The sequence below is a fragment of the Mycoavidus cysteinexigens genome, from assembly GCF_003966915.1.
GTDB lineage: Bacteria > Pseudomonadota > Gammaproteobacteria > Burkholderiales > Burkholderiaceae > Mycoavidus > Mycoavidus cysteinexigens.
This window is the reverse complement of sequence record NZ_AP018150.1, coordinates 2,593,263-2,708,605: the sequence shown is the minus strand read 5'-3', so window position 1 is coordinate 2,708,605 and position 115,343 is coordinate 2,593,263. Positions and strand designations below refer to the sequence as shown.

Below are 115,343 nucleotides of genomic sequence, written 5' to 3'. Positions count from 1 at the left end.
TTACCCTGAGGGGGAAGAGAGGCTTCTTACTTGGCTGGCGCAGTATCCGAATCAGGACAGGCAAATGTGAAAGGAGCGCATTTTGGACTTCAAAAAGATTAATCCGCTTTGGAATTTGGCAGACATACTCACTGTGTCTGATGCCGCAGCGTTGATTGCTGGAGTCGAACCGAATTCAGTAGACTCCAGCGGTCAGTATTTCAGAGACAGGGAAAGCGGGTTGACCGATAGTGGGGGTATTGGGCCTGTGAATATAGTGCTTTCGGCTCTGGCTAATTCAATCAATGCAGGAAGGCTAAAAGCAATCATTCGGCGTAATGCCCGTATGCAAGCTTGGGACGAGTTTCCTAACGTGGGTGAATCCATCCGAGAACTATATCCAATGGAATCGGGGGAAATTCGCCAAGGATTTGAGCCAAATGTAATTTACTGTGAAGCGCCTGACTGGGGGAAAACGACCATTGATAGGCAAGATCTGGTTAATTGGCTGCGAGAGCGAGGGTTTACGACGGGTTTCTTTTTCCCTAATGTGACAAGTGATACGCCTAATTACCTTGACCCCGAAAATCTCCGCTATGCTCCCAAGCTGGCAGCGGCAGTGAGGGCATGGCAGGCAGTGACCGAGCCTAACGGCAAGCATCCGAAACAGGCATTGCAAAAGTGGCTTCGGGAAAACGCTGCCACCTTTAGGCTGACCAAAGATGACGGCAATCCTAACGAAACCGGCATCGAGGAAGTGGCGAAAGTCGCAAACTGGGAGCCGGGAGGTGGTGCGCCCAAGACGCCCAGCGCGTAACCTACCCACCCATTAAAACCTTATAAATACTGAGTTTTTGGACGTATTTCACCCTAAGCTGTCCCACCCCTTACCGGTCGAACCTACCCACCCTTGAGGGCGCTTTGGGGGCGAGTTTTCGCAATCCGTCTATCTATTTTTCCAAGAGGATAGCCTTAATCATTGCTGCATGTTCAACAACGCACAAAGAGGTGCAAACATGCAGCAAACCATCTTACGATTACCTACCGTTAAAAGCGAAACGGGTTACTCACGCTCCACGATTCATTTGCGAATCTCGGAAGGGCTTTTTACAAAACCCGTGAGCCTTGGGGCGCGTGCAGTGGGCTGGCCGTCTATCGAAATAGCTACCTTGAACGCTGCCCGCATTGCTGGCAAATCGAACGTTGAAATCCGCGCACTGGTGGAAAAGCTGCACGCCGCCCGCAAAAATGCTGCTTGATGGTGCAGTAATGGATAACCCTATTCAACAATTTCGCGATGCCTTAGCTAGACGCGGCATTATGCCACCGGCTGACGTAATAACTGATGGCATGATTCACCGATGTGACTCCGAGGGCAAAGGGGGCAAGGGCGATGCGTCTTACCTGTTGCACTTGGACGGTATTCCTGCCGGCGGATTCGAGAACCATCGGGACGGATTGGGCTGGGAAAACTGGCGATTAGACACGGCGCGCACTTTAACCCAAGCTGAAAAAACTGCTCACCAAGCAAGAATTAATGCTGCAAGATATAAGCGCGAAACGGAGGATGCTAAGCGTAAACAAGAAGCGCGAGAGAAAGCGCACCTGCTTTGGACTGAGGCTTACACCTGCCCCAGCCATGGGTACCTAATCCGCAAGGGCATAGCTCCCTATGGCGTTAAAACTATTGCGGCAGACAAAGCACGTCAGATAGTTTCCAACCTCTCGGCGGAATTGACTGGAGAGCTTTTAGTTATTCCGATGCGTGATTCCGCAGGGATATTGCATTCTCTACAATTCATAACTAGTGGCGGTATCAAGCGACCAGTGACTGGTGGGCGCAAACGTGGCTGTTATTTCGGTGTTGGTAAGCCGGAGGAGGTGCTTTGCATTACCGAAGGTTTTGCAACCGGCATGAGTATCCGAGAGGCAAGCGGCCATGCAATAGCAGTGGCATTTGATGCTGGAAACCTGATGTCTGTGGCAAAAGCCTTGCGGGAGAAGTTTCCTACCTTACTGCTAGTGCTATGTGCCGATGACGACTACGCTACTCTTGGCAATCCTGGCCTGAATAAAGCCCAGGAAGCTGCACAAGTTGTTGGTGGGTGTGTTGCCGTGCCAGACTTCGGAGCTGACCGACCTGAAGGCGCAACCGACTTCAACGACCTGCACCAGGCGCAAGGGCCAGATGCCGTTATCTGCTGCATTGAGACGGCAATCAAACTCCATGCGACGGCAACAAAGGAGGTCCCTCAGTTGAGCGAGGCCGTGCAGTGTTTACCAATTTCTGTAGAAAAGTCTGAAAATCATCCTTTGAGTAAGAGTTCGCTGTCCTGCGAGTACGGCGACGGACGTTTTGAAGTGTCGGCCCGTGGCCTAATCTTTATTGGTACCGATAAAGATGGACGCGAGAAAGCGCCACTATGGTTGTGCTCTCTTTTGTATGTGGTCGCAAAAACGCGTGATGCCAAGAGTGGTGAATGGGGCAGACTACTAAAGTGGCAAGATGATGATGGTGTGCAACACCAATGGGCGATGCCTATTGAGTTACTGGAAGGAGATGGCCTAGATGTGCGTCGTGAATTAGCACGCCGAGGATTGCAAGTATCTCCGAACAAAGCCGCACGCGACTTGATCGCAGCTTATCTCAAAGTATGGTCAGTAGAAACGCGAGCACGTTGCGTTGACCGTCTCGGTTGGCATGAGAATGTTTACCTAACCCCCTCTTATACGATTGGAGAGACCGAAGAGCATGTGGTCTTTCAGAATACGCACGCGATCGAGCCAGCACTTGCAGTTTCAGGCACAGCCGAGGAATGGCGGGAGGGAATAGCATCTTTGGCCCGAGGAAATACTAGATTAGTATTTGCCTTATCCATCGCTTTTGCGGGTACCTTAGCGCATCTCGTCGATGAAGACTCTGGCGGCTTTCATTTGCGCGGCCTTTCTTCTTCAGGAAAATCAACCGCTTTAAAAATGGCGGCTTCTGTGTGGGGCAAACCATCGACGTATGTAAGGCTATGGCGAGCCACCGCCAACGGTTTAGAAGGTCTCGCCGCCTTGCATAACGATAATCTGCTGATTCTCGATGAGCTTAGCCAAATTGACCCTAAAGAAGCTGGACAAGCCGCTTATTTACTCGCCAATGGGCAAGGCAAAGCGCGCGCGGCGCGCAATGGCACAGCACGAGCGGCGCAGCGTTGGCGTTTAATGTTTTTAAGTGCTGGAGAAGAGTCTCTCAGTGCCTTAATGGCCCGCGCCGGAAAGAAAACCAATGCTGGACAAGAAATTCGCCTAGCCGATCTAGAAATTGATGCAGGTGCAGGGATGGGAGCATTCGAGCAACTTCATCATTACGATACGCCAGGCGCGTTGGCTTTGGCAATCAAGGAAGCGACTACGAAACTGTATGGTGAGGTAGGATTGGCATGGCTTAAACGAATCGTGAGTGATCAACTTTCGCTCACCCGTTTTATCCGCGATGGGATCCAGCAATTTATGGCAGAAGTTTTGCCCGCCCAGGCAGTCGGACAAATAGAGCGCGTGGCTCGGCGCTTTGCTTTAGTGGCGATAGCGGGTGAGCTAGCAAGCCACTATGGCCTAACCGGCTGGCCTGAGCATGAGGCAGAGCGCGCAGCCAAGACTTGCTTTATGACTTGGTTTGCAGCCTTTGGCGCGATAGGCAACCGAGAAGAGAGTACCTTGTTAGCGCAAATCCGCGCTTTCTTTGAAACGCATGGCAGCAGTCGTTTTGAAGATGTAAATGCGCTTAGCGAACAACGTATTTTCCAACGCGCTGGATTTTGCCGCGCTCGTGCGGAAGGAGGACGGGAGTTTTTAGTCTTGCCTGAAGTGTTTAAGCGTGAGTTATGTGCTGGGTACGACCTTAAGATAGCTGAACGCATCCTGCTTGCCCGAGGTTGGCTGGCTCCAGGCGGAGATCGAACCACACAAAAGATTAGATTGCCTGGCATCGAAACCCCAACCCGAGTGTATGTCTTCACCTCCAATATGTGGGAGGCGGAAGAATGAAGCTGAATTTTACTTGGCTCTCGCAACCCATCGAAATTAGCCGGGGACAACTGGGGACACCGGGGACAGCGAGTATTCCTCAGGGTTTAGGCTGTCCCCAGTTATCCCAAAACAGTGGGGACAGTTGGGGACAAACCCAATCGACTGAGAACAATGTATTACAACGCTCCCCGATTTTGTCCCCATTGTCCCCAAAACTAGAAACCGGCTGGGGACAAGATAAAGCCAGTGTGGATAAGGCTTTCCCCATTGTCCCCGATGTCCCCACGCAAAAACGCATGATTGACTGTGAGGCATTCGAGGAGAGGGCGGCGATCATGGAATTTGATGGTGAGTTATCTCGCGTCGAAGCTGAACGGCTGGCGATTAAATCATTGGAGGAGGTATGACAAAAAAAGTAAGCGTGAAAGATAAAAAGAAACCAAGATCAGTGGCGAAGTCTACAAAATCAAAAATTGATGCATCTGCTCTGGCAGAATTCGTATTAAAACCCAGTGCCAATGCAGCCGCTATCGTTAGCGAATACGCCACGCCCCTTGGTGAGCAGAACTTTGGCGAGCTGACCCAAGCACTGGCAAACTCGATTACCGAGGTTCGAGGCGGCGACATGGGGCGGTGTGAAGGCATGTTGATGGCTCAAGCTCAAGCCCTGCAATCTATTTTTATGAATTTTTCCCGGCGGGCACTCTGTCAGGAATCTCAGAAAAATCTTGAATCCTTCTTTCGCATGGCGATGAAAGCGCAAAATCAATGTCGGATGACACTTGAAACGCTAGCAACCATCAAAAACCCGCCAGTCGTGTTTGCCAAGCAAGCCAACATCGCCCACGGGTATCAACAGGTGAACAATAGCATAGCGCCCCTCGCGCACGCGGAAAAATTAACAATTCAGTCAAACGAACTATTGGAGCAACAACATGAGCAGCGGCTGGACACCAGAGCGACGGGCACGGCAACGGGCTTTGATTCAGCAATGGCGACCCTGGGAAAAGTCGACAGGACCGCTCACGGATGAAGGTAAAGCTAAGGCATCCGCTAATTCGTTAAAGCACGGCGGACGATCTAAGGCTTGGCGCGAACAGCTAAAAAGGATTCATGCTTTGCTACATCAACAACGGAAAATCTTAGAAGAGGTGTAGTGACCTGCTGCTTTGCGTCATTAATAAATTTGATGCTGCCCGTAGTTGAATTTGCACATTAAGATTGATTTCCTTATACTTTAGGTGTCACTAAAACAATAGTGGCCTGGGTTTGACATCCCGGCAACACAAGAAAGAAGGCTTGCGCTTATGGCGGGGCCGTGTGGGGGTACCTTCGGGTACGCCGATTCTTGTGTTTCGGTATGTCAACCCTGCTCGGTTCCGCCACCTCTTTTGACATAGGGGTGCGTCGGAGTTTAAAGCCAAACACAAGGAGCAATGCGATGTATTGTCTAGAGTCTTACCCTTCTCCGCCCAAGTATTCCCCTTCATCTCCTCAAACTGTATCCCCTAAACAGCGCCCTCAAAGATGCTCCGTTGATTTACGGCATTTACAACGCTCTTCGTTCTCTCTTAAAAAACTCGCTCCTTCCCTCTGCGCATTTTATTTTCACTTCACCGATCTCGCCCAGATTCACTCCTCAATTGAGGCAACAATTAAACCCAAAGCGCCTCACCTTCCTCTAATACGGCCAACCCCTCTTTTTGCTCCTTTTTCGACTCCTTACCGGCAAAAATTTCTTGATTTTGAAGAGTGCGGTAAAGCCGCACTCGCTTTTAAGCAAAATTTGACCAACTAAACTCAAGGAGTCGGGAATGAGAGAAATTAACCAACGTCGGCTGAGGTACTTCCATGCAGTCTACACCCACGGGAAAATTCGTACAGCAGCAGATTATTTGAATACTGACGGCTCTGTCATTACGCGGCAGATTGGTCTGCTAGAACAAGAGATCGGATTTAAATTATTCGAGCGACGTCCCCGCGGTGTTGCGCCAACCGAGGTGGCTAAATCATTGCTTGAATATTATCGCAAGAACCGCGAGGCTCGAGCAGAGTTTGAAGCTGACGTACAAGCGCTGAATGAAATGCGACGAGGCAGTATCCATATCGCTACAGCCAGTACATTTGTTGCTCCACTCATGGATGTATTCAATCAGTTTCATCGTCAATGCCCTAATGTCAGTCTGAATATAGAAGAAATTTTCGAGCCGAGTAAGATTATTCGTCAAATTCTCGACGACATTTTGCATATAGGCATCATTCATCTTTGCCCTGAAAGACCAGATCTTCAACTGTATGCAAGCGTGCCGTTACCTTTAAACATGTTAGTGAGTAAAGAACACCCTCTTGCTCAAAAACAGAAGGTCACACTTAAAGAAGCGATGAGTTCTTCGCTCTCACTGCCGGCTTCGGGGGTGTCACGAGAACTGGTCGAGGCCGCCTGCCAAACGGAGAAAATCGCCCTTCCCCCTTGCATATTTGAAAGTGATTCAACGATAGCGCGTAAAAAGTTTGCTTGTGACAGCTTAGGCGCAGTATTTATGTCGATTTTTTCAGCCCGCGAAGAAATTAAAAAGGGGGAGCTGATTGCGCTCGAAATTGATCATCCCATTTTTCAGTCAGCCAAACTGGCTTTAGTGGTTAGGCGGGGTAAGCCCTTGCTGCCCGCTATTCATCAATTGCTTAAATCGCTCCATAGAGGTCTCTCTATTTTTACGCATCAGGCAGAGGTGAGCGATCATTTACTCATCAGATCGGGGGAGGAAAACTAAATGAAAGAGCACAATCAAATTTTCGAAAGGCGCCGTAATATGATTAAGACCGTGATAGCCGGTTTGGGCGTAGCCTCCGTGGTGAGCGTACCCCTCATCAAACCTTCTCTTAAACTCATCAAAAATCCAAAACAAAAAATTATTATCCGTACCTCAGGCGGAAGAGATCATATTGCGTATACCAAAATACTCTTCGAACCTTCACAAAAGAAACAGGGATTGAGATAGAGGCCGTTATATCCAATGTGGAGCCTATCGCCGAAATTAGAACGATGGTCAATACGGGGACGTATCATTGGAATATGGCGTGCCTAAGCAATCGGGCTGTTCCGATCTTGAGCAAGGAAGGTTATTTGGAAAAGCACCAGCTTGAGCATGATCCCGTAGTCTCAACCATCATGCCGCGCTTTTTGTCGGAGTATAGCGTTGGCATGAACGTCTACTCTACGGTGCTCGCATATCGGGAGGAGGCTTTTAAAGGACGTCAAGCGCCGAGAACGTGGAAGGATCTTTGGGATGTGAAAAATTTCCCCGGCCGCCGCGCTCTACGCAAAATTCCCTTTGATACGATAGAAGAAGCATTACTGGCCGATGGCGTGCCTCCAGAAGAAGTTTATTCTTGCAATGATCTAGACCGCGCCTTTCACAGCCTGGATAAAATCAAGCCGCATATTTCCGTCTGGTGGCAAAATGCGCCCCAAGCTGAACACCTCTTGAAAACAGGCGAAGTCGATTTACTCCCTGCCTTTTCACTTGGTGCCCTGGCGGCTATTGAAGTGGGTGCGCCCGTTGCATTTTCCTGGGATCAACATATCTACGGCTACGATAACTGGACAATTTTAAAAGGTACGCCGAATGCGGAGGCTTGCCGTCAACTTATCCAGTTTGCCACCGACCCTGAGCGGCAGGCACGCCTTATCCCTTATGGGGTAGCGCCGACTCAACCTAGCGCTTTAACCCAGGAAGTTCTGCAAAGAAACCAGATTGATCCCAAATATGTCAAGCTGCTTGCCACTTATCCGGCTAACTTAGAAAAAGGGATACCAAGTGATGGTTTGTACTGGGCAGATAAACATAGCTCAACCATTGAACGTTTTAATCAGTGGTTGCTGAATTGACCACTCACTTTAGCTGTTCCCCCTGACCAATAGAGGCGCGTCAGGGGTACTGAAAATCATGTTTCGATCAGAATAAATAATTCGCTGCGGAAGGCACTTAAATAATAAACATCTGAATAAATATATAGATTTTCAATGCCAACAATCGTGTTATCTGTATCAATTTTTCTGTTGCAAGGGAGAGTTTAAAGCAGCCTCGCTTGCTCGCATAATTGTTTGACGAGTCGTCTTGAATTCGTGTGCGATTGCAGCAATGCTGACACCAGCATCGAGCCGCTCTAAAACGATAGCACCCTGTGCAGCATTGAATATCGGCGATCTGCAAACTGTTTACCAGTGAGCAAAAAGGCGTGGCATGGCTCTAAATTAGTCCGAAAATTGGGTACGAATTATCGCTCACATCCGAAATGCATTTAGCTGATTTTCGTACATCCATGAATAGGCATGCCCGAAATAGTTCATTTTCAGATATCTTGGCGATCTGTGTTCTTTATAAAAATTTTTTGTAATTGCAGCTTCTCTTCCATCCGGCTAATTACCTTTACCAAAATCAATCGATTCTTTAAAAACCCCGGTTTTTACGAAGCAAATGCAAGTCTGATAATACCAATTATCAGACTTGACCCGCGGAAAAAGAGAAATTTTTGACAGGGGGACGGCGCGGAAATCAGGGGCAAAAAAAGTGAATGGATACGTCCCACCCGCTCGATCGTCCACCCCTACACCCTGATTGTTTGCAAAAATCATTGGCCCATCGTTACAATTCGGAAAAATTGTGGATGAAGACGATGCGGTCTTTGAGCGTAGCGCACAAAATAGGCGCGTACTCTCTTATTTGTAGACTCCACTATTGTTAAAAATCTTAAAAAATTCGGCTTTTCTAGACCGTTCGTTCATTGAACTCAGCGGGAGTGAGAAAATACCGGTACAAGGAACGTAATGCTTACACCGATCAATGGCATGTCGTCGAGATCCCATCCTGTTGCTCAGGGACAGTCCCCTTTGCAAACTCCGCAGCAGATGCTTGAGCAAGCCAAACAATATATAGCTGTGGCGGATGGGTATACAAAAATCGGTCAGGTTGCCGAAGCAGAAAAACTCTATCAGGTAGCTCAAAAGCTTTTTGAAGAAGAAGCAGAAAAATTGTCTCTTGACCCTCAGTCGGGAAAAATAATTGAGTCTATTTATTTAAGTTACGGCTTATTGTTAAATGAACAAGGGCGCAGGACCGAAGCAGAGACGCTAGAACAAAAGAGACAGCAAATTTTTGAGCGATATAGACTCAATAACGCGGGCTTTTCTAAAAAGCGAACGGTTGAGAGGGGGTCAAGTAGTTTGCATTTAAATAAGAAAAACCATCCCGTTGCCATTGAACGACTTGCCGGGGTGGGTGCTTCTTTATTCAGCTATCCAAATGCAAAGCTCGAAGCCCTCCCGGAGAGTTCCGCCGAAGCCCAAACCTTCTCCTTTACACCGATATTAACTGATTCAGCCGGTACCGATTATGTTGGGGTGGAAACGCTAGTACAAAGCTGCCATGGCACGATTAATGCACCAGTCCATGGCAAGAATAATACGGTCAACGTGCATTACTACTCACCGAATAAAGAACTTCTGCCTCAAATCCAAGAAATCCATACGTCCGTTGGAGAATTAAAAACAGCCTATCTAGATCGGTTTAAAGAGCAGCAAGCCCTAGAGCTACGCTCGAAGAAAGAACCCTTAGCTATCCTAGGCCAGAATATCGAGGCAGAATATTTCACTGCGTGGGAAGAACCTGGAGAAATTCAAGATGGGCTGGCGATGTATGTCGCCCCACAGGCGACGACTGCTGCGGATAGAAAGACACTTTTTGATTTAGACGAAGCGGTAACCGCCTTTTTAACGCAAGCCAATGCTTCTGGCCAGAAAACTCAGGTGCTGTTGTTGCGAGGTGAAGCGGGTTCGGGGAAATCGACCTTTAACCGCCATTTAGCGCGCCGCTTATGGCGAGACTATGGTACTGCTTCAGGCGAGCGGCCGATCCCGCTGTATATCTCTTTACCGACGATAGACAGGCCCAACAAAAATCTCATAGGCCAGTATTTATCGGATAAATGTGGCTTTTCGCCCGAGCAGATCGACGCGTTGCGGGCAAACCAGCACTTTATTTTAATCTTAGATGGCTATGATGAAATTCCTGCGGAACAGAGGAATTTATATACGGATGAAAAACTGGATCAATGGCAAGCAAAAATCGTACTGAGTTGTCGGCCCGAGTATTTATCAGAGGGCTATAAAAACCATCTGCAACCGCGAGGCCGTTCACGCATCTTGCTGGAGTATCAGCTCGCACCGTTTTCAGAACAGTCGATCGAAACCTATATTCATCAATATGTTAAGCATACGAAAGCTCAGTGGAGCGCTCAAGCTTATCAAGACAGATTAGCGCAGATTCCCAATGTGAAAGAACTCTTGGGTACGCCTTTTTTACTGAAAATGGCCTTAAGTGTATTACCGACGTTAGACGAAACTCGGCCGGGTCAAGTGGCTTTAACCCGAATCAAACTCTATGAGCAGTTCGTGCAAACGTGGTTTGAGCGTTCGTTAGCGCGTTTAGATGCGATTCAGTCTAAATTGACGGAGGCAGAGCAGAAAGCTTTCCTCAGTTTAAAAGACGAATTTATCGGGCATAGCCAGACATTTAATACCGACTTTGCGTTAGCCCTGTCAGAGGGTAAAACCACCGTAGCGGAATATTCAGCGGTTGCCCGCAGAGGAATGCCGCAGGATAAGCGATATGAGACCTTTTTGAGTAACAAAGATGAGGAAAAGAATCTACTGCGTTTTAGCGCGTTGTTGACTCGCCAGCAGCAGCAATATCGCTTTATTCATAAATCGATCCAGGATTATTTAGTGGCGCGCGCGGTATGGGAAGAGCTGGAAAACTTCACAGAATTGGCGTCATCGGATCGTTCTACGCAGTTAAACTGGGTAGGAAAGGTGCAAGTGTTATGGGAAGCGCTCAGCCCTTCTGTTGAGGTGGATACTGCGGCCTTATTGAATACCTTGAATGTTGTGGAGGATTTAGCGATCCAGCGCTTTTTGGTCGAGCGAGTTCAACAAAATGGAGAGCTGCTAAAACCGCTGTTGGCGTGGATCAAAGCGACAACGAGCAAGCATAGCGTGAGCAGGGCTGCGGCGAATGCAATCACGATCCTGATTAAAGCTGGGGTGCAGTTCCATGAACTGGATTTAAAGGGAATCCAGATACCCGGGGCCGATCTGAGCTTTGGGGTATTCGATTCAGCGCAGTTGCAAGGGGCGGATTTAAGCGAGGTCAATTTACGGAATAGTTGGCTTCGCCATGCGGATTTAAGCGCAGCCAAGATGGCTGGGGTGCGGTTTGGCGAATGGGCTTATCTTCAAGAGAAAAGCAGTGTGTATTCCTGCGCGTATTCCCCGGATGGGAAAAACTGTGCGGTAGGGCTTGAGAACGGCACGATCAGCGTCTACTCAACCTCGAATTGGGAAAAAACCTACACCTTAGAAGGACATACCGGCACTGTTATTAGCGTAGTGTATTCGCCGAGCGGATCGCAGATCGCCTCGGGGAGTTATGACGAGACGGTGCGTCTGTGGGACGCGCACAGCGGCGCGGCTGTGCACACCTTAGAAGGACATACCTGGTATGTTACTAGCGTGGTGTATTCGCCGAGCGGTACGCAGATCGCCTCGGGGAGTTGGGACACTACGGTGCGTCTGTGGGACGCGGAAAGCGGAGCGTCTGTGCACACCTTAGAAGGCCATACCTCCACTGTTAATAGCGTGGTGTATTCGCCGAACGGATCGCAGATCGCCTCGTGGAGTTTTGACAAGACGGTGCGTCTGTGGGACGCGCACAGCGGCGCGGCTGTGCACACCTTAAAAGGACATACCTCCTATGTTTATAGCGTGGTGTATTCGCCGAGCGGGTCGCAGATCGCCTCGGGGAGTTCTGACCGTACGGTGCGTCTGTGGGACGCTCAAAGCGGAGCGGCTGGGTACAAATTAGAAGGACATACCGCCTCTGTTTTGAGCGTGGTGTATTCGCCGAGCGGGTCGCAGATCGCCTCGGGGAGTTCTGACCGTACGGTGCGTCTGTGGGACGCGCATAGCGGAGCGGCTGGACACACCTTAGAAGGACATACCTCCGATGTTAATAGCGTGGTGTATTCGCCGAGCGGAGCGCAGATCGCCTCGGGGAGTTGTGACATTACGGTTCGTCTGTGGGACGCGGAAAGCGGAGCGGCTGTGGGTACCTTAGAAGGACATACCGAAGCTGTTAGTAGCGTAGTGTATTCGCCGAGCGGATCGCAGATCGCCTCGGGGAGTTTAGACAAGACGGTGCATCTGTGGGACGCGCACAGCGGAGCGGCTGGACACACCTTAGAAGGACATACCTCCTCTGTTAGGAGCGTGGTGTATTCGCCGAGCGGGTCGCAGATCGCCTCGGGGAGTTTTGACAAGACGGTGCGTCTGTGGGACGCGCACAGCGGCGCGGCTGGGCACACCTTAAAAGGACATACCTCCTATGTTTATAGCGTGGTGTATTCGCCGAGCGGGTCGCAGATCGCCTCGGGGAGTGATGACACTACGGTGCGTCTGTGGGACGCTCAAAGCGGAGCGGCTGGGTACACATTAGAAGGACATACCGCCTCTGTTTTGAGCGTGGTGTATTCGCCGAGCGGGTCGCAGATCGCCTCGGGGAGTTTTGACCGTACGGTGCGTCTGTGGGATGCTCAAAGCGGAGCGGCTGGGTACACATTAGAAGGACATACCAGAACTGTTTTGAGCGTGGCGTATTCGCCGAGCGGATCGCAGATCGCCTCGGGGAGTCATGACCAGACGGTGCGTCTGTGGGACGCGCACAGCGGAGCGGCTGAGTACACCTTACGCGGACATACCGCCTCTGTTAGGAGCGTGGTGTATTCGCCGAGCGGAACGCAGATTGCCTCGGGCAGTAATGACAATACGGTGCGTCTGTGGGATGCGCACAGCGGAGCGGCTGTGTACAAATTAGAAGGACATACCAGAACTGTTTTGAGCGTGGTGTATTCGCCGAGCGGGTCGCAGGTCGCCTCGGGGAGTTATGATAATACAGTGCGTCTGTGGGAGGTCGCTTCGGGTGAGTGTCTAAGAGTGATTCAAGATTTCACTAGGGGAGTCTATAGCGTAGCCTGGAAAGCGACGCCAGAGGGTTCCTATCTGTTGACTGGCGATGGCGGTAAGTTTGTTCGGCAGTGGGAGCTGATAGGAGAGGGAGTTCATGCGCACCTGCGTTGGATGTTACCACCGGATAATAAGCTGATGGTGAAGAATACGTTATTGGAAGGGGTGGTTGGGTTAAGCGATATTAATCGGACACTGTTGCAGCAGCGGGGCGCCAATGATGGGGCTTTATTATTCGATTCGGAAGAGTCTGATGAAGAAGACTTTTCCGATTCAGAAGAATCGACTGGAATAATTGATTATTCCGAAGGATGGGCTGAATTGTATTAGTTCCGACTTGATCGTACAGTAAGGCCTTGCCAGAAGGTGGGGTTATCCGGTTTGATAGAGGTGCAAATCTTAATTAAACCCGCGCGTAAGCGCATAGGAATAACCCCATGTATAGTGTTCATCAAAATATCATCAAACACAAGGTCGGTCTGCTCAATTTGGCAACAGAACTTGGCAACGTGTCTCGCGCCTGTAAGGTGATGGGATTTTCGCGTGATACATTTTATCGTTATCAAACGGCGGTAGAAACGTAAGCGGTCAGCCGGACCACTGTTGACAGGTTATAAAGGAGGCGGTAAAGGGAGCAATTCGTCGATTCGCCGATGAGGCCAAGCAGGTAATTTTTCCAAAGTGTCTTTGAGCCATGCAGCGGGATCAAGCCCATTGAGCTTGGCTGTGGCAAACAGACTTTGAATCGCAGCGGCGCGCCGACCCGCACGTTCAGAGCCTATAAAGAGCCAATTCTTGCGGCCCACGGCAATGGGACGGATGATATTCTCTATGGCGTTATTGTCTATGGGCAAGTTGGCCGAATGGGCAAAGCGGGATAGCGCCTGCCAGCGTCTTAAACTGTAGTCGATCGCCCGCGCCAGCGCGCTGTTATGGGGTCCGTTTGATTTCAGTGCAATAAACGACGGTAGCGGTCTCTAGTATTCATAAGGGTTTTCACGAGCTCGCCATAGAAATATGCTTATAAATCAATGACTTGCTGATTACCATTTTTGACACGTTATGATTGCATAGTTTTCTTTTCCTGAACAGAAAAGCGATGGATCATTGGCGAGTCCCTTACCTTGGTTTGCGACAGATCCCGGCCGAACTCAACGAGTTTGAGCTGAATATTTTTTTCACATTCTCAACCAGGGAACGTACACTAATCGATGCGCGCCGCAAAGGTCTCTACCGCTTGGCGCTGGCCCTGCATATTGGTTACCTACGCATGGCTGGCCGTACATTGGATGCTTACAAGTACGTTCCCAAAGAGCTATGGGCCCACCTAGGCAAACAGTTGAATATCCATGCACCGGACATTGGCACATTGCGCGCCCTGTACCAGACACGGCCGCGCACGCTAGTTGATCATCAACAACTTGCTCATAAAACACTCGGTTTTGCCATCATGACAGAACACCAGCGACGCTACCTCGTTCGTTGGCTCAAAGAAATTTTATCTGGATGTCCGGATAGCTCTACGCTGCTTGCCCAAATTAAAGTTTGGCTCTACGATCATCGCATCCTGATCTCGCATGATCGCATATTAAAGCACTTAATTGCAGAAGCGATCCGTAACCACGAGTCTTACCTAGAAGAAACACTCTCTAAGCGCATCGGCACCCCTGTTATTGAGCAATGGTGCCGCCAACTCCTGGCTCCGGAAAGCAAATACGGTGGTAACCTGCAGCAATGGCTTTGGAAGGTGCCTCTGCGACATTCCACGGCCCAGATGGGCGAGCTGTTCGACAAGATTGAATGTCTATATGCGTTAGAAGGAGTCGTAAACTGGCCTATAGAATTGAACGAAGCACTGGTGCGCCACTACGCGCGCCGTTGCGCCAAGCGTCCTCCCTCGATTAGCAAACGCATCCAATTTCCGGCGCGCCAGCTTGAAGCGGCCTGCTTTATCCGTTACGCATTGTGCGCTGCAACAGATCAACTGCTGTGGATGTTCCGGCGCTGGGTCATGAATGTTACCCATGAAGCTGGCAAACAAGTTGATGTAAATCGCTCCAACGAAACAAAAGCAACAATAGAGCTCGCCGAGGCGATTAAAGCATTGGCCCAAGACAAAAGCCTGCAACTGGTATCGTTGCGTACCAAAATTTGCGAACTGGCTGACCAAGTATTGCAGTACCACGCACCGAGTCGGCTTAGCCTCATCCGTCTGCAATTAATGACCAAAAACCAACAAGTTAGGGCTATGTTCACTAAACTGGTGAAATTGCCGTTTAAGTCGGAAACACAACATCCAGTGATCGATGCAATCACTGTTTTGCGTAGTCTGTATAGCAAGAATGGCGGCATTGAACTGCCGAATTCGGTGAACATCAAGCTCGGGCGTGCATGGCGTAATGCAATTAACGGCTATGATCGTGTTAATGCACTTCATGCCTTTGAGTGGGCGACGCTATTCGCACTGCGTCTGGCGTTACGCAACGGGTCAGGGTATGTCGACCATAGCTTTTCTTTCCGTAGCGCCACGGCCTTGCTTATCCCAGAAGGAGAGTGGAAGGTCAAACGTAATTACTACTACGGGCACCTTAATTTGCCACAGGATCCGAGAGTATTTCTGGATCAGATTGTCGAGCATCTCGACCAAGGTCTGGAACGGCTGCATAATGCTGTCATACACGGTGAAGTCCGGATTGATGTTGATGGTGTCCACGTCGAGTCGTTTGCGGCGCAATGTGAGGATGCTCATCTTGACGCATTGCGCCGTGCAATTTTCAAGGATCGACCACTGGGCCAGCTTCCAGAAATCATTCTTGAAATTGATAGCCAGGTACGCTTTTCCTGGATCTTGCTAGGGCGTGAACCACGTTCACGCAGCGAATTATTGCTCGTCTATGCAGCCGTACTTGCACACGGCACGTCCCTATCCGCTGCCGATATCGCACGCATGATTCCAGAGCTATCGTCCAAGGCAATCCGCCAGATGATGAGAATGACTGCCGACGAGCGTAAGTTACGTGAAGCATCCAATATGATCCTGGAATTCATGCATCGACATCCAATTGCAGCCCACTGGGGGCGCGATGATTTGGCTTCGTCCGACATGATGAGCCTGGAAACAACACGCACAGTTTGGCAGGCGCGTGTTGATCCGCGCCGGCGCACGGCATCGATTGGCATCTACACTCATGTCCGGGATCGGTGGGGGATTTTCTACAACCAACCGATCCTGCTCAAGGAGCGGCAGGCCGGCGCTGCGATTGAGGGAGTGGTGCGACAAAGCAAGGCTGACGACGTGACCCAACTCGCGGTTGACACGCATGGATACACTGATTTTGGGATTGCCATCGGCAAGGGGTTGAGATTTGATATATGCCCTCGTCTGCAGCATATGCGTGATCGGCGGCTCCACGTGCCGATTGATCACCGCGCCCCTGCGGAATTACTGCCAGTCATAAGAGGTGATGTGAACCTGGAGTCCATCGTGGCAATCTACGATGAATTTGTACGCGTGGTTGCGTCGATTCATAGCGGGCACTGCACGGCCGTGCAGGCGCTTCAACGTTTCGGCTCGGCCGCCCGCGGTCAGGATGTTTATGATGGCGGAGTCCAGCTTGGTCAGTTGCTACGAACGATTTTCTTAATCGACTATTTTACAAATCCCGAGTTTCGACGCGAGTTGCAACATGCATTAAACCGTGGAGAAGCTGTCCATACGATCCAACGCGCTGTCCACATCGGAAAAATTCCGACGGAATTGGCCAAACGATGGGAAACACTGGCAGCAGTGTCGTCCAGCCTCTCTTTGCTGACAAACGCTTTGTTGGCTTGGAACACGCAGCACATGCAGCGTGCCGTTGAGCGAATCGAAGCGATTAGTAGTGAGAAACTTCAGCCAGAAGACTTGCGTCGCATTGCACCGACGAATCTGGAAGGAATTAACCTGCGGGGAACGTTTGATTTTCCACTGGCAAACTATGCAAGTCGGATTTTGCCCAGTTCTGTACGCAAAGTGATGCCAAGTACCAAAGGGGTTGCAGGATAGGGAGCAAAAATGGTGCATTTAATAAATGGCAATCAGCAAGCTATTGCTTTCGGAGCCGCCCCAAAATGCCTCCCCTTGTCTGATAACGCCTATATCCATGCTTATCGTTCTCAAAGAATGTTTATTTGTTGCATAAATGTGATACATATGCTATATTTGTCTCACGTTAAACTTGAGTTAGGGTACGATTATGATTACTGTTAACATCCGCAAACAAGGTGGCGCAGCAGTGATGACTATCCCTGCTAGTGTGTTAAAAATGCTTAACGTTGAAGCTGGCGCTCAGCTAGAAATTGATGTCGTTCAAGGTGCATTTACCGCCAAACCCGTCACAAAACATTTGCGTAAGCGTTATTCCTTGCACGAATTGCTACGAGGGGTCACCCCAGAGCAAATGGTTATACTGAACGAACAAATCGAATGGGCTCGTGAGGGCGAACCCATGGGTCGGGAATGTTTATGAACCGACGCAAAGTGGCTCAGCCTGGCGATGTGTACTGGATCGATCCAAATCCAGTGGCCGGACGAGAAATGAAAGACAGGCACCGTTTCGTTGTGATCACTCCGCCAGAAATTAATGCGTTGGGCGTATCCATGACAGTACCTATTACCAGTGGTGGACAATTTGCCCGAGATAATGGATTAACAGTTGTCATTTCAGGACATGATACAAATGGCGTGGCTGTATGCAATCATGTTAGGTCATTTGATCTCAATGCTCGTGAAAAAGTCGGTACCGCTCGCTATATTGAGACTTTGGATCAAGTCACGACCAATGAAATTATCTCGCATGTTTTGAGTATTATTGATCCTGAGATAGGCTGACATTGGCCAAATAATTTTCCTCTGCAAATTATCTTCATGGCTGTGGCATAGTAATTTACAATAATAAATGAGACAAATATCGCTTTTAAAAGCTAATCTGTCTCGAGTGAAGCCTTATGTTAAATCCAGCGATTCTTCCGTAGCAAAAACCCTCCCAAGCAGGCTTTTGCTACGCTTTGTCAATATCCTGCTTTCAACGCATTTTCCTCACGCTAAATCCGACAAGGCAACCCCATCATTGGCACCCCTCTGCTTCAACAGCGCTCGATTCATCTCGCTTAACCCAACCACCCCTTCCAATAACGTATCCTTCACCATCAGCTTATTATCCGGTGGCGACATCCAACGCAGGTGCGCATGAACTCCATCCTCCTCTCCTATCAGCTCCCACTGACGAACAAACTTATCGCCACTGCCAGTCAACAAATAGGAACCCTCCGGCGTCGCTTTCCAGGCGATGCTATAGACTCCACCGGTAAAATCTTGAATCTCTCTTAGACACTCACCCGAAGCGACCTTCCACAGACGCACCGTCTTGTCATCACTCCCCGAGGCGAGCTGCGAACCGCTCGGCGAATACACCACGCTATAAACAAAGGAGGTATGTCCTTTTAAGGTGTGCACAGCCGCTCCGCTGTGCGCGTCCCACAGCCGCACCGTATTATCCCAACTCCCCGAGGCGAGCTGCGAACCGCTCGGCGAATACACCACGCTCCTAACAGAGGCGGCATGTCCTTCTAAGGTGTGCACAGCCACTCCGCTTTCCACGTCCCACAGACGCACCCTCTTGTCAGAACTCCCCGAGGCGAGCTGCGAACCGCTCGGAGAATACACCACGCTCCTAACAGAGGCGGCATGTCCTTTTAAGGTGTGCACAGCCACTCCGCTTTCCACGTCCCACAGACGCACCGTCTTGTCATCACTCCCCGAGGCGAGCTGCGAACCGCTCGGCGAATACACCACGCTATTAACAGTGGAGGCATGTCCTTCTAAGGTGGGCCCAGCCGCTCCGCTGTGCGCGTCCCACAGATGCACCGTATTGTCAGAACTCCCCGAGGCGATCTGCGTTCCGCTCGGCGAATACACCACGCTATTAACCCAGTCGGTATGTCCGCGTAAGGTGTGCGCAGCCGCTCCGCTGTGCGCGTCCCACAGACGCACTGTCTTGTCATAACTCCCCGAGGCGATCTGCTTTCCGCTCAGCGAATACACCACGCTCAAAACAGAGGCGGTATGTCCTTCTAAGGTAGGCCCAGTCGCTCCGCTTTCCACGTCCCACAGACGCACCGTCTTGTCCAAACTCCCCGAGGCGATCTGCGAACCGCTCGGCGAATACACCACGCTCACGACAGAGCCGGTATGTCCTTCTAAAGTGTGCGCAGCCGCTCCGCTGTGCGCGTCCCACAGACGCACCGTCTTGTCCCCACTCCCCGAGGCGATCTGCAATCCGCTCGGCGAATACACCACGCTCAAAACACCGCCGGTATGGCCTTCTAAGGTGGGCCCAGCCGCTCCGCTGTGCGCGTCCCACAGACGCACCATATGGTCAGAACTCCCCGAGGCGATCTGCTTTCCGCTCGGCGAATACACCACGCTCAAAACACCGCCGGTATGGCCTTCTAAGGTGGGCCCAGCCGCTCCGCTGTGCGCGTCCCACAGACGCACCGTATTATCCCAACTCCCCGAGGCGATCTGCTTTCCGCTCGGCGAATACACCACGCTATTAACAGTGGAGGTATGTCCTTTTAAGGTGTGACCAGCCGCTCCGCTGTGCGCGTCCCACAGACGCACCGTCTTGTCCAAACTCCCCGAGGCGATCTGCTTTCCGCTCGGCGAATACACCACGCTATTAACAGTGGAGGTATGTCCTTCTAAGGTGTGACCAGCCGCTTCGCTTTCCGCGTCCCACAGACGTACCGTCTTGTCCCACCCACCCGCGGCGATCTGCTTTTTGCTCGGCGAATACACCACGCTATTAACAGGCCTGGTATGTCCTTCTAAGGTGTAGATTTTTTCCCAACTCGAGGTCGAATAGATGCTGATCGTACCGTTCCCAAGCCCTACCGCACAGTTTTTCCCATCCGGGGAATACGCGCAGGAATACACCATGTCTTCCTCTTGGAGATAAGCCCATTCGCCAAACCGCACACCAGCCATCTTGGCTGCGCTTAAATCCGCATGGCGAAGCCAACTATTACGAAAATTGACCTGGCTTAAATCCGCCCCTTGCAACTGCGCTGAATCGAATACCCCAAAGCTCAGATCGGCCCCGGGTATCTGGATTCCCTTTAAATCCAGTTCATTGAACTGCACCCCCGCTTTAATCAGGATCGTGATCGCGTTCGCCGCAGCCTTATGCACGCTCTTCTGGCTCGTTGATGCTTTGATCCACGCCAGCAGCGGTTTCAGCAGTGCTCCATTGTGTTGAACTCGCTCGACCAAAAACCGCTGAATCGCTACATCCTCCACAACATTGAAGGTATTCAATAAGGCCGCAGCATCCACTTGAACAGAAGGGCTGAGCCCTTCCCATAACACCCGCAATGTTTCTGCCCAGTTTAACGGCGTAGAACGATTCGATGACGCCAATTCCGTGAAGTTTTCCAGCTCTTCCCATACTGCACGCGCCACTAAATAGTCCTGTATCGATTTATGAATAAATCGATATTGTTGCTGCTGGCGAGTCAGCAATGCGCTAAAACGCAGTAGCTTTTTTCCTTCGTCCTGGTTGCTTAGAAAGGCTTCATACCGCTTATCCTGCGGTATTCCGCGGCGAGCGATCGGGGAATATTCCGCTACCGGGGTTTGAGCCTCTGACATGGCTAACGCAAAGTTGGTATTAAATGTTTGGCTATGCTCAATAAAGCCTTCGTCTTTTAAACTGCGGAAAGCCTTCTGCTCCGCCTCCGTCAATTTAGACTGAATCGCATCTAGACGCGCTAAAGAACGCCCAAACCACGTCTGTACAAACTGCTCATAGAGTTTGAGTCGGGTTAAAGCCATTTGACCGGGCCGAGTTTCGTCTAATGTCGGCAACACCCTTAAGGCCATTTTGAGCAAAAAGGGCGTGCCCAACAGCTCTTTGACATTGGGAATCTGCGCTAATCTGTCTTGATAGTCTTGAGCGCTCCACTGAGCCTGTGTATATTGAACATACTGATGAATATAGGTCTTGATTGATTGCTCTGAAAACGGCGCGAGCTGATACTCCAGCAGCACACGTGAACGCCCTCGCGGTTGCAGATGGTTTTTATAACCTTCCGTTAAATACTCGGGCCGGCAACTCAGTAAGATTTTCGCTTGCCATTGGTCAAGTTTTTCATCCGCATAGAGATTTCGTTGTTCCGCAGGAATTTCGTCATAGCCATCTAAGATGAAAATAAAGCGTTGGCTTGCCCGCAACGCGTCGACCTGCTCTGGTGAGAAACCACATTTATCCGATAAATACTGGCCAATGAGATTCTTGTTGGGCCTGTCTATCGTCGGCAAGGAGATATACAGCGGGATCGGTCGTTCTCCCGAAGCAGCACTATAGTCTCGCCATAAGCGACGCGCTAAGTGCCGATTAAAAGTCGATTTACCTAAACCCGCTTCGCCCCGTAGTAGGAGTACCTGGGTTTTCTGGCTAGAATCCTGGGCTTGAGTCAAAAAGGCGGTTACCGCTTCGTCTAAATCAAAAAGAGTCTTTTTGTCTGTGACAGTTGTAGCCTGCGGGGCCACATACATCGCTAGGCCATCCTGAATCTCCCCCGGCTCTTCCCACGCGGTGAAATATTCTGCCTCGATATTGCGGCCTAGGATGGCCAGCGGTTCTTTCTTCGAGCGTAGTTCTAGCGCTTGCTGTTCTTTAAACCGATCTAGATAGGCGGTTTTTAATTCTCCAACAGCAGTATGCATTTCTTGGATTTGAGGAAGAAGTTCTCTATTCGGTGAGTAGTAATGCACGTTGACCGTGTTATTTTTGCCATGGACTGGCGCATTAATCGTGCCATGACAGCTTTGCACTAGCGTCTCCACCCCAATATAATCGGTACCGGCTGAATCGGTTAATATCGGTTTAAAAGAGAAGGTTTGGGCTTCAGCCGAACTCTCCTGGAGGGCTTCGAGCTTTGTATTGGGATAGCTTAATAAAAAAGCATCCACCCCGGCAAGTCGTTCAACGGCAACGGGATGGTTTTTTTTATTTGAATGCAGACTACTTGACCCACCCTCAACCGGTCGCTTTTTAGAAAAACCAGCGTTATTGAGTCTATATCGCTCAAAGAGTTGCTGTCTCTTTTGTTCTAGCGTCTCTGCTTCGGTCCTGCGCCCCTGTTCATTTAACAATAAGCCATAACTCAAATAAATAGACTCAATTATTTTTCCCGACTGAGAGTCAAGAGACAATTTTTCTGCTTCTTCTTCAAAAAGCTTTTGCACCGCCTGATAAAGCTTTTCTGCTTCGTCAACCTGACCGCTTTTTGTATATTCATCCGCCACAGCTATATATTGTTCGGCTTGCTCAAGCATCTGCTGCGGAGTTTGCACAGGAAGCTGTCCCTGGGCAACAGGATGGGGTCTCGACAACATGCTATTGACAGGTGTAAACATTGTATCCCTTGTACCGGTATTTCTCACTCCCTTTAAGTTTAGTGGACAAATAGTGTAGAGAATTCCAATTTCTTAAGATTTTTAACAATAGGTCAAGTCTGAAAACGGGAATGCGGGCATATTTTGTACACTACGCTCAAAGACCGCATCGTCTTCATCCACAATTTTTCCGAATTGTAACGATGGGCAAATGATTTTTGCAAAAAATCAGGGCGTAGGGATGGACGACCTAGTGTGTGGGACGCATACATTCACTTTTTTTGTGCTTGATTTCCGCGCCTGTCCCCAGTCAAACTCCCCTTTTTTTCCGCGGGTCAAGTCTGATAATTGCTTGTTATCAGACTTGCGCTTACTTTCCAAAATGTGATTTTTCAACGTGGAGGGACGATTTTTGAGCGCCCCTAAGCGAAATTTCTCTTTTGAAGCACGGCACAGAGGCGTTCAATAGCGATTCATGCACGCGCGTGCGCCGATAAGCCGCCCGCCTGAGTCGGCTCCTGACAAGAGCGAAAAAAGTGCTTTTTTTGGGGTTTTTCTGGAAAACGCACTCATAATAACTGCTATTCTCATGAATGCACTTTCGCTTGCTAACAAGGTTAATACTCCGGATTTCATCGTTGCTCCGATTCAGTGGCGGGCTGTTAAACAGCCTGCACGCCACGCGCGATCATCAATGATATAGACAAGTCTTTCCCCGATCTCTACGAAATCAGCACTAGTAAGATAATTGCGGCGTAGTGAGCGCTCCTCCTAGACGAGTCGCTAAAGTAAGGACAACCACATATTAGCTGCGATCTAGCCCTCGCGCCGATTAAGACAAGCCAGCGTAGATCTCTGATAAGAGCGAAACCGAACTTTTACTTTTTATGTTGGAACAAGGCAGAACAATACCTTCTCAAGAAAATACAATCGAGGCTTCAGCCACATAGCTTTTTCTTATAACTGTGAAGAAATAAGTGACTGTAGGATGAGAGTTGCCAAATTACAGGTCATTTTGATTTTAACTTCTCATTCACTTTAAAAAGTTTGTGTAGTTTCTGTGTAATCGTGCCTAGAAAATTACACAAAAATTAAGAATTACATAGAATACCAAGTAATGCATTACTCAGCGAAATCCCTTATAAACAGACCTTTTTAGAAGAGTTAGGCATTTTCCAGAATAGATTATCCGATTACTTTTAATCCGTAGGTCGAGCGTTCGAGTTCTGCGACGATGTCAAAACAGGAGTGACATGCCCCTGATATGTCCAAGTTTATGTCCAAATGGAAAAATAAAAACATGAATCCCTAGAATTCATATGGTTTTTCGCCACTTCTCTAGCTTTTGTATTGTAGTTTTTTGACTTCCAGAGAAATCTAAAGAATGCCCGGAAACTATATTGAACATAGGATTTTTCGCTTTTCTAATGTCTAACTAGATACACAGACAGCCTATGTTCTCTATGTCCAAGTATATTCGTCGACTTGGCATCGCAATACCTAAAGAGCGCATCACGATACTGGGTCGTTCAAATTACCTTCGCTTCCCTGCAGCCTTATCAAATCGCTGATCATTTCTAGCTTTCCGATTTCAAAAATTTTACCTGAAATCGGTCACGATAATTTTGAAATCACCGGTCACGATGGGTTGAAATACGCACTGTTGATATTACTAGTTATCATGAGTGACGTTTAGATTTAATCCTCTAAATTGGGCTATGACGGGACGAAAAATCGGATTGGGCACGGAAGAAAAGCGTGTGTGGATACAAAGGGATCTACAGGGTGTTGTCCGTTTTTTTATGGGCTTGGGTCGAGCAAATGCAAGTTGGATAGTACGAATTAACAAACAAGGCCAAGGGCTGATTTTTGCCTCTCGAAATTCAGCGGATGACGTCCCAAGAGGCCTGAAAAAAACTGGATGACGGGCGCCTTGACCGACGCTTTGGATTTTTGTCTGTGATAAACCTGATGCAGGGTACGCATAGTAGCGCGCAGGAAAAAAGCTCGGTCGATAACTTAAAGCATTGGATTTTAAGGATATTGGATACGCGTTCATCCCATATTTCGCTCATTGTTTTTTACTTTTTTACAAAAATTAGAAAAAATTTCTTGTAAATGTAGAATTATTCCTCTACATTTAATCAGCTTGATTCGATGGTTTTGGGCGGGCGAGAAAGCGTTTTGATCGTAGCAGCCCGAACGGAACTGAGTCATGAAAAATCATAATAAGTATTGGTGAGCAGGAGCAGTTAAGGCTACGATCACATTTTGCGTTGCAGCAATTCGTACATCAAGAAGCAACGCTGGCAGTAGGTGGGATTTGTAGAGGGTTTTTGAAGAGCGTTGAAAATAGAAGTAAAAGCGGCGAAGCAGCTGGAAACGCATCAGGTGGGGAGGGTTCCTTAGCTATATCAAGGCTGTCATGAGTCAATAGGCGGATAGTTTGTGCCGGGTGAAAGCTCGTCTGGCGCATGGGCGTTGATCGCCGCTATCGCACGTGATGATGACGCCCACCGGATGGGAAGACAGAGGTGTTCGCCGGGTCCAAGGTCATCATACGCATTGGAGATGGGCATATGAAAATAAAGCGAAGGTAAAAAAACAAGTTGGCTCATACCTAACTTATATGACGGATGCGAGCCATAGAAAATTACATTCGAAGTCAGTCTTGAAGCTGACAAAACCCAATAAGACCGCGCATGTGACGAGGCTATGACATAAAAGCACGCAAAAGACTCAGAAGTAGCTTTATTGCATCAAAGTTTGCGCAGACTCATCATGTGGATGGATCGATAGCAAGGCCTGCGCCGTAGTGTTAAGCGGGAGTATTTACTCACTTTTGTCTGAAACGGGAAATATATGATGGAAAACAAAAAAAGTAGTCCTTTGCTAGCCAAGTTAGCTGCCCAGTCCGCCGACTCCACATCTGCTGTGGCTGATGCGCGATCCGATTTTGCGGCCATTATGGCCGAGCAGGACTATCACTCAGTCTTTGACATTATTCGTCAACCCAAATCGCTGTTCGTTGCCAAACTGCGCGAAGCCTGGGAGGGCGATGCGGAACTCGCCTACGACAACGCGATGTGCTATGCCATACAAATTGCGCGCCTTTTCCGTGAGCAGCAATTGTCTTCTGATCATATGCCAGCACTTGGACAACGTAGCGGAGTGAGGGGGTTAGTTGAGGTCGGCCCGACCTATGCGAACTTATTTAAAGAAAACTGGGATACTTTTTGCAAAGTAGGCGCGCTAGAGGCGATTGACTCGCCGGTATTCTATTTAACCGATATTTACCGATGGGCGAAGAAGCGGGAAGATGAAGCCGTTGGCGACAACCGTATTCGGCTGGATGTGCGCCGGCCTGATCTGCCCGGCTTATTGATCGACCATCAAAGCACCCATCAGCCTATTCCGGCACTACAACTGGCCAATAAAGTCGTAGCGGACGGGATCAAAGCCTACCTAGATACGACTGAAGATAAAGATAAGTCGATTTATGCTATGCTTGCTGCCAAGCGCTTTCCGTTTCTGTTTCCTTATAATTATCCACATCATCAAGTGACCTTGGGATTGGAGAATAAGAAGATCCAGCTGGGCGCACTGAACTACCGGGCTCGATTCGATTTGCCTCTGGTTCCGAGCATGACATACCCCAACATCAGCACTCTCCACGCTCAGATAATGCTCAGCGAATTAGGGCCCGAGCAGCAAAAGCTATTCATACAACCGAGTCTATTTACAACGTATTATCTTACTTGGTCCGATATTCACGATAAGGTTTGGGGGGATCATGATACGGCATCACTGATGCCTTGGAATAACGCTGAAAGCTTAGCCTATATTGTTCCTCCACAGGCTGGAGCGACTGGGCCCGATACAACGACTTCCAGCGATTCAATTTCCGGAGCAGAGATAACATTAGAGGACCTCTCAGGGTTGAATGCAGAGACATCGTATCGCCTGTTAGGATATCACTCTGATAAAACTAAAAGTCGAGCCATGAATAGCACGGCGCTTACTGAAAGCGGGCCTCACCTAAGGATCCCTCAGTTCAAGGGCCATTCTGAAGATACACTTGAAAATATTACATCTTCGTTTATTGGAAAATTCTGGATTAGAGGGCACGTTGCGAACGCTGCTGAGTCAAGTTACACCTTAGTGCTCAATCCAGGCGATCCATATAGTTTCTATCTCACAGAAGAAGGAAGTAACTTCTTCAAAGACCACTATGACACCGAGCCCACGAATTACGAAGTAACCAATTTAGCATCTTTACCCTTATTTCTGGAAAAAACTGGCCTCACTATGGATGAGGTCGATCAACTCATGGCGTTTGGCCAAAATGCACCGACGGTGTCGCCGAATTGTCCCCCAGTGAATGGTCTTTATGCGAAGGAACGAGCGCCTTTTCCTGCGTCCTATCATTATGGGGCAGTATATGTCAATGCCGGCCTATCTCCGGCTTTAGGACTGGTAAATCTCCGCACAGCAAAGGTACCTTTATGGTCTCTGACCAATACGTCGCTCGATCGCTTCGACAGATTGCAGCGTATGATCCGGCTACAAAAATGGTTACAGCTTCCCTTCGAGCAAATAGACTGTTTGATTATCGCCGCCTGCAGAGCGGAAGGGCAGCGAAACCTAGCCTTCAAGCCCAACGCCAATACGCTACGCGCCCTTGGCGTTTTCCGCTATTTGAACCAGCACTATAAAGTGGCTCCCGATATATTTGCCGCTTTTTTGCATCATATCTCACCCTACTCTGCCGGCGAGAACAAGCCGTTATTCGATCGTGTGTTCAATAGCCCGGTTCTCTTCGAAACCCCTTTAATTCTGGATCAAGGTTCTTTTGAGCCAGATCCCAATCATGAGACATCGCAACCCACCATCCAAAAAATTTGCGCAGCATTGGGTCTGCAAGCTACGCAAGAATCTTATGGTCGTCTCGCGCAGCAGACTTGCACGGAGTATAGCGGACTTAAACGCGATCTAGATACCCTTTCATCCCTTTATCGCCAAACGGCCATACCTAAGCTGTTTGGACTATCCGCCGAGGAGGGAAGTGCTTTATTGGATCTGCTTGGAGGACCGAACTATATTAAGATGGTTGCCAAGGTGGAGCTAAATAATCTTAATGCGGAGCAGCAAAAAGAGCCCTGGCACAAAGACATTCTCGATATCTTGATGGAACTCGATTGGGCCGTGCGCTGGCTTAAAGAAGCTAAACTCACCGTACCGTCCGTGCGCAAACTGCTCGGTTATGACGTGCCATCAATGACAGCAACGCCAAATCTTATTGGCTTGATCCAAGAGTTACACATGGGCATATCTCAGGTCCGTGTTACTCAACACTTGTTTACTCGCCCCGATTTGCCCGCACTGGATTGGCTGGTAGTACTCGAAACCGTGATAGATGGCGAGGGCTTAGTAATGCCGCTCCCGCTTGAATTGGATGCTTCATCGCAAAGTGCGCTGAGTCAGTGTATCAAAAATGCACTCACGGCACACAAACAAACTCCGGAGGTAATAGAGGCTATTGTGCCTATTTTTGTACAGCTGATTGGAGAAGCACAAGCCTCTCAAGAAAACCTAGTCGCCGCTGTACTTAATAAGTCTCTAGGATTAGCTTACGACCGAACTGCGCTGGTCTTGCGATGGGCCGGCAGCAGCGTTCATGATTTGCTCACGAAGACCTTGGCTGAGGTGGGTGAGAACTCAGCCGCGCTGGCGCCGGAAGACATCTCTGAAGCCTATATAGCGCAGCTATATTGCATTGCGCGGCATGCTGAAGCCACCACACAACAGAAGTTGAGCGCTGCCCTATTAAGAATGCTGCTGGTCAAACCCAAATGGCTGGGGATACCGGAAAAAACGCTAACGCTTTCGTTTGCCTGCCTATACCTCCTTAACCGGTATCAATCATGGTGGGAACGCACAGGCGCAGCAGAGGATGAGGTGCTCAGTTATTTTCAAACAGCCAACCTCGCTGTCAAAGCAAACAAAAAAACTGCCCAGCAAGCCGCCGCCAGCGCTGCCACGCTAGCGCGTTTGCTCGTGTGGACAACAGACGAGGTGACGTTGGCAACTAAAGATCTACCAGATGGTATCGCCCGTACCCTGCAGCAGGTTGACTGGGTACGACGGCTTCATGATTTATCGCAACAAACCGGACTGTCGGTACGCGCCTTACAACAAGCCGCTGCATTGACGGCAAATAGCAGCGAACTTGAGTGGAAACAGGCAGGAGAAGCAATGATGGCCGCGGTACGTGCTAGTCAATCGGCTCAAACTTAGTCGGACTGCCAAATTAGCGTGAATGACATCGGAGCGCTCACTGCCTCCATTGCTTAAAATTAAGGATAAGCTCATGACTCAATCGATAGAAGGCCGTTTGAACGAATCGCTGCGCGATGCGCTAGTCGCGTACTATTTGAATGACGTTGTCAAGAATCACCAGCCCCTTGCGGATCTCGATCTGCAAGGGCGACTTAAAACCGCCAACGATTTATATGAATTTTTGCTGATCGATACACAAGTGACGCAGGCCGTGCAAACCAGCCCGGTCGCTTCCGCCATTAGCAGCGTCCAGCAATATATCAATGGTATTTTGATGGGAATGGAGCCTGGTTACGAGACCAAAGGCCCTGAAGCGCATGAGGTGGCGCAGTGGCGGGACCAGAAAAGCCAATATCCGATATGGGCAGCTAGCCAACAATTGGCTTATTACCCGGAAGTTTATATTAATCCTAACCTCCGGCTCAAGAAATCTTCCTATTTTGCCAAGCTAGAGCAAGCGCTTAACCAAAACAAAATTCACGTTGATACCGTGCAAAATGCTGTGCTGGCCTATCTCGCGCAATTTGAAGAGGTGGCTAACCTCTCGGTCATCAATGGCTATATCACCACTGATGATTTTAAAAGCGGCACATATTATTTCGTTGGCAAATCTCGTGCGGAAAATACCTATTACTGGCGTACCGTCAATATGGCGGATCGCCCTTATCAGGAGGGGACAGGCGGCCCTCAAAAAGACATGATCAACCCAGGTGCATGGTCGGACTGGAAGAAAATTGATATCCCGGTTTCTGAAAGCACAGTCGAAAGAACCATCCGGCCCGTCTATTTTAATAACCGCCTTTATGTTATTTGGGCGGACTGGATTCCGCTTGGAGAAGACAAACCCTATCGGGACGCAGATGGAAAATTCACAAAATGGCCAAAATCGCAATTTCGACTGAATTTGATCTATAAAAAGTATGATGATAGCTGGAGTGTTCCAGAGACTTATATTGATGCATCGGCGGCAGCACTATCTGCAGCTGCTGGCGCCTCACTTGAACTGGATAGCTTTGCCTTTTATGATTCATCCACTCAACCGAATAAATTGTTTCTGGGGATATATGGGGGGTATCAGGCGGGCATGGCGTCGGATGGATCAAAGGACATATATTCTTTACTCCATAATATTCGCCTGGATCCTAACTTTAATATAGAGCCGGTATTTCCAAAGCGCGGACAAGTTATAGGAGAACTACCGACGACACCAGAGTCAACCGAAGCCTATGTGCGAAAAATATGCCGGTTGTTTGCACACGATAATAAAGGGCGGTTCCAATATCGCGTGACACGTTACGTTGGGGTAAAAAGTATTACGACCATTTCACCGTATCCTGGCAGTTCTGATTGGAATTTCGAATCCAATCAAAAGAATATCGTGGATATGGTGAAAAATACTCATGTTCAGTTTGATAATAATGCATCAAAATTAACAGTTAAAACAGTTAACCTTGATATTGCACCTGGACCTAACCAGTCGTTAAAAAAAATTGTGCTTAAGGGTACCGAAATAGAGCTTGATTTGATATTTGAGTCAATCCCCGTCGGCGCTGGGGCAGATCACTACCGTCTTACCTCTGGGTCAAAGCTATTGCCAAGTACAGATGACTTTGCATCAGGCGGGGGGGCCTACGAGGTCTTTTTGGACCTATCCGTACTTCTATACTTCATTCGTGACGATATAAATAGTAATACTAATAAAAAGCTTTCGGTACCTTCCACGGAGTCTGGAGGAACGTGTTCACTTGAAGGGAAGTACATTAACAAATTTGAGGCGGATCTGTTGTTCCATGGAATTCCGGCTAGGCACCTCCTCCTTTCATTTTTGTCTAGTCCTTCCTCTTGCTCTTTTTGGATCAACTCAATAACATCGTCAGCATCATTAAAAGAAAAAAGATTTTATGCATTTTTTGACCGCCCGAAAAACTATAGCACGCCATCCGACGGCCAAGTCACCCGATTGGAAGCGAGCAGCTATCAGTCATCTTTACCAGCGAATTTCGGTTTCGATCATACTTTGCCAATTAATGTCGAAACCCTTTTGCCAGGATCTCAAACAGGGGTTCAGAAAGATTTTTACCTCATCCATGGTGTAGCTGCGGAGATAGAAACAATCAATGGCGGATGGACTAGTTACGGGCAAGCCAAGAAACTGGCCAAAATTGAGTTGGAATATATAACGTCGCTCAGCGGTTCAGTTGTCTCCCCCAAAATCAGTACCAACGAACACCCAACCTATGGTATCGCCGAATATATCGATTTTGCCGGCTCAGGCGCGGAAGACAGCGAGGTCATAGGCAAGCGCTCACCGATTCGCATGAACACCCTATTCGTCAAAGAGTTGATCGACAAAGCCAATCGCGCATTAGAAAACCTCCTATCATGGGAATGTCAGCAGATTGCCGAACCGCCAATGGGCGAAGAAACTTTGCCAGGGAAAATGGACTTTCATGGTGCCAATGGTCTGTACTTTTGGGAATTATTCCTCCACTTGCCCTTTCTGGTTTCTCACCGCCTTAACTTCGAGCAGCAATTCGACGATGCGGACCACTGGCTCAATTTTATCTTCGACCCTGCCCGTAAAGCAGATAAGACTGGGCGGCCAGACTATTGGCAGGTACGCCCATTAAATCCGGACGAAACAAGGAGGATGAGCTATGCGCTACTGGCTCCCGTCGATCCAGATGGCATCGCTAGCAGCGAGCCCATCCATTATCGAAAAGCGATATTTTTCCACTATATTCGTAATTTGATCGATCGAGGCGATCAAGCGTACCGCGAATTAACCCCAGATAGCCTGGGCGAGGCTAAGTTATGGTATGTAAGAGCGCTGGATCTACTTGGACCCCGTCCAGATGTCAAGCTGGTGAACAACTGGGCACCGCATACCCTAAATACCCTCGCGGGATCATCCAACATCGCACTGCGCGACTTTGAGATCAGCATTGCCCAACGTGATCAGGTTCGCGTTGAACGAGAACTGTTGAAGGGTACTAACAATGTGCCTGTCATTCATTATGAAACAGAGCCTCTTGCGCTTTCGAAATTCTCGCCGGATCCCACACTCTCCACTTTAGATTCTGCGTATTTTCGTTTACCAATGAATGCAAAATTAGTAGAACTATGGGATCGGCTGGAATCACGGCTATTTAATCTGCGAAGTAATAGAACCATCGATGGCAAGGCATTATCTCTTCCGCTATTTGCCGCGCCGCTCGACCCTTCTGAGCTGCTGGCCCGATTCGCGCAAGGCGCAGGCGCAGGTGGGAATTTCCGCCTGGCGGCTGCCGTTACGCCACACTACCGGTTTAACGTCATGCTGGCGATGGCTAGCAAAGCAGTCGATACGTTGATGCAATTTGGCACTACTCTGTTATCGTTTATTGAAAGAAAAGAGCAAAGTGAATTCGCCGAATCCCAACAGAAGGATGTGTGTAACGATCTGGTCCAATTCGTCAAGTATCTGAATGAGCAAGCGATCGCGGTGGATATGGCCAGTAAAACGGCCCTGCTCAAAAGTCAAGAAGTCGCCAATGAGCGGATGAAATTCTACGACAAGCTCATACAGGAAAACGTCACAAGCGCTGAGAGAAGCGTATTGCAATTGCGTACTCAAGCCCGAGTGATAGATGCCGCCTCGTCAGCCTCACTGACTGCGGCAGAAATATTAAAGGTTCCGCCTAACACGTTTGGGCTGGCAAACGGCGGCTATCGGCTGGAAGGCGCCCCGCAAGCGATTGCCATGGGATTAATGTTTACATCAACCATCATGCAAAGTACAGCCGATTCTACCGAGCTGTCTGAGCAATGGCGCCGCCGCAGACAAGAATGGGAACTTGCACGGGACCAAGCGCAGCTAGAAGCGGAACAAATTGAAAAGCAAATTGCTGTGCATGACGCACAAGCAAAATTGACCCAAAAACAGCAAGAACAGTCCGCCTATGCGATGGAATGCGCGCAAAAGACGTATGAGTTTCTGGCTGTTAAGCGGTTCACTAAGTCTTCTCTTTATGAATGGCTGATTGGCGAAACATGCGCGGTCTACCGCCAAGCCTACGATGCGGTTTTGTCTTTATGCCTGGCAGCCGAGGCCAGCTGGCAATATGAACAGGCGGATTTTGTCATGCGTTTCGTTCAGCCGGGCGGCTGGCGAGATACCTATCATGGGCTAATGGTGGGCGAAAGGCTCAAGTTAAACCTTTTGAAGATGGAAGCGGCTTATCTGAATCGTAATGAGAGGCTACTAGAAATTACTAAAACCGTCTCTCTTAAAGCGCTTAAAGGTGAAGAAGAATGGGCTGCAATACTGGACAACCTACTCATCGACTCTGACGGGAAAAAGAGAGAGGGCAGCGACGGCAAAGTGACCTTCGAGCTGGACGAGTCTTTATTCGAGGAAGACTATCCAGGACATTACCTGCGCCGCATTATGTGGGTCAGCGTCTCGTTACCAGCCATAGTCGGGCCCTACCAGAACGTCCGCGCTGTATTAACTCAATCCTCAAATTGCTTGGTGATTGCGCCAGACATAAGCGCGGTGAGGCAATTGAAGGGCCTTAATGGTGGCAGTGTTCTTAATGTCAAGGAGAATTTGCGCGCTAGCCAGCAAATTGCTTTGTCAAGCGGGCTGGACGACAATGGCTTGTTTTCTCTGAACTTTGGGGACGAGCGATACTTGCCTTTCGAAGGGACCGGTGCGATTTCGAAGTGGGAGCTCTCTTTCCCTAATTTCGACTCAAAAGAACAACAGGCGATGCTGGCAACGCTCACCGACATTATCGTACATATACACTATACCGCCAAAGAGGGTGGCTCAGCTTTTGCCCAAGCGGTTGCGGCGCTGAAAAAGGAAAAGCTACATTGACCTTCTCCTCATCCTTCCTGCCCTTTAGAGCGGAAGGACGGGGTATTGCTATAGCGAGCCAGACACTGTTATTAACACGGGCATATCGCACGCTTTTGATGGATGGGGGGTCCGCTTGACGCACCGCCTCATTGCACCCTGAGCGATGCGTAACCTTGCTCTGACTTGAATATCCATAGGTCATTTGGGCCTGTGTATGGAGTTTTTATGCAAAATGCACAGACGCTGTCTGTCACAACACTGTCGTTACCCAAGGGGGGTGGAGCCCTCAATGGCATGGGGGAGAGTCTCAATACGGCGGGCCCAGATGGACTGGCCTCGTTATCCCTGCCTTTGCCGGTTTCTGCTGGACGTGGGGTGGCGCCGAGCCTGTCACTGACTTATAGTAGCGGCGCGGGCAATGGCCCTTTTGGCATGGGGTGGCAGTGTGGCGTGATGAGTATTGGCCGGCGTACCCAACATGGTGTGCCGCGCTACACTGAGCAAGATATGTTTCTGTCTCCCTCTGGTGAAGTGATGGTGGTGGCTGACGAAGATGGGCAACCCGACAGTCGCCAGAGCGATACTCTGCAGGGTATCCGCTTATCGTCGATGTATACCGTCACTCGCTATCATCCCCGGCAGATACAGGATTTCAGCAAATTGGAGTTCTGGCAACCGACGGGGAACGCTGAGGGGGCGCCGTTCTGGCTAATGAGTACCCCCGATGGCCAGGTGCATATTTTTGGTAAAACCGCACAGGCCCGCATCAGCCATCTCCCGAAGGGTGCTAAAACGGCGCAGATTGCTCAGTGGTTACTGGAGGAGAGCGTCACTCCTACCGGAGAGCACATTTACTACCAGTACAAAGCGGAAGATGACGCACGCTGCGAAGAGGATGAAAAAGAGCATCACCCCAATGTAGGGGCGCAACGATACCTGTATCAGGTCCATTACGGCAATATTATTCCGCAGGACAGTTTGTTCGTTCTGGAAGAGGAGATACCCTCCGCAGACAGCTGGGTATTCCACCTGGTCTTTGACTATGGAGAGCGTAGCGACAGCCTAGATGATATTCCGCCGTTTACGGCAGTCGATGCTTGGCCGTGCCGGCCGGATAGTTTTTCTCGCTATGGGTATGGATTTGAGCTTCGTACTCGGCGTCTGTGCCGGCAGGTGCTGATGTATCACCGTCTGCAAGCCCTGGCCGGTGAAGAACTCAAGACGGAGAAGCCCGCTTTGGTGTCTCGTATGATACTGGACTATGACCCGCTGGGTTGCGCGACAACGCTGGTTGCGGTGAGGCAAGTTGGACATGAACCAGATGGCATGCCGATTGCAACGCCTCCGCTGGAATTCGATTACGCGCGGTTTGAACCGGACTCCCTCCCGGACTGGCAAGTCTTTGCGTCTTTGGACAATTTCACCGCACAACACCCTTATCAACTCGTTGACCTCATGGGGGAAGGCTTGCCTGGGGTATTGTATCAGGACAAGGGCGCCTGGTGGTATAAGGCGCCCCAACGCAAAGAGGGCGGTGGGCCAAATGATGTCACTTATGGTCAGATGATGTCGCTGCCAGCCATGCCTTCGTTGCAAGGCAATGTGGCATTGATGGATATCAATGGTGATGGTCAGATGGATTGGGTGGTTACTCAGCCCGGGGTGCAAGGATATTACAGTCGGCAGCCCGGTGGACAATGGACACCTTTTACCCCGCTGGCGGCCTTGCCGGTCGAATATTTCCATCCCCGAGCCCAATTGGCGGATTTGATGGGTGCCGGTTTGTCTGACCTGGTAATGATTGGCCCGAAGAGCGTGCGTCTATATGCCAACCGCCGTAACGGATTTGCCCGAGGACAGGATGTCCCGCAGCCTGACGGGGTGATCCTGCCGATGCCGAATGCGCATACGCTGGTGGCGTTCAGCGATATGTTGGGCTCCGGGCAGCAGCATTTGGTCGCTGTAAGCACACAAGGAGTCACGTGTTGGCCTAACCTGGGACATGGCCGTTTTGGCCAGCCTCTGGCGATACCCGGGTTTGGCCCACCTACGGAGCTATTCAATCCTGACTCTGTTTTTCTCGCGGACATTGACGGTTCTGGAACGACAGATTTGATTTATGCGTTGTCAGACCGGCTCGAAATTTATCTCAACGAGAGCGGTAACCGGTTTAGCAAGCCGCTTATCGTGTTCTTACCTGACGGGGTGCGTTTTGACAATACCTGTCTGCTGCAGATCGCTGATATCCAAGGGCTGGGTGTAGCCAGTCTGGTATTGACGGTGCCCCATATGGCTCCCAGTCACTGGCGTTGTGATTTGATGAAGGACAAGCCCTGGTTGTTAAATACCATCAACAACAATATGGGAACGCACCATGTGCTGCGCTATCGCAGCTCGGCGCAGTTCTGGCTGGATGAGAAGTCGACATTGGCCGAAGGAAAAACTGCTGCCTGTTACCTGCCATTCCCGATCCATTGCCTATGGCAAACCGACACACTGGACGAAATCACCGGCAACCGATTAGTCGCCACGCTGAGTTATGCCCATGGTGCCTGGGATGGCCGCGAACGTGAGTTTCGGGGGTTCGGCTATATTGAACAACGCGACACGGATGAACTGGCGACCGGCAGCGCGTCAGAACGCACTCCGCCTACTTTGACCAAAAGCTGGTTTGCTACTGGTCTGTTGGCCGTGGATGAGGCGTTGGTAGAAGAATACTGGCGTGGCGATATAGACGCGTTTACCGGGTTCACTCCACGCTTCACCCGCTGGTCAAATGGCGAAGACGACCCTTTTGAGCCGAAAGATGAACAACAAACCTATTGGCTGCAGCGGGGGCTGAAAGGACAGTTATTACGCAGTGAACTGTATGGATTGGATGACGCAGACAATGCGCAGATTCCCTATACGGTCAGTGAGTCACGGTATCAAGTCCGATGTTTGCCCACTGGCGGCGACATTCCGGTGGTGCTGGTCTCCGGAATTGAAAGCCGCATTTATGCGTATGAGCGTATCGCCAGCGACCCGCAATGTACACACAGCATCCAGCTGGAGTCGGACGCCTTTGGTTTTCCGATGCGCAGCGTAGAGATCGCCTATCCTCGGCGGCCGAAGCCGGCTTCCAGCCCTTATCCGTCCTCTTTGCCTGCATCTTTGTTTGACGACAGTTATGATGACCAACAACGCCGGTTGTGCTTAACGCTGCAACGCAACAGCTGGCATCACCTGACAGAGAAGGAGGACTGGGTGTTAGGCATTGCCAATGGGCAACGCAACGATGCTTATGACTATGCAGAGAGTGCAGTTCCCTCGGGTGGGTTGACACTGGAGCTCTTACAGAAAGAAGACAGCCTAGTAGCAGACGGAAAACCACGGACGTATCTGGGCCAGCAACGTGTGTTTTACACAGACGGGAAGCCTGATATCGTGCTTGATAAACCCACGGTACCGGTAATGGTTGCCTTCACAGAGTCAGCTGTCTTGGATAAGATGTCCTTGGTGGCGTTTGACGGCGTGCTGACAGAGGCGGATCTGCGTCAAGCTTTAGAGCAGGGCGGATATGTACACTCCCCCCGTCTGTTTGATGACGAGGGCTCGGCAGAGCAGGTCTGGTGTGCTCGACAGGGATATACGGATTATGGCTCGGCTGCCCAGTTCTGGCGCCCGATGGCCCAACGCAACACTCTGCTAACCGGCAAAACGGTACTGGACTGGGACACCCATTATTGTGCCGTGGTTGCGGTCACGGATGCTGCCGGGTTAACCTCGCAGGCCGAGTATGATTATCGTTTTCTGACTCCAATTACGCTCACGGATGCCAATGATAACCGGCAGGCGGTGACGCTGGATGCATTAGGGCGGGTCACCAGCCAGCGTTTCTGGGGTACGGAGGCTGGACAAGTCAGTGGGTATTCCACACCGCAAGTGCGGCCCTTTACCCCACCAACGACCGTTGAAGCCGCTTTGGCATTGACACCGGGCATTCCGGTTGCGCAAAGCTTCACCGTTGTAGCGGATAGCTGGATGCCTCAGTTTTCTGAGGCGCAAATAACGTCTCTCCAGAAAAACGCTGAAGAATCCTGGCGTTCCTTAATACATCATAAGGTGATGACGGATCGCGGGCAACTATGCCAGTTGGCTTACCAGCGTTGGGTGAAGCGCCAACCTGTTTCCAAAAGAACGCTGATCTCGCTGACGGCGCTGTTCCGTCAACCACCCCATATCTGTCTGGTGACGACGGACCGTTATGACTCTGACGATGCGCAACAGTTACGTCAGCAGGTGACGTTTAGCGACGGGTTCGGACGCCCCTTGCAAACTGCAATACGCCACGCGCCTGGCTTGGCTTATCAGCGGGCAGAAGACGGCCATCTGGTTGCCGACCCCGTGGGCGCTGCTTGTGTCGAGGAAACCAACACTCGCTGGGCGGTGACTGGCCGAGTGGAACACAATAATAAGGGCCAACCTGTGCGAGTGTATCAACCCTATTACCTAAATGACTGGAAGTACGTTAGCAATGATAGTGCGCGTACCGAACTATTTGCCGATACGCACTTTTATGACCCACTAGGGCGGGAATATAAAGTGCTCACGGCCAAGGGGGATCTGCGTCGATATCAGGCATTCCCCTGGTTTACGGTCAGTGAGGATGAGAATGATACAGCGGCGGATGTTAAACGATAAATCATGCCCCAGCGCGTTGACTGGGCTGGATATTGAGGCTTCTATAATTCAGGGAACCAGACATGGCATCCACCTTTTTGCCGGAGCTCCATGCCGGCACCCCCACTGTCAGTATCTGCGACAACCGCGGCCTGGCCGTACGCGAACTCGCTTGGCACCGCACGGCAGTGAGCGGCTCCACTGATACCCGTATCACTCGCCATCAATATAATATTCACGGGCAGTTGGTGCAAAGCACCGACCCACGCTTATATGCTGCTAAACAGCTCGATGATCGAGGCAAGCCCAATTTTACTTGGCGCTATGACTTGGCTGGCAGCCCTTTGCGTACGGAGGGTGGGGATGTAGGGCGGACGATATCCTTGAGCGACGTTGAGGGTCGTCCCCTGTTGGCCGTAACGGCCATGGACGTCATCCAGCGCTGGCACTATGAGGATGACACTCTACCCGGACGTCCGCTGGCGGCCAGCGAGTTAAAGCCTGGGCAGGAAACGCTCTCTATCACCGAGCGGTTCATTTGGGCCGGGAACACGCAGACCGAGAAGGACCATAATCTGGCTGGTCAGTGCGCGTGTCATTATGATACGGCTGGTTTGAACCGGCTTGAGAGTTTGTCGCTGACGGGAGCAACCTTGTCTCAATCCCGGCAGTTGCTGGCCGATGACCAGGAAGCTCATTGGGAAGGTAGCAGTGAAGACACCTGGCAAGCTATGCTGGCCGAAAAGGTTTACCTTACACAGAGCACAACTGACGCAACCGGCGCCCCGCTGACCCAGACCGATGCGATAGGGAACCAACAGCGGCTGGCCTACGATGTAGCCGGGCACTTGATGGGCAGTTGGTTGACCTTGGCGGGCGAGGATGAGGATGAACAGGTGATTGTCAAATCCCTGATGTACTCAGCAGCGGGGCAAAAGGTGCGGGAGGAGCACGGCAACGGGGTCGTGACCGAATACACCTATGAGCTGGAGACCCAGCACCTGACAGGTATCACCACCCGTCGTCCGGCAGGTCATTCTTCTGGCGCAAAGTTATTGCAGGATCTGCGCTATGAGTATGACCCGGTGGGTAATGTCATTGGCCTCCGTAATGAGGCGGAAGCAACCCAATTCTGGCGCAACCAGAAAGTGGCGCCGGAGAATACGTATACCTACGACACCCTATACCAACTTACCCGTGCTACCGGCCGGGAAATGGTTAACATCGGCCATCAGGGGAGCCACCTTCCTACCCTGATGGCTCCCTTTCCTGTTGATAGCAGCGTCTACACCAACTACACGCGCACCTACACGTACGACCCAGGTGGCAACCTAAGCCAAATCCAGCACAGCGCGCCGGCCACCAACAATAACTACACTACAGATATCACGGTATCAGACCGGAGCAACCGGGCAGTGCTGAGCCAGCCTGGGCTGACGCCGGGGGGAGTGGATGCGTTGTTTGATGCAGGGGGGAATCAGAAGTCGCTGTTGCCTGGCCAGCCCTTGGTTTGGAATTCGCGCGGAGAGTTGCAGCAAGTCACCCCAGTCAATCGAGAGGAAGATGCCAGCGACCAGGAGCGGTACCGGTACGGTGGTGACGGGATGCGAGTACTGAAGATCCGTGAGCGGAAAACAAGGAGTGTCATGCAAATACAGCGGGTTACTTACTTGCCAGGGCTGGAACTGCGTACGACACACAACGGAACGACCACAACCGAAGACTTACATGTTCTCACTGTCGGTGAGGCCGGCCGTGCGCAGGTGCGTGTGCTGCACTGGGAAAGCGTGCCGCCCTCCGGCGTGAGCAATAATCAGATACGTTACAGCTACGATAATCTGACTGGCAGCAGTGGGCTAGAGTCGGATGGCCGAGGGGAGACCATCAGCCAGGAAGAATATTACCCGTATGGAGGGACAGCGGTATGGATGGCGAGGAGCAGGATCGAAGCCGACTACAAGACGGTGCGCTACTCGGGTAAAGAGCGGGATGAGACAGGTCTGTACTATTATGGGTATCGGTACTATCAGCCGTGGGTGGGGCGGTGGTTGAATCCTGATCCAGCGGGAACGATTGATGGACTCAATCTATACAAAATGGTCAGAAACAACCCAGTGAGGTTTTATGATAAAGATGGATTAGTACCATCTGAGCCAGATAAGCGAAAAATCACAAATATCATGGATGTAACGAGTGAATTCAAAAGGGATGACGCCTCACTTTTAAAAAATAATGTTTTATCCGGATTTAAGCTTAAACCTCCACTTCTTGAAAATAAATACCTTGCTGATTTGAAGGCGGGGGTAGGTCAGGTATTTCTATTTTCTTTATCTAAGTACACCGTTGAATCAGGTCATTCTGTCGTTAGCCTGGATATGGGAAATTTGGTAGCTGAATCCATGGAAATGGCCAGTGGAGGAGACGGTAGGGAATTCATTAACGCGTTTTGGGCTCCTCAAGGAGGCTACGTTGATGTGCCCATTCACCCTAGTAAGGAAGAAGCTAAAATCGTTTTTACACCTGATTTTAGCGGATGTTCATTGATGGTCAATCAAATTCAAAAGGAAGGCCGCGAGTTTTATCGATTTAGGCATGTTGAAGGAAGCAAAGAAAGGCAGCAATTTTTTGAGCTTAACAGTAAAGAGGAGTGGGGGCTTGGATTAGCTGCTAATATGAACTATGAGGATTACGGAATAAGTCAAAATCAAGAGAATACGAGAGGTTTTGCATATGCTATATATAGTGAAATTACGGGGAATTGGGTTATAAATTGGCAGGGCCAGTCTAATGTGTCATCTTCACTAACGTTAGACAAAAAAGCGATTATTTTTATGCCTGTTCCAGGTCAGAGCGCTATAGAGCCTGTTGTTCTCGCTACAGGGAGTAAAAAAGTGGATATTTTAAATAGAAGGAGAACTGAATCTTTTTCTGGTGTGCCCCACGAGGCTGCTGAGCAGTTGAGCAGGCGAGGTTCTTTCATGGGGCGTTTGGGAAGTTTTCGAGCTGATCATCACAGCAATTTCTGACGCTTACTTTTGTGTGCGATTTACATACGTCGCTTCGACTTAGGAGACAAGGCGTGGCATCTAACTTCTTGCCCGAGCTTCATACTGGCACCCCTAACATCAGTATCCAAGACAATCGTGGTCTGGCCGTACGTGAACTCGCCTGGCATCGCACGGCAGTGGGCGGCACGACCGATATCCGTATCACCCGTCATCAATACAATATTCACGGTCAGTTGGTACAAAGCATCGACCCACGCTTATATGCTGCTAAACAACTCGATGATCGGGTCAAGCCCAATTTCAATTGGCACTATGACCTAGCCAGCAGCCCTTTGCGTACGGAGAGTGTGGATGCAGGGCGGACGATATCCTTGAGCGACGTTGAGGGTCGTCCCCTGTTGGCCGTAACGGCCATGGATGTCATCCAGCGCTGGCAATATGAGGATGACATGCTACCTGGACGTCCGCTGGCGGCCAGCGAGTTAAAGCCTGGACAGGTAATGCCTTCTATCACCGAGCGGTTTCTTTGGGCCGGGAACACGCAGACCGAGAAGGACCATAACTTGGTTGGCCAGTGCGTGCGGCATTATGATACGGCTGGCTTGAACAGGCTCGACAGTCTGTCGCTGACGGGATCGCCCTTATCTCAATCCCGGCAGTTGCTGGTCGATAACCAGGAGGCTCATTGGGAGGGTAGCAGTGAAGACACCTGGCAGGCTATGCTGGCCGAAAAGGTTTATCTTACACAAAGCACAACTGACGCAACCGGCGCCCCACTTATCCAGACGGATGCGATGGGGAACCGACAACGCTTGGCCTACGATGTGGCCGGGCAATTGGTGGGCAGTTGGCTGACCTTGGCAGATGAGGGTGAGCAGGTGATTGTCAAATCCCTGATGTACTCAGCAGCGGGGCAGAAATTGCGTGAGGAGCACGGCAACGGGGTCGTGACTGAATACATCTATGAGCCAGAGACTCATCGCCTGACAGATATCACCACCCGTCGTCCGTCAGACCATCCGTCTGGTGCGAAAGTATTGCAGGATCTGCACTATGAATATGATCCGGTGGGCAACGTGATCAGCCTCCGTAATAATGCAGAAGCAACTCGGTTCTGGCGTAACCAGAAAGTGGTGCCGGAGAATACGTATACCTATGACACCCTATACCAGCTTACCCGTGCTACCGGTCGGGAGATGGCCAACATCGGCCGACAGGGCAGCCAGCCTCCAACTCTGATGGCTCCCTTTCCTACGGATAACAGCGTCTATACTAACTACACCCGCACCTATACTTACGACCTGGGTGGAAACTTGAGCCAGATCCAGCATAGCGCACCGGCCACCGGTAATAACTACACGACTGAGATCACGGTATCGGACCGGAGCAACCGAGCGGTGCTCAGCCAGCCTGGTCTGACGCCGGGGGAGGTGGATGTGTTGTTTGATGCTGGGGGGCATCAGAAGTCGCTACAGCCCGGCCAGCCTCTGGTCTGGAATTCACGCGGAGAGTTGCAACAAGTCGCCCCGGTGAGCCGCGAGGAAGGGGCCAGCGATCGGGAGCGATACCGGTACGGTGGCGATGGGATGCGGGTGCTGAAGATAAGCGAGCAGCAAATGAGGAGCACGATGCGAATCCAGCGGGTCACTTACTTGCCAGGGCTGGAGCTGCGCACGACACACAACGGAACAACAACCCCAACCGAAGACTTACATGTGCTCACCGTCGGTGAGGCTGGCCGTGCGCAGGTGCGTGTGCTGCACTGGGACAGCACGCCGCCCTCAGGGATCAGCAACAATCAGGTGCGTTATAGCTACGATAACCTAATTGGCAGCAGTGGGCTAGAGTTGGACGGCCGAGGGGAGATCCTTAGCCATGAGGAGTATTACCCGTATGGGGGGACGGCGGTGTGGGCGGCAAGGAGCCAGATCGAAGCCAGCTACAAAGCAGTGCGCTACTCGGGCAAGGAGCGGGATGCGACAGGGCTGTACTACTATGGGTATCGATACTATCAGCCATGGGTAGGGCGGTGGCTGAGTACCGACCCAATGGGGACGGTGGATGGACTAAACCTGTATCGAATGGTGTTGAATAACCCGGCTTCTCAATTCGACTATGGTGGGATGTTTTCAGTGGCAGGGATTGTTGATTTTGCGGTCAATGGCTGGGATTTTTCCTTACCAACGCCAGCTGGTATAGCTTCCTCAATATCCTCTTTCGTGGTGGGTAAAGTTTATCAAAAAGGCATTCGAAAACTGACGCGAAAGCTGTTTAAAAAGGATACCTCACAGAAAGGAATGCGGCAGTATAGTCGATTGTTAAAAACGATTGCGCTTGGCACTGCTGGTGCAATGTTGCTTGGAGGAATTGCGGCAACAGCTGGAGCTGCGATCCCGGTGGTTACGGGTATTGCATTAGCGGGGCTTGCGATGGGGGGAGGCGTTGGCTTTTTTAGTAATAAAATATCTAATTCATTTGCTAGCTTAATGTCTAAACTCCCAGGCAAAACAGCTCATAAATCTGTTGCAACTGGGGTGGCAGCAAACTATGTGCATGGTGGAAATTCACAATCAGCAGGAATAACCGCGGCAGTTACTTTAACCGGAGATAAGGTTTCTAAAGTAGTGGGCAGCACCGATGCCGCGAGAATAGCGCGAGCGAATGCAGCTGGCACAGCTGCGGGTACGGATGTTGTGTTGAATGGAGGCAAATCTGGACCGGCGACAAAGTACACGGCCCCGGTTAGTGGCTATATTGCGGCGATAGGTCTTGAGGACCATATTGAATATAGCGCTGAAACAGGGGAGATTGCAGCAATAGCAGCCAATGAAGGCGCTATAGTAGGGAGAAAGATCGATAAAATGATGGACGGAAACTTGATTACAGCAGCGAAATGGGCAGGGATAGACATTCCTAAGCCTGTGGAAGCAATCAATAATATGGCAATGAGAGGTCTAGGACTACAGCAAAAAGCTGGACGTGCTGAGTTTATGGTATCTACAGCCTATGGTGCGGGCCAGGGATTCCTTCATGCAAGAACGAAGGTGACGAATAATTTCGAATCATTCAGGAATTTGACTATTGATTAATCGTTGGATTCTACCTTTTAGGCCCATGTCGGGTAGCTTTGCTCCCACTGGGCCATCTTGGCTTAGGTATTGAGATTTTTATAATTGAAGGAACCAGAGATGGCATCCACCTTTTTGCCGGAGCTTCATGCGGGCACCCCCACGGTGAGTATTCAGGGCAACCGCGGTCTGGCTGTGCGTGAAATCGCCTGGCATCGCACGGCAGTGGGCGGCATGACGGATACCCGTATCACCCGCCATCAATACAATATTCACGGGCAGTTGGCGCAAAGCATCGACCCGCGCTTATACGCTGCTATGCAGCGCGATAATGCGGCTAGACCCAATTTCACCTGGCACTATGATTTGGCCGGCAGCCCGTTGCGTACCGAAAGTGTAGATGGGGGGCGGACGATATCCCTTAACGACGTCGAGGGGCGTCCCCTGTTGGCCGTGACGGCTATGGGTGCCATTCAGCGCTGGCACTATGAGGATGACACTCTACCCGGACGTCCACTGGCGGTTAGCGAGCAAACGCTTGAGCAGCCAACACCCTGTACTACCGAACGCTTCATCTGGGCCGGGAACATGCAGGTCGAGAAGGATCATAACCTGGCCGGCCAGTGCGTGCGCCATTATGATACGGCTGGCCTGAACCGGCTCGATAGCCTATCGCTGACGAGGGCGACCCTGTCTCAATCCCGGCAGTTGCTGGCCGATGACCAGGAAGCGCATTGGGAAGGTGGCAGTGAAGACATCTGGCAGGCGATGCTGGCCGAAAAGGTCTACCTTACACAGAGCACAACTGACGCAACCGGCGCCCCGCTGACCCAGACCGATGCGATAGGGAACCAACAGCGGCTGGCCTACGATGTAGCCGGGCAATTGATGGGTAGTTGGCTGACTTTGGCAGATGACGACGAGGGCGAACAGGTGATCGTCAAATCCCTGACGTACTCGGCAGCGGGCCAGAAGTTACGTGAAGAACACGGCAACGGGGTAGTGACTGAATACACCTATGAGCCGCAGACTCAGCGCTTAACAGGCATCACCACCCGTCGCCCGTCAGGCCATCCTTCGGGTGCGAAAATATTGCAAGATCTGTGCTATGCGTATGACCCAGTGGGGAACATAATCAGTCTTCGTAATGAGGCGGAAGCAACCCAGTTCTGGCGCAACCAGAAAGTAGCGCCGGCGAGCACGTATGCCTACGACACCCTGTACCAACTTACCCGCGCTAATGGCCGGGAGATGGTTAACACCGGCCGTCAGGGGAGCCACATTCCTACCCTGATGGCTCCCCTTCCTGTTGATAACAGCGTCTACACCAACTACACTCGCACCTACACTTACGACCCAGGTGGCAACCTGAGCCAAATCCAGCACAGCGCGCCGGCCACTAACAATAACTACACTACAGATATCACGGTATCGAACCGGAGCAATCGAGCAGTGCTCAGTCAGCCTGGGCTGATGCCGGACGGAGTGGATGCGTTGTTTGATGCTGGAGGGCATCAGAAGTCGCTGTTGCCTGGCCAGCCCTTGGTTTGGAATTCGCGTGGAGAGTTGCAGCAAATCATCCCAGTAAATCGAGAGGAGGGTGCCAGCGACCAGGAGCGGTACCGGTACGGTGGTCACGGGATGCGGGTACTGAAGATCCGTGAGCGGCAAACAAGGAACGCCATACAAATACAGAGGGTTACTTACCTGCCAGGGCTGGAACTGCGTACGACACACAACGGAACGACCACAACCGAAGACTTACATGTTCTCACAGTCGGTGAAGCTGGCCGTGCGCAGGTGCGGGTGCTGCATTGGGAAGGTACGCCACCCTCCGGGATTAGCAACAATCAGGCGCGTTACAGCTACGATAACTTGCTTGGCAGCAGCGGGCTAGAGCTGGATGGACGAGGAGAGATCATCAGCCAAGAAGAGTATTATCCCTACGGGGGAACAGCGGTGTGGACAGCGAGAAGCCAAATCGAGGCCGACTACAAGACGGTGCGCTATTCGGGCAAGGGACGGGATGAGACTGGGCTATATTACTATGGCTTTCGGTATTATCAGCCGTGGGTAGGGCGGTGGCTAAGCGCTGACCCGGCAGGGACGGTGGATGGGCTTAATCTGTACCAAATGGTCGGAAATAATCCAATTGCACGGTCCGACCTAATGGGACTGTGCGGAACTGTTGACTGGCTTGATTTGCCCGATGCACCTGATCCAGATCGCGTGCGGAATGCAATTTTAGCTCGCCCAGGTGTTTCAGCAGCTTACGTACTCTTCTCGGAAGAAACGGAAGCCTATTTGGCGAAAGCCCAGGAAAACACTAAGAAGTTTAACAAATTAAAGCCAGCGCAAAGGAACAAAGCAGTTAATAACCATGATCTATTGCCTCGCAATTCCAATCTAAAATTATTCAACGCATTGGCGGCCGTATACCATATCGGCACAGACCGATATCAGGGTGGATTTGTCAATTTGCCCGGAAGCCTTGCCCAAGCAAACCCCTTTAGTGGCGCAGAAGAGATAAAAGATGGTGCCTATTCAATTCCTGACCGTAAAGTATTTGTGGGTGCTATTGAAAAAACATATGAGGAAGGCGGGCAAGAGGATTTGCATAAAGGCATTAGCACTTTGACCCATTTGCATATCGCGCATACAGAGAGAAGCAACCAGGGCAGGTTCTCAACCTTCCATGGTATTCCAGCATTACATGCAGAGGTGGAAGCACTCAGTTATTCTCTGAGCACAGATACAAGTCTGGCGGACACGGTGATTTTCACGAAAAGATTGGTGACAAATAGTCTCGGTAATGCTGGAGATGACTTCCCCGCCTGTTTTAACTGCGATGCACTATTAAGCCTTGTCCATGTGGTAACCGGGAGAGCAACGTCTGACAAAGCTCACGCTACTATTCAGAAAGCCAAGAACGCTCTGATACGCACTCAGCGACTGGAAAAGCAAGTGAGCAGCTTGGCTACGATTCCTGATAAGATTTTGGCTGCGCGGCCTCGAGCCAATTGGCTTATGTTACGTGGCGCTGTTCAAAATCAAAAAAGGTGGGCGGCTAAAGCTGCATGAGTGCGATGTGAAAATCACATGAGTGATAGCTTCATTCAGGGAGGAGCAACGAAGCGAACGGACTGGATGATGGTGAAATGTTTACGCTGAAGCACATGTGCACAACTATTCCACCCCGTCGCAAGAAGTGTTGTTTAGTAGCTAATGATCGGAGAAGGATATGACAACACGGACGAGGGCACCATTTGCCGCTTCACTCATGCTATCGGCGCTGCAATCGGGTGGTGGTGCGATCCGGGGCGTGGGCAAGTTGTTCTGGCCTAACCCATCTGACTCTGCCGCTGCCTATCACAGCCGGTTGGGGTTATGAGCCAACTAGGGAGATATTGCTTGACTGGAAAGACGATATTTTTGCTCATTGCCGGTTTTCTAGCGTACGATTTTTCCGCTTCGTGGGCTGCCCCCTATAATTAAGGAGAACAAACATGGCGTCCACCTTTTTGGGGTCTACTCACAAAAAGGAGAAAATCGTACGTTAGTGAGGTAACCCCTTGAACAAAGGTGAAGCCAAGAATGCCCTGGCCCGCACCGTGTTCCTAAACCGGCTGGGAGAAATCCGCGACCGTAGTTTCGAGAACCAACGTTATCGTGCAAGTGGCCTCAATCTAGTTGTGTCTGCTATCGTACTTTGGAATACAGTCTATCTAGAACGAGCAGTGTACGCTTTGCGCAATTCGGGAAAGAACGTAGACAACCAGTTACTGCAACATCTGTCACCAGCTAGGCTGGGAGCACATCAATCTCACCGGTGACTACATTTGGCCACAACGCCAATAGCTAGAACAGGGCAAATTCCGGCCACTACGAACACTCAATTAGCCTTATCGTACGATTTTCTCATTTTCGTGAGCAGACCCCAATGTGGGCAAACCTTCGGGGGCAATTTCAGTTGCCATCCGTTTGCGCCCCGCAAGGCCAACCCTGACGATACTTCATCTGCCTGTACTTTGACAGGCACCCAGCTTAACCCTTGCTTTGGCTCAGCTGACAAACCCCCACTCTTGCGTACCTTTGTCGCCCAATCTTTGAATGTATTGAGCTTTAATCCCTGGGTCGCGCAATAGGCAGCCTGGCTTTGACCACTGCTTTCCCATTCCCTAACATGCCTTGCCCAATGCTCTCGCCTTTGCAAACCTCTCTCTTCTGCCATTCTGGCTCCCCTTAAATTTAGGGAGATTGCACCAGGCTAATGCTCCGTTCAAGGTGAGGTGGCTGAACGCTTACCTATAAGGTGAAACTGTGCTGGAGTTCAGGGCATGATGTTCTGACCGTGAAGGGGGCCTTATTGGAAGGCGTACAAGGCTTAAGCGAGGCGAATCGAGCGCTGTTGAAGCAGAGGGGCGCCCAGGATGAGGCGGTGTGCTCTGAGTGAGCATGAGTCGACCGTCGGGATTCGGCCGGTTGAATTCAACATAATGTCCGATTCAGGCCCATTTTTTGTAAGGGGTCGGATAAGGAAGGGCTATTACTAACCCTCCCTCTCCTAAGAACCGTGCAGGCGAGTCACCTCGCACACGGCTCAAGCCAAGAGTCCAGCGCTGGCTAAGGCACCGGGCAGTCTAACAAACTGGCTGCCTGAGCAATATACGCCTGGAGCCATTTCGCCCTTCTGGTAAAATCGAACCAGTTGACCTGGTTTCTTAATTCACCTGGGCGCGCAAGCGCACAACAAACCTAAACGGTCTGCCTCATCTGCTTTCCCGCGTATAACGGTTTGCCAAGATTTCTTGCCCACTCTGACCAAGAGCAAGTCTGCTCGCTTTCGCGCAAGAGAATGTTTCACTCTTTATCCCCCTCATTACAAGGCGGCCTTCGCTTTTTGCTCCTTCCTGTACCCGCAGCGCCAACAGCATTCCTCGCGGTTTGCCTACCATTTCTGGCAGCGTTACGGGCTTATCCTGTTCCGCTTGAATTTCAGTGCGAGTCGGATCCCTCTTCTTTGCCGGCGGTTGTTTGTCCATGTTGGCCGAACTTTGAGCGACCAAACCTAACCGCGTACCATTTTGGTTCAGGCCCAGCACCTTTGGCCTGTTCATTTTAACGACAATTACAGAGATTCACGTGTGTTGATCGTATTCGCACATCCCTAGCCCCTCTCCGCTTTAGTGCTAGCAGATTCGGCCTTGCCTCGCGGCTCGGCTTACCGATTACTCGGCGGTTACATTGTCATCGGAGCTTCACACCGGACCGTTGCCAGCCCCGCATGTCCGACTAGGGAACGATTGATGGAGCAATCGGTCTTATCTGGTTATATTTCTCCTGTAAGACAGAAATTCAAACGACTTTTCAGGTCGCACCAAAGTTGAGATGTCGCATGGCATGCTCGCGTTCCTTAATATGGGAGCGTGGTATGGCAGCACCAGATACGATTACAATGACAATGCGAGAATTAGATAGATTAAAAGTGATTCAAGCCGTTGTAGACGGCGGATTGATGGTGCGGAAAGCCGCAGAACGGCTTGAGTTGAGTCGACGACAGTTAGAACGCATGGTTGCGCGATATCGAATCGAAGGTGCCTCAGGCCTGATATCGAAACGAAACGGACGTCGGAGCAACAACCAATTACCGGAGGGCGTTGCGAGCCACGCGCTGGGTTTGATACGAGACCGTTACGCTGACTTCGGCCCAACGCTGGCTTGCGAGAAGCTTCGAGAATGCCACGGCGTTATGGTCTCTAAAGAAACCCTCCGACGCCTGATGACAGAAGCGGGTTTGTGGGTGCCGCGTAGACAGAGGTTGGCCAAGGTATATCAGCCGCGCGCCCGGCGTGCGTGCCTAGGTGAGCTGATCCAGATTGACGGCAGTGATCATAGATGGTTCGAGGAGCGTAACCCTAGCTGCACACTGCTCGTGTATATAGACGATGCCACGAGTCGCATCATGCACTTGCATTTCACGGCGACGGAATCGACCTTCAGCTACTTCGAAGCGACGCGCAGCTATCTGGAACAATACGGGAAACCCGTTGCGTTTTACAGTGACAAGGCCACCATTTTTCGTAGTGCGCAATATGCGACAACTGGCGGCAAAGGTGTGACCCACTTTGGTCGCGCTATGTATGAACTGAACATCGAAAGTATTTGTGCAAACTCGAGCCAGGCCAAGGGACGTGTTGAGCGGGCTAATCTGACATTGCAAGATCGGCTGGTCAAAGAACTTCGATTGCGTGGCATAAACACCATGGAAGCAGCCAATGCTTTTGTACCGCATTTTATTGCCGACTTTAATGCGCGCTTCGCTAAGCCGCCTAAAAGTGATTTCAATGCTCATCGGCCACTGCGCAAAGATGAAGATCTCGATAAGATTTTGACATGGCGTCAGTCGCGTTGTGTGACGCACTCGCTAACAGTGCAATATGATCGGGTGATTTACATACTTGAAGACACGGATGAGGCTCGCAAGCTCATCAATCGATATATTGAAGTGTACGAGTATCCTGATGGCCGTATTGAATTGCGGGCTAACGGCATTGCTTTTGCTTATCGACGCTATGACAAACTGTCTGAAATTAATCAAGGAACGATTGTTGAACATAAGCGTTTAGACCATGTTTTACATGTGGCTAAATTGATGCAGGCTCAACGCGATGACCGAAGGCCTTCATATGCCCCTTCTAGGACTAACCGGGGTGCTGAGCCTCGTCAAACAAAGAGTAAGAAGGGAACGAAGCGGCCGCTCCAATTTACGGCTGATGATTTAAACGCAGCAATTATGCATAAAACTGTTTAATGCGATAGTCAAAAGTCGCTACATTCAACTTAATCTGCTCTAAACCCGTCCATTTTATACCCGTGTGCAGTGTAAATTGCGACATCTGAACTTTGCTGGCGATGCGACGTTTGAACTTTGGTGCGACCTGAAAAGTCGTTTGAATTTCTGTCTTACAGGAGAAATATAACCAGATAAGACCGATTGCTCCATCAATCGTTCCCTAGTCGGACATGCGGGGCTGGCAACGGTCCGGTGTGAAGCTCCGATGACAATGTAACCGCCGAGTAATCGGTAAGCCGAGCCGCGAGGCAAGGCCGAATCTGCTAGCACTAAAGCGGAGAGGGGCTAGGGATGTGCGAATACGATCAACACACGTGAATCTCTGTAATTGTCGTTAAAATGAACAGGCCAAAGGTGCTGGGCCTGAACCAAAATGGTACGCGGTTAGGTTTGGTCGCTCAAAGTTCGGCCAACATGGACAAACAACCGCCGGCAAAGAAGAGGGATCCGACTCGCACTGAAATTCAAGCGGAACAGGATAAGCCCGTAACGCTGCCAGAAATGGTAGGCAAACCGCGAGGAATGCTGTTGGCGCTGCGGGTACAGGAAGGAGCAAAAAGCGAAGGCCGCCTTGTAATGAGGGGGATAAAGAGTGAAACATTCTCTTGCGCGAAAGCGAGCAGACTTGCTCTTGGTCAGAGTGGGCAAGAAATCTTGGCAAACCGTTATACGCGGGAAAGCAGATGAGGCAGACCGTTTAGGTTTGTTGTGCGCTTGCGCGCCCAGGTGAATTAAGAAACCAGGTCAACTGGTTCGATTTTACCAGAAGGGCGAAATGGCTCCAGGCGTATATTGCTCAGGCAGCCAGTTTGTTAGACTGCCCGGTGCCTTAGCCAGCGCTGGACTCTTGGCTTGAGCCGTGTGCGAGGTGACTCGCCTGCACGGTTCTTAGGAGAGGGAGGGTTAGTAATAGCCCTTCCTTATCCGACCCTTGACATTTTTGTGCCAGAGCTATTTTAAAATGTCCGATTTTAGCCAAATGGTGTTCGCAAATAACGTATAACTATCAAGATGAACCAACTAAAAAATTTGTGTAATTTCTGTGTAATCGTGTGTAGAGGGTGTCGCGAAAGCTTCTCGAGCGTTAGAATTTAATTTTCTAAGTTAATCCAATAAAGATGAGCACATCGCGCAAAATACCTTTTGCTGATAATAAGCAGTTTGATTTATTTGAAGGGGTACCTGCTGCATCAAAAGGAGTGAAGTTACAAACGTCGGTGAAGACGGGCCGCCGGTTTGTAGCATGCGGTGCGCGAGAGATTTACCTTGGTAGTATGCGACTAGAAGATTATTTAAAGCACGCCAATCAGCGCATACCCCTGATCGTATCGCAGTTACTGGATGCCCAGGACTGGGAGCCTTTTGAACAGAGATATGCTGCGACGGGGCGTGCTCCGTATAGTCCACGTTATATGATGGGTTTGATTCTGTATGGGGTGATGCAAGGAGTGAGCTCATTGCGAGATTTAGAGAAGCTCGCGCGACTCGATTTGGGATGTATGTGGGTTGCGGGTGGAATTACGCCAGATCACGCCAATATCGGGCGTTTCATCGTGATGCATGAAGAGTCACTCACACAGGGTTTTTTTGAGTCCTTGACAGGATCGATCTTGAAAGCGAGCCACTCAAATGGAAAGCGTTTAGCGGGTGATGGAACGATCATTGAAGCAGCGTGTTCACACTATAAATTATTGAAAGAAGAAGCGGTGCGTGAACGTGTAATCAAGGCACACCAGGCACTTGAGAAGGCGCCAGATAGTAAAGTTGGACAAAAGGAGCTAGAGAAAGCCAGGCAATGCCAGGCACTGTTTGATGAACGTCTAGCCGCCCGTAAAATCTATAACGGTAAAAGCGAAGTGTTTATCAGTGCCCAAGAGCCTGAAGCGGTGGTACAGCGTTTAAAGCGAGGCCGTGGCTTTGCAGCTTCCTATAAACCATCGGTGCTTGCTAATGAAGATCGCATTGTGGTTGCACATGCGCTGCATGCCTCAAGTGAAACCCGAGTCATGGCTACAATGCTTGAACAAAGCAAACGCACTACAGGGCAGCATGCAGCAGAACTGCTGCTCGATGCAGGGTATTTTGATAATCCGGTTATCCAATGTACTTTGGATCGAGAGATCAGCTTATTATGCTCGCCAGATAAGTCCTCCGAAGAAGTTGAAGGGGAGAAAAAGTTTCGTAAGGGACAATTTCAATATGACGCTATCCAGGATTTGCATGTGATAACACAAACCAAGCCGACAGCACTAACGCGGGCACGCCGCATTTATGCAATTACCTCATGCGAGGGTTGTGCTTTACGCACGCGCTGCACGAAATCAGCAGTAGGACGGCGCATTGAACGCTACCCTGAAGATGAAGCACGGGATGCACTCAGAATAGTGATGCAGCATCCGCAAGCGCGCCGTATCCTTAGCCAGCGTAAAGTTATGGTCGAGCCGGTATTTAGTGCTTTGCGTAGGTGTGGTCTAGACCGCTTTCGCCGACAAGGGTTACAAGCAGTTAAACGCGAATTTGCGCTGCATATCCTCGCCTACAATCTATCCAAAGCAGTTGCCTTGCTATGGGGAAGGCTATTGCTTGCAACCATTTATTATTTTTTAGATAACTTACGCCGCACACAAGTTTGCTATTAATACGCCAACACGATCTTACTTTTTATGTCGTACTAATTCGTTTGCGCTCTAAAATGAATGGTGAACTTGGCTTTTGCGACACCCTCCGTAGAAAATTACACAAAAATGAAGAATTACATAGAACAGTGAATAGCGGGCTATTCAGAGAAACTCTTTATAAACAGGCGTTTTTAGAAGATTTAAGCATCTACCAGAACAGATATCCCGATTACTTTTAATCCGTTGGTCGCTGGTTCGAGCTTTGTACGGAGGAGGTTAGAATAGAAGTGACACGTCCTCAATATGTCCAAGCTGAAAAAGAAAAACCTGAATACTTAGAAATCATAAGGCTTTAGACTAATTTTTTATGTTTTGTATTGTTTGCTGACGGGATATCGAGGCGTTGCGCAACGCGAAGAAACCCGTGCCTGGAATTACTTCTAACAAATAGATGCGCGTCAGGCGAGCCGATTTACAGTGTCCGGATGGTGCTCAACCATTCGAATCAGCAATGTTGCTTGAGCATTAGACTTGCATTCAAATGCCCCAAATAATATCGGCATCCTGTTTATGCGCGGTACGCATCATATCCAGCAACGGAAAAGCGCGTTGCGCAAGTCCAACCGGTATTTCATCGGAGAGTTCGTTTTTGTCATGCTGATGCTCCGCCCGCGCTAGTGCCTCTTTTTGTTGTGCATCATGAATCGCGGCTTCTAAGCGAGCGATGGCTTGCGCTAGTTCATCGTGGCTAATGACGCCCCGCTTATCAAGCTGTTTGCCGATAATGCTGAGTAAAAACTGCGCAAGATTATCGAGCATGATAATTTCAGGGGCGGCTTTCGATTTAAAAGTAATCAGCATAGGATGTCCTTGAATTTGGTGGAGGGTAGACCGAATGCTTTATATCACTGCTAGAATCCTAGTTTCTGCGCAAACGCGCGCATTTCGTTTCTTTGCCTTGCATGTTACCAGCCCAAAAACAAATTATCGAATCCATTTTTATTGACGCGCTTAAGAATTTAGCGTCGTCATCTGCGCATGAGGTGGATTTGCCTATCACGCTTGAGCGCCCTAAAGTCGCCGCCCATGGCGATGTGGCAAGTAACCTGGCGTTACAGCTTGCCAAACCGTGGCGCATGAATCCGCGCCAGCTTGCTCAGCAGCTCGCAGATAGCGTATGCGCGCATCCTCGCGCGTCAGGTTTGATTGAGTCCGCTGAAATTGCCGGGCCAGGTTTTATCAATTTAAAGTTATCGGCTGCGGCAAAGCAAGCGGTGGTGTGGGCCGTGCTGAATGAAACAACCGCATTTGGTTGTCTGGAGGCAGAGGCTGGTCAGCCAGCCCGGCGCGTGCTGCTTGAATTTGTGTCCGCTAACCCGACTGGTCCGCTACATGTGGGGCACGGACGGCAAGCTGCGTTAGGCGATATATTGGCGAATGTGCTGGGCACGCAAGGTTGGCGCGTGCATCGTGAGTTTTATTACAATGACGCAGGTGTGCAAATTCATAACCTAGCATTGTCGGTGCAGGCGCGCGCGCGCGGTTTGGCGCCGGGACATGCAGATTGGCCAGAAACGGCTTACAACGGGGAATATATCGCTGAAATTGCGCGCGATTATCTTGCTGGAGCTACGGTCACGAGACAAGAGGGCGAGCCGGTACAAGGCTTAGCTGATGTGAGTGATCTCGACGCCATCCGGTGTTTTGCTGTGGCGTATTTGCGGCGTGAGCAAGATATAGATTTGCAGGCGTTTGGGGTTAAGTTTGATCAATATTATCTTGAATCATCGCTTTATAGCGATGGTCGGGTTGAGGCAACTGTCGCCGCGTTGGTGGCCGCTGGCAAAACGTATGAACAAGAAGGGGCGTTATGGTTGCGCACCACAGATGAGGGCGATGACAAAGATCGGGTGATGCGTAAAACGGATGGGAGTTATACGTATTTTGTGCCAGATATTGCTTATCATGTGACAAAATGGCAGCGCGGCTTTAATAAAGTCATTAATGTGCAGGGTTCGGATCACCATGGGACGGTAGCGCGCGTACGCGCTGGTTTACAGCAGTTAGGGCTGAATATACCGCCTGGCTACCCAGATTATGTGTTGCACAAAATGGTTACGGTAATGCGCAATGGCCAGGAAGTAAAGCTTTCTAAACGTGCTGGCAGTTATGTGACCGTGCGTGATTTGATTGAATGGTCAGGGGGCGGGTCAGGCGCGTCAGAAAAACTACAATCTGCATTGGCGAATGATGAAATCATCCGCCGCGGCCGCGATACCGTACGTTTCTTTTTAGTTTCCCGTAAAGCCGATACAGAGTTTGTGTTTGACATTGATCTGGCGTTGCAGCAAAGTGATGAAAACCCAGTATATTACGTGCAATACGCACATGCGCGCATTTGTTCGGTACTGGCGCAGTGGGGCGGAGATTCGCTGACGCTAGCGCAAGCGAATCTTGCGTCGCTGGTCAGTCCACATGAGAACGCATTACTGAAATGTCTGGCTGAATATCCGGAGATGCTAGCGCGCGCGGCGACAGAACTTGCGCCACACGCGGTGGCTTTTTATTTGCGAGAGCTCGCCGGTCAATTCCATGCGTTTTACAATGCCGAACGTGTTTTGGTGGATGATGCCGCGCAGCGCAACGCGCGGTTAGCGCTGATTGCGGCAACGCGCCAAGTTTTGGCGAATGGTTTAACCATACTGGGTGTAAGTGCGCCGAGCAAAATGTAATTGAAAGTCCCCATGATGAATGGGCCTTATTTTGGAATTATTTGGGTAGTGTTTGAATGATGAAAAAGCAGCGCCGTGCTTCTAAGCAAAGCGGAGGAACGCTTTTGGGCCTTGTGCTTGGCCTAACCATTGGCTTGGCGATTGCGGTTGTGGTTGCATTATATGTGACGCGTGCGCCTACGCCTTTTGTGGCGAAGAATGGGACGCCGCCTAACGCGGAGAATTTAAGCAATCCAACTCAGGCCGATCCCAATCGTTTATTGCAAGGAAATTCTTCTGGCCAACCAGCAGCGCCCGCTGGGCAATTTTCCGAGGGCCCGATGTCGCCACGAAACCCTACTGGCGACCCGCAGATTGTCGAAGTGCCATTGTCGTCGACTGCGCCAAATAGGCAAACTGCAAATAAACCGGAGGTAGCGCCGAATGGAGCGAACGGCAGTTATGCTTTGCAAGTCGGCGCATATAAGACAAAAGCGGATGCCGAACAGCAACGGGCTAAATTAGCGTTGCAAGGTTTTGAATCTAAAATAACGCGTTATGAGGGTGCCGGTATTTTGTATTATCGTGTGCGCTTGGGTCCATTTCCGCAGTTTGAGCAAATGAATCGGGTGCGTCAGCGGTTAGCTGAAGCAGGGATTGATACGGCGATTATTCGCCCGTCAAACAACCCATGAAATGCCTTGGCCTAGATGATATATTTTTGTATTTTTAACTCGATAGTGGTTATAGATTGATATGAAAAAATCGCTTAGTGTTTTACTCGCCTTTATCTTTTTTGCAGTGAGTGGTGTGTATGCTTCGACGCTTACGCCGCAAGCAGGCAAACACTATAAAGTGCTGAAAACGCCGCAGGCTGTGAGCGTGCCAGCAGGCAAGATCGAAGTGATTGAATTTTTCTGGTACGGTTGTCCGCATTGCAAAGATTTTGATCCCTTGATTGAAGCGTGGGCTAGCAAGCAAGGTCCTGATGTTGTTTTTAAGCGGGTGCCGATTGCTTTTGACGCCAGCCTTGAGGTTTATCAGAAACTGTATCATGCGCTTGATAAGCTCGGGGTTGCGACGCAAATGGCGCCCAAAATTTTCAAGGCCATTCATGTCGATCGAAACTATTTGAAAACGACTGAGGCGCAAGCGGAATTTGTGGCCCAGCATGGCGTGGACAAGAAAAAATTTCTTGAGATTTATCACTCTTTTAGCACCGCAGCAGAGGTGCAGCGTGACAATAAATTGATGGTGGATTACAACCTTACGGGTGTACCCGCGCTAGCCGTGCAGGGGAAATATGAAGTTTCTCCGGCGCTGACGAATAGCTTGGAAGGGGTCATGCCAGTGTTAGACTTTGTTATCGCCCAGATTCGCGCGAAAAAAATGTAAGTTTGCTGTTAAAAAATCAAAAACCTGCAAACGGGGAGCCGGTATGAAGGTTGCACCCAGATGCTAACTATCATGGAGAAGGGCGTTATGAAGCGAAAATTAATCGCTGCTTGCGGTGCCAGTTTATTATTGCTGAGCGCATCATTAGCGGCTGAAGCTAAACCGGCTGCGCCTAAGTCGTTAACCATTTGTACGGAAGCTAGCCCGGATGGTTTTGATGTAGTTCAGTACAATGCATTAGTGACCACGAATGCCAGCGCTGATCTTATTTTTAATGGTCTTGTGGCTTTTGATGAGACGACTAGCAAAGTCGTGCCGGCATTGGCCGAGAAGTGGGAAGTGAGTACGGATGGCCTAAGCTATACTTTTTATCTGCGCCAAAATGTTCAGTTTCATACACGGGGTACTTTCAAACCCAGCCGTGTGTTGAATGCGGATGATGTGGCGTTTACTTTTGATCGCATGCTGAATCCGGCCAACCCTTGGCATAAGGTGGCGGGTCCTAGCGGTTTTCCGCATGCGCAATCCCTGCAATTGCCAGAGCGGGTGCAAGCCATCCAAAAACTTGGCCCGAATACAATCCGTTTTACGTTGAAAAAGCCTGATGCTACCTTTTTGTCGGTATTGACAATGGGTTTTGCCTCGATCTATTCGGCCGAATATGCAGACCAACTGCTCAAAGCTAACCGCCTTGGGGATTTTAATTTAGAACCGGTAGGCACAGGCCCATTCAAGCTGCGTAGTTATCAGAGGGATGCGCTTATCCGTTATGACCGCAACCCTCAGTATTGGGGGGCGCGCCCACAGATTGACCAGCTTATTTATGCGATTACCCCCGATCCAGCCGTGCGTGCGCAAAGGCTGAATGCTGGAGAATGCCAAATTTCATTGTCGCCACGACCGCAAGATGTGAGCTCAGCGCGGGCGGATAAGCTGTTAAAAATTGTTGAGACCCCGGGCTTCATGACGGCCTTCGTCGCTCTGAATACGCAGCACAAACCACTCGATAATAAAAAAGTGCGCCAAGCGATTAATTTAGCCTTTGATCGCACCAATTATCTGAATACGCTATTTAACGGTACGGCTTTACCTGCTAGCAACCCTTATCCTCCAGGTACCTGGAGTTATGAGAAAAATCTTCAACCCTGGCCGCACAATATTGCACGCGCAAAGCAGTTGCTGTCTGAAGCCGGTTATCCGAAGGGCTTCGAGACTGTCATTTGGACCCGTCCAACGGGAAGCACGTTGAATCCAAACCCACAAACGGGCGCTGAATTATTGCAAGCCGATCTTGAAAAAATTGGCATTAAGGCGCAAGTAAGGATCGTTGAATGGGGCGAGCTAATCCGCGAGGCGAAACAAGGCGCGCATGATCTCTTGTTTATGGGCTGGGCTGGCGATAATGGCGATCCAGATAATTTTCTGACGCCGCAATTTAGCTGTGCAGCGGTACGTTCGGGGACCAACTTTGCGCGTTTTTGCCAGCCAGAATTGGATAGTTTGATTGCTCAAGCCAAGGTTACGACGGATCAAGCACAACGTACGAAGTTGTATCTAACGGCGCAGAAAGTCATTTACGATGAAGCGCTGTGGATTCCGATTGGCCACCCTAAAGTGACCGCATTGACGCGTGGCAACATTGCTGGATACAGTGTGAGTCCATTTGGGCGGCAGAATTTCACGGCCGTATCTGTTAATTAAATTGGTTGGCTAGCATGTCGCGTAAATTGGAAAAGGGCCATAAGGTGATGCAAGACATCAATCATCCGATGCATGAACAATCTAACCCTCTGCATCATCTGTTTGATAACAATAAAGCGTGGGTTGCGCGCATGTTAGCTGAGAATCCGAATTATTTCTTAAGCTTAAAGGATCAGCAAACTCCGGAGTATCTATGGATTGGTTGCTCCGATTCGCGCGTGCCGGCAAATCAAATTATTGGTTTGCCTCCCGGCGAAGTATTTGTTCACCGTAATATTGCAAATGTGATTGTCCATTCCGACTTGAATTGTTTATCAGTGATTCAATTCGCGGTTGATTTGCTTAAAGTTAAGCATATTATGGTGGTGGGCCATTATGGTTGCTCTGGCGTGGGCGCTGCGCTATTTGAGCGGCGTGTAGGGCTTGCCGATAACTGGCTGCGCCATATTCTGGACGTTCAAGATAAGCATCGGGCGCTGCTCGAGCAAAAGCCAGCCGGGGAAGAGCGGCATCGGCTTCTAATTGAGCTTAATGCGATTGAACAAGCAGTCAATGTATGCGGTACTACGGTTGTGCAAGATGCCTGGGCACGGGGCCAATCCCTGATGGTTCACGCTTTGGTATATGGGGTGCATGATGGCCGTTTACGTGACCTTGGCATGGCTGTGTCTGAGCCAGACGCACTTACGGCAACCTATGCACGTTGTTTAGAGGGCCTGGTGTCAAAGTGACGCAGCTAGTGCGCGTTGTGCGTCCGTGATGGATAATCCGGTCCGACGGGCATAATCATCCAGTTGATCGGTGCCAATTTTGCCGACGGAGAAATAAGTGCTGTCGGGATGCGCCAAATAAAAACCTGAGACGCTTGCCGCCGGCAGCATGGCAAGCGACTCGGTGAGCTGCATGTCTATTTCGTCGCAATGCATAAGGCTGAACATAGCCTGCTTCACTAAATGGTCCGGGCAAGCAGGATAGCCTGGCGCGGGGCGGATGCCTACGTATTTCTCATTTATCAACTCATTATGGCTGAGTTGCTCCGCGGCCGCATAGCCCCAAAACTCTGTGCGGATGCGTTCATGCAAGCGCTCCGCAAAACTTTCCGCCAGACGATCGGCAAGCGCCTTAAGCATGATGGCGCTATAGTCATCTTGAGCCTGTTCAAATTGCTGTACTTTTTTATCGATATTGAGGCCCGCAGTGACGGCGAAAAGGCCAATGTAATCGTCAATTTGCGTTTCTTTCGGCGCAATAAAATCCGCTAAGGCGCGGTTTGGCCGGCGGATTTTTTCTTGATTAGGGCCCTCAATAACTGGGCGTTCACTTTGTTGGCGCAGCGTATGCCAGGTTAGAGCAATCTGCTTGCGGGTCTCATCGGTATAGATTTCGATGTCATCGTCATTTACGGTATTGGCCGGCAATAAGGCGAAAACCCCATGTGCGGTGAGCCAGCGGCCAGCAATCAGTTGCGCTAGCATATTTTGCGCATCTTCATAGACGCGCCGTGCGGCTTCGCCAACGATAGCGTCAGTAAGAATCGCTGGAAATGGGCCGGCTAGGTCCCAGGTTTGAAAAAACGGTCCCCAATCAATGTACCGCGCGAGTTCGGCAAGGTCGTAATTTTTAAGTACGCGGCGGCCGATCAATTTGGGTTTGGTGGGGGAGGTGGTGGTCCAATTAATGCGATGCCGATTCGCCCGCGCTTGGCTAAGCGACACCATCGGTTGGGTTTTTTTGTTAGCGTGTTGTTCTCGAATGCGCTCATAATTCGTTTTTAATTCAGCAATATAAGTTGCTGAATGGGTTTCTGAAAGTAAGCTGGAAGCAACCGATACCGCCCGCGAAGCATCCGGTACATAGATCACGGGGCCGCCATATTGCGGCGCGATCTTAACCGCAGTATGCACGCGCGAAGTGGTTGCGCCGCCGATCAAAAGAGGAATGTTGCGGGCGCGTAATATTTCGTCGCGTTGTATTTCAGCGGCGACGTAAGCCATTTCTTCAAGACTTGGCGTGATCAATCCTGATAAGCCGATCATGTCGGCGTTTTCAGCTTTGGCCTTGGCGAGAATTTCACTGCAAGGCACCATCACCCCCATATTGATGACTTCAAAATTATTGCATTGCAAGACGACCGAGACAATATTTTTGCCAATATCATGCACATCACCTTTAACTGTTGCAATGACCATCTTGCCTTTGGGTTTTGCATCGCCGCCTTGGGCGGTGAGTAGGTTTTTTTCTGCTTCAATAAAGGGCAGTAGATGGGCGACCGCTTGTTTCATCACGCGCGCTGATTTGACAACTTGAGGCAAGAACATTTTGCCGGCGCCAAACAAGTCGCCGACCCGGTTCATGCCATCCATTAATGGCCCTTCAATGACTTGAATCGGGCGTGCATATTGTTGGCGCGCTTCTTCGGTATCCTCAATAATAAATTCAGTGATGCCGTGGACTAATGCGTGAGCCAGGCGATCTTTGACGGACAGCTGTCGCCAGAGTAGGGCTTCTTGGTTTTTTGCGCCACCGCCTTGCTTAAAGTGTTCGGTAATCTCGAGCAAACGCTCCGTTGCACTCATGCCATTGGCGGTTTGTACCGAGCGGTTGAGCACTACATCTTCAACGCGTTCGCGCAGGGTTGGGTCCAGCTCAGCATAAATTCCCAACTGCCCGGCGTTGACAATGCCCATATCCATGCCAGCACTAATTGCATGGTACAGAAAAACCGTGTGAATGGCTTCGCGCACGGCATCATTGCCGCGAAATGAAAAAGATACGTTTGAGACGCCGCCGCTGACTTTGGCGTAGGGTAAGTGAGCTTTGATCCAGCGCGTTGCTTCTATAAAATCAACCGCGTAATTGTTATGCTCATCAATGCCGGTTGCAATGGCGAAAATATTCGGATCAAAAATAATATCTTCTGGGGCAAAGCCGACTTCTTCGACAAGAATCCGATAGCTGCGTTCGCAAATCGTTATTTTGCGGGCAAAACTATCGGCTTGACCTGTCTCGTCAAACGCCATCACCACGGCGGCTGCGCCATAACGGCGAATCGACTGCGCTTGTTGCTTAAATATCTCTACGCCTTCTTTAAGTGAGATGGAGTTAACGATCGCTTTGCCTTGCACGCATTTAAGGCCCGCCTCTAATACCTCCCATTTTGATGAGTCGAGCATAATCGGCACGCGAGCAATATCTGGCTCGGCCGCAATTAAATTCAAAAAGCGTACCATCGCAGCTTTTGAATCCAGCATGGCTTCATCCATATTGATATCGATGATCTGTGCGCCATTTTCGACTTGCTGGCGCGCAACGCTTAAAGCCGCATCGAATTCATCGTTTAAGATCATGCGTGCAAACGCTTTGGAGCCGGTGACATTGGTGCGCTCGCCAATATTAACGAAGCGCGTTTGCGCGCCAATATTAAAAGCCTCAAGGCCAGCGAGTCGTAGCGCGGGTTCAAGACCTATTTGATGAGGGGCGCGGCGGTTGAGGTCGGTGGCGTCCGTCATAGAGGATTATGCTGAGGATGAATAGGAGCGCGCTGGCAAAGCCTGAATTGCATGGGCAATCGCGGCGATATGTTCAGGCGTGGTGCCGCAGCAGCCGCCAGCGAGGTTGATGAGGCCAGCTTGGGCAAATTCCGCGAGTAAGCTGGCGGTGATTTCGGGAGTTTCGTCAAAGCCGGTTTCGCTCATCGGATTGGGTAATCCGGCGTTGGGGTAGCATGACACTGCACAATCGCACAATTTGGCAAGTTCAGCAATATAAGGGCGCATCAGAGCCGCCCCCAGCGCGCAATTCAAGCCAAAAGCTAACGGCCGTGCATGGCGTAATGAATTCCAAAATGCTTCAACGGTTTGACCGGACAAAATCCGGCCAGAAGCATCAGTGACAGTGCCGGAAATGATGATCGGCAAAGTTTCTCCAGTTGCCTCAAATAATTCATCCAGCGCAAAAAGCGCGGCTTTTGCATTGAGTGTATCGAAGATCGTTTCAACTAGAAAGAGATCGACGCCGCCTGTTAAAAGAGCCTGTGCTTGCTGATAATAGGCTTCTCGCAGCGCATCGAAGGTAATATTGCGGGCCCCTGGATCATTGACTTCGGGAGAGATGCTGGCGGTTTTTGGGGTGGGGCCGATCGCACCAGCCACAAAACGCGGTTGATTCGCGCGACTATACTTATCGCAAGCGGCCCGGGCAAGCTGTGCTGAGGCTAAATTCATTTCGGCCGCAAGCGCTTCCATTTTGTAATCCGCTTGGGCGATGTAGGTTGCGCCAAAAGTATTGGTTTCAATAATATCGGCGCCCGCGGCCAAATATTGCTCATGGATGGTGCGGATAGTCTCAGGCTGTGTTAGCGAGAGCAATTCATTATTGCCCTTAACGTCATGTTGGAAATCAGCAAAACGTTCGCCGCGGTATTGCGCCTCAGAGAAGCGATAACGCTGGATCATGGTGCCCATGGCGCCATCCAGAATGAGAATACGCGCTGCCAATATTGCCGGCAGCGCTGCGCCGCGCGTATAACGCGTAAATTGAGTGCGGGACAAAACGTTTGTACTTAGAGTCAGAGCTGAGAAAGGTGGCGCTAAGCTACTTTAGTGCAAAACGACTGGATGTGTCATTAAACTGTCGAATTGGCCTAGGAAATCGTCTATTTCGTCAGTGGTGGGCTGTAGCTCGATCAATTTTTGCACATTTTCCCGGAATTGCTCAGCCATAGCGCCATCAATAAACAGCTCCCGTTGCAGATTTTTCGCCACGATTTCATAGCCCCCAGTTTTGAGCGCAAAGCTGCCAACCTGAGCCGGAAATTCGACAATACAATAGTTTGGGCTGTTATAAATCATTTGCATGATATGACTCCTAGTTCCGAAATTTCGGTGATGCACAACGCATATGGAGCAGCTTGGTTAAAATTCAATAGACAGCCTACTTATCAATGCTCAGTTACTCCATCCTAGCGTGCTTTAGCCAAAATAGGGAAAAATATGCGAATTATTGAGGATTTCTTCAATAAACCTCGAATCTGGCCCAATTAACCCATGGTTTAGTTGGTCGGGGTTGGCCTGATTATAAATGGGGCAAACTTAAAGCGATGAACAAGCCCGCTTAGGAGCATGCTATCATAAGGATAGGGCAGTTAATGGAAGTCGTTCGCTCAACATTTTATAAATAGCGCGACACAGGAACACAATATATGGACACGATGCTTTATCCCGAATTATATAAATCGCTGGAAGCTGTACGCTGGGACATGGAAAAAGACATTCCATGGGACAGTTTTGATGCTTCTTTATTGACGCCAGAGCAGGCGACAACCATCAAAATGAATGCCATTACCGAGTGGGCGGCGCTACCTGCAACCGAAATGTTTTTGCGCGATAATCATCATGATAGTGATTTTTCCGCATTCATGAGCATTTGGTTTTTTGAAGAGCAAAAACACTCTTTGGTATTGATGGAATACCTACGGCGTTTTCGCCCTGAATTATTGCCTACGGAAGAAGAGCTCCATGCGGTGCGCTTTCCATTTGACCCAGCGCCGCCGTTAGAAACATTAATGCTGCACTTTTGTGGTGAAATTCGCTTAAATCATTGGTATCGATGTGCGGCTGCTTGGCATACCGAGCCAGTGATTCGACATATTTATGAAACTATTTCGCGTGATGAAGCGAGACATGGTGGCGCATATTTGCGCTATATGAAAAAAGCGCTGGTGCAATCCGGCGACACCGCGCGCGCGGCGTTTGCTAAAATTGGCGTGCTTATGGCCTCGGCGCGGCGCACTGAAAAACCGTTGCACCCCACTAATTTACATGTGAATCGCGCTCTGTTTCCGCGCGATACAGTGCAATCGCGTTTGCCTGATCCTGAATGGCTTGAGCATTGGCTGGATGGCCAAATACAATTTGACGGCGCTTGGGAAGGCAAAGTCGTGGATCGAATTTTGCATAACTTGTCCCTTATTTTTGAGCGGACGTTTAAAACGGTGCAAGAATTAAACCGTTACCGCAAAGAAATAGTTTTACGCCTACAAGCCCAAAATGGCGGCGCAGGTGAAGTTCCTCAACCCGCCTAAACTGAGTTTTTAGCTGCCGGCGCTTGAGTGGTGGGGATCGTAGTAGCTGGGATGGATGATTTCATAACTGGTGCTGCGTCCTCCTTTGCCCGTAGGAGCGAGGCAGCCTTTCGCCACTAACTCGCTTAATTCGCGGTATGCAGTGACGCGGCTGGTTTTAGTCAGACTCATATACTTACGGGTATTCATGCCTCCTTCAAACCCTTTTAAGCCAGCGTCTAATAAACGGTTAAGCACTTTATGCTGACGTTCATTTAGGCTGCTTGCTTGATGATGGAGCCAGAAGCGAGCTTTAGCCAATGTATTGGTTATGGTTTGCTGCGCAGCAGTGGCTGTATGCGCGCATCCGCCGAGCGGAGCGCCGCTTCGAGTAATTGGTGTAATTCGCGTGGTTCTGGCGCGCCAGTATAGCGTTTCAAAATGCGTCCACCTTTATCGATTACAAAAGTCGTAGGAGTAAGTTGAATCTTGCCAAATTGCTGGGCGGCATTACCGTCATCAAGCGCTACTTTGAATGGCAGCTGGCGCGTTTGACTGTAATTTCTTACATAACTCGGCGTATCGTAGCTCATTGCTACGGCAATGACTTCAAGCCCTTGGTCTTTGAAGGTGTTGTAGGCGTGCGCTAGCGTGGGCATTTCTTGAATGCAGCTAGGGCAGCTTGTGGCCCAAAAATTCACCAGATAAACCTTGCCGGCGAGTTGTTCGGTTGAAATTTTTTGGCCTGAAAGAAGAGTGAATGTCACATTGGGCGCGCGGGGCGCCGCATTGAACGTGAACCATGTGGCGCAGCCTAAGACGGTGGCGATGATCAATGCAATGAGATAGGCGATAAGCCGGCAGTGAGGAGAGCAAGCGCTCTGAAAAATACGCATAATGCAAATTGTGAAGAATAATTAGCCTTAAATCAACGATAATTTTTTCGCTTTATTTACACACGCGTCGATACTGAATGGCTTCAGCGATATGGGACGCATCGGGTATTTTAGCGTCTGCCAGATCGGCAATGGTGCGCGCCACTTTAAGTACCCGATAATACGTCCGCGCTGACCAGCCGAAGCGAGAGCCTGCCTGATGCAATAAAGTTTCTCCAGCATGGTCTGGCCGGCACACTGTGTCGATCTCACGGCTCGTTAAGAGCCAGTTTGGCTGCTGTTGCCGCGCAAGCTGCCGCGTGCGTGCGGCGCTGACACGGGCGGCTATGGTGGCGCTGGTCTCAGCTGGAAGTGTAGTGCGTTCGGCCAATTCGGCGGGAGTCAGCGCGCACATCTCAATTTGTAGATCAATCCGATCCAAAAGCGGCCCGGATAATTTACGCCAGTAGCGGTCAGCGTTTTCGGGCGAGCAATGGCAGCGTCCTTTGGTATCGCCAAACCAGCCGCAGGGACAAGGATTCATCGCGGCAACTAATTGGCATGCAGCAGGAAATTCAACCTGATGCGAAGCGCGTGAAAGAGTGATGGCATGGGTTTCGAGGGGTTCTCGCAGCATTTCAAGCGCAGTCCGGTTAAATTCCGGTAACTCGTCCAGAAATAATACCCCATGATGAGCAAGTGTAATTTCTCCTGGCCGAGGAGGATTGCCGCCACCAATTAAGGCGGTAGCGCTGGCAGAATGGTGCGGTGCGCGAAACGGCCGCCGCCGCCATTGGGTTGGCGCAAAGCCTAGCGCGCTTGCGCTTAATAAAGCTGCAGAAGCCAGCGCTTCGGCATCAGACATGGGGGGCAAGATACCCGCAAGACGAGCGGCTAACATCGATTTGCCGGAACCAGGTGGGCCGATTAACAAAATATGATGGCCTCCCGCTGCCGCTACTTCAAGCGCGCGTTTAGCGGTGTTTTGGCCGATAATTTCGGCCATATCGGGTAAAGGGGCGGGGACTGCTGGTGCAATCGGTTTAAACGGTTGGAGCGGAGGATTAAGCAAACCGGCTAAATGAGCGCATAGGGTGCGTAGATCAGGCGCGCCGAAAGCCATAATGTGCGGCGCGAGCGCAGCCTCAGCGGCGCACTCTAACGGTAGGTAAATCTGCGCAGGGATTGGACGCGACGGATGAGCTGCGACTTGGGCAGCCAGCCCGCATGCAATGGCGAAAGCGCCGCGCATCGGCCGCAAAGCACCCGTCAGAGATAATTCGCCGGCAAATTCGCGGGTGTTTAACGCCTCTGCGGGTAATTGCTCGCTAGCGGCCAGAATACCTAACGCAATCGGTAGATCAAAATGGCCCGATTGTTTTGGTAAATCAGCCGGCGCTAAATTGACCGTGATACGGCGTACAGGAAAAGTAAAACCAGAATTTTGCAGCGCTGCGCGTACCCGCTCTCGGCTTTCTCGAACTTCAAGCTCGGGTAAACCGACAATTGAAAAGGCCGGCAAGCCGTTGGCTAGATGGACTTCAACGGTGACTTCAAGCGCGCTCGCCGCTGTGAGCGCGCGGCTGCGGACCACGGCAAGCGACATGTGTTGCTGCCCAATACTAATTTAGTTCGTTTTGGTCGCATTGAGTTCGCGCTCAAGCTGAGTAATCCGTTGTGCAAGCTCTTCAACCATGGCTCGCGTGCGTGCAAGCACTTGTGTTTGAATCTCGAACTCTTCGCGCGTGACCAGGTCTAGTTTAGCAAAACCTTGTGTGAGCATAGTTTTTATATTCTGCTCAATATCTTTGACAGGTGAATTTTTGAGTAAATCGGAAATTTTTGTTTGCAAGTCTTGAAAGAGTTCGCTAGGTTTCATGATGTGTCCTCGGAGCAATGCACAGAAGCTGTGCGTAAAAAACGAAAGATGCGTGAGACAATGGCTACGCTATGAAAATCAATGATATGCCATACTAGTCACGGTTGGGTATTGGCGTAATGATATACATTGCATTTAGATAGAGCGACTGTAGCATGAATGTTTCCCGTCCTTGCGGCTATTGTGCTTGAATTGGCCATTTGGACTAGATCAATATTTTGGAGTTTTTTGACGGAGTTTCTCATGAAGTGGATTACCGCAATCATCAAGCCATTTAAACTCGATGAAGTGCGTGAAGCCTTGTCAGAAATTGGTATTTCTGGGATTACTGTGACTGAGGTTAAGGGCTTTGGGCGACAGAAGGGGCATACGGAATTATATCGTGGCGCTGAATATGTAATTGATTTCTTGCCTAAAGTAAAAATTGAAATCGCCGTACCGAAAGAGCTTGTCGAGCAAGTGATTGATACGATTGAGCGTGCTGCGCGCACAGGAAAAATCGGCGATGGCAAGATTTTTGTGGCGCCGATCGAGCAAGCGATCCGGATTCGGACGGGCGAAACGGGCGCGAATGCGCTTTAAGGATTGGTGCGAAGCAGCACTAACATCTTTCTATTGGGATATGCTAATCTTGTTGCCATGATATGGTATATTCAACCAACGCATTGCATAGTCATAAAGTCTTTTACCTTGGGCTAATATGGCAGGTATTCTAATCGTCGCTCATGCTCCGCTCGCGAGCGCATTGAAATCCTGTTTGGCGCATATTTACGGCGAGCTGCCAGCGCGGATTGGGGCGATTGACGTTACGCCCGATAGCGATCCAACAAAGCTTCTTGCCGCAGCGCAGCATGCACTGTCTGATTTAATAAAAGACAATGGCGCGTTGGTGTTGACCGATCTTTTTGGGGCGACTCCCGCCAATATCGCTAGTCAGTTGGCGCACCTACCACAGGTGCAGGTGCTGGCTGGCGTTAATTTACCTATGTTGGTGCGGGCAGTTTGCTACCGTACCACCCCGCTTGCCCAATTGGCGGAGAAGGCGTTAGCGGGTGGAGCAAAAGGCATTCAGGCTATCGTTGGTCCTTCAGCTTCGTTGCCATGCGCCTCATCTTTATCTGAGCTTTACCAACCGGAGCGCCATGCTACAACAAGAAACCACCATTATTAATAAACTGGGCCTACACGCACGCGCTTCTGCCAAATTGACGCAACTTGCCGCGCGCTACCAATGCCAAATCTGGATTACCCGTAACGGTCGTCGTATCAACGCTAAAAGTATTATGGGCGTTATGATGTTGGCTGCTGGCCTCGGTAGTAGCGTACTCATTGAAGCAGATGGAGTCGATGAAATAGACGCTATGGCGGCAATGTTGGCGTTGATCGCGGACAAATTTGGAGAGGGAGGATAGTCCGTGGTTAGAGCGTTTTAAAGAATAAAAACTATCTTAGGAGATCCTCGTGTCTTTCATGCTGCATGGAATTCCGATATCCAGCGGTATCGCGATCGGGCGGGCTTATCTGATTGCGCCTACCGGGCTTGAAGTCGATCATTATTTCATTGATGCGGACCAAATCGAAGCGGAGGTCGCGCGTTTTTGCGCGGCGCAAGATACTGCGCAGCGCGAGCTTGAGATTTTATGCGCGGAATTGCCGCCCGATGCGCCAAGCGAAATGAGTGCATTTGTCAACCTGCACACATTGATTCTGCGTGACACGATGTTGGCTGAAGCCGCCGTTGATTTAATTCGCACTCGTCACTACAACGCCGAATGGGCATTGATGGAACAGCTCGAGCGTTTGGGCCGCCATTTTGATGAGATTGAAGATGAATATCTACGTGAGCGTAAAGCAGATATTGAACAAGTTGTCGAGCGCGTATTAAAAGCGCTGGCCGGTTCATCTTTTGCCGCGGTCGCTGCCGATAAAGCCGCAAAGGTGGATAACCATCATGAAATGATTATCGTGGCGCACGATATTGCGCCTGTCGATATGTTGCAATTTAAATCTAAAATCTTTCATGGTTTTGTCACAGATTTAGGCGGGCGAACCTCACATACGGCAATTATGGCGCGCAGCTTGGGCATTCCAGCAGCGATTGGCGTGCAACAGGCCAGTTCCTTGATTCGCCAAGATGATTTGATCATAGTAGATGGCGCACAAGGTATCGTTATCGTTGATCCTACGCCAATGGTGCTGGAAGAATATGCTTACCGACAGAGTGAAAAAACGCTTGAGCAACGCAAATTACAGCGGCTTAAATTCTCTCCTACGCAAACGCTAGACGGCACGCCCATCGGGCTGTACGCAAATATTGAGTTACCTGAAGACGCCGCGGCTGCGCTGGCTGCTGGAGTGGTTGGCATTGGCCTGTTTCGGACAGAATTTTTGTACATGCGTAACCGCTACGATCTACCTGGCGAAGAAGAGCAGTTTGAGGCGTATCGGCAGGTGGTTGAAGCGATGAAAGGTTTGCCGGTCACGATTCGCACAATTGATGTGGGCGCAGATAAACCGCTTGATCTGCGTGATGGAGATACTGAGGTTGCGGTGAATCCTGCGCTGGGCCTACGCGCAATTCGCTGGAGTTTGTCCGAACCGCAAATGTTTTTGACTCAACTGCGCGCTATTTTGCGGGCTTCGGCTTTTGGGCCAGTTAAGCTACTTATCCCAATGTTGGCGCACGCGCAAGAAATTGCGCAAACGCTCGATCTGCTGAAGCAAGCTAAGCGCCAGTGCGATGACGCTGGGATGGTTTACAGTTCAGAGCTTAAGCTTGGCGCAATGATCGAAATTCCCGCGGCTGCGCTTGCGGTTCAGCTTTTCTTAAAGCACTTTGATTTTTTGTCGATTGGCACGAACGACTTGATTCAATATACGCTTGCGATTGATCGCTCGGACAGTGCGGTGGCCCATTTGTATGACCCCTTGCATCCCGCCGTCTTGCATTTAATTGCTCATACTTTACGCCAAGCAAAACAAGCTGGCGTATCGGTATCCGTATGCGGTGAAATGGCTGGGGATCCTGTGTTTACCCGTCTACTGCTTGGCATGGGTTTAACAGAATTCTCAACACATCTGAGTCAACTGTTGGTGGTTAAGCAAGAAATCTTGCGGGCTCATCTACCAACGCTCGAAATGTCGGTGAAAGAAGTCCTGGCTGCGTATGAGCCGGCCGAGTTGCAAGCAGCGCTGCACCGCTTGGCGCAAGTTTAAGGCGCCATGACGTTGGGCCAAGCGCCAAGCAGTCTAACTAAAAAGAGCAAGGCTTAATGCAGCGCTAATCTGCGCCAGGGGCTGACAGATATTGCTGCGCAGTGAAGCTGGAAATTTCGGATTCGCTTTGCAAGCATGAGTTCATAGTGTTTATGTTAACAAAGCGCGGCGTCGCAATTTAACAGTTCTGATTGAAAAAAATGGCTAAAACTTTATACGATAAACTTTGGGATGCACACGTCGTACATACAGAAGAAGAGGGTACGGCATTACTTTATATCGACCGCCATTTGCTACATGAAGTCACCAGCCCACAAGCTTTTGAGGGTTTACGGCTGGCTCAGCGCCCCGTATGGCGCATCGGCGCTAATTTGGGCGTGGCTGATCATAATGTACCCACGGTACAGAGAGCGCATGGGATCGTAGATGCGATCTCGAAATTACAAATTGATACCCTGGATGCTAATTGCACGGATTTTGACATCGTGCAATTCAAAATGAATGATCTGCGCCAGGGCATTGTGCATGTTATTGGCCCGGAGCAAGGCGCAACTTTACCGGGCATGACAGTGGTCTGCGGTGATTCACATACATCGACACATGGCGCCTTCGGTGCGCTGGCGTTTGGTATTGGCACTTCGGAAGTGGAGCATGTATTGGCGACGCAAACCCTGATGCAAAAGAAAAGCAAAAATATGCTGATCAAGGTTAATGGGCAATTGCCCTCAGGCTGTACAGCCAAAGACCTGGTACTTATGGTAATTGGAAAAATAGGTACCGCTGGGGGTACTGGCTATGCCATCGAGTTTGCCGGCTCAACCATCCGCGCGCTCAGTATGGAGGGCCGCATGACCGTGTGCAATATGGCGATCGAAGCCGGTGCGCGCGCTGGTATGGTGGCGGTTGATGAGACCACGTTAGAATATTTGCGTGGCCGTCCATTTGCACCTGCGCAAGCTCAATGGGAGCAAGCGGCGGTTCATTGGCGGACGTTAGTTTCGGATGCGGATGCACAGTTTGATCGGGTGCTTGAGTTTGACGCTACAGCCATCAAACCGCAAGTCACTTGGGGTACCTCTCCCGAGATGGTCGTGGCAATCGATGCCCAAGTGCCACACCCTGAAGATGAATTGGACCCAGTTAAACGCACCGCAGTTGAACGCGCCTTACAGTATATGGCGCTTAAACCAGGCTTGCCGCTGCAATCGATCCAGTTAGACAAAATTTTCATTGGTTCGTGTACCAATGCGCGGATTGAAGATCTACGCGCTGCGGCCCAGGTTGTGCAAAGGTTAGGGCGGCGCATAGCACCTAATATTAAGCTGGCAATGGTGGTTGCAGGATCAGGTTTAGTCAAAGCGCAAGCTGAACAAGAAGGGCTGGATCAAATTTTTATGAAAGCTGGATTTGAATGGCGTGAACCGGGTTGTTCAATGTGCTTAGCGATGAATGCAGATCGTCTAGAGGCGGGCGAACGCTGCGCTTCAACCTCAAATCGTAACTTTGAGGGGCGCCAGGGAGCCGGAGGGCGCACGCATTTAGTGAGCCCTGCGATGGCTGCTGCGGCAGCGATAGAAGGACATTTTGTGGATATTCGGAAGATATAACTCGTGGAAAAATTCACTCTTCACACTGGCCTTGTGGTTCCGCTTGATCGCGCTAATGTCGATACGGACGCGATTATTCCAAAACAGTTTCTAAAATCCATTCAGCGCACCGGGTTTGGCCCTAATCTGTTTGATGAGTGGCGCTATCTTGATCCAGGCGAGCCTGGACAAGACCCGGCGCAGCGAGTTTTAAATCCAGATTTTGTGTTGAATCAGCCGCGTTATCAACACGCATCGATTTTGCTCGCGCGCCAGAATTTTGGTTGTGGCAGTTCGCGTGAACATGCGCCATGGGCGCTTCAGCAATATGGCCTACGCGCCATTATTGCACCTAGCTTTGCAGATATTTTTTATAACAATTGTTTTAAAAATGGTCTGTTGCCGATTGTGTTGACTAAAGAGCAAGTTGACCAATTATTTGATGAGGTACATGCGAATCACGGGTATCAATTGAGCATTGATCTGAATAAGCAGTGTGTGCGCACGCCAGCCGGACAAGAATATGTTTTTGAGGTGGCGGCCTTTCATAAATACTGTTTGCTCAATGGATTAGATGAAATTGGATTGACCCTGCAGCAGGCGGAAAAGATTAAGCAATTTGAGGCGGCGCGGTTATTAAACCAGCCTTGGCTTGACATTCGATGATCGGGGGAGGCGAGGTAGTCGTGGCGACATAAACTCTGCTAAGTTATTTCGTATTAGTACACTGGTATGTATACCGTCGACTTAAATTTTGTCATCGAAAGCATAAACTAAAATTTGTGAAGTTTATTTTGGTGCTCGAATGCTTGCTTAATACGCTAAGCAAATTATAGAGTTTTGCTTAGTACATACGATGCTGGAGTTTATTGTGATACGAGTACAGAAAAGACCGTTTGAAGGCGGTGATGATGCCTGTGTCTTTGGAGAGCAAGCTGGAAGTAGTAAAAAGCGTGGTCGCCATTCGTTTGCTGAGGTTTCTTCATCGGTAAAAGTGGACTCAGGTTTATCTCAGGCGCCTAATATGAAGAACGTGTCTTCATCGGCGTTTGAGACTCAGCGCCAAGCGCGAATAAGTTACTCGCAGATCCATGCGGCTAGGGACCATCAAAAAAATTTTCAAGAGATACCGAGAGAGATTTCTGGCCTAAAGCAGTGTTATTTGTCTAATGAGACGGGTTTGTTGCTTAATTTTTATCAGAAATTATCATTAGTACAAAATATGACCACTGATGAGAGGCAAGAGGCGCTATACATTGCTGTGGCCCAAAAAGATAGTCTGATAACTCGTTTGTTGCTTAATCGAGGCGTGGATATAAACAGGGAAGATATTTCTGGCAATCGTCCAATACATATTGCTGCCTCAAAAGACGGTGTCGATGTGCTAGCGCGCTTATTTAAAAAGGGTGTGGATTTTTATGCGCTTAATCTAGATGGAAAAACAATTTTGCAAATTGCATACGAATCGGCAAGCAAGCAAACGATTCAATTCATGAAGAATCTCTATTTGCATAAAAAATTTATTCCACAGAGTGGCTTGGATCGGGAGATATTGGCCAAAACAATGAGCCCTAGTGAGCGGCTAAGCGCGAAATATATAGCTATAGGCCAGAATGATGATCAGATGCGAATTAAACTACTTACGCGTGGCACTATAAATTAATGGGTTAATGTAAATGATTTTCCTATGCCTGCTAGCTAGCAATAAACTAGAATTAAACTTAAATCGATTTGATTATTATGGGTGTCAACGTTAGTTGATAAAATTCTTGCCAAAAAAAATTCTAAGTTATCCCGTAGGGATGAGTAACTTCGCCTAATTCTAGGGTGCTTCGTAAAAAGCGTACAGCGTGTTTTTACGAAATCTAACCTGTGCTTTAATGATTATTTTTCTAGCAAAAGATCGGATCAGCAGAATTTAGTAAGAATCATGAATATTCAAGGTCTGAAATCAGCGTTGGCAATCAAAAAATCGAAGAAAAACATTACCATAGTAATTCTCTTAAATTTATAATTATTGAGAAAGAAAATGCTGAGCAGATAATTGGAGCTCAACCTTAATTCTAAATGTCTGTCAAAAACACTTCGCCCTGTTAAGGCATCCGAAGTTAGCTTCTTTTTAATCAATAAATAGCCTGTTAAAAAGGAGCTGTTTAACACTTGTTTTAACAGTACCTGGTCATATTCAACGTTAACCCTTTTCTTCTACATTCCGGCCATGAAAATAGCTATTCTTGATGATTACCAAGACGCTGTTCGAAAATTAGATTGCTTTCAATTGCTGGCCGATCATGATGTTAAGATTTTTAACCACATGGTGCGTGGTTTAGGGCAGCTTCCTAACCGCTTGGCTGAAATTGAGGCGCTGGTGCTTATCCGTGAACGCACGCGGGTTGGCGAACCTTTGTTAGATAAACTGCCCAAGCTTAAAATCGTCAGCCAAACAGGTTGCGTTGGCGAGCATATCGATATTTCCGCGTGTACTGAACGTGGCATTGTTGTGCTCGAAGGTAAAGGTGCTTCAGTTGCGCCAGCAGAATTGACTTGGGCGCTGATTATGGCAGCGCAGCGCCGGATTCCTCATTATGTCAATAATTTGAAACAAGGTGCGTGGCAGCAGTCAGGGTTAAAAACCTTGGCAATGCCGCCAAATTTTGGACTCGGCCAGGTATTGCGCGGGCAGACCCTGGGGGTTTGGGGGTATGGCCGAATGGGTAAGCTGGTGGCGAGCTATGGACGTGCCTTTGGGATGCGGGTGGTGATTTGGGGGCGCGAAGCTTCGCTTGAGGCGGCGCAGGCGGATGGTTTGGAGGTCGCACTAAGCCGTGCGGCGTTTTTTGCCGAGAGCGACGTGCTCAGTATACATTTGCGCTTAAATCACGAAACACGTGGCATAGTAACCTATGCTGATTTACAGGAAATGAAGCCAACGGCTTTATTTGTCAATACAAGTCGGGCGGAATTGATTGAAGAAGATGCGCTTGTACGCGCGTTAGCGACGGGCCGTCCCGGGATGGCTGCAATTGATGTTTATGAAAGTGAGCCGATTCTGCAGGGCCACGCCTTGCTGCGCATGGAAAACGTAATCTGCACGCCACATATTGGTTATGTAGAGCGTGAAAGTTATGAAATGTATTTCCGCGCCGCGTTTGAAAACGTATTGGCTTATCTAAGAGGTGATATTTATAATGCTGTTAATCCAGAGGCATTATCATCGAATCACCGCCATTTGCGAGGTGAGCACATCTCCACTATGCCCGAAATTGCGCGTGCATAGTGGATGGGACTATCGCTTATTTTAAGATTAAATCAGAAATTTATCTTTGTTTTTTCCGGCGATCCAATGCGGCGGCTTACCACGGCCGCTCCAGGTTTGTCCTGTGCGTGGGTTTTTATATTTAGGCGGCTGTGGTGCTTTGGCGCCAGCTCGGGACGGCTTAGAATTGGTAAATCCTAGATCTGACAAACTTAAGTCGTAATCTATTATTTTTTGCTTAATTTCAGCAATAACGCTAGTCAATTCTCTTTTCCGAGCTTCTTGCGCTTGTGCCTGCAATTGTTCAATTTGGAGTTGTAGAGCCTGATAAGTGGGCATCTTTTGCTTTCCCTTTGATATTAAAACAAAACCGAATTATAAACGATCTCATAAAAAGTTTATTTGCAAAAATGAAAATCAGTGCGGTTGTTACATAATGCGAGCTTTAATGCTCCATGCACAGAGTTTCCTTGCGCAGGCCGTAAGCGGGTGCTGTGGGTGATGGGTACATAGGGAGTGAAAGCCGCCGCGAGCCCTCCGCATAGCGCAATCGGTAAAGTGTGGCTTGGATCGAGCGCATCTATCATATTGGCGATTTCAGCGCCCGCGCTGGTGAGCAGCGTTTGGGCAAACGGGTGGTCAGCATAAGCAAAAGCCAGTGGCGCTAGCGCTGCGAATTGGGTTTGTCTAGCGTTGCCTAGCCATGTGAGCATGCTTTCCCGGTCATCTACGCCAAGCGCTTTTAGGATAGCGTTAGCAAATGCATCGCGCACAGCCCGCCCGTCTAGGGCGCGTTGAGCGTGCTGTGCTATCCGCAGACCTAGGGCTGCGCCACTGGCTTCATCGCCGGAAGGAAAGCCATAGCCGCCTATGATCTTGCGTTTGCCTTCGGCATTTAACGCTACGCCTACGCTCCCGGTGCCAAGTGCGACGATGACACCAGGCTGGCCACTATGAGCGCCCAGCAAGGTTGTATAACCATCGGTTTCAACGGCAAGCGTTTGGCATAAAGGCGCTTGCGCAATGAATTCGGCGCGCCAGCCTGGATTATCAGCTCCGGCTAGACCGCACCCCAGTGCGCATTGAGTCGAGTCGAAGGATTTTCCGATTTGGTTAAATACAGCGGCACATAGCATGATAATTTCCCGCCAGGCGGCATTCACCCCGAGCCCAAGCGCTGAAGGCCCGCCCTGTGCCTGGGCGAGTACCGTATTATGTGCATCCGCTAACAAGACGCGCGTGCCAGTCCCACCACCATCAATCCCGATTAGATAATAAGGTGTCTTGAGTATTTCGGATGAAGTCATGCCCAGTATTATCAGGGGCTACATTAAAGCAGGCAATCCTTCAATAAAAATTAAGCCAAATAAAGCGCCAAGTACTGCCCCCATGATCCGTAAGCTAGTTAATTTGAATTTGGAGGCGACCGGAATCGAACCCAGCATAATGGCGCCAGCCAAAGCCAGTGGAAGTAGCAGAATGAAGTCATCGAGCGTTGGGTAATTCATGATCGTCTCCGTTCCTTCGTGGTTACTTTTTCAGTATAGTTGATAGCTTGGTTAAATATGTCTAAGGGTAGTCATAATCTGAATTTTGGGTGAGCGAATAGGCGATGGTCGATAATTTGAAATTAAAGCAAGAGATGGCGGTGCTGCGTGAAGAGGGCTTTGTAGTGGTGCGTGGATTAGTCGATGCTAAACGTTGCGCGGCGCTTAGAAATGTCGCTGAGACGCAACTGGCCGTGGGCGCAGCGCCACTCGAGTATGAAGCCGATTTGCGCTATCCCGGCGCACCCACATCGCGGCAAGCGGCAGGCGGCGAGACCGTGCGTCGGTTGCTAGATGCGTATGGTCGTGATGCGTTATTTCGAGAATGGGCTGTAACGCCACAGATCGCAGCCTGGATGGAGAGGTATTGGGGCGAGCCGGCGGTGCTGTCGCGTGCGCATCATAACTGCATCATGACGAAGCATCCAGCATACGGCAGCTTGACGGGTTGGCACCGCGACGCTCGCTATTGGTCATTTGAGCGCGATGACCTGATTTCTGTCTGGCTGGCGCTCGGTCCTGAAAAGGCCGAAAACGGCGCTCTTTGGTTTGTGCCTAAATCTCATCGTTTGCAGTTGTCCGCTGAGCGCTTTGATCAGGCTAAGTTTTTTCGCGCCGAGCAGCCGGAAAATATTGAGTTAATGCAGACGGCTTGCTCGACTGAGCTGGCAGCGGGGGATGTGGTGTTTTTTCATTGCAATACCTTGCATTCGGCAGGGCCAAATAAGACCGACGCGGTAAAATTTTCGCTAGTTTTTACCTATCATGGCGTGAGCAATCCACCACTGCCCAATTCCCGCTCTGCTGCCCAGGATGAGGTTGCGCTGGTTTCAAGTCGGACTTAAGCCCACCGCGTGCATCAGTATGCGAAATAAATAGGCGACAGCGCCTAGGGCAAGCACGCTGATGGCCCAGAGTCCAATAAACCAGCCTAGTTTTTTGCTCCAGCCGCTTAGGTTCGGTTTGCTGACTGGAGGTTGCGTGGGTGATTCGTTGGGGTCAGAGACGTTGTTAGACATTAATGATACTCTTCGCCGTGACGGGTTTTGCCTCGAAAAACGTAATAACTCCATGCCGTGTATAGCAAGATCACTGGCAAAATGAGGAGCACGCCAATTAGCGCAAAGCCCTGGCTTTGGCTTGGCGAAGAGGCCTGCCAAATGGTGATATGGGGCGGGACAATATTGGGCCACACGCTAATGCCCAACCCACTGTAACCTAAAAAGATAAGGGCTAAGGTGAGTAAAAATGGGGCGGCATGAGCATACTTGGTGGTTCTGAGCAGATGATACATCGTCAGCGCGACCAATAATGGAACGGGCAGGAAATAAAATAAATTGGGCAAACTAAACCAGCGGTGCGCAATCGCCTCATGCGCAAGCGGGGTCCAGAGGCTAATCACTGCGATAACCGCTAACAGAATCCAAGCTAGAGGGCGGGTGAGTATGCGCATGCGTTGTTGCAGCTCGCCGTCGGTCTTCATGATGAGCCAAGTGCTGCCGAGTAAAGCATAAGCAACCACTAAGCCCAAACCAGTAAACACTGAAAATGGCGTAAGCCAGTGCAATATATCGTTGCCTATGTAAGCGCCGGTATGAATATCTATCGCGTCAATGCCATGAATAAATGCGCCTAACGTGACACCTTGAAAAAAAGTGGCGGCGATGGAGCCGCCGATAAATGCTTTATCCCAGAAGTGCTGCTGGTGCTCGGTTGCTTTGAAGCGGAATTCAAACGCGACGCCACGGAAGATTAAGCCCACCAACATGAAGACGAGCGGTAAATAAAAGGCGCTCAGCACGGCCGCGTAAGCAATCGGAAAAGCCGCCATTAAACCTGCCCCGCCAAGCACTAACCAGGTTTCATTACCATCCCAAACGGGTGCGACGGTATTCATCATGACATCGCGGTCTTCCTTCTTTTTAAAAAAAGGATAGAGTATGCCGATACCCAAATCAAAGCCGTCCATGATGACGTACATCATCACGCCAAATAAAATAATTACGGCCCAAAGGAGCGGAAGATCGATGCCCATGGCAAGTCCCATAGATTAAAAAGAGGTTGCTGGATTAATTTCCTGGATTGGTGTTTTGCTCTTTATCTTTCGAGACTGCAGGGGCAGCAGAAAGCGGTCGCATGGGTTGATGCAGTTGACCTGGTCCACCTGGATTTGTCTCTTTGCCCTCGTTGAGAATCGGCCCTTGCTGAGCTAAGCGCATCATGTAAACAATGCCAGCGCCAAACACCGCAAAATAGACAAGCACAAAAATAACCAAAGAAATGCCGAGTTGTAATGCACTATGCGTAGATACGGCATCGGCGGTGCGCATCACCCCGTAGACTGTCCAGGGCTGACGTCCAATTTCAGTGGTGTACCAACCCGCCAGAATGGCGATAATCCCGGTGGGCCCCATCCATAGCGCGAAGTGCATAAATGCGCGAGATTGATATAAGCGCTTGCGGCAGCGCAAATAAAATCCCCACACGCCTAGCGCAATCATTAAAACCCCTAAGCCGACCATAATGCGGAAAGTCCAGAAGACAATCGTGGCGTTAGGTCGATCGGCCGGCGCAAATTCTTTTAAACCTGGAATTTGACCGTCCCAACTATGGGCTAGAATTAAACCGCCTAAACGGGGGATTTGAAGCGCGTAACGGGTTTCTTCACGCTTCATATCGGGCCAGCCGAACAAGGTCAGTGGCATCCCAGGGCTGGCGTGATTTTCCCAATGTCCTTCGATAGCCGCGACTTTGGCCGGCTGATGTTTAAGGGTGTTGAGGCCATGAAAATCGCCAATCAGCGCTTGTAGCGGCGCTACCAGCAATGCCATCCAAAGCGCCATCGAAAACATTTTGCGAATCGCGGGTTGCTGGCGGCCGCGCAAAAGATGCCAGGCCGCCACGGCGGCAACGAAAAGCGCCGTGGCAAGAAAGGCGGCCACGCCCATATGCGCTAGCCGGTATGGGAAGGAGGGATTAAGAATAACTTGCAGCCAATCGGTTGGCACAACTTTGCCCGCCACGATCTCATAGCCGGCAGGCGTATGCATCCAACTATTGGAGGCGATAATCCAGGTGGCGGAGACTAAGGTGCCAAGCGCAACCATGATCGTCGACAAAAAATGCAGTCCGGGGCCGACTCGATTCCAACCGAACATCATTACGCCTAAAAATCCGGCCTCTAGGAAAAAAGCGGTGAGTACTTCATAGGTCAGCAAAGGCCCGGTGACACTGCCCGCAAAGGCTGAAAAATAGCTCCAATTCGTACCAAACTGGTAGGCCATCACCAGGCCAGACACCACGCCCATGCCAAAATTAATAGCGAAAATCTTTAACCAGAAATGATAGAGATCTTGATAAACTTGTTTGCGGGAATGGAGCCACCAGCCTTCAAGCACCGCTAGATAGCTGGCGAGTCCAATCGTTAATGCTGGGAAGATAATATGGAACGAGACAGTGAAGCCAAATTGAACCCGGGCAAGTGTTAAGGCATCCAGCGCAATCATATTATTCTGTTCAGTTGAAATTTTGACTGTAATATTTTCTCGATTGCTACGCTATGTGAGCCGCTTGCTGAGCCGAGAAAACAACGAAAAAACTTACAGAGCCTAAGCAAAAGACATTTAAAAGGCTTAGGCGGATTCTGGTTTTGCGAGGCGCTGGCGCAATCATTTTTTCATAAACGAAGCACCGCTCTTACAAATTCAGGATGTATTTTAGCGCAATTTAGGCTATCAAAGCAGCCTATTCTGGGAATTGATACAAAGAAGGCGAGTGAAGTTCACCTCCTTCTATGCAAGTCTAACCCATTGATTTAATTGACTTTTTTATGCCGAGCTTAAATTAAAAACCTTTTAAAATCAATTGGTTAGGGGGCTGATGGAAGTGTTGGGGGCGAGGCCGATTAAGTCCCCTGGAAAATGAGTTAAAAGGCAGGGCCGGTTAAGACGCACGCGAGATTTTGCCGCGCGCAGTGTGCAGAAAGTGGCACAGTGAAGTACCGAAAAACTCAAAAACTATAAGCTGATATAAAATTCATCTATGCAGAGTAATAGATTGCACTCCAAATTTAACGTTGATTGTGACGTATGGTTTAAAAAGGAAACAGAATGCCTAAATCTTCCGTAGCCGCTCCTAACAAGTCGGTTTTCCCTATTTCTTTGGGCTTAATTGTTGCCTCTATCGTATTGCTGGGCTTGGTTTTAATGCCCCCTTTGCCTGGTCTGTCGCTAGCCGGGCAGCGAATGTTAGCCATCTTAGCGTTTGCGGTGATTGTTTGGATTACAGAGGCCGTGACTTATGAGGTCAGCGCGATATTAATTACTGTACTGATCGCGTTTTTGATTGGCGCTGCGCCGCGGGTGGACAATCCAGAAGTGGTTTATGGTACGGCCGGAGCTTTGTCAATGGCGTTGGCGGGGTTTTCCGATCGCGCGTTGGCGCTCGTGGCGGCAGCGCTTTTTATTTCCGCTGGCATGACTTCTACGGGCTTTGATAAACGTATCGCGTTGGTCACGCTGTCTAAAATTGGCGCTAGCACGCAGCGCATTATGCTTGGCACGGTGTTGGTGACGGCAGTGCTTTCTTTAGTAGTACCTAGCGCTACCGCGCGGGGGGCATGCATGGTGCCGATTATGCTTGGGATCGTGTCCGCTTTTGGGTTAGATCGACGCTCTAATATTGCCGCTGGCATTATGATTGTAGTGGCGTTAAGCATCAGTATTTGGAATATCGGCATTCAAACTGCCGCCGCGCAAAATTTACTGACGGTCGGCTTTATGGAACGGATCCTAGGGCAGCGCGTAACTTGGGGCGAATGGCTGCTAGCCGGTTTGCCGTGGGCGGTTGTGATGTCGCTGATTCTGCTATATATCGTTCGCAAAATGTTGCCGCCAGAAACGGAGTCGATTCCCGGGGGCGCCGAGGCAGTGCGCCGAGCATTGGCGGAGTTGGGGCCGATGACTGCCGCCCAAAAGCGTTTAATGTTGGTTTCGTTGATGCTGCTTGCATTTTGGTCGACCGAAGGTAAATTGCACTCATTTGATACAACTTCAGTCACCTTTGTCGGGCTGGCTCTTTTGCTGATGCCACGGATTGGCGTGATGGATTGGAAAACGCTTGAAGCCCGCACACCTTGGGGAACTTTGATTGTATTTGGCGTGGGCATTAGCCTAGGAACGGCTTTGTTAACCACGCAGGCAGGTCAATGGCTTGGGGATCAAGTCGTGCATCATACGGGTATGGACGGGTTGAGTCCGGGTCTGATATTCGCCGTGCTGAGCCTGTTTTTAATTGTGATTCATCTGGGGTTTGCGAGCGCGACGGCGCTGACTTCAGCGATGCTGCCAATCCTAATTGCGGTATTGCAGACCTTGCCAGGAGATTTTAATCGACTCGGCTTGACCATGTTGTTAGGCTTTACCGTGAGCTTTGGTTTTATTTTGCCGATTAATGCTCCGCAGAATATGGTTTGCTTGGCGACCGATACTTTTACCACGCGACAATTTACCAAGATCGGTTTTGTCGTGACGGTGGTTGGCTATTTGCTGTTATTGGTTTTCTCGCAAACCTACTGGAAGCTCCTGGGTTGGATTTAATTTACGGTAACTGGCTGATCGCTGGCGGCGGGCATGGTATGTAGGGTGCGTATATTGCCGCCGGCCACGCCTAGCACCAGCCAGGTATTGTTTATTTCAACGACTATCACTTTTTCTTTTGACGTAAGCGCCGTGCTGCTGACGACTTTGATTAAGCTGGTGCGGCGTAGCGGCGGCCGCACGCCAAAGCGCCGGGCCACCCAGGCGCACCCATAGGCAAGCCCAATTACGGCAATCAGCCAAGCAATCGTCTGCCCTACGGAGCTCACGTTCACTGCACTGGGCAGGGGGGTGCTGTCATTGGCGAGAGCCGTAAACGGCAGCCATACGGCCGTTGCGAGGGCTTGAGATAACGCGCGGCGGACATGAATGCCATGCATGATGTAGCTCCGAGAGAGTTAAGTTTAATCAACAAATGCCCGTTCAACCACATAATGCCCGGGTTGTGAATGGGTGCCTTCGTTAAATCCCATGGCTTTCAGCAGAGCGCGCGTATCCTTGAGCATATGCGGGCTACCGCATAACATTAAGCGATCACGCTCAACTGAAAACGGGGGTAAATCTGTATCTTCAAATAGCTTGCCGTCTTGAATTAAATCCGTGATTCGGCCGCGATTGCGAAAGGGCTCGCGCGTAACCGTTGGGTAATAGATAAGTTGGTCCCGAATCAATTCACCAATATGTTCATTTTGCGGCAATGATTGCGTAATATATTCTTTGTATGCCAATTCATCAATAAAGCGGCAAGTGTGGGTTAGCACAATGCGTTCATAGTGACTATAGATCTCAGGGTCTTTGATAATGCTCATGAACGGAGCTAAACCCGTGCCGGTTGATAACAACCAAAGGGTGGAGCCGGGTAATAGATGATGCGTCACCAGAGTGCCCGTTGATTTTTTGCTGATATAGACGGAGTCGCCTATTTTCAAATGTTGTAGGCGTGAGGTGAGCGGGCCATCCTGTACTTTGATCGAAAGGAATTCTAAATTTTCTTCGTAGTTGGCGCTAGCCATGCTGTAGGCGCGCACTAATGGCTTATTGTTAACTTCAAGTCCGACTAGGGTGAATTGGCCGTTATCAAAACGAAAAGAAGGATCGCGTGTACAGGTGAAGCTGAAAAGCGTGTCAGTCCAATGGCGGATACTTAATACAGTTTGTGGGGTTAAATTGCTCATGATAAATCGGTCGTAGGTAGCAGCAAATAGCCTATCAATTAGGGTAGCCTTCATTCTACCCTTTATTCCAAATAAGAGTGATTCTCGTTCCTAATGCTGCGTTTTTATAGCGTTATTTTCTGCTGAATGGGAGTTGGGGGAGTGAGGCGCAAGCGCGCGATGTAAGGTAGGTGGTCGGATAACCAAGCTGCTTTGGAAGCGGGCATGAGCTCCAGCGGCGTAAATTCCCGCACAAACATTTTGTCAAGCGCTAAAGCGGGCGAGAAAGCCGGAAATGTTTTTGCTGTTTGCCCTAGCGTCATGGCGACTTCGCATAGACCTAAAGCATGAAAGATGGGAATTGAATCACTTTTCCAATCATTAAAATCGCCGGCGAGAATGAGGGGGCCGCTAGGCGCTTCGCGGGCAATCCAGTGAGCTAACCATTCCATTTGCCGCAAACGCGCAGCGCGGGTCAGGGCAAGATGTACACACAATAATATGACGGGCTGTTGGTTAACGATAGTGCGTGCTACCAATAGTCCACGTTGTTCAAAGCGATGGGCAGAAATATCCCAGCGTTCGCCTCGAGTGAGGGGGGAGGAGGAAAGAATCGCATTGCCATGTCGCCAGGAGGGTTTCTGCACATTGGGCCCAAGCTCGAGATGCAGTTGTAAGGCGATGGATATTTCAGTGGCGTGGCAATGCCAATCTTCGTCTGCGGTTGTAATTCTGGACTTGTTGCCCTCCGTGGTCGGCCTTGGCGCAGATCGGCGCTGCGCCATGGCTTCCTGTAAAAAATATACATCCGCAGGAATGCGTTGCATCCAACGCCGCATTGCTTGCCATGTTTGAAAACCTAGCGGCGAACGGCCTTTGTGTAAATTCCAGCTTACGGCAACAAATTCATGCGGATCGCGTGGCGCTGTGTGTAACGGAAATAGAGATTTCATGAATGGTTAAGGCGAGCCCGCAATCGATAAATAAGCACAGGGTTGCGTGGGAGAATTTGCCAGTCCGCCCAGTTATCTAAGGGCACGACGAAGGCTGGATGACTGGCATTGACGACGCGAGGAACCGCCAGCGCAGGACAGTCGAAGGCGGCTGATGTGTGTGAGGGGGCGAGTGTTTCGCGCGTCTCAAGAGTAAAGGTCACCGCTTGTTTGGTCGGGTTAAGGTTATCGGGCGTGATGGTAATGGTGCGGGATAATTCGAGCGCGGGTTGATTGCAATCGACCCTGGGTTGATCTGAATAGTGTTTGGTTTCAGTATGCGATTGGCCGAGTGGGGTCTGGCCGGCGAAGCTGGCAACCTGCTGTCCTTCCTGGATAATCTGTAGTTCCCAATGCACGATAGGGGTTGAGGGCTGGGCGCAAACGGGTGCGCTACCCCAAAAAAGCAGGCTACACAAGGAAGCCATCCGTATTTTATGAGAGAAACTATACATAATCCTTTCTATTCAAGGTTGAGCTGCGAATTAGCTTATATCCGCAAATGAATAATAAATAAAGCTACTATGCTATGCTGCGTTTTGCCGTTACGGGCGCGTCACAATAGTAACAATAACTGAGTCGCTATAGATTCAATGTCTGGAATCTCGCTTTACCATCTTAAGCGTTTAACTTAATACGCGGACTTTAAATTAGTCTGCGTAGTGAGTAAGGGCGCTGGATTTTTGACCTCTAATTGGAGCTTCTACATGCATAATAAATTTCAAAAGATGTTGCCCATCAGTACTGCTGTCATGCTGTCTATCGCTTTACCTACGATGGCGGCGGAGCAGGTGGTTAAAATTGGTCATGTTGCGCCACTCACAGGTAGTATTGCGCACCTTGGCAAAGATAACGAAAACGGAGCGCGTTTAGCGGTTGAGGAAATTAACGCTAAAGGTTTGATGATTGGCGAAAAAAAGATCATTTTGCAACTTGATGCGCAAGATGATGGCGCTGACCCGCGCCAAGCCACGCAAGCTGCGCAAAAGCTTGTCGACGATGAGGTTGTAGGCGTAGTTGGGCATTTGAATTCAGGCACTTCGATTCCCGCTTCTAAAATTTATAGTAATGCCGGAATTGTGCAAATTTCGCCTTCTTCAACTAATCCTCAGTATACCCAGCAAGGTTTTAAAACAACCTACCGCGTAGTCGCCACAGATGTTCAACAAGGGCCTGCGCTGGCTCGCTACGCCCACAGTGCCGGGTTAAAAAAGGTAGTAGTGGTTGATGATGCGACCGCTTATGGCAAAGGACTCGCTGATCAGTTTAAGAAGGCCGCGCAGGAAAAGGAAGGCTTGCATGTTTTGTTGCATGAGGCAACCAATGATAAAGCGACTGATTTCCGAGCTATTTTGACCAAAATCAAGAAGTTGCGTCCAGACGCTATCTTTTATGGCGGGATGGATGCGACCGGCGGACTCTTTGCATGGCAAGCGAAGCAGCTTCAAATTACAGCAAAAGTGCTCGCGGGCGATGGCGTCTGTACTGAGAATTTAGCCAATCTGGCGAAAGACGCGACAGATAATGTGATTTGTTCGCAGGCTGGCATGGCATTGGAAAAAATGCCGGGTGGCGCTGAATTTGAGAAAAAATATCTAAAGCGTTTTGAGACGCCGATTCAGATTTATGCGCCATTTACTTATGATGCTGTGTACATTATCGTTGAAGCGATGAAGCGTGCAAATTCAATTGATCCCGCAAAAATTTTGATGGAGATGCCCGCTACTAACCGCGTAGGCGTGATTGGCGAAACCAAATTTGATGAAAAGGGAGATTTGAAAGCGCCGGTCATTTCCCTCTACAATTACAAAAATGGAAAAAAGACTCTACTAAATACTGTTAAGATGTGATTTTTTCAGGCGGGCTTACCTGTGCGCGCATAAGCTTAGTGCCTGCGCGCCAGGCAAAGATAATATGAGGTATAATTCTGTTAAACAGATATAATCAGCTGGTAGATAGAAAAATTGCGTGTAGCTTAAAGTATTTGAGATTTTTTTGTGGATTTGAATTAGCGTTTTCGCAATCGTCTAGGTACGGAAACGGTTTTTAGATGTAAGGTTGGAGTCGACGTAAAAACCCAAAGAAATGCAGTGCTTTTATTTTGAAGGCATTAAAAATGCTTGGTTAAGCGGCTCGAGCTACCTAAAAAATCAGTTGATGAATTATATGAAGTTCATTGACGCAAAAATTAATAAAAAAATATTTATTTTTCTTTGCAAAATCAGAATTAATCTGTATATTATCGCCTAATTAATAACTTGAATGGCTGGACTCATAAAAAAGTCTAGACGTTCGCATTTTAACTTTGTGAAGGGAATGTCTATGTCTTCATATGAAGAATTGCTTGCGCAACAAGCAAAATTGGAAAAACAAATCGAAGAAGCTAAAGCTAAAGAATGTGCTGCAGTCATCGATGAAATAAAGAAAAAAATTGCTATCTTTGGGATTACACTCGATGAGCTTGGCTTAAGCAAAAAAGAGCTCAATCTGAGAAAATCGCATATGAATAAGCAGCGTGCGCGTACGCCTGTTGCGCCTAAATATCGCGATCCACAGACCGGTGTAACCTGGTCCGGGCGCGGCAAGCCACCTAAGTGGATTGTGGGTAAAGATCGGGGTTCTTATCTTATCTAAAACAGAGTTGAGTTTTAGTCAAAAAATTAAAGTGGTAGGAGCGCCTCAAATTTCTGTTTGAGGCGCTCCATGCGTTTCATTTTTGTCAGCAGCCCGGTTGATGTGCTCAGAATGTATGCTCGGCTGCTGGAAATACGCCCATTTTAACTTCGTGTACATAAGCTTCGACAGCAGCCTGCAAAATAGGCTGATTTGATGCCTGTCGCGCTTGCTCGCTGACGAAATTTTTTGCGAACCGCGGGCGTTTTCCTGTGGACACGCCTAGCAAATCGTATAGTACCAGCACTTGTCCAGAGCAGTCAGGGCCGGCTCCAATGCCAATCGTAGGAATCAGCAGGGCGTCCGTTAATTGTGCGCCAAGCGCCGTAGGCACGGCTTCTATGACTAACAATTGAGCACCAGCTTGTTGTAGCGCTTGTGCATCGCACAGCAATTGCTTAGCGGCTGCTCCAGTTTTGCCTTGTACCTTGAAGCCGCCTAATGCATGCACTGATTGCGGTGTTAAGCCAATATGAGCACAGACTGGAATTGAGCGTTCAACTAGAAACCGCACGATATCGCTTAACCACATCCCCCCTTCGAGCTTAACCATCTGAGCGCCTGCGCGCATCAAGGTGACGGCATTGGCAAATGCCTCACTGGGCGTAGCGTAGCTACCAAATGGCAAATCGGCAACGATGAGTGCCCGGGACTGACTGCGCGCAACGCAAGCCGTATGATAAGCGATGTCGGCAACCGTGACGGGAAGCGTAGTAGCATGGCCTTGTATTACATTGCCTAAAGAGTCCCCAATCAATAACACGTCGACTCCGGCCTGATCGAGGAGAGCGGCGAAGCTGGCGTCATAACAGGTTAACGCAGCGATTTTTTCCGCTTTTTCGCGCATGATTTGCAGGTGCGGCACAGTAATCGCCTGACGTGAATTTTCTGCTAAATAGTCCATATTGGGTCTGTGAATAAAAGTTGAGCTAGAAAAAGCGCTGTTGGGCGCATCAAATTGGATTAAATTTTTGTCTAAAACCTTATCAATGCGCTGTGCGGCAACCGCCGGCAAAAAGGCATCGGCTCGTCCACGCTGTGGAATTTCAAAATCAGCATTCAGTTCAAGTAAGGGCAGTAGCACGAATGCGCGCTCAGTCAAACGCGGGTGTGGAACAATGAGATTGGCGGTGTCAATCGAAAGCTGGTCGTAGAGCAAAATGTCTATATCCAGCGTACGTGGCGCATTACGGTAAGAGCGCAGGCGGCCAAAATAGTCTTCGCCCGCCGCGCATAATGCGAGTAGCTGGAAAGGCGAGAGCGTGGTTTCCAGCGCTAGCACGCAGTTGTAAAAATCATTGCCGCTGGCTTGTACTGGCGCACTACGGTAAAAGCTAGATTGGGCGCGCAGGGTGACATTCGCTTGCTGGGCCAGCCAGCCGATAGCGGCTTGTAGCGTTTTACGTGGATTGCCAAGGTTTGCGCCAAGACCAAGATAAGCGATCGACATAACTCACTTTTTTAGCTAATTGTTTTCCGCTTAATTAAGCGTTGACTTATCCGCATTTTAGGATTCTTTGGGCTTGGCGCGGCCACGTCTGCGGCGGCGTGGAGTAGTGGATTCCGGCCCGTCTTCTGTGAGCAAGGTTTCGCGCTGGGCGGAATCGGCTGCGATAAAAGCAGTCCACCATTGTGCTAAGGCAGGATCGAGTTCGCCTGATTCGCAACGCAACAGCAAAAAATCATAAGCCGCTCTAAACCGTGGGTGTTCCAGCAACTTGAACGCGTTACGGCCGCGCTTTTCAAGGCGAGGTTGCAAGCCCCAAATTTCTTTCATGTCTCCGAGATGGCGTCGTTGAATCGCCAACTTTTTCATTTGCGCATAGAGTGTTTCATCCATTGCGCGGTAGAGTGCAGGAATGGGATACTCATTGGCCTCTTTATATTTTTGCCAGTGCTCGCGTACTTCGTGCCATAACAAGGCCGCGAATAGAAAACTAGCGGAGACATATTTACCTGCACGAATCCGCTCATCGGTATTATGGAGCGCAAGAGTAATAAATTTTTCACTTTGCGGTTGCTCAAGGCCGGCATCAAGCATGGGCAATAAATCATCGTGCAGCCCGGCGGCACGCAATTGGCGCAAACAGTCGAGCGCTTGACCGCATAGCAACAGTTTGAGGGTTTCATCAAACAGTCGAGCGCTGGGTACATTGCCGAGCAATTCGGCGAGTGAGCTAATTGGCTTGCCTGTAGCCTCTTCAATTTCGAAGCCGAGTTTTGCCGCAAAGCGTACAACGCGCAACATCCGCACCGGATCTTCGCGGTAGCGAGTAGCTGGATCGCCAATCATGCGCAGGAGCCGAGCGCGAATATCAGCCATGCCATTATGATAATCGAGCACCGTTTGCGTGGCCGGATCATAGTACATGGCATTGATGGTGAAATCGCGCCGCGCCGCATCTTCGTGTTGCAGGCCCCAAAGATTGTCGCGCAGAACGCGTCCGCTGGCATCGATTGCATGGAGATGATGGTCTAACTCCCCACGCCGCGCGCGTGCTCCCGAGCGTGCAGGCAAGGCTGCGTTGGTTAACGCGGGCGGTGCGGCGGGCGTGCTTAAACTTGCACGGAAAGTCGAGACTTCAATAATTTCTTGTCCGAATGGCACATGAACAATTTGGAAGCGTCGACCAATTAAGCGCGCTCGACGAAATAGTTTTTGTACTTGTTCAGGCGTGGCATCGGTTGCTACATCAAAATCTTTCGGGGCAACGCCCAATAGCAAATCACGTACGGCGCCGCCAACAATAAATGCATTGTAACCTTCTTGTTGTAAGGTACTCGTCACGCGTAGCGCATGACGCGAGATTAACGCAGAATCTATTTGATGGATACGGGCCGGTACGCTCACCGGTAGTTTTTTATGAGGCGCCTGTTTGGCAGCACGACTTAATGTGGGCAATTCAGACTGGCCCAATAGTTTGCGAATAAATTTTCTAATCACGAGGTTTTGAATAAATCTAAAATACGCCATCCTTTCGATTGAGCATGAGCACGCAGCTTGTCATCTGGGTTAGTCGCAATCGGGGTGCTGACTTTTTCGAGTAACGGAATGTCGTTGTGTGAATCGCTATAAAAATAGCTTTGTTTAAAACTTGTCCAGTTTTTATCAAGCGACTGTAGCCAAGCTTCAGCGCGTATGATTTTACCTTCACGATAACTGGGCAAGCCATTAATTTCGCCTGTATAGGCAGCCGTTGGATCGCCATTGAGCGTAGCCGGCTCAGGTGCGATGAGATGATTAATGCCGAAAGCGCGAGCGATAGGCGCCGTAACAAAACTATTGGTTGCCGTCACAATGCAGCATACATCACCGGCGGCCTGGTGGCGCTGGATGAGGGCAAAGGCAGCCGGGCGCAGCAGCGGGGTAATGATTTCTTGCATAAATTGGGCATGCCAGGCGGCTAATTGCGCGCGCGAATAACGCGCCAGCGGCGCTAGCGCATAACGCAGATAGGCGTGAATATCGAGCCGGCCTGCTTGGTAGTCTGCATAGAAGCGTTCATTCTCAAGCTTAAAATGGGTCGCATCGACTAACCCATGGCGTACGGCAAAGCAGCCCCATTCGTAGTCGCTATCCGCTGGAATCAACGTATGGTCGAGATCAAATAGGGCAAGGTTCATCATAACCGGCATTTTACTCGAAGCACGGAGTTGCGGTGAGTGTCGTCATTTCTTGATGCGATAACATTGCGCGGAGTAACGGCAGTGTGATGGGTCGGTGTCGTTCCAAAGAAAAACGGTCAAGCGCATCGAGCAAGCCGATTAAGGTTCTCATATCACGTCTGAAGTGCGCCAGTAGATAAGGCGGCACATCTGCTGCGAGCGCGATGCCGCGTGCTTGAGCGGCGCGCGTCAGGGCGGCCATTTTGCCCACATCATCGAGGGGCATAAGTTGGTATACCAGCCCCCAGCCAAGTCGGGTGCGCAAATCTTCGCGCACCTTGAGTAAGCGTGGCGGCATCTGGCCCGTTGCGACAAAAGCACAGTGCGGGTGAGCCTTAATTTCATTAAACAAATTGAAGGCGGCAATTTGCTGGATGGGCGAGAGCATATCGCAATCATCGATTGCATAAAGGGCCAAGGCTGGATCAAATTCAAACGCAGCTAAGCTCGCGCATGGTCCGGCAAGACGAGCGCGACCCGGGCCTGCGCGGTGACACAGCGCATGGAGTAAATGACTGCGCCCGTTCCCCGCTTCACCCCATAGATAGAAAAAGCGCTCGGCGGCATAATCATTCCCTGGAGCTTCATTCAGTGCGGCAAGCCGCGTAACAAGCTCGGTATTTGCGCCGGTGATGAAATTATCAAACGTAGCGCTAGGCGGGTCCCCGAAATCAAGCAATAACTGGCGCGACACAAATATAAAAAGAAGGTAAAAAATAAAAAATAGAGATAAAACCCACAGTCTGTTATTTATGGAGTGGGAACATCGGTTAAAATCCGTATTCTACCGGACTTCTCGAAACGGCTATTTCCGTTGCGTTGGATTGCATGAATTCATCAAATTTTGCTAGACCCTCAGGCCTGACCTATAAAGATTCAGGCGTTGATATAGAAGCTGGCGATGCGCTGGTTGAACGCATTAAGCCGTTCGCTAAACGCACGCTGCGCGCAGGTGTATTGGCCGGCATTGGCGGCTTTGGCGGGCTATTTGAGGTGCCCAAAAAATATCAAGAACCCGTATTAGTGTCGGGTACGGATGGTGTGGGCACTAAGCTTAAACTGGCTTTTCAGCTCAATCGGCACGACACAATCGGACAAGATTTGGTCGCCATGAGCGTGAATGATATTCTCGCACAAGGGGCTGAGCCACTCTTTTTCCTTGACTATTTTGCTTGCGGCAAGCTTGAGGTTGAGACCGCGGCGACGGTTATCCAAGGGATCGCGGCAGGTTGCGAGCTCGCGGGTTGTGCCTTAATTGGCGGCGAGACGGCTGAAATGCCAGAAATGTACCCGGCGGGCGAATACGATTTAGCCGGTTTTGCTGTGGGCGCGGTTGAAAAAAGCAAAATCATTGATGGTCACGCGATTGCGGCCGGCGATGTCGTGCTTGGCCTTGCCTCAAGCGGTATCCACGCAAACGGTTATTCGTTGGTGCGGCGGATTCTCCAGCAGGAGCAGGTTGATTTAGCGGATCAGCTGGATGGCCATGCATTGGCTGACGCACTGATGGCGCCTACGCGCATTTATGTCAAACCAGTGCTGGCTTTGCTTGAAAAAATAACGGTCAAAGGCATCGCGCATATTACGGGTGGCGGTTTGCTGGAAAATATTCCACGCATGCTCGCCGATCCTTTATGCGCTGAGCTGGATCAGCATGCTTGGCCGTTGCCGCCTTTATTTAGTTGGTTAGCGGAGCGGGGTGGCGTTGCTGATGACGAAATGCACCGCGTGTTCAACTGTGGCATTGGGATGGTGCTGGTGGTCTCCGCGCAGCACGCGCAAGCGGCGCTAGCTGAGCTTGCCGCTGCAGGTGAAACCGCCTGGCTGATTGGCAAAATTCGCGCGCGGGTTGAAGGCGAAGCACAAACGATAGTTATTTAACGCTGGAGCAGCAATTTTAAGAAAGCCGGGTTGATAAAAATCTTTTCTCGGCCAACTTGGGTTGCTTGCAATAAGCCAATATCAGATAGCTGCTTGAGATAGATGGAAGCGTATCAAATATCATATGTCGATTTTATCGCATTTCATCGACATATAAATCCGATATGTTTAAGTGCTCGACATATTTAACATGTCCAATTTATACTTTTATATATAAGTTCAGTATTTAAACGCGCGGCGCGCTATTCTTTGGTCGAGTAAACACTGGTTTTTGGTGAGGTTCAACCCCGCGGCTAACGCATTCATCAAATTGACATAGCGACAGACGAGGTTCTAATTGCGGAAAAGTCTATGTTCTAATTCTATTAATCGGTAAAAGGATAAGCACCCCAAATACGCATCACGTTTGTTATGACTTGTGCGCTGAGATCAGGTGCGCAGCAGTCAAGCACCAGGCGTTTATCTATTGCACGCAACCAAGTTAATTGTCTTTTACAAAGCTGACGCGTAGCAACTATCCCCTGCTCGCGCATTGTGGCCTGGTTGATTTTGTCTTCCAGATACGCCCAGATCTGACGATAGCCCACGCAGCGCATAGCAGGTAAGTCTGGATGCAGATCGCCACGAGCTCGTAAGCGCGTTACTTCAGCTACGAAACCCGCCTCGAGCATGGCGTCAAAGCGTGTTTCGATACGTTTATGCAATACACTCCGGTCGGACGGCTCAAGTGCAATGGGCAAATAATCATAAGGCGCATTGACATGCTCTTTAACTGCCAGTAACTGAGACATGGGTTGTCCGGTCAGCAGCCATACTTCGAGTGCGCGTTGAATGCGCTGTGCATCATTGGGCGCCAGCCTAGCTGCCAGCGCGGGATCGCAGGTGGCCAGGCGCGCATGTAAAGCAGGCCAGCCGTCACGAGCGGCTTCACGGTCAAGCGTTGCGCGCACCTGCGGGTTCGCTTCGGGCAAAAGAGCGAGCCCTGCGGTCAGCACTTTGTAATACAGCATCGTCCCGCCAACTAATAACGGCCGTGCTTTGCGTGCATAAATTTCACCAATTAAGCGTTGCGCATCTGCTTTAAAAGCTGCGGCGGAATAAGTCTGAGCAGGATCAAGAATATCAATCAGATGGTGCGTAACCAGGGCGCGCTCGGCACGAGAGGGTTTGGCCGTGCCAATATCCATTTCTCGATACACTAAAGCCGAGTCGAGGCTGATAATTTCAAGCGGCACGTGTTGAGCAAGACCTAACGCGGCGGCTGTTTTACCAGATGCAGTCGGGCCCAGCAGGCAGATTACAGGAGGATAAGGCGGCCGATCTTGAGCGTGGTGTTGAGTGACTAAGTTCATTGTCCACGCATAAAGAGCCGATCTAGATCAGTGAGTGAAAGCTGATACCAGGTAGGTCGTCCGTGATTGCATTGATTGGCGCGCGGGGTCCTTTCCATTTGCCGCAGCAGTCCATTCATTTCATTCAACGTTAAGCGTTGGTTCGCTCGCACTGCGTGGTGACAGGCCAACGTGCCGAGTAGTTCATGTTGGTGTTCAAGCAATATTCGTGAGCCACCATGAGCATGCAGATCTTCTAACACAGCATGCGCAAGGGCGGATAAATCAGCGCCTTTAAGCAGCGCGGGGACGGCCCGAATAGCCAGTGCTGTCGGAGATTGGATCGTAATATCAAAACCCAGAGCGGCTAGCGTCGTTTGATTCTCCTCGACGGTGCCAATTTCAACCTCGTTGGCAGGGATAGATAATGGCAGCAACAAGGGTTGCATCGCAATCGAATGTTCAGCTAGTGCGGTTTTGAATTGCTCATAGATCACTCGTTCATGGGCGGCATGCATATCAACCAACACCAGGCCAAGCTTATTTTGGGCGAGAATGTAAATATTATGCAGTTGGCCGAGTGCGAATCCTAGCGGATGATCTTCATCGGCAGTGGCGTTTGCAGAGGAGGTAGTCGTAGAAGGTATTTGTCCACGCGTGGACTCAGTGTCAGGCTCAGTTAAATGGGTTGGATTTAAGTGAACAGCCGCATCGTTTGCATTTGGGCGCACAGACGGAGCGGACTCTGTCTGTGCTGCAGAGGTGGTTTCAAGATGCGTCGTATTTGGGTCGATTTTACGCGGGCCAAAGAGCGCGTCATAAACGGCAAGAGGTTGTTCTACCCGGGTTTGAATTGGCAGCATACCTTGTCGCATGCGTGCTTGCGGTAGCCAAGCTGGATTGGTTACCGATGCGCTTGAGGTCGTTGAGTCGCTCAGTGGCGCAAGATGTGTCGCGTGTCCGCCTGCTGTAGTGGGTTGCGAAATCCCCGCCTGCTGTGCGAGCGCGCGCTGCACAGCATGAAAGATAAATTGATGGATTGAGCGAGAATCGCGGAAACGGACTTCAATTTTAGATGGATGCACGTTTACATCAACGGATTCGGGCGGGACCTCGAGCATCAGCACATAGGCTGGATGGCGTTCTCCATGTAAGACATCTTCATAGGCAGAGCGTACCGCGTGCGTAAGTAATTTGTCCCGCACAAAGCGGCCATTGACGAAAAAATATTGCTGATCGGCTCGTCCGCGGCTGGTTGTAGGCAGGCCAACAAAACCATTCAACGCAATTGGTCCGGCTTGTTCTGCCAGCGGCAAATGGGCTAGGGCAAAGGCCTCGCCAAGGATTTTGGCGACGCGGAGCGAGGCCGCGCCAGCATTCCAATGCTCGACGGCGCGGCCATTATGGTGCACCGAAATGGCAACTTCTGGCCGCGCCAGCGCCGCGCGACGAATCACATCTAGGCAATGGCCGAATTCAGTTTGCTCGCTTTTTAAAAATTTGCGGCGGGCTGGCGTGTTGAAGTACAGCTCACGGACCTCGATCGACGTGCCAATTCCTCCGGCTGCAGGGGCTAGTGCGCCGGTTTGCGCATCAATTGACATTGCATGTGGCGCTTCGGCGGTGCGGCTCGTGAGCGATACTTGCGCTACGGAGGCGATTGAAGCCAGCGCTTCGCCACGAAAACCCAGCGTGCGCACGGCTTCTAGTTCCGCCAGAGAATGAATTTTGCTGGTGGCATGGCGCATCAACGCAAGCGGTAGCTCATCTGGCGCAATCCCGTTACCATCGTCAACTATGGAAATACGTTTTACGCCCCCCGCTTCAAGTGAAATGCGCAATGATTGTGCGCCGGCGTCAAACGCATTTTCAATCAGTTCTTTAACCACCGAAGCAGGACGCTCAACCACTTCGCCGGCTGCAATTTGGCTGATTAATTGATCGGGCAGCGGCAGGATAGACCGTGGGCGTATAGTTGTCATAGGGGGCGAAAGCGAAGAGAATAATTGGAATTATAAGTTGTCTGCGTCTGCGAAAAAATAGATATATTTACGCAGAGTTATTTAATTCGTTGATATGTCGCAGGTGAATGCGCGTTGCCATTTTGAGTTATGCAAGAAAGTTGCAGCGCCTCAGAGGCCGGCCCAGAAACTTCGACGCAGATTGACCCCTCTAATTCCGGTATGATTGGTCCTTTGAAAATTTCAGGAGAAAGGCTTGGAAACGCTGTTGCATTTTGCTGGAATGTTGCTCCATATCGATCGTTTTTTGGGAACTTTTATTCAGCAATATGGTGCATGGATTTACGTTGTACTGTTTTTGATTGTATTTTGCGAGACAGGTTTGGTGGTTTTTCCGTTTTTGCCTGGTGATTCATTACTCTTCGTGGGCGGGGCTTTTTGCGCCATGGGGGCGATGTCGCTACCGGTTTTGATCGTGCTGTTGCTGATCGCAGCAATCGTTGGAAATACGCTGAACTACCGCATCGGTCATTTTATTGGGCCTAAAATATTTGCCTCGAACTACCGTTGGCTTGATCGCGCTGCCTTGATGAAAACCCAAAATTTCTACGAACGGCATGGCGGCAAAACGATTGTATTGGCGCGTTTTATCCCGGTGGTAAGAACCTTTGCGCCCTTCGTTGCTGGCCTATCCAAAATGCGCGCAGCGCGGTTTCAGCTATTTAATATATCAGGTGCGCTGCTGTGGGTGTTCAGTCTTGTGTTAGCGGGATATTTTTTCGGTAATCTGCCCTTTGTCAAACAATATTTGAATGTGATCGTATTGGTTGGTGTGGCGACCGCAGCCGTGCCGGTATTCGTTGGCTGGCTTTGGCAATGGCTGCGACCCAAGCGCTAAAGCATTTTGTTTTTAGCCAGCGGTGGATTGGCTGAAAAGTAACGCTTAATGCCGCGCAAAATCGCATTCGCCATTTGCTCACGATAGGCAGGCGTATTCAGTTTAACCTCTTCTTCGGGGTTACTGATAAACGCAGTTTCCACTAAAACGGACGGAATATCGGGCGCTTTTAATACAGCAAAGCTGGCTTGTTCGACCGCATTTTTATGGAGCTTGTTAATCCGTCCGATTTCGTTAAGCACGTAATTGCCATAGCGCATACTGTCGTTTATTTGCGCTGTGGTCGACATATCCAGCAAGGCGTGTGATACCGCTTTATCTTGTGTTTTAATATTCACGCCGCCGATTAAGTCGGAGGTGTTTTCTTTATTGGCAATCCACTTTGCGGTCGTGCTAGAGGCGCCATGGTTCGACAATGCAAAGACCGAAGAGCCGTGGGCCTTGGGGGTGATAAAGGCATCCGCGTGAATTGAAACAAATAAATCCGCTTCAACCCGACGGGCTTTTTGCACGCGGACATGCAGTGGCACGAAATAATCATCGTCGCGCGTCATCATCGCGCGCATATTCGGCAGCGCATCAATTTTTGTGCGCAAGCGGCGGGCAATATCGAGCACTACATTTTTCTCATAAGTCCCTTTTTTGCCGATCGCGCCAGGGTCTTCGCCACCATGTCCAGGATCAATGGCAATCGTGAGCAGGCGCACTGTATGTGCTTTAGCTGGGGTTTGTTGACTCAAGCTATATTTATCATCGCCCGCGCGCGTGGAAGGCGCTCGAGCCGTGTCTTGGGGATTTTTCTGTTGCGCGAGTAGATCTGACGTTCCTGAGGAGGGAGTCTCGCCCTTTGCAAAGCGCTCAAAAAAAGCATCGCTTGGATCTAAAGGGGCCGACGTTTTGGGCCCGGTAAGGCCGGGCGGGGCATGGGGAGCGTTCACCATGGCCTTTGCTTCGGTCTTAGCGATTAAATCCAGCAGTGGATCGGGTGGGATGGCTGGGTATAAATCGAACACCAGTCGATGGCGATAGTTGCTAATGGGTGGCAGCGTAAAGACCTGAGGTTTTACGGCGTCTTTTAAGTCAAGCACGAGCCGCACTGTATCGGGCGTAAATTGTCCCACGCGTACTTGGCGAATTTGCGGGTCATTCGGCGTGATTTTTGCAACCAGCGCTTTTAGCGTGGTATCCAGCGTAAGGCCTTTAAAATCAACTACAATTCGCTCGGGTTCTTGCAACAGCCGAGAAGTGTAAGCGAGCGGCTGATCTGATTCTATGGTTAGGCGCGTGTAATCTCGTGCTGGCCATACGCGAACGCCAAGAATTGATGCTGCATATGCAGATTTGGGCAATAAGCCGAGGAGTAAAACTGAAGCGCCAGCGCATAAAAGCTGACGCCGTCGCCAAATAGGTGGCGTAGTGGTGTTAGATTCAAATGAACGAAAAGGTTTGATTAACATCGAGCAAGGCATTCTTTTCCGGTGTGACTCAGTGCGCGGATCAGCAAGCGCCGCCCAGCGCCTGCGAGTTCAAGCGTAAACTCAAGATCGGGCGCGCCCAGTAAGTCTCCTGCTTGTTGCGGCCATTCGATTAGATAAAGTGCGCGCATATTAAAATATTCCCGAAACCCAGCATCCACCCATTCGGTTGGATGGGCGAAGCGATACAGGTCAAAATGGAAAATATTGAGCGGTAAATCAACATTTGACTGAATGATCTGACTAGAATCTGCTGCGAGTTTGGCAACTTCAAGCGTGTAAGGTTCAACTAGAGTGTAAGTTGGGCTGCGCACTCGGCCAGTATAGCCCAGTGCGCGCAGGGTGGCGCGTACCAGCGCGGTCTTGCCCATGCCGAGCTCGCCATAGAGGTGTACTTGTAACCCTGGAAAATCTGTGGTGTACAGTGTCATTAGCGCGTGTGCGAAGCTTGCGCCAAACTTCGCAGTGGCCGCCTCATCGGGTAATTCAAATGAGCGCTCAAGTAATGAAACGGTTTTAACTGCGGTCGCGCGCATACGTAAAATATTCAGATGAATGCAAATGTAGATAATTTACCAGACAAACCTAAGCAAGTGACGCCTTTGGGCGGCTCTCAACTTGACGCGGGCGCACTGGCCGCGCTCGTGCCGCGGATTCGAGCCTGGGCGCAGGAGTTGGGTTTTAACGCGCTAGGTATTACTGACACCGATTTATCGGCGGCTGAGCCAGGCTTTTTAGCGTGGTTGGCGGCAGGTTTTCACGGTGAAATGGATTATATGGCGAAACATCGCGCGCAACGCTTACAACCCGCTGAATTAGTCGCGGGCACGGTTCGCGTGATTTCTGTGCGCATGCCCTATTTGCCAGCGCAGACTACGTTAAATAGTGAAGCCGAGCAGGGTGCAGCACAGGCGGATTGGCGTGCGATTGAAGCGGCTCGCCTGGAGGATCCAACCCAGGCCGTTATTTCGATCTACGCGCGAGGGCGCGATTACCATAAGGTATTGCGCCAACGGCTACAAAAACTGGCGGATCGGATTCAGGTTGAAATTGGCCCTTTTGGTTATCGAGCCTTTACTGATTCTGCGCCGGTGTTTGAAGTGGCGTTGGCGCAAAAGGCCCACCTCGGCTGGCGTGGCAAGCACACTTTATTATTACACCGCGATGAGGGTTCATTATTTTTTTTAGGTGAAATTTTTGTTGATTTACCCTTGCCGGTTGATGTGCCGCAGTCGTCAGCGCCAGCGCCTCTAGAAAACTCAGACAACCCGCAACAAACTGAGGATGGCGCGTATTGCGGTCGTTGTACGCGTTGCATTGATGTATGTCCAACGGGCGCGATTGTTGCGCCTTATCGACTTGATGCGCGCCGTTGCATTTCTTATCTGACGATTGAATTAAAAGGCAGTATTCCCGAGCCTCTGCGCCCTTTACTGGGTAACCGCGTTTATGGGTGCGATGACTGCCAGCTAGTTTGCCCGTGGAATAAGTTCGCTCGTCCAAGTAGTGTGGGAGACTTTGCTGTACGTAATAAATTAGACCAGGCGTCATTAATTGAGCTGTTTGCCTGGAGTGAGTCCGACTTTGAGACGCGGCTTGCAGGTAGCGCTATCCGTAGAATAGGTTATCAACGCTGGTTACGCAACCTAGCTGTGGGTTTAGGCAATGCACGGCGTGCTGCTTGGGCAGCAGGCCGTAATCTTGAACATCGGCAACTCACTCAGGCGCTGCACGAACGCGCACAGGATTCATCCGCGTTGGTGCGTGAGCATGTGCAGTGGGCGTTATGCCAATAAAAGCTAAAAAAGCTTACTGAGTGCTGGCACTGCAGTTAATAAAGCGGCTGTGATCAAGCCATGTTTGATGGTTAAATTAAGTCCAAATTTTTCCAATTTGGAGTCAAAGCGTTCCTCCATTAAGTGCATGTCTTTGCGTAAAGTTTCATGGTTGATGTCCATGTCTTTACGCAAAGACTCATGTTTAGCATCCATGTCTTTACGCAGAGACTCATGTTTAGTATCCATGTCTTTACGCAGAGATTCATGTTTAGCATCCATGTCTTTACGCAGAGATTCATGTTTAGCATCCATGTCTTTACGCAAAGATTCATGTTTAACATCCGTGTCTTTACGCAGGCCACTTATTTCACGTTGCAGATCTTCTTTAGTGACCAGCTCTTGCAGATTATCGTTAAAAATTTCGGCCAAAATTTCAGCTCCGGCTTCTGCTTGGTTCTGTGGAACACCGATTCCTATAAGGCGTTTAACTAATTTTAAAGTATCAAAAGCGGTAATAAACATTGCGAGTTCCTTCAGCTCTTTCAAAGTTAAGACGTGTGCCATTTTTCCGTTCTACCCAATAATTTTTTGATCCCTTTGCTGTCGATATAAGGTTGATGCTGCTCCGTAACAAAGCAACTGTAATTAACTTTTATAGGTTAATTGTAAACTATAAATGATAAATTTCAAGCGTTTTTTTAATATTTAAAGTGTCGCTAGATGGAGTAAATTAAAACAGACGTTGGCAATAGTTTTAGGATTGTTTTAGAAAAAATCGTGCGGATTCATATTTGCGTTTTATGGTACCTACGCAAGGCTGATTCGTAAGAGAGTTTTAGATCGGCCACTATAGTTTGATAAGTTTTGCTAAGCTTTATAGCTTCAAAGAAGTGAATTTCATGGCTACCTGAGCTATAAAGAAACTCTGATGAGGTATTAAAAGGAAAGGTTAAGCCAATGCACCCGATTGCTACATTTAACGCCGTATTTACTACGCCATTCGGTAAAGTGGGGCTGCGCACGGAAGCGAATGCGATATGTGAAATTGTCTATTTGCCGAACACGGTTCAGGAAGTGTCGCCCAACAATGCGTTGGCGCGCCAGGCTGTGCGTCAAATTGAACGGTATCTTAAACAACCTAGCGCCACTTTTGATTTGCCACTGGCTACAGTAGGGAGCGTTTTTCAACGTCGTGTGTGGCAAGCGATCAGTGAGATTGCGCCAGGGACCGTGCAGACATATGGACAACTTGCGCGCTTAATTGGTAGTGCGCCGCGCGCCGTGGGGCAGGCCTGTGGCTCGAATTACTTTCCGTTAGTGATTCCTTGTCACCGCGTGGTTGGAGCAAATGGCATTGGTGGCTTTGCCCATCATGCTGGCGACGGATACTTTCGTACGGTGAAGCGCTGGTTGCTCGCGCATGAAGGAGTTAACTATAACTCTGACTCAGTCAGCTCTATTTTTAAAAATAAATAACCCATGGTAATAAACGCAATAACTAAACCCAATGCAGCCGAGGTGTGCGTTCTCAATGCCAGTCTAGCGTCGATCGATACGTTTTGCGATACCTTATGGCTTGAATATGGGTTGGCAAAAAATACGCTTGAGGCGTATCGGCGTGACTTAAGGCTTTTCGCTGAGTGGCTTGCTGAGCGTGAGGCAACCATGCTGGATAAAGTCAGTGAGGCGCAGTTAAGCGCCTATATTGCTGCCCGCAGCACAGATAAAGCGAGTTCCGCCAATCGACGGCTTTCGGTTTTCCGGCGTTATTGTGCTTGGGGGTTGCGCGAGCGGCGGCTAACGGTTGATCCTACGTTGAAAATCCGGGCGGCTAAACAGCCTATGCGTTTTCCCTCGACTTTGTCTGAGGCGCAGATTGAAGCGCTGTTAGCGGCGCCAGACCTAACCACGCCTTTGGGTTTGCGCGATAGGACGATGCTGGAGCTTATGTATGCAAGCGGTTTGCGTGTCTCCGAGTTGGTGATGCTGAAAACCGTTGAGGTCAGTCTAAACGATGGTGTCGTGCGGATTTTGGGTAAAGGTGGGAAAGAACGATTGGTTCCATTTGGCGCGGAAGCGCAAGGCTGGATTGAACGCTATCTGCACGTGGCGCGCTTTGCGCTTTTGCAAAATCGAGCAGCTGACGCATTGTTTATTACGGTACGCGGCGCGGGTATGACGCGTCAGCAATTTTGGCACATCATTAAACATTATGCGCAGCTAGCAGGGATCCATGCTCCGTTATCTCCCCATACATTGCGCCATGCTTTTGCTACCCATCTGTTGAATCATGGCGCGGATTTACGCGTGGTGCAGCTTTTGCTTGGCCATGCTGATATTTCTACCACGCAGATTTACACACATGTCGCTCGTGAGCGGTTGAGTGTATTGCATGCCATGCATCATCCGCGTGGCTAACTGATGTCTGAGTGCGGGGTTAATCGCTATAATTGAGTTTTTCAGCCGCCACAAGTTAAGCGTATTGTGGTGGTCCATCCTATTTCCAATTGCTGGAATCCTTTCAAATATTAAACAGGAAAATCCATGAGCTTTAATCACATCCCCGCTGGTAAAGACTTGCCCACTGATTTTAATGTCATCATCGAGATTCCCGCGCAGAGCGAGCCAGTCAAATATGAGGCCGACAAGGAGCTTGGTTTGCTGGTGGTCGATCGTTTTATTGGCACGGGTATGCGTTATCCAGCAAACTATGGTTTTATTCCGCAAACGCTCGCCGGTGACGGAGATCCGGTGGATGCGCTAGTGCTTACGCCTTTTCCGCTGCTGGCGGGCTCACTGGTGCGCGCCCGTGCGCTTGGCATGTTAAGAATGACGGATGAGTCCGGCGTGGATGCAAAATTAATCGTAGTCCCAGTTGATAAAGTCTGTCCAATGACGGCGCATCTTAAAACGATTGAAGATGTTCCAGCCTATTTAAAAGATCAAATTCGGCATTTTTTCGAGCACTATAAAGCGCTGGAAAAAGGTAAATGGGTGAAAGTGGAAGGCTGGCAAGGCTTAGATGCAGCTCACCGCGAAATTAGCGAAGGGGTTGCTAATTACCGTCAGTAAAGCGTTGCTGTAAGGCGCGTTTTAAAATCTTCCCGCTGGGAGCTGTAGGTAACGCTTCAAGTAAGTGGATCTCAGCCGGTTGTTTGTACGGCGCGAGGCGTGCAGCGCACCAGTTAGCAAAGGTTTGCGGGGTGGCGTGGAGACCCGGTTTCAGCTCGATAAAGGCGATGATCTCTTCATCGCTGGCCAAAGGGCGTCCAACCACGGCTGAATGCATGACATCTGGATGGCTATTTAAAACCTGTTCGATCTCGGCGGGATAAACATTAAATCCCGCGCGAATGATCAATTCTGTGCAGCGGCCCACAATATGTAATGCATGATTCTCGTCCTGGCGGGCCAAATCGCCCGTTTTAAGCCAACCCTTAGTAATCGTGTTTTGCGTTGCAAGCGGGTCGCGGTAATAGCCAAGCATGACATTCGGTCCTTGTACCCATAACTCGCCGACTTTGCCATTTTTGAGAAGAGCGCCATCGAGCCCAACAATGCGGACTTGAATGCCTGGAATCGGAGGGCCCACCGAAGTATCGGCAGGCGGAAGGTCAAGTCTGGTTTGGGCAATGGTTGGGCTACTTTCAGTCATGCCGTAGCCATTATGCAGCGGCATACCGTAGAACGCTTCAGCGCGTCTTTTCAGCGTGAGATCGAGCGGCGCACCACCTGAGTATACAAAGCGTAGCTGTGGCGCATGCCAGCGCTCGGGGTGCGTTTGTGCATATTCGATTAATTTTGCATGCATGGCTGGCACCCCTTGTAAAATCGTGATGCTTTCATGCGCTAGCGCATCGCATACGCTCTCAGGTGAAAAACGGGGCGCCAACCGTAAGCTTGCGCCAGCGAATAATGTGCCGAGGCAGACGGAAGCCAGTCCGTACACATGCGAGATAGGCAGCACGGCATATACGACATCGCTAGCCGTCACGCGGCGTAATGTGCTTGAGACTGCGGCAATAAAAAGTAAATTGTGATGCGATAGCATCACGCCTTTCGGCGCGCCTGTCGTGCCTGTCGTATAGAGCAGCGCAGCGCACTGCTGGGAGGCATCCGTATGAGGATTTTGAGGCCCAGGCAGAGCTTCATGCAGCCTTAGCGGGTTGTCTAGAGAGCGAGGGTTGAGGCTTGCCTTGGTAAAAGCCAGAGCGCCAATGTCAACAGCTACGCAATCAAGAGGCTGTGCGTGATCGTGTTGAGCGTGTTGTTGCGCAGAAGGGGAGGCTTCAAGAGTATAGATTGAAAGTAGCGGGTTTGCGTGCGCCCGAATCCGGTCAATTTCAGCGCTCGTTAGTCGAGCGTTCACGGGAAGCGGCCATGCATTGAGCCGTGTAATCGCGAGCATCAGTACAATTAGCGCTATGCAATTCTCATTGATGACCATAATCCGATCATTTTCTTGCACGCCCATTAGACGCAGTTGCTGTGCCATGGTATCAATCGCGTCTCGCAAATCTGCATAGCTTAAATGGCGGTGGTTTTCGATCAGCGCAAGAGCGGTGGGATGACGTTGAGCGATGCGTGCGGGCAGTTCATCAATCCGTTTAGGTAAATTAGCAAGCAGGGTCGGCAGGGATTGGAGGTCGCCAAAATCGCATGACGCAGCGTCTATTGCCTGGTTGTGTGTGCTGTACATAGGTTGTGGCGAGCTCATCCTTCGCGGGCTAGTCAGGTTTCTATAATTTGGCATTCAGCTGAGATTAGCGAATGGTTGAGCTATTTTAAATCAATGCTTGCGTATTTCAGATTCGGTCAAGGTTGGTATGAATTTCAGCGCCAGTTGGACCACAAACTCGTGTGGAACAGCGGGTACCTGATTGCGGCGCCTCCACAAAATACAAGTCGTGTGCCTGTAACGATGAGGATGTCAATTCAGTACAATAGAGCTTGCTTCTATCTAAAGCAGGTTCTGGTTAATTTTGCTTCCTTTTTTAAGAAGATTTTATGACTTATTTATTTATCGCGGCTCTAGCTTATGGTATTGGTTCAATCTCGTTCGCTGTGGTCGTAAGTGCTGCGATGAGATTGCAAGATCCGCGTAGTTACGGCTCAAAAAACCCTGGTGCGACCAATGTGTTGCGTAGTGGCAATACACTCGCGGCAGTGCTTACTTTAATCGGCGATGCGCTGAAAGGCTGGCTGGCCGTCTGGCTTACGGCACAGTTTGTTCACTCTTTTGGTAGCCAATATGAGGTGGGTAATGAAGCCATTGGATTGGCTGCGCTGGCGGTATTCTTAGGTCATTTGTGGCCAATATTTTTCCATTTCAAAGGGGGTAAAGGGGTCGCCACGGCTGCTGGCGTGTTGTTTGCTATACATCCTATTCTCGGCCTGGCCACGGCGGCTAGCTGGTTGATTATTGCGTTCTTTTTTCGTTATTCATCGCTCGCAGCGTTGGTCGCAGCTATTTTTGCGCCGTTGTATGAGATATTGATGTTTGGCTTTGACTCTAATTCAATTGCCGTGCTGGCGATGAGTTTGCTCTTAATCTCTCGGCATCGCTCAAATATCCAGAATTTATTTGCGGGCAAAGAAGGCCGGCTTGGTCAAAAGTCTAAAGACAAATCGCTTTAACCAAGCTGAACTCCTGAGCGCAGAGCCTAATCCCGGAAATTATTAAAATCAAGCGGCGTATCTTTGATTTCAGTGCGTAACATAGCAATGATCGTTTGTAATTCATCTCGTTTATTACCAGAGATGCGTACTGCATCGCCTTGGATGCTGGCTTGAGCTTTCAGCTTATTGTCTTTGACGAGTTTGACAATTTTTTTAGCCAGCTCGCCGCTGACCCCGTTTTTAACCGTAATCAGCTGTTTGATTTTGTCGCCGCCAATTTTTTCGGTTTTGCCGTAATCTAGAAAGCGCACATCGACTTGGCGCTTTGCCATTTTGGAAATCAAAATATCTTTGAGCTGACTCAGTTTAAAATCATCATCGGCGTAAGCGGTGAGTTCGCGTTCTTTTTGCTCAATCCGCGCATCCGAGCCTTTAAAATCGAAACGTGTGGAAACTTCTTTGTTAGTTTGATCTACCGCGTTTTTAACTTCAATTAAATTAGCTTCGCTTACAACATCGAATGTTGGCATGAATTTCTCCAAGAAAATGCGTATAAACTGCAGCGTTAGCCACAGCACGTAAATAGGCTTTTATAATCACCTGTTCGCAAAATGTGCGGTCGCTTATCAAGTAAGCAAACCCAGATAAAGCATCATTCTACCGAGACCGTCCATTTTGCTCAAATCGCGCTTCCCTATATTTGAAAAATCATGTCTGAATTGATGACCGATTACGCTTTACAGGCGCATAACACATTCGGCTTTAATGCGCGTGCGCGTTATGCGCAAGGCATTGAGAATGAGGCCATGCTGAGAGCAGCGTTAGTGGATCCACGCACGGCGCACTTGCCGCGTTTAGTCTTGGGCGGAGGCAGTAATATCGTGTTAACCGGCGACTTTGCTGGAGTTGTTTGGTTAATTGGCATTAAAGGTCGGCGTTTAGCCTATGAAGATGAGCATGCTTGGTTTGTGGAGGCCGGCGCGGGTGAAAATTGGCATGAATTTGTCGCCTGGACTCTTGAACAGGGTCGGCCGGGTTTAGAAAACCTGGCGTTGATTCCAGGTGTAGTGGGCGCAGCGCCAATCCAAAATATTGGCGCATACGGTTTAGAAGTAGCCGAATATTTTGCGCGTCTGACTGCAATTGAGATCGCAACTGGCGAAACCAGGGTGTTTGATAAGGATGACTGCTGCTTTGCTTATCGTGATAGTTTTTTTAAGCAACAGGGGCGAGGGCGTTTTGTGATTACCTCCGTGACTTTTCGTCTGCCCAAAGTGTGGCGGCCACGCTGCGATTATGCAGAGCTTGCGCGACAATTCTCGGTAGCGGATATGCCGCGCGCTAAACCGACGCCGCGCGAGATTTTTCAGACGGTAGTGGCGATCCGCCGCGCTAAACTCCCTGATCCGGCGAAGATTGGCAATGTAGGCAGTTTTTTTAAAAATCCAGTGATCAGCGCTGAAGATTTTGATTTATTGCTGGCGCATGAACCGAATCTAGTCGCCTATCGTCAACCCGACCGGCGCATGAAGCTCGCTGCGGGCTGGCTGATCGAGCAGTGTGGTTGGAAAGGGGGCCAGCTGGGGCGGGCGGCGGTGCATGCGCAGCATGCGTTAGTATTGGTCAATCCGGGCGCTGCTAATGGTGCAGACATACTTGCGCTAGCGGGCGCAATTCAACGCGCTGTACAGGCGCGATTCGGCGTACAGCTTGAATTGGAGCCCGCTGTCATATAAGAATGTTTTATGACGCGCGCCGCCGTCGCGTATTTTCCGCAATTCTCATGCGTAATGCATTGAGTTTGATAAAACCACCCGCATCGGCCTGATTATAGGCGCCGCCGTCATCGTCAAAAGTTGCAATCGTTTGATCGAAGAGGCTGTTTTTTGAATCGCGCGCCACCACGGTGACATTGCCTTTATAGAGCTTGAGGCGGACCCAGCCATTCACATTTTGCTGCGTATGATCGATCAATACTTGCAATGCGCGGCGCTCGGGACTCCACCAGTAACCATTGTAAATGAGGGTGGCGTAACGGGCCATCAGGTCATCTTTTAGATGCGCGACTTCACGATCTAAGGTAATCGATTCAATCCCGCGATGTCCTTTGAGCAAAATTGTGCCGCCCGGAGTTTCGTAGCAGCCGCGTGACTTCATGCCAACATAGCGGTTTTCGACTAGATCCAAGCGGCCAACGCCATGCTCGCCTCCGATCTGGTTAAGCGCAGCAAGCATTTGGGCGGGCGTTAAGCGTTGGCCATTCAGCGCAATTGGGTCGCCCTGCTCATATTCAAGCTCTAAGTAGCAAGGTTGCTCAGGGGCCTGCTCCGGCGCTACGGTCCAACGCCACATTTCAGCTTCGGCTTGCGCTTTAGGGTCTTCAAGGTGACGGCCTTCGTAAGAAATGTGCAGCAAATTGGCGTCCATTGAATAGGGTGCGCCGCCTTGCTTGTGCTTCATTTCAATTGGAATGCCGGCTTGCTCCGCATAGGCGAGAAGTTTTTCACGCGAGAGCAGATCCCATTCGCGCCAAGGCGCAATCACTTTAATATTGGGTTCAAGCGCATAATAGCCTAGCTCAAAACGCACCTGGTCATTACCTTTGCCGGTAGCGCCGTGGGCGACGGATTGCGCTGCGGTTTGGCGCGCGATTTCAATTTGTCGTTTGGCGATGAGGGGGCGCGCGATCGAAGTGCCTAATAGATACTCGCCTTCGTACAGGGTATTGCAGCGAAACATCGGAAACACAAAATCGCGGACGAATTCCTCTCGTAGATCGTCGATAAAAATATTTTCGGGCTTAATTCCAAGCTGGATGGCTTTTTGACGCGCAGGCTCCAGTTCTTCGCCTTGGCCAATGTCGGCGGTGAAGGTAATGACTTCAGCCTGATAGTTGTCTTGCAACCATTTAAGGATGACGGAAGTATCAAGGCCGCCTGAATAGGCGAGTACAACTTTCGGATTAGTGCTCATGGTTTATCTAGAAATAGATTAATGGCCAATGCGGCCGAGTAAGAGAAATTCCATTAAAGCTTTTTGCACATGCAGGCGATTTTCCGCTTCTTCCCAAATCACGCTTTGCGGGCCATCAATCACTTCAGCGGTTACTTCCTCACCGCGATGCGCGGGTAGGCAATGCATAAAGAGTGCATCTGGATGAGCCTGCGCCATCATTTCAGCATTAACGCACCAGTTGGCGAAAGCGCGTTGACGGGCTTCGTTTTCTTCCTCAAAACCCATGCTGGTCCAAACGTCCGTAGTCACCAGATCCGCTCCTGCGCAGGCCGCCAATGGGTCATCATATTCTTCAACCCAATCCAGCGTTTCAGCGCTCAAGCGTGCGCGTTCAAGTTGGTAACCTGGTGGGGTAGAAATATGAAGTTTAAAACCAAGAATTTGAGCCGCCTCAGCCCAAGTGTAAGCCATATTATTTGCATCGCCAATCCAGGCCACGGTTTTGCCAGAAATGGGTGCGCGCCGTTCATAATAAGTAAAAATGTCCGCTAAAACCTGGCACGGGTGGTATTCGTTGGTCAGCCCATTAATCACGGGTACCCGCGAGTGATCAGCAAAACGTTGCAACACATCCTGGCCAAACGTGCGGATCATGATGATATCAACCATCCGCGAAATAACCTGAGCGGCATCTTCAATCGGTTCGCCGCGACCTAGCTGGGTGTCTTTGGTGCTCATGAAAACTGCATGGCCGCCTAGCTGATGAATACCTGCTTCAAACGAAAGTCGGGTGCGCGTCGAATTTTTTTCAAAAATCATCGCCAGCGTGCAATCATGCAGCGGATGGTAGGTTTCATAGCTTTTGAATTTTTGTTTCAAATAGCGCGCGCGTTCAAGCACGTAAATGTATTCATCGCGTGAAAAATCTTTAAATTGCAGGTAATGACGAATTTTTTTTGAGTTCATAGAGCATATGTAGCAGCCTGCTTACCGCGCTAGCGCAGTAGCGACGGAGCCGCCTTTTTGAGAAGCACACTAAAGCATAAAGGATTCGCGGGTGTTTGACGAGTCTTCGTGGTTTAAGACTGGCAGCGGCGCGGCTTGCTTCTACGCTATAATTGCAAATGCTTTACACTGAAATTTGCCAGTTCTTTCCATGACCAAAGCTTTACCGAGCGAATATTTTATCCAGGGCGTAACTGAAGATGGGCAGAGGTTTCGGCCAAGCGATTGGCCGGAACGGCTATGCGGCGTGATGTCGTCATTTGGGCCTGGCGCAAGCGGGCCGAACGCGCGGCTTAAATATTCTTTCTATGTGCGGCCGGTCATGGTTGGCGATTTAAAATGTGTAGCTGTGGATGAACGGCTACGCACGCTTGAACCGGCGGCGTTCGACTTCGTCATGAGCTTTGCGAAGGATAATCAGCTTATTGTGACACAAGCCTGTTCTTTACCCAATTTTCCTGTGCAACCTACAACCTCAGAAAAGCGCGAACGCCATGCAGAATCAGGCGAGAGTTGCGATTCTCACCTAATCACTAAATAAATGGAGTTGTTGCAGCGCGCTCTAATTTTTTAGAGCGGCTCTATTTATTTTCTCGTTATTCAGCAGCAACCGCTGGTGCGGATAAACTTTTCACTGCGGCAGCAAGGCGGCTTTTGTGACGAGCTGCTTTGTTTTTATGCACGAGTTTTTTGTCAGCAATAATATCGAGAGTTTTTGCGGACTGCTTAAATACTTCATTCGCTTGCGTCGCGTCGCCGGCGGCAATCGCCTTACGGACAGCTTTAATCGCTGTGCGCAGTTTTGAGCGCAGCGCTGAATTATGCGCATTAGCCTTAGCGGCTTGGCGAGCACGCTTGCGAGCTTGTGCAGAGTTAGCCATGACGATTCCTTTTTTGTCTGTTCAACGGTCATGATTTCCGACGCAAACAAATGGAATCGGAAAATGACGGAAATTCTTACAACTCGGAATTATAACAGGGCTCGCCTAAAAGTAGCAAATTTGCCGAAATCGGCGCGTTAGGCTACGTATAATGTGGTCGCATGAATCTACTTAAAACGCTTTTCACGGTGAGCGGATTTACTCTGCTATCGAGGATCACGGGCTTAGTCCGCGAGATGCTGTTCGCCCGCGCATTTGGGACGAGTCTATATACCGACGCTTTTAATATCGCTTTCAGAATTCCGAACTTACTGCGCCGTTTATGGGCCGAAGGGGCATTCTCGCAAGCCTTTGTGCCGATCTTAGGCGAATTCAAAAACCAACATGGCCAAGTGTCGACCAAAGCGCTAGTCGATGCAAGCGCTACAGTGCTGGCATGGATCCTTGTGTTGTTGTCGATCGCGGGGGTGAGCGGGGCTTCATGGGTGATTTGGGGGGTTGCCACGGGGTTGCAAGCGGATGCTCAAGCCTTTTCCTCCGCGGTGTTTATGACACGCGTTATGTTCCCTTATATTGCCTTGGTTTCGCTGGCCTCGTTGGCTTCAGGTGTGTTGAATACCTATCGCCATTTTGCGCTGCCCGCGGCAGCCCCGGTTTTGCTTAATTTGAGCTTTATCGTTGCCTCATTGTGGGTTGCACCTTATTTAGACACCCCGATTTATGCGCTGGCTTTTGCCGTAATCGCCGGCGGGGTGTTGCAGCTTGCAGTGCAATTGCCAGCATTGGCAAAGCTCGGTATGTTGCCCAAAATTAGCGCTCGTCCGTTTAAGGCGTTTACCCATCCTGGAGTTAAAAGAGTTTTGGCAAAGATGGTGCCGGCTACTTTCGCGGTATCGGTGGCGCAACTCAGCCTGATTATTAATACGAATATTGCATCAAGACTCACGGCCGGCAGCGTATCGTGGTTGTCGTACGCGGATCGTTTAATGGAATTCCCGAGCGCGTTGTTAGGCGTTGCGCTTGGTACTATTTTGCTGCCAAGTTTGGCGCAAGCCCATGCTGAGGCGAATGCGGCTGAATATTCGGGACTGCTTGATTGGGGCTTAAGGCTGACATTTTTGCTCGCAGCGCCCAGCGCCATCGCACTTTTGATTTATGCTGAGCCTTTGATTGCAACCTTATATCATTACGGCCGTTTTAGTGCGCTTGATGTGGCGATGGTGAGCCGTGCGTTAAGCGCCTATGGGGTTGGTTTGGTCGGGCTAATTTTAGTTAAAATTCTCGCCCCAGGTTTTTATGCAAAGCAGGACATCAAAACACCGGTAAAAATTGCCTTGGTTGTATTAGCTATAACGCAACTGTGTAATTATATCTTTGTGCCGTTTTTTGCCCACACGGGGCTCTCCCTGTCGATTGGAGTTGGCGCTTGCATTAATGCGCTTTTACTTTTTGTTGGTTTATATAAAAAAGGTATCTATCAGCCGGCGCCAGGTTGGGGACGCTTTTTTGTGCAACTTACTTTGGCTTGCTCCGTATTAGCGATTGTGCTGTGGGGGTTCCGTCAGCATTTCGACTGGCTTGAGCTTGGTACATCGCCCATCATAAGGATGCTGCTGCTCGCCGCTAGCTTGCTGCTTGTGGCCGTAGTCTATTTTGCGACATTGTGGTTGTTAGGGTTCAAATATGCTTGGTTTAAGCGCCAGACGCGGTGCTAGATGCCGCGTCTGTGCGGGAGTGGTGGCTCCCGTGCTTATTGCAGAGCATCAAAGATACGCTGGCGGATTTCGTCGACACTCCCCTGTCCGCTAATGCGCCGATATTGGGCGGGCGTGGTGGTGTGATCGCGCTTACCGTCTACGCTGCCTTGCTTTGCCCAATTCGCGTAGTAATCAACTAGCGGCTTGGTTTGCTCTAGATAGACAGCAAGTCGTTTGCGTACGGTTTCTTCTGCGTCATCTTGGCGCTGAATCAGCGCCTCGCCAGTAATATCGTCGCGGTCTTCGACTTTGGGCGGGTGAAATTTGATATGGTAGCTCCGGCCTGAGGCAGGATGTACACGCCGGCCGCTGATGCGCAAAATAACTTCATCAAATGGCACATCAATTTCTATCACATAGTCAAGCGCAACGCCAGCCTGCCGCAGCGCATCCGCTTGGGGCAAGGTGCGTGGGAAGCCGTCAAACAGATAGCCATTGGCACAGTCAGGTTGTTGTAAGCGCTCTTTGACCAAGCTAATGATTAATTCATCTGGCACCAGCTCGCCAGCGTCCATGAAGGTGCGCGCCTTGAGGCCGAGTGGCGCCCCCGTATTGATCGCGGAACGTAGCATATCGCCGGTCGAAATTTGCGGGATGCCAAATTTTTCTCGGATAAAGTTTGCCTGGGTACCCTTGCCTGCGCCAGGGGGGCCGAGCAGGATCAAACGCATGATGTGATTCTCCGAATAGGGTGATTTATTGCGCTAAGCAACATTTTAAATATGATCGATTATGCCATGGTTGCTTGGTTTACGTTTTTTCTTGGTGCTTGCCTTGTGCAATCGCTGCAAAGTGCTGGCGTACGCGTGCCAGATCAGCCGGCACATCGACGCCCGCGACGGGGGTGTGGTGGGTGATCAGCACTGCGATACGTTCACCGTGCCAGAGTGCGCGTAACTGCTCAAGAGCCTCGGCTTTCTCAAGCGGCGCAGCGGCTAAATCTGGAAAGCGGCGCAAAAAAGCGGCGCGGTATGCATATAAACCGATATGTCGATATACGGTGCAGGGTGGGGCGGACATCGCTGGCAGATTAGACCAGTCAGGCTGGTATGTATCCCGCGCCCATGGAATTGGCGCGCGCGAAAAATACAGCGCGTGGCCATTTTTATCGAGTACCGTTTTCACCACATTCGGGTCAAAGATCTCGGCGGCTGCCGTGATCGGGTGGGCTGCGGTGGCAATTGCACACGCTTTCTGATGGGCTAAATGGGCCGCGACGCTTTGGATCAATTTAGGCTCTAATAACGGCTCATCGCCTTGCGCATTGACCACGATGGTATCGTCGCTCCAACCAAACTGCTCAACCACTTCAGCCAGCCGATCCGTGCCAGATAGATGGGTTGGGCGCGTGAGTACGGCTAAAAAGCCGTATTGGTGCGCAACTTCCATAATGGCTTGCGCATCCGTGGCAATGATCACTTGTTGCGCGCCGGCTGCGCGTGCGCGCTGTGCAACATGCACAACCATAGGTTGTCCATCAATCTCCAACAATGCTTTGCCGGGCAAGCGAGATGAAGCCAGGCGGGCTGGGATCACGGCGATAAAAGGCGGCGGAGCAAGCGCGTTAAGCGCGCTAGAGGCAGCAAGA

General features: G+C 50.1%; 86 protein-coding genes and 6 pseudogenes (1 of these 92 only partly in view). 52 read left to right on the top strand and 40 right to left on the bottom strand.

The genetic code is table 11. The features are described 5' to 3' along the window. Nucleotides 1-82: 82 nt before the first annotated feature. The 8 genes from MCB1EB_RS11450 (at nucleotide 83) to MCB1EB_RS11410 (ending at nucleotide 7,882) form a co-directional block, all read left to right on the top strand. Nucleotides 83-796, top strand: coding sequence for a hypothetical protein (locus tag MCB1EB_RS11450; RefSeq protein ID WP_052393917.1), 714 nt, complete (start codon nucleotides 83-85; stop codon nucleotides 794-796). Nucleotides 797-995: 199 nt separating this feature from the next. Then, nucleotides 996-1,238: a helix-turn-helix transcriptional regulator gene (locus MCB1EB_RS11445; protein WP_045364133.1), complete on the top strand. Its 243-nt coding sequence runs from the start codon at nucleotides 996-998 to the stop codon at nucleotides 1,236-1,238. Nucleotides 1,239-1,248: 10 nt separating this feature from the next. Next, nucleotides 1,249-4,011, top strand: a complete 2,763-nt coding sequence (locus MCB1EB_RS12230; RefSeq protein WP_161566224.1) for a DUF927 domain-containing protein — start codon at nucleotides 1,249-1,251, stop codon at nucleotides 4,009-4,011. Continuing rightward, complete coding sequence (locus MCB1EB_RS11435; RefSeq protein WP_045364136.1) at nucleotides 4,008-4,400, top strand: hypothetical protein; 393 nt, start codon at nucleotides 4,008-4,010, stop codon at nucleotides 4,398-4,400. The genes MCB1EB_RS12230 and MCB1EB_RS11435 overlap by 4 nt, the downstream gene beginning before the upstream one ends. Next, nucleotides 4,397-5,026 (top strand): hypothetical protein, encoded by a 630-nt coding sequence (locus tag MCB1EB_RS11430; protein WP_052393919.1) that lies wholly within the window; start codon nucleotides 4,397-4,399, stop codon nucleotides 5,024-5,026. The genes MCB1EB_RS11435 and MCB1EB_RS11430 overlap by 4 nt, the downstream gene beginning before the upstream one ends. 781 nt (nucleotides 5,027-5,807) lie before the next feature. Continuing rightward, on the top strand, nucleotides 5,808-6,764 hold the full coding sequence (locus MCB1EB_RS11420) for a LysR family transcriptional regulator (protein WP_045364139.1): 957 nt from the start codon (nucleotides 5,808-5,810) through the stop codon (nucleotides 6,762-6,764). Then, nucleotides 6,765-6,992 (top strand): hypothetical protein, encoded by a 228-nt coding sequence (locus MCB1EB_RS11415; protein ID WP_052393920.1) that lies wholly within the window; start codon nucleotides 6,765-6,767, stop codon nucleotides 6,990-6,992. A gap of 17 nt (nucleotides 6,993-7,009) precedes the next feature. Then, complete coding sequence (locus MCB1EB_RS11410; RefSeq protein WP_232034114.1) at nucleotides 7,010-7,882, top strand: extracellular solute-binding protein; 873 nt, start codon at nucleotides 7,010-7,012, stop codon at nucleotides 7,880-7,882. Nucleotides 7,883-8,041: 159 nt separating this feature from the next. Here MCB1EB_RS11410 and MCB1EB_RS12485 read toward each other — a convergent pair whose 3' ends face one another. Next, nucleotides 8,042-8,170 carry a helix-turn-helix domain-containing protein gene (locus MCB1EB_RS12485; protein WP_269471778.1) on the bottom strand — a complete coding sequence of 43 codons (129 nt, stop codon included), beginning with the start codon at nucleotides 8,168-8,170 and terminating at the stop codon, nucleotides 8,042-8,044. Nucleotides 8,171-8,821: 651 nt separating this feature from the next. On the opposite strand from MCB1EB_RS12485, the gene MCB1EB_RS11400 reads away from it, so the two are divergent. Both MCB1EB_RS11400 and MCB1EB_RS11395 read left to right on the top strand, forming a co-directional pair. Beyond that, entirely contained in the window at nucleotides 8,822-13,402 is a 4,581-nt protein-coding gene (locus MCB1EB_RS11400; RefSeq protein WP_126354036.1) for an NACHT domain-containing protein, read from the top strand. A gap of 107 nt (nucleotides 13,403-13,509) precedes the next feature. After that, nucleotides 13,510-13,650, top strand: a pseudogene (locus tag MCB1EB_RS11395) (helix-turn-helix domain-containing protein); the annotation flags it as partial. A 33-nt stretch (nucleotides 13,651-13,683) separates the two neighbouring features. On the opposite strand, the pseudogene MCB1EB_RS11390 reads toward MCB1EB_RS11395, so the two are convergent. Next, nucleotides 13,684-14,010 (bottom strand): annotated as a pseudogene (locus MCB1EB_RS11390) (IS66 family transposase); the annotation flags it as partial. A gap of 161 nt (nucleotides 14,011-14,171) precedes the next feature. Here MCB1EB_RS11390 and MCB1EB_RS11385 point away from each other — a divergent pair. The 11 genes and pseudogenes from MCB1EB_RS11385 to MCB1EB_RS11335 form a co-directional block, all read left to right on the top strand. Beyond that, nucleotides 14,172-17,117, top strand: coding sequence for a Tn3 family transposase (locus tag MCB1EB_RS11385; RefSeq protein WP_045364151.1), 2,946 nt, complete (start codon nucleotides 14,172-14,174; stop codon nucleotides 17,115-17,117). A 190-nt stretch (nucleotides 17,118-17,307) separates the two neighbouring features. Continuing rightward, on the top strand, nucleotides 17,308-17,580 hold the full coding sequence (locus MCB1EB_RS11380; protein ID WP_197721979.1) for an AbrB/MazE/SpoVT family DNA-binding domain-containing protein: 273 nt from the start codon (nucleotides 17,308-17,310) through the stop codon (nucleotides 17,578-17,580). Further along, nucleotides 17,577-17,942 carry a type II toxin-antitoxin system toxin MazF gene (gene mazF, locus MCB1EB_RS11375; RefSeq protein WP_045364155.1) on the top strand — a complete coding sequence of 122 codons (366 nt, stop codon included), beginning with the start codon at nucleotides 17,577-17,579 and terminating at the stop codon, nucleotides 17,940-17,942. The genes MCB1EB_RS11380 and mazF overlap by 4 nt, the downstream gene beginning before the upstream one ends. A gap of 7,431 nt (nucleotides 17,943-25,373) precedes the next feature. Then, complete coding sequence (locus MCB1EB_RS11365; protein WP_045364164.1) at nucleotides 25,374-28,808, top strand: Tc toxin subunit A; 3,435 nt, start codon at nucleotides 25,374-25,376, stop codon at nucleotides 28,806-28,808. 73 nt (nucleotides 28,809-28,881) lie between these two features. Then, nucleotides 28,882-33,714 carry a Tc toxin subunit A-related protein gene (locus tag MCB1EB_RS11360; protein WP_045366168.1) on the top strand — a complete coding sequence of 1,611 codons (4,833 nt, stop codon included), beginning with the start codon at nucleotides 28,882-28,884 and terminating at the stop codon, nucleotides 33,712-33,714. A gap of 207 nt (nucleotides 33,715-33,921) precedes the next feature. After that, nucleotides 33,922-38,379, top strand: a complete 4,458-nt coding sequence (locus MCB1EB_RS11355) for a SpvB/TcaC N-terminal domain-containing protein (RefSeq protein WP_045364166.1) — start codon at nucleotides 33,922-33,924, stop codon at nucleotides 38,377-38,379. A 62-nt stretch (nucleotides 38,380-38,441) separates the two neighbouring features. After that, nucleotides 38,442-41,384, top strand: coding sequence for an RHS repeat domain-containing protein (locus tag MCB1EB_RS11350; RefSeq protein WP_052393927.1), 2,943 nt, complete (start codon nucleotides 38,442-38,444; stop codon nucleotides 41,382-41,384). Nucleotides 41,385-41,437: 53 nt separating this feature from the next. Next, entirely contained in the window at nucleotides 41,438-44,455 is a 3,018-nt protein-coding gene (locus MCB1EB_RS11345; RefSeq protein WP_052393929.1) for an RHS repeat domain-containing protein, read from the top strand. 441 nt (nucleotides 44,456-44,896) lie between these two features. Beyond that, nucleotides 44,897-47,515, top strand: coding sequence for an RHS repeat-associated core domain-containing protein (locus MCB1EB_RS11340; RefSeq protein ID WP_232034169.1), 2,619 nt, complete (start codon nucleotides 44,897-44,899; stop codon nucleotides 47,513-47,515). A gap of 160 nt (nucleotides 47,516-47,675) precedes the next feature. Then, nucleotides 47,676-47,825, top strand: a complete 150-nt coding sequence (locus MCB1EB_RS12150) for a hypothetical protein (protein ID WP_161566223.1) — start codon at nucleotides 47,676-47,678, stop codon at nucleotides 47,823-47,825. Between the two features lie 181 nt (nucleotides 47,826-48,006). Beyond that, nucleotides 48,007-48,292, top strand: a pseudogene (locus MCB1EB_RS11335) (Tn3 family transposase); the annotation flags it as partial. Between the two features lie 34 nt (nucleotides 48,293-48,326). Here the strand turns inward: MCB1EB_RS11335 and tnpA are convergent. Further along, complete coding sequence (gene tnpA / locus MCB1EB_RS11330; protein ID WP_045364169.1) at nucleotides 48,327-48,665, bottom strand: IS66 family insertion sequence element accessory protein TnpA; 339 nt, start codon at nucleotides 48,663-48,665, stop codon at nucleotides 48,327-48,329. A 538-nt stretch (nucleotides 48,666-49,203) separates the two neighbouring features. Next, nucleotides 49,204-49,551, bottom strand: coding sequence for a hypothetical protein (locus tag MCB1EB_RS12145; RefSeq protein ID WP_161566174.1), 348 nt, complete (start codon nucleotides 49,549-49,551; stop codon nucleotides 49,204-49,206). 314 nt (nucleotides 49,552-49,865) lie between these two features. On the opposite strand from MCB1EB_RS12145, the gene MCB1EB_RS11325 reads away from it, so the two are divergent. The 3 genes from MCB1EB_RS11325 (at nucleotide 49,866) to MCB1EB_RS11320 (ending at nucleotide 53,926) form a co-directional block, all read left to right on the top strand. After that, on the top strand, nucleotides 49,866-51,245 hold the full coding sequence (locus MCB1EB_RS11325; protein WP_126354034.1) for an ISNCY family transposase: 1,380 nt from the start codon (nucleotides 49,866-49,868) through the stop codon (nucleotides 51,243-51,245). 381 nt (nucleotides 51,246-51,626) lie between these two features. Continuing rightward, the gene (locus MCB1EB_RS12140; protein WP_161566174.1) at nucleotides 51,627-51,974 is read left to right on the top strand and encodes a hypothetical protein; all 348 of its coding nucleotides are present in this window, start codon (nucleotides 51,627-51,629) and stop codon (nucleotides 51,972-51,974) included. Nucleotides 51,975-52,405: 431 nt separating this feature from the next. Next, the gene (locus MCB1EB_RS11320; RefSeq protein ID WP_126354033.1) at nucleotides 52,406-53,926 is read left to right on the top strand and encodes a transposase; all 1,521 of its coding nucleotides are present in this window, start codon (nucleotides 52,406-52,408) and stop codon (nucleotides 53,924-53,926) included. 516 nt (nucleotides 53,927-54,442) lie between these two features. Here MCB1EB_RS11320 and MCB1EB_RS11315 read toward each other — a convergent pair. Then, nucleotides 54,443-54,766 carry a DUF1840 domain-containing protein gene (locus tag MCB1EB_RS11315; RefSeq protein WP_045364172.1) on the bottom strand — a complete coding sequence of 108 codons (324 nt, stop codon included), beginning with the start codon at nucleotides 54,764-54,766 and terminating at the stop codon, nucleotides 54,443-54,445. A 101-nt stretch (nucleotides 54,767-54,867) separates the two neighbouring features. On the opposite strand from MCB1EB_RS11315, the gene argS reads away from it, so the two are divergent. The 5 genes and pseudogenes from argS to MCB1EB_RS11290 form a co-directional block, all read left to right on the top strand. Further along, complete coding sequence (argS, locus tag MCB1EB_RS11310) at nucleotides 54,868-56,637, top strand: arginine--tRNA ligase (protein WP_045364175.1); 1,770 nt, start codon at nucleotides 54,868-54,870, stop codon at nucleotides 56,635-56,637. 56 nt (nucleotides 56,638-56,693) lie between these two features. Then, the gene (locus MCB1EB_RS11305; RefSeq protein WP_052393931.1) at nucleotides 56,694-57,311 is read left to right on the top strand and encodes an SPOR domain-containing protein; all 618 of its coding nucleotides are present in this window, start codon (nucleotides 56,694-56,696) and stop codon (nucleotides 57,309-57,311) included. 61 nt (nucleotides 57,312-57,372) lie between these two features. Beyond that, nucleotides 57,373-58,011 carry a thiol:disulfide interchange protein DsbA/DsbL gene (locus MCB1EB_RS11300; RefSeq protein ID WP_126354032.1) on the top strand — a complete coding sequence of 213 codons (639 nt, stop codon included), beginning with the start codon at nucleotides 57,373-57,375 and terminating at the stop codon, nucleotides 58,009-58,011. An 87-nt stretch (nucleotides 58,012-58,098) separates the two neighbouring features. Further along, a complete protein-coding gene (locus MCB1EB_RS11295; RefSeq protein ID WP_045364180.1) occupies nucleotides 58,099-59,712 on the top strand; it encodes an ABC transporter substrate-binding protein in 1,614 nt (537 codons plus the stop codon). 68 nt (nucleotides 59,713-59,780) lie between these two features. Beyond that, nucleotides 59,781-60,440: pseudogene (locus MCB1EB_RS11290) on the top strand (carbonic anhydrase); the annotation flags it as partial. Here the strand turns inward: MCB1EB_RS11290 and metH are convergent. From metH to MCB1EB_RS11275, 3 genes are read right to left on the bottom strand one after another with little or no spacing between them, the layout of a single operon-like run. Further along, nucleotides 60,435-63,221, bottom strand: coding sequence for a methionine synthase (gene metH / locus MCB1EB_RS11285; RefSeq protein WP_045364183.1), 2,787 nt, complete (start codon nucleotides 63,219-63,221; stop codon nucleotides 60,435-60,437). The pseudogene MCB1EB_RS11290 and the gene metH overlap by 6 nt on opposite strands. 6 nt (nucleotides 63,222-63,227) lie before the next feature. Beyond that, nucleotides 63,228-64,262 carry a homocysteine S-methyltransferase family protein gene (locus MCB1EB_RS11280; RefSeq protein ID WP_045364185.1) on the bottom strand — a complete coding sequence of 345 codons (1,035 nt, stop codon included), beginning with the start codon at nucleotides 64,260-64,262 and terminating at the stop codon, nucleotides 63,228-63,230. A 48-nt stretch (nucleotides 64,263-64,310) separates the two neighbouring features. Then, on the bottom strand, nucleotides 64,311-64,568 hold the full coding sequence (locus MCB1EB_RS11275) for a BTH_I0359 family protein (protein WP_026921631.1): 258 nt from the start codon (nucleotides 64,566-64,568) through the stop codon (nucleotides 64,311-64,313). A gap of 344 nt (nucleotides 64,569-64,912) precedes the next feature. Between MCB1EB_RS11275 and MCB1EB_RS11270 the strand changes: the two genes are divergently transcribed. Continuing rightward, the gene (locus tag MCB1EB_RS11270) at nucleotides 64,913-65,794 is read left to right on the top strand and encodes a ferritin family protein (RefSeq protein WP_045364188.1); all 882 of its coding nucleotides are present in this window, start codon (nucleotides 64,913-64,915) and stop codon (nucleotides 65,792-65,794) included. 9 nt (nucleotides 65,795-65,803) lie between these two features. Here MCB1EB_RS11270 and MCB1EB_RS12480 read toward each other — a convergent pair whose 3' ends face one another. From MCB1EB_RS12480 to MCB1EB_RS11250, 4 genes are all read right to left on the bottom strand, one after another. Further along, the gene (locus MCB1EB_RS12480) at nucleotides 65,804-65,983 is read right to left on the bottom strand and encodes a hypothetical protein (protein ID WP_126354031.1); all 180 of its coding nucleotides are present in this window, start codon (nucleotides 65,981-65,983) and stop codon (nucleotides 65,804-65,806) included. Nucleotides 65,984-66,102: 119 nt separating this feature from the next. Beyond that, nucleotides 66,103-66,669 carry a TlpA disulfide reductase family protein gene (locus MCB1EB_RS11260; protein ID WP_045364194.1) on the bottom strand — a complete coding sequence of 189 codons (567 nt, stop codon included), beginning with the start codon at nucleotides 66,667-66,669 and terminating at the stop codon, nucleotides 66,103-66,105. 52 nt (nucleotides 66,670-66,721) lie between these two features. After that, the gene (locus tag MCB1EB_RS11255) at nucleotides 66,722-68,254 is read right to left on the bottom strand and encodes a YifB family Mg chelatase-like AAA ATPase (RefSeq protein WP_026921627.1); all 1,533 of its coding nucleotides are present in this window, start codon (nucleotides 68,252-68,254) and stop codon (nucleotides 66,722-66,724) included. Between the two features lie 21 nt (nucleotides 68,255-68,275). Beyond that, nucleotides 68,276-68,530 carry an accessory factor UbiK family protein gene (locus MCB1EB_RS11250; RefSeq protein WP_045366181.1) on the bottom strand — a complete coding sequence of 85 codons (255 nt, stop codon included), beginning with the start codon at nucleotides 68,528-68,530 and terminating at the stop codon, nucleotides 68,276-68,278. A 240-nt stretch (nucleotides 68,531-68,770) separates the two neighbouring features. Between MCB1EB_RS11250 and MCB1EB_RS11245 the strand changes: the two genes are divergently transcribed. The 8 genes from MCB1EB_RS11245 (at nucleotide 68,771) to MCB1EB_RS11210 (ending at nucleotide 76,606) form a co-directional block, all read left to right on the top strand. Continuing rightward, nucleotides 68,771-69,109: a P-II family nitrogen regulator gene (locus tag MCB1EB_RS11245; protein ID WP_026921625.1), complete on the top strand. Its 339-nt coding sequence runs from the start codon at nucleotides 68,771-68,773 to the stop codon at nucleotides 69,107-69,109. 118 nt (nucleotides 69,110-69,227) lie between these two features. Continuing rightward, complete coding sequence (locus MCB1EB_RS11240; protein WP_026921624.1) at nucleotides 69,228-69,698, top strand: PTS sugar transporter subunit IIA; 471 nt, start codon at nucleotides 69,228-69,230, stop codon at nucleotides 69,696-69,698. Beyond that, a complete protein-coding gene (locus MCB1EB_RS11235) occupies nucleotides 69,670-69,939 on the top strand; it encodes an HPr family phosphocarrier protein (RefSeq protein ID WP_026921623.1) in 270 nt (89 codons plus the stop codon). The genes MCB1EB_RS11240 and MCB1EB_RS11235 overlap by 29 nt, the downstream gene beginning before the upstream one ends. A gap of 49 nt (nucleotides 69,940-69,988) precedes the next feature. Continuing rightward, nucleotides 69,989-71,743, top strand: coding sequence for a phosphoenolpyruvate--protein phosphotransferase (gene ptsP, locus MCB1EB_RS11230; RefSeq protein ID WP_045364197.1), 1,755 nt, complete (start codon nucleotides 69,989-69,991; stop codon nucleotides 71,741-71,743). A 200-nt stretch (nucleotides 71,744-71,943) separates the two neighbouring features. Then, nucleotides 71,944-73,350, top strand: coding sequence for a 3-isopropylmalate dehydratase large subunit (gene leuC / locus MCB1EB_RS11225; RefSeq protein ID WP_045364200.1), 1,407 nt, complete (start codon nucleotides 71,944-71,946; stop codon nucleotides 73,348-73,350). A gap of 3 nt (nucleotides 73,351-73,353) precedes the next feature. Beyond that, entirely contained in the window at nucleotides 73,354-73,995 is a 642-nt protein-coding gene (gene leuD / locus MCB1EB_RS12220; protein ID WP_045364203.1) for a 3-isopropylmalate dehydratase small subunit, read from the top strand. 190 nt (nucleotides 73,996-74,185) lie between these two features. Further along, nucleotides 74,186-74,992, top strand: a complete 807-nt coding sequence (locus MCB1EB_RS11215; RefSeq protein WP_045364205.1) for an ankyrin repeat domain-containing protein — start codon at nucleotides 74,186-74,188, stop codon at nucleotides 74,990-74,992. A 555-nt stretch (nucleotides 74,993-75,547) separates the two neighbouring features. Next, nucleotides 75,548-76,606 (top strand): D-2-hydroxyacid dehydrogenase family protein, encoded by a 1,059-nt coding sequence (locus tag MCB1EB_RS11210; RefSeq protein WP_045364208.1) that lies wholly within the window; start codon nucleotides 75,548-75,550, stop codon nucleotides 76,604-76,606. 27 nt (nucleotides 76,607-76,633) lie between these two features. On the opposite strand, the gene MCB1EB_RS11205 is transcribed toward MCB1EB_RS11210, so the two are convergent. Genes MCB1EB_RS11205 through MCB1EB_RS11195 form a run of 3 tightly spaced genes read right to left on the bottom strand, consistent with a single transcriptional unit; the run spans nucleotide 76,634 to nucleotide 78,096 of the window. Beyond that, complete coding sequence (locus tag MCB1EB_RS11205) at nucleotides 76,634-76,924, bottom strand: H-NS histone family protein (RefSeq protein WP_026921617.1); 291 nt, start codon at nucleotides 76,922-76,924, stop codon at nucleotides 76,634-76,636. A gap of 59 nt (nucleotides 76,925-76,983) precedes the next feature. Continuing rightward, nucleotides 76,984-77,892, bottom strand: a complete 909-nt coding sequence (locus MCB1EB_RS11200; RefSeq protein ID WP_045364211.1) for a glucosamine kinase nucleotide-binding domain-containing protein — start codon at nucleotides 77,890-77,892, stop codon at nucleotides 76,984-76,986. Nucleotides 77,893-77,910: 18 nt separating this feature from the next. Further along, a complete protein-coding gene (locus tag MCB1EB_RS11195; protein WP_126354030.1) occupies nucleotides 77,911-78,096 on the bottom strand; it encodes a hypothetical protein in 186 nt (61 codons plus the stop codon). 101 nt (nucleotides 78,097-78,197) lie between these two features. Between MCB1EB_RS11195 and MCB1EB_RS11190 the strand changes: the two genes are divergently transcribed. Beyond that, nucleotides 78,198-78,977 carry a phytanoyl-CoA dioxygenase family protein gene (locus MCB1EB_RS11190; protein ID WP_045364214.1) on the top strand — a complete coding sequence of 260 codons (780 nt, stop codon included), beginning with the start codon at nucleotides 78,198-78,200 and terminating at the stop codon, nucleotides 78,975-78,977. Here the strand turns inward: MCB1EB_RS11190 and MCB1EB_RS11185 are convergent. Genes MCB1EB_RS11185 through MCB1EB_RS11175 form a run of 3 tightly spaced genes read right to left on the bottom strand, consistent with a single transcriptional unit; the run spans nucleotide 78,963 to nucleotide 81,638 of the window. Next, nucleotides 78,963-79,151 carry a DUF2474 domain-containing protein gene (locus MCB1EB_RS11185; protein WP_026921614.1) on the bottom strand — a complete coding sequence of 63 codons (189 nt, stop codon included), beginning with the start codon at nucleotides 79,149-79,151 and terminating at the stop codon, nucleotides 78,963-78,965. The genes MCB1EB_RS11190 and MCB1EB_RS11185 overlap by 15 nt on opposite strands. Next, nucleotides 79,151-80,167, bottom strand: coding sequence for a cytochrome d ubiquinol oxidase subunit II (cydB, locus tag MCB1EB_RS11180; RefSeq protein ID WP_045364217.1), 1,017 nt, complete (start codon nucleotides 80,165-80,167; stop codon nucleotides 79,151-79,153). Before cydB ends, MCB1EB_RS11185 begins: the two co-directional genes overlap by 1 nt. A gap of 34 nt (nucleotides 80,168-80,201) precedes the next feature. Then, nucleotides 80,202-81,638, bottom strand: a complete 1,437-nt coding sequence (locus MCB1EB_RS11175) for a cytochrome ubiquinol oxidase subunit I (protein WP_045364220.1) — start codon at nucleotides 81,636-81,638, stop codon at nucleotides 80,202-80,204. 603 nt (nucleotides 81,639-82,241) lie between these two features. Here MCB1EB_RS11175 and MCB1EB_RS11170 point away from each other — a divergent pair. Further along, the gene (locus MCB1EB_RS11170) at nucleotides 82,242-83,729 is read left to right on the top strand and encodes a DASS family sodium-coupled anion symporter (protein ID WP_045364223.1); all 1,488 of its coding nucleotides are present in this window, start codon (nucleotides 82,242-82,244) and stop codon (nucleotides 83,727-83,729) included. Here MCB1EB_RS11170 and fliO read toward each other — a convergent pair. The 4 genes from fliO to MCB1EB_RS11150 form a co-directional block, all read right to left on the bottom strand. Beyond that, on the bottom strand, nucleotides 83,726-84,109 hold the full coding sequence (gene fliO, locus MCB1EB_RS11165; RefSeq protein ID WP_052393933.1) for a flagellar biosynthetic protein FliO: 384 nt from the start codon (nucleotides 84,107-84,109) through the stop codon (nucleotides 83,726-83,728). The genes MCB1EB_RS11170 and fliO overlap by 4 nt on opposite strands. A gap of 24 nt (nucleotides 84,110-84,133) precedes the next feature. Continuing rightward, the gene (locus tag MCB1EB_RS11160; RefSeq protein ID WP_045366187.1) at nucleotides 84,134-84,904 is read right to left on the bottom strand and encodes a ferredoxin--NADP reductase; all 771 of its coding nucleotides are present in this window, start codon (nucleotides 84,902-84,904) and stop codon (nucleotides 84,134-84,136) included. A 104-nt stretch (nucleotides 84,905-85,008) separates the two neighbouring features. Further along, on the bottom strand, nucleotides 85,009-85,836 hold the full coding sequence (locus MCB1EB_RS11155; protein WP_045364225.1) for an endonuclease/exonuclease/phosphatase family protein: 828 nt from the start codon (nucleotides 85,834-85,836) through the stop codon (nucleotides 85,009-85,011). Then, a complete protein-coding gene (locus MCB1EB_RS11150; RefSeq protein ID WP_126354029.1) occupies nucleotides 85,833-86,330 on the bottom strand; it encodes a hypothetical protein in 498 nt (165 codons plus the stop codon). The genes MCB1EB_RS11155 and MCB1EB_RS11150 overlap by 4 nt, the downstream gene beginning before the upstream one ends. 252 nt (nucleotides 86,331-86,582) lie before the next feature. Here MCB1EB_RS11150 and MCB1EB_RS11145 point away from each other — a divergent pair, with 252 nt between their 5' ends. Together MCB1EB_RS11145 and MCB1EB_RS11140 are read left to right on the top strand one after the other, a co-directional pair. Then, complete coding sequence (locus tag MCB1EB_RS11145; protein ID WP_045364231.1) at nucleotides 86,583-87,725, top strand: branched-chain amino acid ABC transporter substrate-binding protein; 1,143 nt, start codon at nucleotides 86,583-86,585, stop codon at nucleotides 87,723-87,725. A 472-nt stretch (nucleotides 87,726-88,197) separates the two neighbouring features. Beyond that, entirely contained in the window at nucleotides 88,198-88,509 is a 312-nt protein-coding gene (locus MCB1EB_RS11140; protein WP_026921610.1) for an H-NS histone family protein, read from the top strand. Between the two features lie 106 nt (nucleotides 88,510-88,615). Here the strand turns inward: MCB1EB_RS11140 and panB are convergent, their stop codons facing one another. The 5 genes and pseudogenes from panB to hda form a co-directional block, all read right to left on the bottom strand. Further along, nucleotides 88,616-89,452, bottom strand: coding sequence for a 3-methyl-2-oxobutanoate hydroxymethyltransferase (panB, locus tag MCB1EB_RS12475; RefSeq protein ID WP_045366190.1), 837 nt, complete (start codon nucleotides 89,450-89,452; stop codon nucleotides 88,616-88,618). A gap of 165 nt (nucleotides 89,453-89,617) precedes the next feature. Further along, nucleotides 89,618-89,998 (bottom strand): annotated as a pseudogene (gene folK / locus MCB1EB_RS12470) (2-amino-4-hydroxy-6-hydroxymethyldihydropteridine diphosphokinase); the annotation flags it as partial. Nucleotides 89,999-90,055: 57 nt separating this feature from the next. After that, a complete protein-coding gene (gene pcnB / locus MCB1EB_RS11130; RefSeq protein ID WP_045366193.1) occupies nucleotides 90,056-91,492 on the bottom strand; it encodes a polynucleotide adenylyltransferase PcnB in 1,437 nt (478 codons plus the stop codon). Continuing rightward, nucleotides 91,489-92,175, bottom strand: a complete 687-nt coding sequence (locus MCB1EB_RS11125; RefSeq protein WP_045366196.1) for a histidinol-phosphatase — start codon at nucleotides 92,173-92,175, stop codon at nucleotides 91,489-91,491. The genes pcnB and MCB1EB_RS11125 overlap by 4 nt, the downstream gene beginning before the upstream one ends. A 10-nt stretch (nucleotides 92,176-92,185) precedes the next feature. Next, entirely contained in the window at nucleotides 92,186-92,914 is a 729-nt protein-coding gene (hda, locus tag MCB1EB_RS11120) for a DnaA regulatory inactivator Hda (RefSeq protein ID WP_052393935.1), read from the bottom strand. Nucleotides 92,915-93,042: 128 nt separating this feature from the next. Here hda and purM point away from each other — a divergent pair, with 128 nt between their 5' ends. Further along, the gene (gene purM, locus MCB1EB_RS11115) at nucleotides 93,043-94,095 is read left to right on the top strand and encodes a phosphoribosylformylglycinamidine cyclo-ligase (RefSeq protein WP_045364235.1); all 1,053 of its coding nucleotides are present in this window, start codon (nucleotides 93,043-93,045) and stop codon (nucleotides 94,093-94,095) included. Here purM and MCB1EB_RS12675 read toward each other — a convergent pair. From MCB1EB_RS12675 to mutL, 3 genes are all read right to left on the bottom strand, one after another. Then, nucleotides 94,092-94,199 carry a hypothetical protein gene (locus MCB1EB_RS12675; protein WP_348535746.1) on the bottom strand — a complete coding sequence of 36 codons (108 nt, stop codon included), beginning with the start codon at nucleotides 94,197-94,199 and terminating at the stop codon, nucleotides 94,092-94,094. The two genes, purM and MCB1EB_RS12675, sit on opposite strands and share 4 nt — an antisense overlap. Nucleotides 94,200-94,460: 261 nt before the next feature. After that, the gene (gene miaA / locus MCB1EB_RS11110; RefSeq protein WP_045364237.1) at nucleotides 94,461-95,447 is read right to left on the bottom strand and encodes a tRNA (adenosine(37)-N6)-dimethylallyltransferase MiaA; all 987 of its coding nucleotides are present in this window, start codon (nucleotides 95,445-95,447) and stop codon (nucleotides 94,461-94,463) included. Then, on the bottom strand, nucleotides 95,444-97,408 hold the full coding sequence (gene mutL, locus MCB1EB_RS11105; protein ID WP_045364239.1) for a DNA mismatch repair endonuclease MutL: 1,965 nt from the start codon (nucleotides 97,406-97,408) through the stop codon (nucleotides 95,444-95,446). The genes miaA and mutL overlap by 4 nt, the downstream gene beginning before the upstream one ends. A 235-nt stretch (nucleotides 97,409-97,643) precedes the next feature. On the opposite strand from mutL, the gene MCB1EB_RS11100 reads away from it, so the two are divergent. Next, nucleotides 97,644-98,285 carry a VTT domain-containing protein gene (locus MCB1EB_RS11100; RefSeq protein WP_045364241.1) on the top strand — a complete coding sequence of 214 codons (642 nt, stop codon included), beginning with the start codon at nucleotides 97,644-97,646 and terminating at the stop codon, nucleotides 98,283-98,285. On the opposite strand, the gene MCB1EB_RS11095 is transcribed toward MCB1EB_RS11100, so the two are convergent. Continuing rightward, the gene (locus MCB1EB_RS11095; RefSeq protein ID WP_431311514.1) at nucleotides 98,282-99,742 is read right to left on the bottom strand and encodes an N-acetylmuramoyl-L-alanine amidase; all 1,461 of its coding nucleotides are present in this window, start codon (nucleotides 99,740-99,742) and stop codon (nucleotides 98,282-98,284) included. The two genes, MCB1EB_RS11100 and MCB1EB_RS11095, sit on opposite strands and share 4 nt — an antisense overlap. After that, a complete protein-coding gene (gene tsaE / locus MCB1EB_RS11090; RefSeq protein ID WP_045364246.1) occupies nucleotides 99,736-100,296 on the bottom strand; it encodes a tRNA (adenosine(37)-N6)-threonylcarbamoyltransferase complex ATPase subunit type 1 TsaE in 561 nt (186 codons plus the stop codon). The genes MCB1EB_RS11095 and tsaE overlap by 7 nt, the downstream gene beginning before the upstream one ends. Before the next feature lie 15 nt (nucleotides 100,297-100,311). On the opposite strand from tsaE, the gene queG reads away from it, so the two are divergent. Beyond that, nucleotides 100,312-101,556, top strand: a complete 1,245-nt coding sequence (queG, locus tag MCB1EB_RS11085; protein WP_045364249.1) for a tRNA epoxyqueuosine(34) reductase QueG — start codon at nucleotides 100,312-100,314, stop codon at nucleotides 101,554-101,556. A 3-nt stretch (nucleotides 101,557-101,559) separates the two neighbouring features. Here the strand turns inward: queG and MCB1EB_RS11080 are convergent, their stop codons facing one another. Then, on the bottom strand, nucleotides 101,560-102,060 hold the full coding sequence (locus MCB1EB_RS11080; protein ID WP_161566222.1) for a coiled-coil domain-containing protein: 501 nt from the start codon (nucleotides 102,058-102,060) through the stop codon (nucleotides 101,560-101,562). Nucleotides 102,061-102,495: 435 nt separating this feature from the next. Between MCB1EB_RS11080 and MCB1EB_RS11075 the strand changes: the two genes are divergently transcribed. From MCB1EB_RS11075 to ppa, 3 genes are all read left to right on the top strand, one after another. Next, nucleotides 102,496-103,014, top strand: a complete 519-nt coding sequence (locus tag MCB1EB_RS11075) for a methylated-DNA--[protein]-cysteine S-methyltransferase (protein WP_045364252.1) — start codon at nucleotides 102,496-102,498, stop codon at nucleotides 103,012-103,014. A gap of 3 nt (nucleotides 103,015-103,017) precedes the next feature. Then, nucleotides 103,018-103,956 carry a site-specific tyrosine recombinase XerD gene (gene xerD, locus MCB1EB_RS11070; protein ID WP_045364255.1) on the top strand — a complete coding sequence of 313 codons (939 nt, stop codon included), beginning with the start codon at nucleotides 103,018-103,020 and terminating at the stop codon, nucleotides 103,954-103,956. 126 nt (nucleotides 103,957-104,082) lie between these two features. Continuing rightward, nucleotides 104,083-104,610 (top strand): inorganic diphosphatase, encoded by a 528-nt coding sequence (gene ppa / locus MCB1EB_RS11065; RefSeq protein WP_026921599.1) that lies wholly within the window; start codon nucleotides 104,083-104,085, stop codon nucleotides 104,608-104,610. Here the strand turns inward: ppa and MCB1EB_RS11060 are convergent. After that, complete coding sequence (locus tag MCB1EB_RS11060; RefSeq protein WP_232034113.1) at nucleotides 104,594-106,255, bottom strand: class I adenylate-forming enzyme family protein; 1,662 nt, start codon at nucleotides 106,253-106,255, stop codon at nucleotides 104,594-104,596. The two genes, ppa and MCB1EB_RS11060, sit on opposite strands and share 17 nt — an antisense overlap. Before the next feature lie 290 nt (nucleotides 106,256-106,545). Between MCB1EB_RS11060 and plsY the strand changes: the two genes are divergently transcribed. Beyond that, nucleotides 106,546-107,175 (top strand): glycerol-3-phosphate 1-O-acyltransferase PlsY, encoded by a 630-nt coding sequence (plsY, locus tag MCB1EB_RS11050; RefSeq protein WP_026921596.1) that lies wholly within the window; start codon nucleotides 106,546-106,548, stop codon nucleotides 107,173-107,175. Between the two features lie 26 nt (nucleotides 107,176-107,201). Here plsY and MCB1EB_RS11045 read toward each other — a convergent pair whose 3' ends face one another. Continuing rightward, nucleotides 107,202-107,687 (bottom strand): YajQ family cyclic di-GMP-binding protein, encoded by a 486-nt coding sequence (locus tag MCB1EB_RS11045; protein WP_026921595.1) that lies wholly within the window; start codon nucleotides 107,685-107,687, stop codon nucleotides 107,202-107,204. A 180-nt stretch (nucleotides 107,688-107,867) separates the two neighbouring features. Here MCB1EB_RS11045 and murB point away from each other — a divergent pair, with 180 nt between their 5' ends. Further along, nucleotides 107,868-108,893, top strand: a complete 1,026-nt coding sequence (gene murB, locus MCB1EB_RS11040) for a UDP-N-acetylmuramate dehydrogenase (protein ID WP_045364261.1) — start codon at nucleotides 107,868-107,870, stop codon at nucleotides 108,891-108,893. Nucleotides 108,894-108,900: 7 nt separating this feature from the next. Here the strand turns inward: murB and MCB1EB_RS11035 are convergent, their stop codons facing one another. After that, on the bottom strand, nucleotides 108,901-110,130 hold the full coding sequence (locus MCB1EB_RS11035) for an argininosuccinate synthase (protein WP_045364263.1): 1,230 nt from the start codon (nucleotides 110,128-110,130) through the stop codon (nucleotides 108,901-108,903). Nucleotides 110,131-110,148: 18 nt separating this feature from the next. Continuing rightward, a complete protein-coding gene (gene argF, locus MCB1EB_RS11030) occupies nucleotides 110,149-111,078 on the bottom strand; it encodes an ornithine carbamoyltransferase (protein WP_045364266.1) in 930 nt (309 codons plus the stop codon). Between the two features lie 190 nt (nucleotides 111,079-111,268). Between argF and MCB1EB_RS11025 the strand changes: the two are divergent. After that, a pseudogene (locus MCB1EB_RS11025) lies at nucleotides 111,269-111,574 on the top strand (DUF3579 domain-containing protein); the annotation flags it as partial. Nucleotides 111,575-111,713: 139 nt separating this feature from the next. On the opposite strand, the gene rpsT reads toward MCB1EB_RS11025, so the two are convergent. Beyond that, nucleotides 111,714-111,998, bottom strand: coding sequence for a 30S ribosomal protein S20 (gene rpsT, locus MCB1EB_RS11020; RefSeq protein ID WP_026921591.1), 285 nt, complete (start codon nucleotides 111,996-111,998; stop codon nucleotides 111,714-111,716). A gap of 161 nt (nucleotides 111,999-112,159) precedes the next feature. Here rpsT and murJ point away from each other — a divergent pair, with 161 nt between their 5' ends. Beyond that, the gene (gene murJ, locus MCB1EB_RS11015) at nucleotides 112,160-113,713 is read left to right on the top strand and encodes a murein biosynthesis integral membrane protein MurJ (protein WP_045364272.1); all 1,554 of its coding nucleotides are present in this window, start codon (nucleotides 112,160-112,162) and stop codon (nucleotides 113,711-113,713) included. A gap of 35 nt (nucleotides 113,714-113,748) precedes the next feature. Here murJ and adk read toward each other — a convergent pair whose 3' ends face one another. Then, a complete protein-coding gene (gene adk / locus MCB1EB_RS11010; RefSeq protein WP_026921589.1) occupies nucleotides 113,749-114,426 on the bottom strand; it encodes an adenylate kinase in 678 nt (225 codons plus the stop codon). Between the two features lie 79 nt (nucleotides 114,427-114,505). Next, a protein-coding gene (gene kdsB, locus MCB1EB_RS11005) for a 3-deoxy-manno-octulosonate cytidylyltransferase (RefSeq protein ID WP_045364276.1) crosses the window boundary here: on the bottom strand, nucleotides 114,506-115,343 show its 3' portion. The gene runs 8 nt beyond the window's last position; the window shows 838 of its 846 coding nt (coding positions 9-846); its start codon lies beyond the right edge, outside the window; it ends in the stop codon at nucleotides 114,506-114,508.

What these genes read in the sequence shown, in the direction of transcription:
- MCB1EB_RS11445 (WP_045364133.1), top strand. Translation starts at nt 996, where the DNA reads ATGCAGCAAACCATCTTACGATTACCTACCGTTAAAAGCGAAACGGGT.
- MCB1EB_RS12230 (WP_161566224.1), top strand. Translation starts at nt 1,249, where the DNA reads ATGGATAACCCTATTCAACAATTTCGCGATGCCTTAGCTAGACGCGGC.
- MCB1EB_RS11435 (WP_045364136.1), top strand. Translation starts at nt 4,008, where the DNA reads ATGAAGCTGAATTTTACTTGGCTCTCGCAACCCATCGAAATTAGCCGG.
- MCB1EB_RS11430 (WP_052393919.1), top strand. Translation starts at nt 4,397, where the DNA reads ATGACAAAAAAAGTAAGCGTGAAAGATAAAAAGAAACCAAGATCAGTG.
- MCB1EB_RS11420 (WP_045364139.1), top strand. Translation starts at nt 5,808, where the DNA reads ATGAGAGAAATTAACCAACGTCGGCTGAGGTACTTCCATGCAGTCTAC.
- MCB1EB_RS11415 (WP_052393920.1), top strand. Translation starts at nt 6,765, where the DNA reads ATGAAAGAGCACAATCAAATTTTCGAAAGGCGCCGTAATATGATTAAG.
- MCB1EB_RS11400 (WP_126354036.1), top strand. Translation starts at nt 8,822, where the DNA reads ATGCTTACACCGATCAATGGCATGTCGTCGAGATCCCATCCTGTTGCT.
- MCB1EB_RS11385 (WP_045364151.1), top strand. Translation starts at nt 14,172, where the DNA reads ATGGATCATTGGCGAGTCCCTTACCTTGGTTTGCGACAGATCCCGGCC.
- MCB1EB_RS11380 (WP_197721979.1), top strand. Translation starts at nt 17,308, where the DNA reads ATGATTACTGTTAACATCCGCAAACAAGGTGGCGCAGCAGTGATGACT.
- mazF (WP_045364155.1), top strand. Translation starts at nt 17,577, where the DNA reads ATGAACCGACGCAAAGTGGCTCAGCCTGGCGATGTGTACTGGATCGAT.
- MCB1EB_RS11365 (WP_045364164.1), top strand. Translation starts at nt 25,374, where the DNA reads ATGATGGAAAACAAAAAAAGTAGTCCTTTGCTAGCCAAGTTAGCTGCC.
- MCB1EB_RS11360 (WP_045366168.1), top strand. Translation starts at nt 28,882, where the DNA reads ATGACTCAATCGATAGAAGGCCGTTTGAACGAATCGCTGCGCGATGCG.
- MCB1EB_RS11355 (WP_045364166.1), top strand. Translation starts at nt 33,922, where the DNA reads ATGCAAAATGCACAGACGCTGTCTGTCACAACACTGTCGTTACCCAAG.
- MCB1EB_RS11350 (WP_052393927.1), top strand. Translation starts at nt 38,442, where the DNA reads ATGGCATCCACCTTTTTGCCGGAGCTCCATGCCGGCACCCCCACTGTC.
- MCB1EB_RS11340 (WP_232034169.1), top strand. Translation starts at nt 44,897, where the DNA reads ATGGGTGCCATTCAGCGCTGGCACTATGAGGATGACACTCTACCCGGA.
- MCB1EB_RS12150 (WP_161566223.1), top strand. Translation starts at nt 47,676, where the DNA reads ATGACAACACGGACGAGGGCACCATTTGCCGCTTCACTCATGCTATCG.
- tnpA (WP_045364169.1), bottom strand. Translation starts at nt 48,665, where the DNA reads ATGGCAGAAGAGAGAGGTTTGCAAAGGCGAGAGCATTGGGCAAGGCAT.
- MCB1EB_RS12145 (WP_161566174.1), bottom strand. Translation starts at nt 49,551, where the DNA reads ATGAACAGGCCAAAGGTGCTGGGCCTGAACCAAAATGGTACGCGGTTA.
- MCB1EB_RS11325 (WP_126354034.1), top strand. Translation starts at nt 49,866, where the DNA reads ATGGCAGCACCAGATACGATTACAATGACAATGCGAGAATTAGATAGA.
- MCB1EB_RS12140 (WP_161566174.1), top strand. Translation starts at nt 51,627, where the DNA reads ATGAACAGGCCAAAGGTGCTGGGCCTGAACCAAAATGGTACGCGGTTA.
- MCB1EB_RS11320 (WP_126354033.1), top strand. Translation starts at nt 52,406, where the DNA reads ATGAGCACATCGCGCAAAATACCTTTTGCTGATAATAAGCAGTTTGAT.
- MCB1EB_RS11315 (WP_045364172.1), bottom strand. Translation starts at nt 54,766, where the DNA reads ATGCTGATTACTTTTAAATCGAAAGCCGCCCCTGAAATTATCATGCTC.
- argS (WP_045364175.1), top strand. Translation starts at nt 54,868, where the DNA reads ATGTTACCAGCCCAAAAACAAATTATCGAATCCATTTTTATTGACGCG.
- MCB1EB_RS11305 (WP_052393931.1), top strand. Translation starts at nt 56,694, where the DNA reads ATGATGAAAAAGCAGCGCCGTGCTTCTAAGCAAAGCGGAGGAACGCTT.
- MCB1EB_RS11300 (WP_126354032.1), top strand. Translation starts at nt 57,373, where the DNA reads ATGAAAAAATCGCTTAGTGTTTTACTCGCCTTTATCTTTTTTGCAGTG.
- MCB1EB_RS11295 (WP_045364180.1), top strand. Translation starts at nt 58,099, where the DNA reads ATGAAGCGAAAATTAATCGCTGCTTGCGGTGCCAGTTTATTATTGCTG.
- metH (WP_045364183.1), bottom strand. Translation starts at nt 63,221, where the DNA reads ATGACGGACGCCACCGACCTCAACCGCCGCGCCCCTCATCAAATAGGT.
- MCB1EB_RS11275 (WP_026921631.1), bottom strand. Translation starts at nt 64,568, where the DNA reads ATGCAAATGATTTATAACAGCCCAAACTATTGTATTGTCGAATTTCCG.
- MCB1EB_RS11270 (WP_045364188.1), top strand. Translation starts at nt 64,913, where the DNA reads ATGGACACGATGCTTTATCCCGAATTATATAAATCGCTGGAAGCTGTA.
- MCB1EB_RS12480 (WP_126354031.1), bottom strand. Translation starts at nt 65,983, where the DNA reads ATGAATACCCGTAAGTATATGAGTCTGACTAAAACCAGCCGCGTCACT.
- MCB1EB_RS11260 (WP_045364194.1), bottom strand. Translation starts at nt 66,669, where the DNA reads ATGCGTATTTTTCAGAGCGCTTGCTCTCCTCACTGCCGGCTTATCGCC.
- MCB1EB_RS11255 (WP_026921627.1), bottom strand. Translation starts at nt 68,254, where the DNA reads ATGTCGCTTGCCGTGGTCCGCAGCCGCGCGCTCACAGCGGCGAGCGCG.
- MCB1EB_RS11245 (WP_026921625.1), top strand. Translation starts at nt 68,771, where the DNA reads ATGAAGTGGATTACCGCAATCATCAAGCCATTTAAACTCGATGAAGTG.
- MCB1EB_RS11240 (WP_026921624.1), top strand. Translation starts at nt 69,228, where the DNA reads ATGGCAGGTATTCTAATCGTCGCTCATGCTCCGCTCGCGAGCGCATTG.
- MCB1EB_RS11235 (WP_026921623.1), top strand. Translation starts at nt 69,670, where the DNA reads ATGCTACAACAAGAAACCACCATTATTAATAAACTGGGCCTACACGCA.
- leuC (WP_045364200.1), top strand. Translation starts at nt 71,944, where the DNA reads ATGGCTAAAACTTTATACGATAAACTTTGGGATGCACACGTCGTACAT.
- MCB1EB_RS11215 (WP_045364205.1), top strand. Translation starts at nt 74,186, where the DNA reads ATGCTGGAGTTTATTGTGATACGAGTACAGAAAAGACCGTTTGAAGGC.
- MCB1EB_RS11210 (WP_045364208.1), top strand. Translation starts at nt 75,548, where the DNA reads ATGAAAATAGCTATTCTTGATGATTACCAAGACGCTGTTCGAAAATTA.
- MCB1EB_RS11205 (WP_026921617.1), bottom strand. Translation starts at nt 76,924, where the DNA reads ATGCCCACTTATCAGGCTCTACAACTCCAAATTGAACAATTGCAGGCA.
- MCB1EB_RS11200 (WP_045364211.1), bottom strand. Translation starts at nt 77,892, where the DNA reads ATGACTTCATCCGAAATACTCAAGACACCTTATTATCTAATCGGGATT.
- MCB1EB_RS11190 (WP_045364214.1), top strand. Translation starts at nt 78,198, where the DNA reads ATGGTCGATAATTTGAAATTAAAGCAAGAGATGGCGGTGCTGCGTGAA.
- MCB1EB_RS11185 (WP_026921614.1), bottom strand. Translation starts at nt 79,151, where the DNA reads ATGTCTAACAACGTCTCTGACCCCAACGAATCACCCACGCAACCTCCA.
- cydB (WP_045364217.1), bottom strand. Translation starts at nt 80,167, where the DNA reads ATGGGCATCGATCTTCCGCTCCTTTGGGCCGTAATTATTTTATTTGGC.
- MCB1EB_RS11175 (WP_045364220.1), bottom strand. Translation starts at nt 81,638, where the DNA reads ATGATTGCGCTGGATGCCTTAACACTTGCCCGGGTTCAATTTGGCTTC.
- MCB1EB_RS11170 (WP_045364223.1), top strand. Translation starts at nt 82,242, where the DNA reads ATGCCTAAATCTTCCGTAGCCGCTCCTAACAAGTCGGTTTTCCCTATT.
- fliO (WP_052393933.1), bottom strand. Translation starts at nt 84,109, where the DNA reads ATGCATGGCATTCATGTCCGCCGCGCGTTATCTCAAGCCCTCGCAACG.
- MCB1EB_RS11160 (WP_045366187.1), bottom strand. Translation starts at nt 84,904, where the DNA reads ATGAGCAATTTAACCCCACAAACTGTATTAAGTATCCGCCATTGGACT.
- MCB1EB_RS11155 (WP_045364225.1), bottom strand. Translation starts at nt 85,836, where the DNA reads ATGAAATCTCTATTTCCGTTACACACAGCGCCACGCGATCCGCATGAA.
- MCB1EB_RS11150 (WP_126354029.1), bottom strand. Translation starts at nt 86,330, where the DNA reads ATGTATAGTTTCTCTCATAAAATACGGATGGCTTCCTTGTGTAGCCTG.
- MCB1EB_RS11145 (WP_045364231.1), top strand. Translation starts at nt 86,583, where the DNA reads ATGCATAATAAATTTCAAAAGATGTTGCCCATCAGTACTGCTGTCATG.
- MCB1EB_RS11140 (WP_026921610.1), top strand. Translation starts at nt 88,198, where the DNA reads ATGTCTTCATATGAAGAATTGCTTGCGCAACAAGCAAAATTGGAAAAA.
- panB (WP_045366190.1), bottom strand. Translation starts at nt 89,452, where the DNA reads ATGGACTATTTAGCAGAAAATTCACGTCAGGCGATTACTGTGCCGCAC.
- MCB1EB_RS11125 (WP_045366196.1), bottom strand. Translation starts at nt 92,175, where the DNA reads ATGATGAACCTTGCCCTATTTGATCTCGACCATACGTTGATTCCAGCG.
- purM (WP_045364235.1), top strand. Translation starts at nt 93,043, where the DNA reads ATGAATTCATCAAATTTTGCTAGACCCTCAGGCCTGACCTATAAAGAT.
- miaA (WP_045364237.1), bottom strand. Translation starts at nt 95,447, where the DNA reads ATGAACTTAGTCACTCAACACCACGCTCAAGATCGGCCGCCTTATCCT.
- mutL (WP_045364239.1), bottom strand. Translation starts at nt 97,408, where the DNA reads ATGACAACTATACGCCCACGGTCTATCCTGCCGCTGCCCGATCAATTA.
- MCB1EB_RS11095 (WP_431311514.1), bottom strand. Translation starts at nt 99,742, where the DNA reads ATGTTAATCAAACCTTTTCGTTCATTTGAATCTAACACCACTACGCCA.
- tsaE (WP_045364246.1), bottom strand. Translation starts at nt 100,296, where the DNA reads ATGCGCGCGACCGCAGTTAAAACCGTTTCATTACTTGAGCGCTCATTT.
- queG (WP_045364249.1), top strand. Translation starts at nt 100,312, where the DNA reads ATGAATGCAAATGTAGATAATTTACCAGACAAACCTAAGCAAGTGACG.
- MCB1EB_RS11080 (WP_161566222.1), bottom strand. Translation starts at nt 102,060, where the DNA reads ATGTTTATTACCGCTTTTGATACTTTAAAATTAGTTAAACGCCTTATA.
- MCB1EB_RS11075 (WP_045364252.1), top strand. Translation starts at nt 102,496, where the DNA reads ATGCACCCGATTGCTACATTTAACGCCGTATTTACTACGCCATTCGGT.
- xerD (WP_045364255.1), top strand. Translation starts at nt 103,018, where the DNA reads ATGGTAATAAACGCAATAACTAAACCCAATGCAGCCGAGGTGTGCGTT.
- ppa (WP_026921599.1), top strand. Translation starts at nt 104,083, where the DNA reads ATGAGCTTTAATCACATCCCCGCTGGTAAAGACTTGCCCACTGATTTT.
- MCB1EB_RS11060 (WP_232034113.1), bottom strand. Translation starts at nt 106,255, where the DNA reads ATGAGCTCGCCACAACCTATGTACAGCACACACAACCAGGCAATAGAC.
- plsY (WP_026921596.1), top strand. Translation starts at nt 106,546, where the DNA reads ATGACTTATTTATTTATCGCGGCTCTAGCTTATGGTATTGGTTCAATC.
- MCB1EB_RS11045 (WP_026921595.1), bottom strand. Translation starts at nt 107,687, where the DNA reads ATGCCAACATTCGATGTTGTAAGCGAAGCTAATTTAATTGAAGTTAAA.
- murB (WP_045364261.1), top strand. Translation starts at nt 107,868, where the DNA reads ATGTCTGAATTGATGACCGATTACGCTTTACAGGCGCATAACACATTC.
- MCB1EB_RS11035 (WP_045364263.1), bottom strand. Translation starts at nt 110,130, where the DNA reads ATGAGCACTAATCCGAAAGTTGTACTCGCCTATTCAGGCGGCCTTGAT.
- argF (WP_045364266.1), bottom strand. Translation starts at nt 111,078, where the DNA reads ATGAACTCAAAAAAAATTCGTCATTACCTGCAATTTAAAGATTTTTCA.
- rpsT (WP_026921591.1), bottom strand. Translation starts at nt 111,998, where the DNA reads ATGGCTAACTCTGCACAAGCTCGCAAGCGTGCTCGCCAAGCCGCTAAG.
- murJ (WP_045364272.1), top strand. Translation starts at nt 112,160, where the DNA reads ATGAATCTACTTAAAACGCTTTTCACGGTGAGCGGATTTACTCTGCTA.
- adk (WP_026921589.1), bottom strand. Translation starts at nt 114,426, where the DNA reads ATGCGTTTGATCCTGCTCGGCCCCCCTGGCGCAGGCAAGGGTACCCAG.